Raw genomic sequence first — 115,343 nt, 5'->3', positions numbered from 1 at the left:
CGATGCGCGGATTACCAAAGGGGAAAAGGATGTCAGCAAAATTCGCGCGGATGTTTTCTTCCGATTGAAACGCGGGGAATTTATAGCCTTTGCCGATGGCAAGGACAAGCGGGTCAAGTTTGAAAGGCCTGATATAAAACGAGAACTACCAAAGCCCGTCTATGCTCAAAACCATCCTGAGATTCGTGCCAATTTTCAACGTATACATCTTGAGGTTAGAAGGCTTTTCAAATAAAGTAAATCGGAGGTAATCAAGATGAAATATACTTCATTTTGACCTTGAAATTTCGTATCTTAAAAGGTCAACAAAAGCCCTAAAATTGTGTGGTTCAATCAGGCAAAATGTGATATTTATATGGGTACCGGAGCCGGTACCAAGTTGCTAAAGGAAATCGGAAACGCCCAACGTTCCGTGAAAATTTCCTCGCCCTATCTATCCCCTAAAATGGTCGATGAATTGGTTTGGTTACATAAAAAAGGCATAAAGGTCACCTTGATAACCTCCGATAAATTTGACAGTAGGAGCTATCGCCAGGAAAAGAGTATTCAACCATTGGTGGTTCAGAACCGGCATTTGGATGAGGCTGCCAATCGAATCAGAAAGCGCTGGTTTAAGGTTCAAAAAGGATTTGTTATACTCAGTATCGCCCTGCTTATCCTAATGATGCTACTGTTCTTTTTTACGAATAATTGGTTTTATGTTTATTTCATAGGAGTTGCCCCTTTATTTTTTTGGATCTCCAAATATGCCAAAAAAAAAGTAAATAACACGAGAATCTATTCGTACACCTACGCACCACTTTTCCCATTCAAAGTTTTCGTTGCTCCCGATTCCTACCGGATTAATGATATGTTCATCCATGGCAAAATCTATATCATCGATGGGTATACTGCCTATTTGGGTTCTTTGAACTTTACGGAGAGTGGCACCAAGTACAATTATGAAACTAGGATTCGGGTGACGGATATCGACGCAGTCAGAAAAATTGAAGATGAATTTGATGCCTTATATGACGATTCGGATTTGGCTTTTTTTGGAGTTGAAGATTGGGGTAAATTAATTTACGCTGAATCTATTAATCAAATCTAAAATTTTCATTTTTCCCATTCTAGATGGGATTGGATATTTAATTCTAAGAATATCCAAGGATTATTTTTAAAAAAAAGATTGACTTTTAATTAAAGTATATCAATTTAATCAGAACTTTTAGTTTTAAAATTAATGGTAAATTTAAAGTCATTAATTATCTGAATAACAATATGATGGCTTTTAAAAAAAAACTAGTTGTTATATTTTCTCTGTTAACTTATATTTTATTTTGTCAAGAAGTTAAAATAGGGTTACCTCTTGGATCTAACAACAATATAACTAATGCTGAATTCAGTTCAAATGGAAAGCTTGTGCTCACAATCTCTGATGAACACGACGATGCAAGGATTTGGGATGTAAATACCGGAAAGCTACTTCGTATACTTCAAGGACATACTGATAAAGTTACCTCATCACAATTTAGTCAAAATGGTGAACTTGTCGCGACAACTTCCATGGATGGAAAAACACGCCTATGGGAATTAGAAAAAGGTAAACTTTTATTCATTCTTGAAGGGCATGAAGACGCAGTGACGTCCGCACAATTTAGCCCAAATGGTAAGTTTTTAATAACCACCGCACTTTTATTTGACAATACTGCCCGTATTTGGGACGTAAATACAGGAAAACTTGTACGTACCTTGGAACATACCGATCCAGTCAATTTGGCCCAATTCAGCCCTAATAGCAAACTCGTTGTAACTTCGTCTGATCATATTACCCGCCTGTGGGATGTAAATACTGGAAAAATCCTTCATATACTTGAAGGAAATAATGATTGGGTCAAAGCAGCTCTATTCAGTCCAGACGGAGAACTTGTCATAGCAATATCTGAAGAAAATACTATTTTTCTTTGGGAAGTAAAAACGGGAAAACTAATTAGAGTATTTAAAGGACATACCAAATCGGTCAATTCGGCTCTATTTAGTCCAGATGGAAAACTTATCGTAACAGGGTCTAATGATAATACAGTACGTATTTGGGAAGTAAACACGGGGCAACTAGTTAAAATACTTGAAGGACATACCAAATCGGTCAATTCGGCTCTATTTAGTCCAGATGGAAAACTTATCCTAACAGCGTCCGATGATAATACAGCACGTATTTGGGAAGTAAACACGGGGAAACTAGTTAAAATACTTAATGGACATACCGAATCGGTCAATTCTGCTCGGTTCAGTCCAGACGGAAAACATATCGTAACAGCTTCTAATGATAATACAGCACGTCTTTGGGAAGTAAGCTTGGGGAAACTTATTCATAACCTAGATGGACACACTGTTTTTACATTACATGTTCAATCTAGTCCAGACGGAAAACTTATTGCATCAATTTTAAACAATAATACAATAAGCATATTTAATATAAATTTAGGAAAGGTTACACAAATACTTAAAGGTCATTCTGATTCAATAAATTCTTTGCAATTTAGTCCAGACGGAAAACTTATCCTAACTGCATCTAGTGACAATACAGCACGACTATGGGAGGCATACACAGGGAACCTAATTAAAGTACTTGAGAAACATAGCAATTCTGTAAATTCGGCTCAATTTAGCCCAGACGGAGAACTTATCTTGACTGCATCTAATGACAATAGTTTACGTCTACGGGATAAAAATTCAGGAGAACTTCTACATGTATTAGAATACGTTGATAATGGCTTTATATCTGAATTTAATTCTGTGTCAGCTGAGTTTAGCCCAGACGGAAAGCTTATAGTAGCGGCATATGGAGATGGAAAAGTGCGTTTATGGGACGTGAATACAAGAAAGCTTGTAAATATCTTAGAACATGCGGGAGAAGTTACCTTCGCTCAATTTAACCCAGACGGAAAACTTATAGTAACGGCAACTGATAATAACGCCCATATTCGGGACGTAAATACAGGAGAAATTCTACATACCTTTAAACATATCGATTATGGCACAAAATCTATCTTTTATGTCAAATCAGCTGAGTTCAGTCCAGACGGAAAGCTTATAGTAACGGCATATGGAGATGGAAAAGTGCGTTTATGGGACGTGAATACAAGAAAGCTTGTAAATATCTTAGACCATGGCGAAGCAGTTAAATACGCTCAATTTACTCAAGATGGAAGTCTCATTCTGACAATACCAAGCTCCGGAAATTATATATCTGTTTGGGAAGTAAACACGGGAAAACTTATTCATAAAATAAATGGGCTATCCTCGGGGCTAGATGAAGTCAAGGTTGATTCAAATAGAAAATTTATTATTTCAACTTCAGCCGACGGTTATTTATTACTATGGGATTTGGATAAGAGGGAGCAATTTACAAGAAACTTCACCTTTGATTCCGACCCTAATAAATGGGTGCATTTACACCCCTCCGGATTATTCGACGCTTCCCCAGAAGCTATGGAACTCATGTATTGGACAAAAGGATTGGAAGTTATTGAATTTTCACAATTAAAAGATAGGTACTGGCTACCTGGATTGTGGGAGAAAGTAATGAAAGGAGAAAAATTACCCGATGTTCGTAATATGAGCGAACTAAAACTACAGCCAGAAGTAGAAATTAAAAACATTACAGCAGATGATGTTACCGTGCATCTCACCAAGAGGGAAGGAGGTTATGGTAAAGTTTCATTGTATATCAATGGAAAAGAAGCTAAAAGTGACATCAGATCGGATAACATGGACTCCACCTTGACTGAACAAACCATTTCGGTCTCTATAAAAGATCATCCGTTTCTTCTGGATGGAGAAAATGAGATTACCGTTAAAGCATCCTCAGAAGACGGGTTTGTTCAAGGAAGGGGTGCTGTGGGTAAAGCAATAGCAAAAAAGAATGCCCTAAACCAACCCCAATTTTATGGAGTTGTGATTGGGGTTGGCGATTATGCCAACAAACAATTAAACTTAAAATATACGGTAAATGATGCCGAGGCTATTGCCAAAGCTATGCAGATAGGGGCAGAAAACTTGTTTACTGCAGATAGAACAAACATTTATACCATCACATCCAAATCAGATAAGTTACCCAACAAGCAAAATATAAAAGAGATATTTAAAGAGATAAGTAACAAAGCAAACGCGGAAGATATTATTACCGTCTACCTGAGTGGCCATGGTATAACATGGGGTGGAGATCAAGGTGATTTCTACTTTCTTACATCAGCTGCTACCGCTACCACTAATGAAGCCTACAACGATCCAGTCATCAGGCAAAATAACACCATATCTACGGCGGAATGGGTAGATTGGCTAAAGGAGATTCCTGCATTAAAGCAGGTCATGATAATTGATGCTTGTGGTTCTGGAAAAGCGGTAGACAACTTGATTGCGGAAAGAGATATTGAACCTTCTCAGATAAAGGCTATTGACAGGATGAAAGACCGTACAGGTATGTATATTATCTCTGGGTGTACTGCGGATGCAGTTAGCTATGAAGCAAGTATGTATGGTCAGGGATTACTTACCTATTCTATACTTCAAGCTATGAAAGGAGCAGCTCTAAAAGAGGATAAATATGTGGATATTTTTACCATCATGGATTACGCCAGAGAAACTGTGCCAAAGTTGGCGGAAGGCATTGGTGGCATTCAAGAACCACAATTATTAATTCCAAGAGGTGGATCTTTTGACATTGGTATGCTTAGCAATATTGATAAAGAGGCTATTCCTTTAGCTAATCCAAAAACAGTATATATTCGTTCAACGTTAGTTAACGCAGAAGAATTTGAAGATAACCTTGGACTCTCAGAATTATTAAATCAAGAGTTATCGTTAACATCATCTAAAGGTAAAGCTTCACCCCTAGTCTACTTTGATTCTGCAAAATTTCCAAATGCTTGTAAAATTAGTGGAGGTTATACTATCGAAAAAAATGAAATTTTCCTTTCCTTAAAAATTAGATGCGGTGAAGATTTAAAATCGTTTGACTTAAAAGCGAAAACAAAAGAAGCATTGGTTAAAAATATTATAGAATTAATAGACGAATAGCTACAATACGAATCTCTTAAAAATTAATAATCAGGTTTTATTAATTGAATTATTATAAATAAATTGACGCTATTAAATTTCAAGATGAGAAAAGCCACTATTTTATACATTATATTTTTATTAAGCGCCTGTGGAGTCCATAATCGCTCTAATATTCAGGCGGAAGAAGAATTTATAGTGGAAATGAAACGTGCCGATACTAGAGGTGGGTTGATTGAAACTGTTCTTCAAGGTGTATTCTTTGGCGCTAGCTATCTAGCTGATAAATCGTCTAAATCACTTGTGAACACCTATTCGCAATCACTTTCTATAAACAATTACTATAATACCGATCTGGGCAAAGTAGAAAAAACCTATAAAGAAATTCATCTTAAAAAGTTTTCAAAGCCCAAGGATGCTATTAAAAATGAAGAAATTAAAGCTATCGTCAGCAATGAATTTGAAACGTTACCTAAATCTCGCGGAAACACAGGGGCCCTTGATTTAAAAGATGTAATACGAACGGAGGAAGATGACATGCTCAACTTTTATGCAGTTATTGAATTAATTAGCGACCCTCAAAACCCTGGAGTTACTCGATTAAGCTTTAATGAATTGCGTGTGTTTTTCTCGAAAACCAAAATATTTACTGATGAAAACTTAAATGCCAAAATTTCTCTTTCTATAGAAGGACAATGGCGAGGCGAAGATGGTACGCCAAAAAGTGCTGTTTTAATTGAGCAAGAATATGATTTTAAAGATTTGAAATACGGTGCTGATAACCAAATTAAAACACCCATTTTATCCCCTTGGTATTATGATATACCAATAACAACTGAATTGAATGATAACGATAATTATGGCGTGGTGAAGGTTAATGTTCGATTAGAAGAGTACGAAGGAAATAAAAGCAAGTACATTAACAAATTGCCTAGTATGCTTAGTGATAATAAAGACGCCATAATTACTGATGGGGCGTCAGCTATTGAGAAACTTGCTAATTGAAAATTATTGGTATATCACCACATTTTCAAATTTGATGATTTATTGATTTCTCGCAGATCGGGCACTTGTTTTCCATTGGTCTTCATCATAACATTTTTAAGCATGCTTTCTATATTGTCATTTGTCAAATTAATAGTTTTATCTAAGTCTTCTTTATTATATAGGAACGAATTATTTCCTTTGAGCTCATTCTTTAAAATATCTATGTAGGCCGAGGTAAAGGCTCCGTTTCCCAAATCTTTATTCTCATAGGCTACGTCTCCTCCGGATGAAGCAGAAATGATAGTGACACCACTTTTTGACATAAAATCTTCAAATAAATCGGAAACTGCTTCTGATATTTTAAAGGCGACTTTTTTTGTACTTCTTGACTTTGAACCACGCGTATCAGACGCTAAACCTGAACCTAAACTAACATTATCCGAGGAATCAATATCTAGTACATTACCTGAATGACAAGAATCCATAAGTAAAAGTTTATTATTAGATTTAGATTGTTTTAAGTGTTCTAATATCAAATTCAGAGCTACTCCTTTTTCTTGAACGTTAGTAAAATTCATGTCATGTGGAGCAAAATAATAATTAAGGTCCGTATCTAATACTCCATGACCTGCTAAAAAAACAATGACTTGATCGTTTGGTTTTGCAGTTTTGAAAAAATCGACTAATTCGACTTTAATGTTATCTGAAGTCGCCTCTTTATTGGTAAGATAATTAACAAATGAATTCTTAAATGAATATGCCTTATTATTTTGTAATAACCTATCATCAGCTTTATTTAAAGGATTTTTCTCCAATAATCCCGATTTGCTCCCAATCCATTTGTAATGGTTATTAAAAAAGGTGAAACTATCTGATTGTAAATTGATAGTTGTCAATAACTCGCCATTTAAACTATAGGTTTCAGCAATGGAAGAATTACTGTCGTCTGACGGCTTAACAATTGTATACGCTAATCCGTCATCTGACAGAAAAATGTCTGAACCATAGTCAACAGAATCTTTGATTTTTATTGGCAAACTATTTTTATCTTCAAGATTTTTATAAAATAGAGCATCCTCCATTCCTAGGGCTGCACTGTATATAAAATGATTGCCATCGGTTGAAATTGCTCTTGGTCTAGCGTTCAAATCCATTTCAAAATCAGCAACATTTTCCTTAACAATCTCACCATCTTGATTAATACTAGTATAGGGTCGAAGATTAAATGAAATGTCTTTAAAAATATCCTTTGGCCCCTTACTAGAAACATTTATGGTTAATCTTTGCGACCAGAAATTTTTCTCTGAATCAAATTTTACCCATTTATTTCGTGTTATAGGTTGAACCCAATCATTAGAACCTATTTCAAATGGTAAATCTGATTTATTGAAGGATTTAGTGACGAAATTATAATTGTAGAATTCATTATTCACTGTTTTTATATAAAACCCAGAATTGTCAGGATTGATAAAGGTTACTTTGTCATCTGACCAAACGCTAGGCTTAAATTCTTTTGGAAGTATGATAGATGAAATAGTTTCTATTTTAAAATCCCATAGAAAATAATTTCCTGACCTATTTTCTAACCAAACTGTTCCATCACTGCTAACAGGTTCTAATTTTCCAGAATATTCGTATGAATCTTGATATCGTTTTAAACTTAATTTAGTTTCGCTATTAAAATCGTTTAGCTCGTATGTATTGCCATAGAATTTACGATTATAACTATCTATGGACGTACGATCCAACGTTCCATAAATCTTAGCAATATCAATAGCGTCCTTATCTGCAAAAGTAAGGTTATAATCAGATTCAATGTAGTCCGAAACTCCGATAGTCAATACATAAAGGTTGGGTAATTCGTTCTCATTTTTAGTACTCCTCTTATTTTTAATTGGTGAAGTTATATTAGTGGACAAATTGATTGAATCAACATTTTTGTATTTATACTCCCCTCTTATGTTCAAGGCTTTATTTAAAACAGAAAGATATTCCTCATTGGGTTGTCCGAAAATCTCAAGAATATTCTGGGGTTTAAAAAAGTCTTTCTCTAAATCAGATAATAGTAATTTCTTGTTCCCCTTTATTGCAGTGAGATATTCTTCTGAATTTATGTTACTGAAGTAATTACCTTTATAATCTATAAAAACATGACTCTTTTTGTTTGGATGTATCATACTTCCTAATTCTAGCAAAGAACTAGTATCATAAATTGAGATTTTTCCGTTAGATAGACTAATCATAGCTTTAGTCTCATCATTATTTAATGATATGCTCATAGGAAATTCAGATTGGGAAAAGTTCAACGATTTCTCACCAAAAATCACACCTAAACCTTGAACAATAGCCGCAAGTCCCTCACCCAATAGATCTAAATCTGAAAACAGCACACATTCTCTTTTCTGGCTAGAATACGTATGTTCTTCAAAAAAGCCTAGAAAAATTGTTTCTTTATTACATTTGTTAATATCAATTTCCATAAAAGAATTTGTGATAACAAAGGCATTTTCCGCAATTGAAAATAGCTCATAATTCCCATCTACTAGCTTCTCCTTGAATAATATGGTATTGTTTTCAATAAGGCGAACCTCCAAAAGGTTTGTAGCATCTACCGTTAATAAATATTTACCGTCATTAGAAAATTTCCCAAACTTATATTTACCCTTTAATACCTTTGAAATCTTATTATCTAATACTTGAAATTCCTGCGGTTCCACGAATCCATTATTGGTATACCTTTGAATACTTAATAATAAATTATTTGTTTCATTATTATAGTCTAGAATTGAATTGTAGTTTGTCTCTAAAAGACTTATAGCTTCTACTTTATCATTTATTAAGTCATATTTATAAAAACCATATTCATTCCTTGTACTACTTATTTTCTTATACCCAGAAAAGGGATGAATTCCTGTATTTTTATCAAATAGAAATTCAGATTTTGCATAATCTACGGCTTGATGGTTCACCTCCAAATAATCCTTGTAATCTAAAAGGCCAAAGCGATTCTTAAAGGTACCCGGTTCATAGTACTTAAGTTGATATTCAAAAGGGGTTTGGACATCTGATTTCACCTCTTTTCCAACAACCATCCAACTATCATTCTTCAAAAATGAACCCGAGTAATATTTTTGTGATGTTTTTGGAAAACTCTGAACAACTTCTTTTTTTAAAACATCATACACACAAGATTTCAATACACTATTAAAGTTTTGATTATATCGTTCAAAAAATAAAAATTGATTTTTATCCGTAAAGTAACTTGAAAATACTGCACCTGACTTTAGAGGAGGAACAAAAGACTCAAAAGAATCCCCTTTTTTTGTAATAACAGTGGGGCCTATTGACATTGAATTATGTACAGTAGTTAATGTTACTTGATAATTGTTGTTTGAAACTGAAGGAAATATTTTAACAAACCTATCCAAATCAAAATCTATAGCATAGCTTGGGTTCAAGAAAGAGCCGTATGAGGAAATATTAAAAATTTTAAGTTTATCATTTTCCTCATCTACGGCTAGAGCAAACAACTCATTTGATTGCTTATCAAAAAACAAGTGTAAAAGATATAAATTCGATGGTATTGCAGTATTAATGACATCTTCGTTAGCTTCAATGTTTTTTTGAACTAATTTCGTTTGATTCATTAAATCTCCTTCAACATATGCTAAGTAAGTTGCATTACTAGATACAGCTGCTATGTTAACACTAGAGTTAGGGTAAATTTTGGTTATCTGGCTCATGTTGTTATCAAAGACCTCTAGCATATCTAAATAGTTATTATTAGAGGATAGAATGAGATAATCAGTTTGTTTATCAATAAAACTTCCTGAGAATTTATTTTTTACAATTACCTCATTATCATAAAGTCGAATTCCTAACAAAGAATCAGTAGTTCCACCGCTAAAATGATATTTTTGCGTAAATAGTAAAATAGAATCATTTCGTATAAGTCTCATATATTTTATGGGAATACCTGAGGATTCTCTAACTGTTTTGATATAATCAAAATCGTCAGCATCATTCATTAATATCTTACCAGAATCATCGCTTGTGAAGTAATTTGATTGATTTTTCGAAATTGACAGATTGGTAATATTAGATGAATGATAATCTTTGAAACTAATCTCAATATTAGGTTTTTGGGCATGTAATAAATAGGCTGCCAGAAAGAGAAATACCCTTATGTAATTTTTAAGAATAGATTTCATTCATATTTTATTTATAGTTTTACCAACAAGTAAGCCCCTCTTAGTTAATTTTAAAATCTTCATTTTGAAACTATCAACTAACTATTCGTCCGACCGTAGAAATACAAACTCCCCTCCCTCATGATTTGCATTTTTTATAATTTCAAACTGAGGATTATTATCGGTATTTGCCAAAATTGCTTCTCTCATTTGAGAGAATAATTGACCCGCAGTTAGATAGGAATTCTTATTTTCCTCCAATTCTTTCAAAAGATATTTTATGAACTGACTTTTGTCAGGCACCGATTTATTCAACCCACTAGTCATTGCTTTCCTACTTTTCTTTTTAAGTAACTTTTCTGTAATAGTTTTTGACTTATCAGTTAATTCCCTCTTACCAAATTCAAAAATAGAACCACTAAAACATGCATCACTAATGAGTAAAGTGTGCTGAGATTTAAAGGAAACTAAATAATCACGTATATCACTATTAGATACCCAGTTGGTCTTACGCTTCGGGTCAGCGTTAACCGGTAACCAATATCCCTTTTTTATGTTTTCATCAAAAACACCGTGGCCCGCATAAAAAATCAGTAAGTTATCATTAGTACTAATTACATTCGCTAAAGAATCTAATGAATTAATAATATCATCTCTAGAAGCATCTTTCAGATGAAATATATTCTTCTCTTTAAATGAATATTTGTTTTTCAAGACAGCCTTAAGATTTGAAGCATCTTGATTTGGGAATTTTAACTTTTCGACGCCATTTAAATAATTTTGATTTGAAATCAACAAAGCTTTATATTCAAATGATTCTATTGTTTCCTCTAAATTTAATTGACCCGACGCAATTGACCCTCTTGATTTCTTGGGCAATTTCTTAATCGTAAAATCCTTAACCGACTTATTAAATAGAGCATCAGTCGCGCTTATTTTAATAAAATTTAAATCATCAAAAAGCTCTATTTTCGTAGAAAAGCTAACAGTATCTCTTCTTATATTATCTTCACCTAGATAACCTATATTCTTTGTCTCCCTAACTTTTTCAATTTTATACTCAGTAATAGTCAATGTTGATGTAATATGACCTTTGATATAAAACGTAGAATTAGTTGTTTCTAAAAACTCTAACTTTGTATTATCGGAATTTGAGATGGTTATTTTTGGGAAGTCAGTACCCGAAATAGCCAAATGATTATTGATATTATACAGCTTATTTTCCAATATTAAATATGGAATTTGAAAACTGTAATTTCCTGTCACAGTTAAGCAATTTTCACAATAATCCTTTTCAATTTTACTAAAATCAAAATTAGACCCCAGTCTTTGTACGATTAAACCCGTATTTTTTTGAATTTTTAGAACTTCTGAATATTCATAACTTGTAAAAAACATGTAATAATAATTATTATCACTTGTAATTTTCTGACAATTTCCAAGTTTTTTAGGTAAATGACTAAAATTAAATTCCTTTAAAATTTTATCAGTTTTATAGTCAACAATTTTAATATTATTTTCCTGGTCACCAAGAACAAGTTTTGAATTATCTAGTATGCCAAGAACAACCTCACTTTCTGAATATCTCAGTTTAGTAAATTTATCTTCAAAAGAGTATAATTCATAGATACGTTTATTACTTTTTGTTGTGTATGCTATTGAAACTTTTTTTGAATCCTCCAAATGGTTTAAATAGAAATTACTGTATTTACTATCAATCTCCAACAAATCTAAAACTTCTCCCGATTCAGCTATTTTTTTTAGCGCAGATTTCTCAGCAACTATATAAAAGTCTTCATAGACTTTAAAATTATTAATTTGATGAAGACTTTTATAAATAACTTCCATATGTGGTTTGGCTAAATCTAACTCCAATTTAAAAATGTAGGAGCGAGTTGCAAAGTAGAGGGAGTTTGAGAAACCACCATAAATTGGAATTAGATTTTCTAAATTTTCAGCCGATATTGAAATACTCAATTTGGTAAGAGCTTCTAGATAGTCAAATTCCATTTTTTTTTCTTGACCGTCAAAATCTCGAATATTAAAATTTAAATTAAAAGTATCAATGTTATTTGCTCCAACTGCATTCCAATTACAATTCAAAACATTACCTCCAGATAAAGTTAAAAACGATTCTCCACTCCTCATCCACAATGGAGTTTCATTGTATTCAAATACGTTTGCATATGTTGATACTTGAATTAATGCTAAGGCTAAGAAAGTATAAAAGTTAACACTTAATTTGATTTGCATGCGACACTGATTTAAAGCTTAATGCTATAGCACTTATCATTTTTTTTTAATAATCTCATAAACAAACTCAGTACTATACCCATCAACAGCGTCACTTACCGAGGAACCAGAACTGCCTCTTGATTGTTTATAGGTCTGTCCTAAAAAACTTTCCAGTGGGTTGGGCTTATCAGAACCTCTGGTTCCTATTCTAGCTCCTCTTGATTTCACCGTTGGAGCAAAATTGATAGGCGAGGGAGTGGCAAAACCTTTTAGAATAAGCGTTTCATATGGTGGTCCAAAATTATAGACACAACTTTTAATAATTTTAGTTTGTCCCGCAGGTATTAAACGTTCATTGTCGTTTAAATTGCAGCCATTTGGACCGTCAGGGCTTGGCATAAATGGAACAATTTCACCTTTAGAATTTATCTCGATGATACTGAAATATAAAGGTGTATCACTCCTGTTTGTAACCTCTAAAAATACATGGTCTGTATCTGTATCTACTTGAAATTTACCAACTTCGTTAGTAAAAGAATCTTCGTCAATTATTTCAATTTTATCTTCAGAATTATATTTTGCCGGCAACAATCTGAACTCAAACTCATAAGCTAAATTATCAAGCTTCAAACTTTTTAAATAACTGCCTTGCGCATAATTAAAAATGGCTAGTTCTAAATCTTCAAGTTCATAGATATCAATGTCATTAGTATAAATGATAGCTTCTCCGTTTGTTGTGCTTAAAAGAAAATTATTCGTTTTCTTTTCTTGAGTAACGATTAAATTTGCAATTAAAGAGTCATTAACCACTTGACCTAATTTTTTATCTTCTAAAAAATTGCTTAGATGATTCTTAATATCATCTGATTTTAGTTCATTATCAAAATATAAATTTAGGTTGATATCACCATAACTTGGTGTATCCACAAATACCCAATACGCTTTTTCGTTAGCTGATTTTAAGGGCGAGTCCAATTTTATTATTGCCTCAGTGAAAGTGACCTTGGAAATGACTCCTGTGGTTACAATATCCGTTTCGTCAACTTTTGAAGTTCCTGCTAGTAAAATATTAACCGTTGTACCTTCAAATAATCTTTGCAATTTTCCTGCATTGACTTTAATAACATCTTGTCTAGATATCTTATTGATTTCAAAATAAGGCTGCTGTTTTACGTATTCGCCCTTAAAAAGCTTATAGTCCGCATCACCCTCAATGGTCGGGGTTTGGTTAGGAGCAATAACATTCATATTTGCTGATATGGCAGAGAATAGTTTACGGTACGTAAAATCACTCCCTAATTCATTCATCGATTTGGAAAAAGCAAAACTTAAAGAGCCATAGCCTTCATACTCATAATTTAGTTGGTCTGCAGAAGCACCTGTGAACATTACAAATGGTGATGCATCCTCTTTTACTTTGACTATTTCCAACAATCCACTATTCGACATTTTGGTATTTGAAGACGGTTTCCAATCTTTAGGCGCAAAATAGCCTTTGCCACCTCTTGCCTTTCCCCCACGAGATGCGGATCCAGAATGACAACTATCTAGCATAAAAAGTAGCTGACCATTCTTACCTAGCTTATTTCTGAAATCCGCAATTATATTTCCTAATTCGTCATCCCTTATATGATTTTGCCCTTCGTACCTATTTGGAAGGTATTCAACCAACGCATCATAAGGAACAATAGACTCATCTAAATCATCAATTTCTTCTCCATTGTCATCAAACATTTGTTGTCCGTGACCAGAGTAGTGAATGACTACTACATCACCTGGTTGTATGCGGGCTTGTAAATCTTTAATGGCGGCCAAGATGCCTGCTCTTGTAGCAACAGCATCTTCCAAAATAACAATATTTTCTGCTTTAAAATCTTGTTTCATTAATGCACCTTTAATCAAAGGAACATCATTGGCCGATGAAATTTTTGACCAGCCGGTTCTTTCCTGATAGTCTCCAACTGCGATAATCAATCCATATTTTTCAGCAAAGGAACTATTGGAAGTCAAGAAAAAAAATGTTAGTAGAACTAAACGTTTCATAAAATTTCAATTTAAATCAAATAAGCTGAAAGAAATACCAAAGTAATATCCAAAATCGTACACATTTCTAGTAAAAGCGGTAACATCATTAAAGCTGGTTGTATCTCCTATTTCCAGACCATTGGTTAATCTTTGAACAGGCCCATAAGCAACACCTCCTGATAACGATAACCTACTTTTGCTTCCGAAAAACAATGAAGGTCCAAATAAGAAATTAACCCCGTTTATATTATCACCCCCAGAGATTGGAATTGACAAACCAAAACTCCCTCCAATATTGAAGGTTTCTCCAAGAAAAGGGTAGAAATTAATCATTGTACTTAAATTGGGCACAAAAAAATCATTGTCATCTGCTCCGATTACGGAATTTTCATCAATAAAAAAATCTTGTGATTTAGACCCAAAATTATTCAATGTCATAGCAACACTCGAATTAATCTTAAATCCGCCTTTAGACTTTAATTTAATATTTCTAGTTTTTAAAACTGTAGGCTCACCGTCGGTCTCTAATTCATTAGAAAAATCACTTTGAACAAATTTTAGTTCAATATCTACTTTATCCGCCGAAATTTCATAATCATAGGTCTGCTCAAAATCAGAAGCCTCCAGTATTGTATACAGGGATTTCATTTCCTCTAACATTTGGATACTTTGAGCAGTGGAAGAATTCAAACTAGCCATTAAACGTTGAAAATCTGCTAGGTTTATATTGCGTGCAACTAACTCACCTCTGCTTAATGATACATCAGAAGCTACCGTTGCTTCAATTTCAGTACTCATTGCGTTAATATTTCCTTGAAGGTTTGATTTACTTTCCTTAAGTGACTTTTTTACTTTTTCCACATATACATAAAAATTATCTTTTGCGCTAGGCAGTCTTGCATCCAATTCGGCATCCGCCGTTGAATAAAGGTTATTAAGAATCTCGTCTTTCCCAAGGTTAGGATTCAATAAATTTGAAATGAAAGTTGATTTTAATGCGGCTACATTTGTGATTTGGTTATTCAAATCTTTAACGCTACTGGTAGCTTCCCCTCTTCCTCTACTACCAGTTTCAGATTTAAAAAGTGCTGTTTCTGGTAAGCTGGTAGTATTTAAATCTAAATTATCTCCTGTAAAAGAATTGATTCCACCAAGTAGTGAGCTAAAATTGAAACCTTGACCGGAGGCTATTAAATCCTCTTCCTTTACATCCGTTTGTACTTGAACTGCGAAAGGATTTACGTTCTCTAATTTTAGTTCAACTAGACTATTACGTTTAAATTTAGGGCTATCTAAAGTGTCAATAACCTTATTTGACTTATCTAATTGAAGGTAATTAATCTTTTCGGTTTGGTAGTTATAAATAATTTGATAGTGATCTTGTGCTTTGAGACTCACTGCTAATCCTAATGCGATTACGGTCAATAAAAATGGTTGGTTTATAGTTTTTAAAGTCAAAATTTCAAATTTGAATTAATATTTGTACGATTTTAGATTACTGTTTTACTTTCCAATAAATTTGGTTTTCCAATTCTACATTGGATAATCGAGTTCTCTTTAATGCACGTTTGCCCGATTCTATGATATCAAAAATGTCCGAAATAATAGAATTAGTATCGGCAAAATAGGAATGACGTAAAAAACTAGTATCAACTCCGGATGCATCAATTGTTTCAACACCATTTAAAATCACTATACCCTCACCAGCATCACCCGCTCTAGGGTTACCATGGAGCATTTCAGATGCCTTTAAAGCCAGGTCGTCCTCGGAAACATATAGTGTTATTGGGTTTGCAGACAATGAAACCATTTGCGGAGCAATCTCATTTTTAAATACTTTAGCATCAATGTCAGGTGCGGCCAAAATAATTTCTTTTATTTTGGATTTTAGCTCAGGTTTATCATTTAAAACATCAATCATCGCTCTTGTCAAACCCCTATTTCCCATACTGTGGGCTACCAAATAAATTTCTTCGGCACCCGAATCGGATAAATAATCGTTCAAAAAAGTTTTTATGTTTCTACGAGACCACGCTATGTTTTCTTCATCTTTACCGTACCTAAATGTTGAGGCTTGCGATGGCCAACTATAAAATACCGGTTTTCCATCAAACTTAAGATCATACGAAATCTGTGCCGTACGCTTGGCAGCTTCACTGAAAGATGTATTAAAGCCATGTATAAATAAAAACGTACGTTTCTTTTTTGAGGATTGTATATCCTTAGATAATTTTGAAAAGAACTTCTCCTTATTTAAAAGTTTAATATTATGAAGCATAATGTGCTTTGAAGGATCCTCCGTAAACTCAAACCTCCAAATAGAAGGAGTTTCCAATTCGCCTATTCGATGATCATGTGGAATACTCACTTCGACAATACCGTACTTCAGTTTAGATCTGTTTACACCAAAAGCATCATTAGGATCTGAGTTATTTGTATAATTTCGATCTGTCCCAAAGAATACTGGAAGTTTGACAAAGTCTGGACTTCCAATACCACCACGATCCTTATCTGAATCAGCGTAAATATATCTCAGACAAATAATATATAGTTGTTCTATTGTATCTGAATCTACATCATAAACTAGTCGAATTTTTAAATCGCCTTGGTTTTTAAAACTATCGGTTGAAAGCAACCAAAATTTAAATTCGAAAGTATTAAAATCTTCAAGCGTGGAGAACTCCTCGTTTTGATAATTGGCTTCAACTTGAATCTTTAGATTTTCAAGAGCGCTATCTTCGTTTATCTTTATCAGCTTAAAACTTTCAAAATCATATCTATTGGTTAGGCAAGAATCACTAAGAACCAAACTATCATCTTGGAGTTTTACATATCTGTTATTTTGACCATAAACACTCGAAAAGGCAGCTATAAAAAATGAAATACTTAATATCCAACTTTTGGAATTCCAAAAAACTAAAGACTTTTTATTATAAAATATCATTTCAACCAAAAATTTACGGTAGCTAAAACTGAAAAAATATCTGGGGGAGGTTGTTAAAATAGTTATATTTTTAAAACAAAAAAAGAAAACGCATTTTTTACTGAATTTTTCTTAGTGTAAAGACCTTGGAATATAAGTTTTTTGAAAATCTAGTTTTTCCAAAACAACTGCAGCAACCTATTTCCCCTATCCTCCTTAACTTCTAAAAGCAATTTTTCTTCATCTCCAAAAGTAAATTTGGGTACGGTCAGCACAAACTCACGGCTCTCACCATGTTTAATGATTTTTGGAAGAGAATACCTGTAAACAGGCTCAATTTCAATTTTTTGATAGGATGATTTTTTCCGCTTGTTTCCATTTACCTTGAAAATTTTCAGATAATCCATCTCAAAGTCTATCCCGGATCTGTTTTTTATCTCTACAAGTACATAGACCTCGGTTCGGTCATAGATCAGGTCCCTCAGATGTAGTACTATCCCCTTTTTTCTTTTGCGCTTTAATCTGTTTCGATTGTGCTTCAATTGAAATTCGCTGAATTTTTTAAAGTATTCAAAACGATTCGGGAAATCGGTTCGCGGGGTCTTCATCATCACAGAATCCTTTACTACTGATGCCGATTGTTGAACAGGAGCAGGAAACAAAGGGCTTTCAAAACCAATACGTTCACTTCTTTGGACAAAATAATTCAGCGTATCCAAGTCATTTAGATATTTCAATTTGTAGGCGTAAACTTCATCCGTGGCCGTTATTATCAATAGATTGCTTTCATGGCCCTTTACCCCCTGTAACAAACCTACATGCTGAGGGTTTTCTTTATTATAACTAAAGGTAAAGTTGGATGAACCAACGACCGCCTGACGAATTTCATTTGGAAAGAAAAGTGCAACCACCTCCTTTTCATTGTTAGGAATTGTCCGCAACTTCTGTGCACTTGTCTGGTCTAAAATGAGTATTGAAAATAGGAATAGGATTTTTTTCATAAAGCAGGTTTTAAAATGAGTTGGTATTGATTGTATATGGTCACCTTTACATTCCTGTTGTTTCGTCGAAAGACTTGTTTAATCCCTCCTACCTGGGGAACTCCGGGAATATTGATGTCCTGAACAACATCTTCCAAAACCTCCGTGGTGGCATCACTTGTAAAACTGTTGCGAATATAAATACCTTCGTTTCCATCCAATAGATCATAGGCTTTTAGATCGACCGGTTTGTGGTTGATATTCGTGATTTTAACAAACACACGGTTAGCTTTGAAACTCACGAATCCAAAGACCAAAGAGTTTCGGGGAACGGAATCTGCATTGATGATGGCATCCACGGCCAATCGCAGCTCCAAACGTTCATCCGTTTTAACGGTCTGCTCTCCGTTCACTTCCACCATAATAAAGTCATCAGTCCTTCCTTTTGTTGTTTCTAGATCAACCAATGAAACTTGTTTGGGTTCAAAAACAAAAAACTCTTGATGGGCCTTCGTAAAATCAATGACCATATCTTCAATTTGATTTTTGGGTGTGCTGGCCATTGGTCTTGATGAACTAATACCCGATGTTGTATCATAATCTCCCGATTCATAATTTATTCGTCCTGCTGCGTAAATACTGTCAACGATACGCTCACGTTCTTTTTCTTGAAATGATGGGTCAAACAGGCCAGTGGTGTCCAGGAGTGCCTCATCGTAAATACTTGGTGCATTGGATTCCCGCATCTCTTTTACATCGTTTACGGCATCCAATTTTGAAGAATACTGTGTTTGTTCATCAAGTATTTCTGGCACTTCCGGCTGACTCAATTGGGTTTCTTCGTTTTCGGATTCGTCCAGTACCACGACCGCGTATCCAATTATAAACAGAACCACTAGGGCAAAGGCTGTTATAAATAATAGTTTGTTTCGTTCTAGTTTCATTTTTTTAATGTTGATCGGTTATCTTTTTTAGGGAGTTCTCGAAGTAGTTGGTTATCAATAAACCATGGGTATTATGGGGAAAGTTCCGATCCACGGAAATGAGATTCCCTGAGGTGAATAACTGGTATCGGTCTATGACACTTCCCCGATTGATTTCAAACAGGGTTTCGGTTCGAAATGAGATAGCATCATTATTGATGGTCAATTCCGTATTCACGGAAGTCACCTTTTGCACCAGGCTATATTGCATCAATCGGTTGTACACCCCATCGGCCTTTTTCTGTCGGTATACATTATCCACGGAACTATCGCCTAACCATAGCGCCTTTTCGAGATTCTTTTGGTAATTACTTTCATCGATTCCGTAGAAATAGTTATGGAACAGATCGAGATGTGAAAGTGCTTCCACCTCGATGTTCTCTTTTTGCGAAACCAATTTTAGGGGGATTACGGAACCATCCGTATTTACGGCAAAAGCACTGTTCAACATTGTCTTATTGAAACGGTATACGGTAAACACTGCAATTACACAGGTTACCAAACTAGCGGCCACAACAGTCAAAACGATAAAACGATTGATTTTCAGTACGTCGTAAATATTCTTGTAGGGTGTGATTTTGTTTTTCATGGGTTCTGGATTAATGCACAAATAGCCTGAGAGTGAAACTGGTTGCTCGTTTGTATAATTTGAATTTTAATAAGATGATGAACCCGACCCCGGCCAGCTCAATGACCGGTGCAAACAGTTCGCTACCAAAATCGGTTCCGAATAAATTGGGCCAAAAATTATCCGTCACCTCTTGATACAGTTCATTAACAAAAACATTGACCAAAAAGAAGGCGGGCACAATCATATACACCGCTGCATATAGTTTAAAGAACCGATACCCCATTTCCCGAAACTTCTCGAAAACGGCCATGCTAATGACCAATGGAAAAAAGGCCTGCATGATGCCCAACAAAAAATAGCGTTCCGCCAAGAACAGTGGATAAATAAATAGGTCCAAGACCCACAAAATAAGTCCCAACCCAAAGGCTCCCATCCGGATACCTAAAAAAGGGGTGGCCAACCATTCGTATAAAAGCCCCATGGCTTTTGCCGTTGCATCTAAAAGACCTAGGTCTTCCTCAACCTCAATTTCTTGTAGCCCTAAGGGTAACAAGGTTGGTGCGGTTCCCCGGTACTGACCTTCAATGGCCACCAGAATTCCATCAAAGGCATCTAAGACCTGCGTAGAAAAAATGACCACTAGCACCACGGCAAAATTCTTTATCAACTCCGTAGGTGTCAGTCCCCAGGTTACCCCTTGGTTATTGGCTCCACCTTCATAATATTTTTTAATGATATTGATCAGAAAGAAGAGAACGGCCAGCGCCTTCATTCCACCAATGGTATAGCTTGCAAAATCGCTATCCTTGATGGTCTGAAAAACAGCATCCACATATTCCAAGCCAATGGATAAAAACATTTGAATCCCTTTTTAATAGTTGGTTTCCCGATTATTGATCTTGTCCTGCATTTCCCGAAAGGAAATGACCATTTTGTATCGTTTATTCTTTAAAGTGATATCTGCAACCATTTTTTTAGAATCATCACGTTGTGCTTCCAAAATGGCCAACCGTTCGGCATCGTTAAGTTTCAGAAAGTCATTGGAGAGTACTTGGTTCATGAATTCCAGATTTTGAAGGGAGCCTTCGACAATGGAATTAAAAGCGTTGGAAACCGCATCTATTTCATTGGGATGGATATAGGGGGAATTCAGGATATCCCTCAGGTCCCGTCTGACCATATTCACCAAAGCCGTGTTGTTTTGATTGATTTCCCTAACGGCTTCATATTGCTGTACAGCATTATTTACCTTTTCAATCGTTTCCTTGGCATCTTTGAGAAACTGTACCGTTTTAATCATTTCTGTGGTTTGCTTTGCCGATTCAAACAATTGCTTCACCAATGAAATAAAATTGGTGTTATCATATACAGGAACTCCTTGTGCTTTTAGTGTGCCTATCATAGTGGTTGTAAAAAGCACAGTAAGAGCCATCGTTTTAATTGTAATTTTCATATTTTTTGATTTAAAGGGTTTTACTAATTATTTGATCTTTTGTTTTACGAACTCTTGAATAGCCATTTCCATGCTTCCCATTTCTTGGAAAAGGTTCATGATTTCTTGATTTTCTGCACCATCGGTTAGGTAAGCGGCATAAACTTCCGGCGGCACTTCCAACCGAAAGATGTTGCTTTCCTTACCGATCTTGATAAAGATTTCGGTATACTTTCTCTGGCCTTTCAAGTCGTTTTTTATGGACTTTAACTGGTTCAGGTCATGGCTGGATAGATGCAAGCGTTTGACCAGTTCATCGTAGCCCTTTTCATTCCGAAGGCTATAGATAACTTGCGTGTTTTCGAGGATACTGGCTGAAGTAGAATTACTTGGCAATTGATTAATCGATTGTAAGATGATACCGATGGCCCCATTCTGTTTCCGGATGGCTTGGTAATAGAATTCGACGCTCTCCAAAACATTATTGAATTTCAATTGCTTAGCGAACTCATCGAACAAGATGATGCCCTTTTCCGCCCGATTACGCCAAATGGTACGTTGGATTGCAGATTTTATCAACTTCAGCATGACCGACAGTACTTCCTTATTGTCTTTTACTTCATCAAGTTCAAAAACAATAAGGCGTTTGTCCTCAATTTTATAGGATTGGTCTTCACTCACCTCAAAAAGAAAACTATACAATCCGTCCCCGACATATTCGGACATAATATGTAGAAAGTTGGTAGTGTTGAAATAACTGTTATCAATGCCCAAATTCTGCAAAAGGCTTTTCTTATGATCTTTTACGAAGTTGTAAAAGCCATTCAACGAATGGGTGCTATTAGGATAGCTCTTATAATAGTGTTGCAGGATTTTTTTCAAGGCGACCTCCTGTGCCTTGGCGACCTTAAGACCCGAAGCAAAGAGCTCCAAAAGGAAGACGGTAAGGTCTTCTAACCGCTCCGGGCTTAGGTCATGTAAACTATTGATGTAAAAAGGATTGATGCCTAGATTCTTTCCTTGCTCGTAACGCAAGGTGATGTATTGATCGGGATATAGTTTGGCGAACTTGGTGTAGCTACCCCCTAAATCAATGATGACCAAGCGTACGCCACTTTCAAAATACTGACGGAGAATATTATTGGCCAGAAAGGATTTACCTTCCCCCGTGGGGGCGAAGATGGCAAAGTTCCTGGCTTTGATACGTTTTTTCTTTTCGTCCCAAACATCTTTTAAAACTGGAATATTATGTTGCCTATCATTAAAGATGATTCCCGTGGCATCTGATTTGTAATTGGTGTTATTGATGAGCAAACAGAGGGCATGTTTCAGGTCGGTGACATAAAGATCTTCATCTGAAAAATTAGAGGAGAAACAACAGAAACTGTTCAAAAGGTAGTTCTTGCGCTCCTCCCCTTTTGGGTAATAGGGAACAATATCCAATTCCTTGAATTCCGTTTTTATTCTGGAGGCTATGCTACCTAATGCCTCTCTTTGCTTGTTCCAAAAAATAATATTTAAATGACCTCGGACAATCCGTGCATGGTCATCACGATTTATTTCATCCAAAATAGAAGTAATCTTCTCATGGACCACTTTGTTTTGAGTGCCAAAATTGGAACTCTTACTCAGTTCCTCCAACCGTTTTTCCAGCAGTCGTCGCCATTTGTGCTTATCGTCCAAATAGATGATTTGGTTAACGATGTGGTTTTCGTTGAAATTCAGTCCCAGGCCGTCGATAAAGCCTTGACGGAAAATAAAATCATCTGAGGTAAAAGCATCGTTGGTTTTACTACTTCCAACGGTATCACCAAAGCAAAGTTCATTGTTAACGGCCAACACATCAAAGAAGTGCTCCCCTATTTGCGCATGGTCTTTGTTCAAAACAATGTCCGTATCGAAACCTTGATTGAAACCGTTGAAAAAATTATCCGTCAAGGCGAGAATTTCCCTTCGAACAAGTGGCGTGAAATCCAATTTATAACTATTGTTCAAGAAGCCCACCGCATCTCGAACGGATGCAATAAAGCTTTCTACGGCATCCGTCATTTTTTCGGGAAGTGCCTTGGGAACACCTTTGAACGGATTCACATATTTGGATTGGTTCAACCCTTTGTTCTTGGGCCAGCTAAAAAAGAGATAGCTCTCATGGGATATATGCTCCCTACCTTTAAAATGGGCATGGGTCGCCTTCTCTAAAAAGGTGGAATTGGGCAATTGTTCAGCTGAATAGGCTATTTTTTGAAAGCTGTCTTGTTTGTGGATTACCGTCCCTGCTGGGAGTGATTTTAACGCCTGAAACCAACTTCCATGCAAATCTTCAAAGTCCTTTTCTGATAAGGAGTACACCTCGGGAAGGTCTGCCTTATAGCAAAGTACAATATTACCATTATTGGCATAGACCATATTGTCCTGAATATCCACAATTGGATAGTGTTGTGTCAAATTAATCCTCATAGTTCAGCGCGGTTGTTTTCTTATTGGAGATGGCTTTAGGGAATACCTTGGCGAAGTTTAATAATTGAGGTTGGTTCGTTACTTTAAGTAGCAGCACATAAAGAGCTCCATTAAATACAGCTGCACCCAGAACCAACCCGAAACTAAAGGAGAAAATAACGACCAAGAGCGAACCGATGACCCCCAACATCTGTAAGGCGAATAAGGACACCGGAAGCCCGAATATCAATGCCCGCTTACGAATGTTTCGATATACGCGATAATGCTTCATTACACCACTAAGGTTATCAGGTAAGTAAAAATTCCCACTACGGCACCGGCAATCAATACAAAGACCAGCACACGGGTGATTCCTTTTTTAAGGTCGGAATTCTCACCAAAAAAGTGTCCTGCATTAAACAGGAAGCCCACCAGGAAAATAACCCCAAGTATAATGGGGAAAATGGTCCTAATAGTATCGGAGATATCGGCAACGGAATCTTCGATACCTCCGATTTGCGCATAAGTAGGGGCCGTTGCTAAAAGCAACAACCAAAATGTCCTTTTTAAACTTTTCATTTCTATTCGTCTTTTAAGGCCCAATAGGGGCGGTTGATTACTATTTGTTGACGAATTTGAAATGAAAGGAAGGGAACGCAGAGAATCGGTTAAAAATTAACAGGCGACAACGTTAAAATTTCACGGATTTTAAATAATCTATCCAAATCGATGAAAATTGTGCAACACGCACTTAAAATTTCAGCGAATGAAACGCTATTGCTTTTACGTATTGATTTGGATGATGTCGGCCGGTTTACAGCCCATGTTTGGACAGGAGAGAAATCGAAAACCTATTGTTATCATAGATCCCGGACATGGAGGTTCTGATACTGGAGCAATCGGCATCAATGGACTAAAGGAAAAAGAGGTGGTCTTGAGTATCGCCAAAGAGATAATTCGACTTAACAACCTGCTGTTCAAAGATTCTTTGGGAATATATCTCACTAGATACTCAGACACCCTAATTTCCTTGGGAGATCGAACCAAACTTACAAAGGCCTTAAAAGCCGATGTGTTTGTCTCCATTCATTGTAATCAGTCTGTTCGGAAAGCAGCTCAGGGGATTGAAGTTTATGTTAAACAAGGGGAATCACGGTCCGAATATTTAGCAAAACAATTCACATTGGGACTCCATAAAAAATTAGCCTTTAAAAACAGAGGGGTTAAATATGGCAATTTTCAGGTATTGCGTGAAATCACCCATTGCCCGAGTGTGCTTTTGGAATTGGGGTTTTTGTCGAATTGGGAGGAGGCTGAACATAATGGAAAGGACAGCAGTATTTTGGCCTATGCTCTACTAATAATAGAAACACTGCGAAAATTTTTTGAATTATGATTGAAGTTGCAAAAATCTTAGCCATGGTATTGAAAAAGCTATTTCATGAAGTCTTCCTGACTTTTAAGGAGTGCTGCAGAAGATGGAAAAGTTAGAATTAATAAAAAACTGTGACACTAAAGCTTCTTCTTCTAAGCCTTAAAGGATGAAACAATACCGCTTACATCTGAATCCATTCCTAAACCAATTTATATAAATAATAATTGCGTTTCCCTTTTTGCCATCTTGACGCTTTAAAAAATTACTAATAAAATTGATTTTAAAGTAAACAATATTGGTTTCAACTTAAATATTCATGTCAAGGTCCAATTAAATGAATTTAAAATTAAACATGTGTTGACTACCTATTGAAAAACAAAAACAGTTCATCGTTTGATTCCTTGAAAATCTGACTTGAATAGCCTAACTACATATTCAGTATATTGCTTGTTAAAAACCAACATAATTTTAACTTAATAATGAAATACCAATTAAGAAAAAGTAATGAGAATGATTTTCAAACTATTGTAAAATGGTTTGAAAATGATGAATTTTCGTTTTTCCTTTGGACAGGGTTCGACTTCGAGTTTTCAGAAACTTATTTAGAATTAAAAAAAAAATCATTGAATAAGGATATTAGTTGCGTTTCTGTTTATAACTTGTCAGAAATGATAGGTTATTATGAAATTCATAGATATCAAAAAAAATCAAATTGGTTCCGATTAGTTAGGTTTGTTATTAATCCTGAATTTAGAAACAAAGGTTATGGCAGTAAAATAATCAAGTCTATTGTTGATGATTACCAATCAAAACCGTACACAAGATTAGATTTAATTGTGTTTGAGGAAAATATAAACGCTATTAAATTATATTTAAATCAAGGCTTTATATTGGAAGGAGTTATGAGGAAGGCTGGAATTTCGAATGAAAAATATATGGACATATCAATTTTATCAATATTAGGCAAATATGATTGAAAAAAAAATAACCCATTTACAAAACCAAATAATAGATTCATACAATCAAATTTTTCATTGGTCTGAATTAAGAGAAGAAATTAGAGATAGCTTTTTTAAAATCAAAAGACATTTATTTGTGGACAAATACTACGATAATGATGCAGTAGTTAATTTTTCTTCAACTACAGAAATCGAAAAGCTTGAAAAAATATATTCTGATTATTATTTACCAATATTGATTGCAAAAGATGGCGAAATTCTGTCATCACTATCTCAACCGTCATTAGTACTATACATGTTAAATATTTCCAACATAAATAAGGGAAGTAAGGTTCTTGAAATTGGCACTGCTAGTGGATGGAATGCTTCAATAATATCAGATATGGTAGGAAATAATGGTCAAGTTGATACTATAGAAATTGACAGAAACCTTACGGAAAAAGCCAAGTCAAGATTTAAAAGACTTGGTTATAATAATATTCATGTCTTTTGTGATGATAATCTCGGCGTTAATCTTGAAGGTCCATACGATACTGTTATTTTTACTGTAGGAACATATGATATTCCGAAAGAATATTATTCTCTTATAAAAGAAAATGGAACATTAATACTCGTTCTAAAAAATCCTGGTAATGGCGATACGTTATACGCCCTCAGGAAAGAAGGTAACTCTTTCATAGCAAATGACGGTATATCTTGTGGTTTTGTTCAGCTCAAAGGGAAATATAGCTTTAATGAACTCAATTATAATATGATAAATCTAAATCCTGTAATAAGCGAAATACTTTTAAGTAAAGAATCACATATTAGGAAATATTGGTTTGGAGGTAATAAATTGGGCAATTTTGAAAGTCGCAGTTCTTCATTTAAATCATTCCTAAGTATATACGATTCCTATTTTATATCCGGTGATTTAACTATAGATAAAACCAAAAAAATTGTTTTTGGAATTTATAACAAAGACGAGCAATCTGTAGCTCTATTCTATGACGACAAGATTCATTATTCCAAAGCAACATGGGCTTATGAGAGACTCTTAAATTGCATGTTTGAATGGGTGAAATTGGGTATGCCTATCATACCATCATTTAAACTTGAAATTAGATTTAAAGAAGAAAAAAGAAGTAAGGTTAAAGGGGAGATTGTAAAGGTAAGAGATGAAAATTATTATTATTTTTCTATTTAACTCAATATATGCTAGAAAGTACTAATTCAATAATTTCCGAGTATTATTCAGAAGTAAATTTAATTATTACTACAATAGCAGCTGTCTCAACTTTTTTAGCCGCTTTATTTGCCTATCGATCTATAAGGCAAGTTGCAACACTTAACAAACAACAAGCACTAACACAGATTAAAAAATCGACACTTGAATTTGTAAGTGATAAAAATCTTAATCTTGGTGAATTATCAAGAACTGCCTATAATTCAATGATTGAAGAAAAAAACTACCTCTCTAATAGTGTTAAGGATATTGAAGATAATTTAAATTTAAGTGAATATAACATCTCGCTAAGCACTAAAAGAACTATCGTTAGTAAAGTTCAATCAGGTATACCATTAAGTTATGTTCATGGAATTCCTTACGAATTGGTTGAAAACGTAAATCAAAAATTAATTTTTAATGGGTTTTCGGAAAAATGCCATAGGTCAATGGCTAATCTTTTCAATAGACTAGAGGAGGTTTCTAATGCAATAAATGCGTCTTTGTTAGACTTAGATTTATTTGACAAAATGTATGGCGGTTTTTTGTCTCAAATTTATAAAGACCATAGTGATTGGTTAGTATACATTAAACGGAAATTGGGCTTTCGGTTTTTTGATCAACTAGACGTTTTAGTAAATCTTATCTTTTATAAATCAACAGAGTTTTACAATCTTAAAAAGAAGGCATTCCTATTCAAATTACCATTTTTAGGTAATGAAGGAAGATCATTTTTTGTTTTCATCATAAAGAATTGGAATAAGTTACCTGCTTCAATTGATAGAAAAAAATTGATAGAGTATTCATTAAATCATGGTTTAATTTCCAAAATCGATAGGATAGGACACCTTACTAAAATCAATTCAATCTTTATAAAAGAATGCTCAAAAAATGGTCTCAAGAAAAAACAATGCAAAAAAGTAGCTAAATTATTTAAAGATTCCGTCGAAAGTTCCAAAGGGGTCTGGCCTGTTGGTGTAACAAATGATGCTGAAGATTTAAATAAATGGGTCGGTGAGATGCAAAAAAGTTGGGACGTATCTTTTTTGGCATATGAAAAAATCAATTTGAGAAAAGTTTTAATTGGCTTTATCGGGATTAGCAACCCAGCAACTGTCTGTTTAAAATTGTCAAGATGGAAGGGAGAAACGACTTCTGCACTCAAATTTGGATTAGAAAAGGGAACTGACATAGAGGAACAATTAAATAAAATTTTTATCCCCACCGTAAAGGAGGAAGGTGAAGTGATAATAGATTTTACAAAAATAGCAATGATTAAATCCCTATACGTACATCAAAAATTTAGGGTTAGTGAAAATAAAAACTCAATAGGAAGAAAACTATTACGCAAAGCTATCAATCACTGTAGGATTGAATTAAACTCTATACCCTTATTAACGGTTATTGCAGATAGAGAATTCACAGAAAAAGCAATAAAACTTTATACTGAGGAAGGAGGTTCTTTTTTAGGAACATGTAGAGATGGAAATCAAAAACAAGGACATTTGATGCATATTTTTGTATTTTAAACTATTATCCAATCCATCAACAATAATCTCGTACATACTTAATAATTGTATAATAAGTAGAAAAGTTTTAAACATAACGTTAAGCCCAAATTCCCTTTATTTTTTCCAGTTCGTTGTTATCTAATTCATTGGCATAAATTGATTCCAAGGTTGATTCATAATTTTCCAACATATAAAAAACTAAGAATATTTCAGGTTGAGTCAAACTTGGAAAACGGTGAAAATCCCTTAAATATTCATTGTAAATACTTTCTAGTTTTTTCTCATTATTGTCAACAAAAGCGGATACTTGGTTTATCAAATCAACTTGTTCAGATTGGTCAAATGGTTTAAAGAATACCTTAAGTTTCCAAAGTGAGGTTTGTCTATCAAAATCAACTTTGGCAAAGCGATAAATTTTACCTTCTAATTTCCGTATATAACGATACGCCATCCCATTTTCTTCCTGTTGTAATGCAATGTTGACATTGGAAAATTCGTCATCAGCTATTTCATAAAGAGACAAGAGTCGATAAACTTTTCGTTTGAGGTTTGAAGGTATTTCCGATTCCTTTTTATAAGTTAAAGTATGGGCGGAGCTGGACCAAGCATGTTGATTAATTGAACGAACCTGAAGTTCAAAAACTAAGTTCTTAAACGATTCTTCTTTTTCGGTTAAAATTTTTAAAGAATTTATTTTCAAGTCGTAGTGATTACTAGTGTAATCAAGCTTATCGAAATCCAAATCATCTTTTTTATATTCAGCTTTTTCAACAATGAAATTTTCATGGATTATTTTGTCTATCATCTCTAATTGATTGCTGAATGAGCATATGACTCGTAACCCGAGTTTATCCTTTAAGTCATCATAGGAATAATTTTTCTTTATCGATTTACGTTCAATTTTTTTGATAATACTAAGAAGATCTTTTGTTCTATAGGTGATTTCTGGAAAAACTTCTCGTCTTAATATTTCATTTTTAAGGAAAACCTGAACTTCAGAGCCAAGAGCTTCGTAAATTGGTTTTTCCAATTTCCATTTACTTTCGACTTCCTCGTAAAATGACATTATTTAACATTTTTTATTTGCGAAACTATAGTAGCTTGATGGTCGCCATTACCTAGTTCCTCTAATTTCACATTATCATCGAAAGTTCCCTTGCTACCTAATATGGTGATTCCGTTCTTGAACGAAACCATGAATTTTTCAATTTTGGATTTAATTAGTGATAAATCCTTTGGAAAGGATTTAAATTCAAAGTTTTTGGTTTTCATAAATTCTTTGTATTCATCCTGCTCAAAAGGTGTTGTGAAATAATCGTCTGAAAACTCTTTTGGATTGAGAGTCTGCTTGTTCATTTGCAAATATGAATTCAAGTCTTGCAGATACTTTGCTTGCTTAATTTTATCAAGAATAGTTGATTTAATAAATGTAGTAGTCAGGTTGTAAAATGCTTGTGTAGTAACCTTCGGATCACTGTATGGTCTACAGCCCAAGAAGTCATTAATAAAAAAGGATGACAAATCTTTTCGCTCTTTCGAATTAATTTGATAATCCATTATATCGCCATCAAAATCAATCCCATAGTTATCTCTATCGACCAATAGGGCTATTTTAAAAACCTTTGTTTTTGATGTAAGCATTAAATCTCTAACCTCAGAAATATCAAATGATTTAGTAGCTTCATTCATAGTTAGTCTAGCTCCATCATCCCGCTCAAGCTTCATTATGATGCAAACTTTATGTCCTGATAGAATACATTGAAGAATGAATAGTATACCAGATGCATTATATCCTTTTTGAATATTAAACAGGTGCTGACCAATAACCTTTGATTCATGGACAAACTTTTCATTATCATTAATAATGGTTTTGATGCACTTATTTACAGGAGAGTCACTTTTTTCATTATAACAAATTTTAAACGAACGATCTCGTGCTAACGCCTTAATTATACTTTCTTTAAAAAATTTTCCTAGGCTTAGTGTTAATTCACTAGTTTGTTCACTAAATGTTGGTGAGATAGTAAAATCATCTTTTCTATGCTTTGGTATATCATGGACTATTGCCTGTTGTATATCCAAAGTGGTTAAATCGTACTTTATTATCATCTTTTACTGGCTTGGTAATCAAATATATGTCTTTTATTTACCAATTATTGATTTTAAACACACTGTAAACAAAATGAATTATTGTTATACACGAAGTCAATATTAAAACTCAATAGCCACAATCTTTCTACTAATTAATCTTTCATCCTACATGAACCCTTACCCATCCGGAATCCGGTAAATCATAATGATCCACTACCATAATGCCCCAAACACCTTTATTGGGGTATTTATATGCTAAAACTGTATTACTATCCCTAGCTTCTATATAAAATAGCGCCAAACGTTTTGGAAAACTCAAATGCTTGTTCTCACATTCCGTTCGCAACCTATGCTCCCCTATTTCCTTCAGCAAATGATTTAGTGCAAAACGGTCATAATTACGAAACACTACATCTTTCATTTAATTGGATATATTCCATTTATATGGATTATATCCAAATATAAGCAACAAAAAATATCAATAATTAATTTTAACGTTTTTTCCATTAATTTAGAATCAAGTAAATCAAAGATCATGTGTTACGGTACCAGAGTAGTCAAAAAGGCCAAGGAGTTGGAACTGTTCTACAATGTAGAGCGGTTGTACGGCCAAATGAAACCAGATGCGGAACTCACCTATAATTACGCCAATGGATTTTCCCATCCTAATATGTGGATCATACCTCAGGAAAAACCAAAAAATATGATTCCCGTCATGTGGGGCCTGATTCCGCAGTACAAAAAAGGCTCCGATGTAAAGACATACTATCAAGAAACCATAAGATATGGTTCAGGACTTAATGCAAGGTCTGAAAAGCTTTTTGATTCAAGTCAATACAAACCAAGTGCATTGACCAGGCGTTGTATCATTCCCGTTGATGGTTTTTATGAGCCACACACAGCAAAGAAAAATGGAAAAGACTTCAAAATCCCGTTCTATTTCAGCAGAAAGGACGACCTACCTTTTAACCTAGCCGGAATTTATGCTATTACCCCGGATAAAATGGTAACCTTCACCATTCTGACCAAAGAGGCTACTCCCCTATTTGCCAAGATTCATAACCGAAAAAATAGAAGGCCGGTGATATTGACCGATGATGATATCGATGTTTGGCTGGACAATTCCCTAACCCAAAATGATGTTTTCAATGTCATTGACGATGATTTAGCTGATACCTCTATCAATGCACATCCTATTAGCAAAGACTTATACAAAAGAAATGGCGAGGGTGACAGACCAGATATTATTGATGAAATATCATACCCTGAACTTGAAATAACCTATTAATCAAAACTCTACAATGTTTTTTAATTAATATGAGCCCAAATAAGGGGGTGCTCGCTAGCTGCATGATGCTTAACCGCTATAGAGGGATACAACCTCCAATTTGGTTTTCGTTCCGGCCAAGTTCCTTTTCGATTCATACCTGCGTTATGCAACTTATTAAAAAGTGTAGGCGAAAGCAAAAGGTAATCCTGTTGTTTAATATTTACTCCCATTCGGTAGGCACCGAGCCTAAAATAACTACCATCCTTCCCGTTATCCTGATCGGCTTGAAATAGACTGCTCTTAGACACTTCTGTTAAATCAGTTTCACGTAGCAAAGGCGAAAGACAATCACTGTAAGAGACATCATTTAAGGTTCCACAGATGACAATCATTTCTTTTCCAACATCTCGCATCTGCTTATAAATTTCACCAAGCTTCTGCGCTTGTTTTTTACGTTGTTCAGCTTGGGAGGAAAATTGATTATTTACTATCCAAATAGTATCTCCTTCTGGGGTTAAAATCGAATATTCCTGACAATCCACATCAAATAAGGTAAAACCTTCATCATCCAGATCATGGACATGGTTTTTAATTCCATGCAGGTGATAACCGTTTTTGAGCATTATGCCCATTCCCATTCCTCTGGAATCATTCGTTTCCAAAACCATAACTTCCGTAAACGGGGTGATTTGCAACAAGGGTAAAAACTCGGTATTAAACTCTATTACAGAGGCGCGGTCTTCTACCTCTTGTAAAATAAGAATATCAGGATTTGTTTCCGCAATCATATACGCTTTACTGTAAATGGCCCTTTCATGAATGGGCCTGTTACCCAGTTTCGTCCACCCCTGCCAATCGGTCAGAAAAGAGGCCTTGGTGGCATTTTCAAGCACCTTTCCCTTAAAAAATAACTCTCCGAATCGGCTTTTTAAAATAGCATAGGGATTATCGGAAACCTTATCAAATCCCAAAAGAAAGGATAATGTATTGATTCGCTCGCTATCCAAAATATTCTTAGATGGCTTACGTAACAGCGTATCCAATTCGGAAATCCAATCGCTTACGTTTTTGGAGGTACTGCTCTTTATCAATTCTCGATGTCTATGGAATAAATTTTGAATGTTGAAGGTCGCTATTTTCATGTGTTTTAAATTTAGTTTCTTTTATCCTTAGTATTCTTGTCAAATGCAATGAGGTTGAACATCTGGCGCATTCGGCTTCGAACCCTTTTTCCGTAACGCTCTTCCAATTCTTCCGCATTTAAATTCGTAGTGGCATGGGTGGGTATTTTAGATTTTAAAAACAAATCATATCTGGAAAGAATAATCTCACCCATTACGTTGCAATCTTTTCCAAAGTGCCTGCCTAAGGGCTCTACCCCCAAATCATCAAAGCAATAAAAATGACCGTTGCCATAATCTTCAATAATCTTAAAACCAATATGATTAAAACCAAAGGCGACATTTCGGGACGGAATTAGCTCATAAGGCCGTCTATGTGGAACGATATATCGAATCAATCGCATCAAACTGGTCTTTCCACATCCTACGGGGCCGGTCAATAAAATTCCTTTATGAGGGTCTATGCCATACTTTGCGCAGTTTTCATAATCTCTAACGATGTAATTACATAGTTTTAGAAGCACCCCCTTATCCTCCTCATAAATTTTAAAATGCTTGCCAAAAATCAGTTGCCCTTTGGCCTCTAGATACATGGCCACTTTGGCAAAATCATACTCCACCTTTTTACCGTCGAATTCCCCTAAGGAATAGACAACACTGCCTTCAATAATTTTAGAGGGGTTGGCCATAGTTCTTTTGTTCATTGGTGATTAAAAAATCTGTGTTTTTAGATACAATTTTCAGCTTAGGTTTTTCCAAAATCTCTTTGGCCTTGATCATCCAATTTGCCGCGGTGGCATGCCAATCTTCAATTTGTGTTTTTCCGCCAATTTTCCATCCAATGCTTGTGTAGTGATTATAAAATTTTAATGCTTCTTCTGGTGGCCATTTTTTCGATTTAAAAAAAACAATAACCTCCATTTCATTTTTTGGCTTTCTGGCAGAGTGTTTTAATTGTTTTAAATGTTTTGTATATAAGGTAAGTGGTACATTTTTAGGACAGTACCGTCTCATAAGTGTACCGGCTTGTCCTGTTTCTGTACCATTACTAGTACATAAATGGGACACTTGAACTACGGTATTAAGCCTTGGATTTTGGGTGGGTACATATTGGATATACTCCCAATTCGATAAATCTTTGATCAATCGATGATAGGTAGATTTTGAACCTATTTTGGCCATTTTCATGATTTCCCTTCTATTGGCAAAAAAGCCATCTTGAAAGTGGTGTAAATTCCAATAAAAGAATAAGGTTAGATAAAGGCTTATATGTCCCGTTTTAAGTCGGTCATCGCCATAAAACTCATGAAACGCAGCATTCAGATGTGTTATATAATTCATGGTCCAGAACGTTTTATGACAAACTATTCTCAGTCAATAATCTGTCTATTTCAGCAGCATCGTAAAATAGGATGCCTTCTAATTTATGGGCGGTGAGAATATTTTTGTGCCGAAGCTTTTGCAAGGTAGTATGGCTTATTTGTAATCTGTTCTTTACATCTGCGGCTCTTAGCCATGTTTTATGGGTTTCGGTCTTTACATGCTTTGATAGCAATAGCTCAAATTCTTCAAGCAGCTCCATTTTAAATTCCCTTAAATCGTCTGTGGTGATAATACTTGTTGGCATATATTCTTTTTTTAAAATCCCACCGCTAGGTTATCAGTTTTAGAAGCGGTGGGATTGCAGCAATTTGACTTTTCGAGAACAAATATGAACAGGTTTAACAGGTTTTATTCACCAGTACGACCGGAGTCGGGTGAAAAATTAACATTTGAGTCTTTGTGGCTAATAACTAGCGTATTTTGCCCTAATTGAGAAATTAGTTACGCAACCACAACGAAATATAGAGTATTAAAGCGCTTAATTTCACATCACCGGAGATAGACAGGAGTACGGTGATTGAAATCAATAATTATTGGGGATTTGAAAGTTTTATTCTTCAGTACTTTCCATATGGGACTGCAACCCAGAGGCCAAATCATCAAGGAATTTTGTTCTACTGATCTTTCGTGACTTAATCTCGTTGAACGTTTTATAAAAATCCCCAAGATCAAAATGCAAAATTTGCTGAAAAGCCAATGCAATATCCTTGATACCCGCATTGCCATTATTGACAACGCGATTATAATGTAGGGCATACACCAATTCTATTAAAGCTGACTTGGAAGCCGTCCACTGTAGATTTATTTTCGAAGTTAGCTCCCCAGGTTTATCTACATACACTTTTGATCTATCGATCATTCTATTCTGGAGATACCCTACAAAAGAATCGAAGGCTTTATACTCCGATAGCAAAATATCTTTTGGCGTACTGAAATCAGGATCATGAAAATAAAAGTGCGGTGAACCTAGTGGGAAAACATTTAGGTATTTTCTTGTAAAATATTGCTCATCAAAATGCGTACGACCGGATTCGATATATTCAATAAAATCGTGATGGTTCCGATAGAATCGATTTATACGATTCAAACGTTTTTTAATGAACTTGCGCTGGGTTTCAATATTGGCTTTTGGGAATTCCGATTCAAAAGAACGAATCTGCGAATTGTAGATAAGAAGTGTTGCCGGTATTGTTTTAACGTTTTTGAAGAATTCAATTTCCTTTTCTATGGATTCAAATTCATTTGCAAGTACGGCTTTTTTAAAAATTGAAAGCACGTAATGGCATTGTCGAATTGAATAGTTAACACGTTTAACGATATTAGGAATATCTGTCCGCGCCTTTTTCAAATCGCTTTGAAGGCCTTCTAAAAAGGGTTTAAAATCCATAGCAACCCGTTTACAATTTTACAATTGTATAGAGGTCAACAATAGGTTAGGTTGTATAGGTACAAGGGGATTGACTTTCTATACATAGCAATTATCACATAACGGGTAATTTTTTAAGAATTGACCCGTCAAATATTTGATCTTTTCAAGATAAACAGAGCAGTATGATCTTGCAATAATTCCTAACGTATTTACGTACGGGGTAATCCGTATTTTATATACGGATATACAAATACGCCTTAGGACTGGGATAATCTGAATCGATTTAAAAACTCGGCCCGACCTTTAACATCCATTTTCTTGTAAATGTTCGAGGCATGTTTAGAAACTGTACTTTCAGCAATATAAAATTCAGCTGCGATTTCCTTATAATTGTTATTATCCAATATCAACATGGCAATCTCAATTTCCCTGCGAGTAAGGCCTTTATTGAACAATTTAGGTTCCAATAAGTTATCCTTTATATTTTTATAGTACCCAAATACCTCAATGAGTTTATTCTTATGCTCTAAAAAAAACAGATACCTATCAATTTCGATTGCCGTAATTGCAAAAAATGAAATATTTATGACGGTAAAGGTTAGCCATTGATAGTCACCTATAACAGTTAAAATAGGTAGCAGCACTATACATCCTACACTGATAAGAGCCATTCGATTCCTTCGTACTACAAATTCATTTTGATTTTTAGACCTTGAGATTTTCTTCCTGAAGGCCCATAAAAAATAAAAGGAAATCAACGAAACTGGAAATGCAAATGCCACCCTTGCAATATCAATAGAGCCCGTTAAAAAATAGGGTAATAAATAAAGTCCCAAAAAACATAGAATAGCATAGATGGAAATATTAGATATGGTCAGATGTACATTTAAAAAAGTAATGTCATACTCTTTGTAAATGTAATAGAAAAGATAAATACCCATGGTCAAGGCCACTAAATAGGTAATGATATATTGCAAAATAAATGGTCCGGGGAAACTGTCGAATGGAAGAAATCCGCCGGTAAAATTATAAAGAACGAAAAGAATAGCCAATCCGAGGTATCGCCTTAAATTATTATGTCTTAATCTCGTGTTTTGAAGGATGGCAAAAATCAATATAAAGGTGTCTATCAAAAGATAGAAGAAAGTAGTCCAATGTATCGATGTGCCAAACATAATTCCGCATATTAGAATTCCTCTTCAAATTGGTTTCTATCTAAATTCTTCCTTACATTTTCCCACAAAAATATACGGCCATGCATGGCTACGTAAACTCCTTCTCTTAAGTGTTTCATAGAACCTAACGCATACCCTAAATTGAAAGGAGCATCGGTATTTTGTTCGGTACCTAGGATGAAGGCACCCACTAAAACAATTGTCTTCTCGATACCAAGTTTTCCAAGGAATTTAGCGGTCTCGGCCATGGTAAAAGTTCCATGAGTAATCAAAATATGGTCAAAATTAGAACTAGATATTTTTTCTGCTAGATGCAACCGATCTTCATCAGTTATGAACCGACTATCTTTCTGAAAAGCATTTTCAATGGTATAGTCGTATGTAATATTTGCGGACTGCAAAAAAACCTCAATAGAAACCGTTGGTCCAACGGAACTATTTTCCATAGAGTTGTAGTCCTGACCTTCAATAGTACCTCCCGTTGTTATAATTAATATCCTTCCCATACCAACAACTTCATTAATAGAAATAAAATCCAATCCTCCGTGTTCCTACCAGGACTATTCCATACCTTCTTTTTCTGAAAATTGGCAGTATGCTTTATAGACAAGAATTCGACATACGATACCAGCAAACAGAAATCGGTTAGTGCTAAATAGCTTTCTGTTCTGGTAAATAAGAAACCGATAACAAATTAAAAATAAGATATTTCTGTCAAATATTCTGTTTTGTTTAACCGATTGATAATTTTCTAAGTGTTCCTAAACAGTGATAACTTAAGCAGTTTGTGTTGTTGATATATTGCACTTGTCCTTCACAGATTTCAATTTTGATCTTAGTTCCCCAATATCCTCACTTATTTTCTTTTCCATTACCCTAGCGTAAATTTGCGTTGTGGAAAGTCTTCGGTGACCCAATAATTTTGATACTGTTTCTAAGGGTACCCCATTGGCCAAAGTTACTGTTGTGGCGAAAGTATGTCTAGCTGCATGGAAGGATATTTTTTTATCTATTTCGCATTTCGTTATAATTTTCTTCAAATAGGCGTTGCACTTCTGATTTGAGTAAACGGGTAATAGTAAATCCTTTTCACCCCCATACTTTGTTTCGGAATAGTTTGACAAAATCTCCTTTGCTGTAGTCAACAACGGAATTTTTACCGCCGTTTTGCTTTTCGCCCGTTTTGTGAATATCCATTCCCCACCGTCAATTCCAATTACAATCTGTTCAGGTCTTAAGGTTTTGACATCTACATAGGAGAGTCCCGTGTAACAAGCAAAAACGAAACAATCCCTTACACGGTGTAAACCTATGTCATTAAGTTCAAGTTCCTCCACTTTTTTCAGTTCTTCAATAGTGAGGTATTGCCTATCGAAAGAGGTAAATTTTGCACTAAAAAATGCGAAGGGATTTTGTTTGATACAATCAAGTTTACACGCAATGGTCGTCATTTTCTTAAAACGTTCCATATGCTTCATGATTCCGTTGTTACCTAGCGGTTGCGATTTCATTAAAGGTTTGCAGGTGCGTAGATAATTTTCAAAACTCAAGACAAAAGCATAATTTATTTGGCCTAAGTTGATGTCCAACGTTTTATACTTCATTTTAATAAAACGGAGAAGATATTTTTCAGTTGCTGAATAGTTCTTGGCCGTTCCTTTTTCAAGTTTTTTTAATTCACGCTCTTTGTGGTAATTTATAAGTTCAACAAGCGTCGATAGAGACTTATCATTTCCAAGGTATCTAGCTTTAATTGATTGAGCAGTGATAAATACTCCTTCTTGTCTCAGACCCTTCTTACATTCTATAAGTTCAGAATGAACTTTTGAAAGATTGTCATTAATTCTTTGGGCACCGGAAATCCTGGGGTTAACACGTCCTGCATCAGGGCACCAATAATCTGGACGAACATATTCCTGGATACTGAGCTCGGCACGTTGACCATTTACGGTAATACGGACATAAATCGGACATGTTCCATCTTTTCTCTCAGCCTTTCTCTTAAGCCAAAAATGGATACTAAAAGTGTGTGTTGTTTTCATCACTTTCGTTTTTAAAGATTATTAAATCAGTTAAACGAAAGTCAAATCGCCTTGAAAAGTAGATTGCGAATTTGCAAGATAGTTAATCGGAAACTAAAGTAATAGGTAACCGAATAGGTCTCGCTCAATATGGTATTAAAACTATTCAAATGAAACCAAGGAAAATATAAATCCTTGGTTTTCATTAGATTAGTACAATTTTGGTGTCGTTTGACACCCTTTTTGTCGGGGTGGCAGGATTCGAACCTGCGACCTCCGCGTCCCAAACGCGGCGCGATAACCGGGCTACGCTACACCCCGAATGGTTATCTTAGAACAATCTGCCTCTCACAGATAATTGCGGAGAGACAGGGATTCGAACCCTGGGTACCCTTTTGGGGTACGACGATTTAGCAAACCGTTCCTTTCGGCCACTCAGGCACCTCTCCTTTTTTATTATGAACATCGCCCTAAAGCGGTTGCAAATGTACATTTTTACAGTATAATAAAGCAACTATTTTGAAGATTTTTTAATTAAAATCTTCATAGATCAAAATAACCTTTCTAACTACTAACAAATAGAATTGATAATCAACACGGTACAGAGATCTTCTAAAATGTGCGATAACAAATTCAAATAAACTTTCAGAATTACGGTGGGAAAATCAATATATCCAAAACCAAACAATCTATTCCGGATATTCCACCCTTAAATGGTAAATATTGGTAAGTTTACCTTTAAAGATTTTTTTAATGGTTTCGATTTCTCTAAAGGTGATGTCCGCATTTATGTATTGGTCGGATTTCATTTGACCTGCAATAATTTTTTCTACAAACTCGTCTATCATTAAAAAAGTAGGGTTCTTTAAACTCTTTGAAGCGGCTTCAACGGCATCGGCCATCATTAGAATTGCGGTTTCCTTGGAAAATGGCAAAGGGCCGGAGTACCTAAAATCCTCTTCGTTTGTCTCATCATCTAGTTCTAATTGTTGTTTATAAAAATAATAAACCAATGACGTTCCATGGTGGGATCGTATGAAATCTACGACCCTATCTGGAATATTATTTTTTCTAGCTATCTCAATACCCTTGATTACATGATCTAAAATTATCCTAGCACTTTCTTTTGGAGCTATTTCATCGTGAGGGTTTACGTTGGTAATCTGATTTTCTGTAAAATAGGTTGGGTTGTCCATTTTTCCTATGTCATGATAAAGCGCTCCTACTCTAACCAACATGGCATTAGCACCAATTCCGTTAGCAGCGGCCTCTGCCAAATTAGCCACTTGTAAGGAGTGATTAAATGTCCCAGGGGCCTTATTGGACAGCTCCTTAAGTAACTTAGAGTTTGTATCCGACAATTCGAGCAGGGACACATCGGAAACTAAACCGAATATCTTTTCATAAATGTAGATCAATGGCTGTACGAACAATGTAATCATACCATTTAACAAGAACAAACCAAGAGTAAACCACTCAATGTTACTTAAATTTCCTTCATGAATCGTATGAAAGGCCAGATATGCTACGATATAGATTAAGGTAATCTGACCAACGGATACAAATAGATTGGCTCTTTTATACAACTCGGAAACGGTTAAAATCGTTACGATACCCGTTATAATCTGTAGAAAAATGTATTCAAAACTATTGGGTACGACAAAGCCCAAGATCAGTACCGTTAATACATGAACAAATAGTCCTAACCGGGCATCAAAAAACGTTTTCAGTATCAATGGAAGAATGCAAAGGGGCACTACAAAAACCAAGGCCTCATTATAGTTGATGACCAAAGTGGTCACAACTACCAATAAAAGGATATTGAAAAAGATAAATGTTACTTTGGTATTGTTATCATATACCTCTTTTCGGTACTTTTTTAGGAACAGGAATAGCATTAACAGCACTAATGCAACTAAAACCGTATACCCAACAAGGATGTAATACGAATTGGAATCGGTCCACAGATCGGATTCATATTCCGATTTTAAGGATTCCAACACCTTTAGATCATCGGTTTCTACCACCTCGCCCTTTGCAATAATTAGCTTTCCTTCATCTACGGTGCCTCTCGTATAGGAAATTTTAGATAGGGCATCCTCCAAGGTTTTTCTGGTCAGCTCTTTGTCCAGGGTAACATTAGGGGTTACCAAGTCAAAAAACAAGGCCTTAAATTCATCGGCAAACCCGGACAGCCCTTGCTGCGAAAGGACGGTTTCTATTGAATTTTCGACTTCACTAATTCTATAAAAATCAGAACCCGATACTTTTCTGGCTTCGTTATTTACAACTAAAAAAATAGAATTTCCCTGTGGTGTATCTTCCAATGGGTCTAGAATACCATTTGTATAAATTAACTGTAGAATAGCCCTTGCCGTACTTTTTAGTTTGTTTTTTTGACTATCATTTAATCCACTATTTTGCCATTGTGCATCGAGCTTTATATCCAATGAGCTATACACTTCTGTTACAATTTGCTCGTCATACCTATAATAACGAGTCCGGTTGTCGATAATATCTTTTTTTTCCTTGGCGAGCTCGTCGTCGGTTTTTTGGATAGAAAAATCAAAGGGCGCATATAAATTTTCGAACTGCCATGGTTTTCCCTTTTGAAATTCATATTTAAACTTACCTCCTTTCGGAAAGAAAAAAACAATTAAGCCTACTAAAACTATATAGAGAAAAAGCTTATAGATGTGAGACTGTTTTTTATAAAGATTGTCCAAGAGGCAGGTATTTCATTTTTAGTTAGTCAAAAATAGAAAATTACAACCTTATAATCAGGAATCAAAGGTATTACCATAGGGTTGCCTTAGAATTTACTAATTTTGCAAATCATAAACCGGTTCAAAAATGAAAGAAGTTGTAATAGTTTCTGCGGTACGCACACCAATTGGCAGTTTTATGGGGTCTTTGTCCACCGTACCGGCCACGCGACTAGGTGCTGCAGCGATCAGTGGTGCGTTAAAAAAAATTGACTTAGACCCTAAATTGGTAGAAGAAGTACTTATGGGCAATGTGGTACAGGCGGGAACGGGACAGGCGCCGGCTAGGCAAGCAGCTATATTTGCCGGTATTCCGGACACGGTTCCCTGCACAACCATAAACAAGGTTTGCGCTTCCGGAATGAAAACTGTAATGCAAGCAGCACAGACTATTGCACTTGGGGACGCTTCTATAGTAGTTGCAGGTGGTATGGAAAATATGAGCTTGATCCCGCACTATGTTCAAATGCGAACAGGCACTAAGTTCGGACCTGCCGCCCTAGTAGATGGAATGCAAAAAGACGGGCTGGTAGATGTGTACAATGAACAAGCCATGGGTGTTTGTGCCGATGCCTGTGCAGAAAAGTACGAATTCTCCAGGGAAGATCAGGACAACTTTGCAATACAGTCTTACCAAAGGGCCGCGGCGGCATGGAAAAATGACAGTTTCAAAAATGAAATAGTTCCTGTTTCAGTGCCACAAAGACGTGGAGAACCCATTTTGGTTTCGGAAGACGAAGAATACAAGAACGTAGTACTTGAAAAAATACCGAAATTAAGACCGGCCTTTACCAAAGAGGGTACGGTTACAGCGGCAAACGCATCAACAATAAACGATGGTGCAGCAGCACTTATACTTATGAGTGCGGAAAAAGCCAAGGAATTGAATATAAAACCTTTGGCCAAAATAATGGGGTATGCAGATGCCGCCCAAGAACCGGAGTGGTTTACTACAGCACCTGCAAAAGCGCTGCCAAAAGCATTGACGAAAGCCGGAAAAACTTTAGAGGAAGTGGATTTTCTAGAATTTAACGAAGCCTTTTCGGTGGTGGGCCTTGCCAATATCAAACTTCTTGGATTAAACGATAAAAATGTAAATGTACATGGTGGTGCCGTTTCTTTAGGACATCCTTTAGGTTGCTCCGGAGCTAGAATTATAGTTACGCTGTTAAATGTACTAGCGCAAAAAAATGCAAAACTGGGCGCAGCGGCAATATGCAACGGTGGCGGCGGCGCTTCTGCCATAGTGATAGAACGAATATAATTACCGGAAAAAATTGATGCAGTACGGTATTTGTCCCATAAGCATAGTCCCAGTTAGAGCCCTACCGGAGGAGGCCAGCGAGATGGTGACCCAATTACTATTTGGGGAGCATTTTAAGGTTTTAGAATCCAGAAAACGTTGGTCCAAAATCAGAGTGGCTTTTGACAAACGGGAGGGATGGGTCCTTAATACGCAACTGGATTTTATTACGAGGGACGAGTATGACCAAATACAACATGCTCCCAAAAATTATGCTTCGGAGCTCATCTCTTACGTAGAGAGGCAAAGCTCCATGCTTGTGCCAGTGCTAATAGGTTCTTGCATCAATGAGAAATTATCACAAGTAAAATTTGAAGGCAATCTGATATCAAGCCGGCAAGTAAAAGATAATTTGATTAAAATAGCACTACTGTATTTAAACGCTCCAGAACTTTGGGGCGGAAAAACCCCTTTTGGAATTGATGCATCCGGATTTACCCAAATGGTCTATAAGATAAACGGATATCATCTGTTGCGAAGTGCACAAGAACAGGCCAACCAAGGAATTCCCTTAAGCTTTGTTGAAGAGAGTGAAGCTGGCGACTTGGCCTTTTTTGATAATTCCAATGGCATTATAGATCATGTAGGCATCATCATGGACAACAACTATATAATCCACGTAAACGGTGTTGTTCGCATAGATAGATTAGATCATACCGGTATTTTCAATAATGACCAAAGAAACTATACCCACAAACTTAGGGTAATTAAAAAAGTGATATAAAAAAAGGCTCCCAATGGAAGCCTTTTATTAAAAAATTTAAGTGTTACGGAACTTACTCTCCAAGCAATTTCTTAACGCGCATAAAGTTTTCATTATCTCCCATTGCACCGTAGATATTTTTTAACTGGGTTAAAATACCTTGGTTATCAGGATTGGTTTTTAAGGCATCTTCCAAAGTCTGGGCCCCCATTTGAAACAAACCGTCTTTCTTTGTTTTTAATTCTTCATACTTAGCGATATCCGCTCGAGAATTCCCTAAGGAATTCATCTCGTCTATAAAGCTGTTCCCTTCGTTAACATAGGTCGTAGAAAGATTCAAGTAGGCATTTGTATACCCTGGGTTGATTTCGATCGCTTTTTTATAGTTCGTTCTTGCTTCCTCGATCTCACCCTGCTCGCTACTTATCACACCAACATTATAATAAAGATCTGCATTATCAGGGGCAATGGCTATAGCTTCTGCCATAAGGGACTTAAACTTCTCCTTATCGCCCTGCTTAAAGTAAAGGTTAGCTTCGTTCAAGATAAGGTTAACATCTTCAGGGTCACTTGCCCTAGCGGCTTGATATGCACCTAATGCCTTATCATCCTGTCCTAATTGAGAATAAATCAAAGCAATATTCTTAACGATTTCTCCCCTTTTGGAAGGTACTTTATCATCTACTGGATCGGTGTAGGTACCTGACTTGACCATAAGGTCTCGTTGCGTTTTCTGCATTTCCTCCATCTCCCCGGTTGCAGTATTCTTGGCCTTATAAACTACTGAACTACCGTCGTAACCAACATCTTGTAATTCTAAATAGTACTTTAGTGCATCATCGTACAAACCTCCATTAACGGCACTACTTGCCGCATAATAAAGATAAACAGTGTCTTGGGGACTTAATTTATAGCTCATGTAAAGCTTATCCGCCCCTTCCTTAAACTTCTTCTCATTATTATCTGCAACAGCACCGTTTACCAAATCGGCAGTAATGCCAGCGATTTGCTGATTCGTCTCACCGGTGTACTTCCGTTTACCGGATGCAGCTTCGATCTCCAATACTTTCTTAAAAGAATCTACCGCCTGCTGAAAAGCACTGTCATCGCCCTTTTTAGCCAAGTCATTGTAAATTTTACCTTTTGTAAAGTAATATTGCGCCTGTAACTTTACATCTGCTCCGGAAATTGTTCCTTCCGCAGCCTCCAAAGCAGTTTTAGCAGTGGCTATATCTCCTCCCTTTAAAGCCTTTTCCGCTGCTTTTATCTCGTTTTTCTGAGCCACTCCCGCAACTGCAAAAGAGAAGGCCGCTACTATTAAAATCTTACGTTTCATTTTTATTGTATTAATTATTAGTGTTTAAAATTTATGATTCTGTACCATCTGTATCTGTATTATCAATTGCCGTGCCATCCTCATCTGGCTTAACCTCCATATCATTAATTGAGGCCTCGTCAAAATCTTCATCATCCTTCATAACCTTTGCAACCGCGGCAATGGAATCATTACCTTTTATATTAATAAGCTTAACGCCCTGGGTTGCTCTTCCCATTACCCTAAGATCTTCAACACTCATCCGAATGGCAATACCTGATTTGTTTATGATCATAAGGTCATCGGAATCCGTCACGTTTTTAATCGCTACCAAATTTCCGGTTTTTTCGGTTACGCTAATCGTTTTTACGCCCTTTCCGCCTCTATTGGTAATACGATAATCTTCAATACTGGAGCGTTTGCCATAGCCATTTTCGGATACCACCAAAATTTCATCTTCAAAATTATGTACGGATACCATTCCAATTACTTCATCTTTGTCGTGGGCCAAGGTTATACCTCTAACACCTGAAGCATTCCTTCCCATTGGCCTGGTCTTACTTTCCTCGAAACGGATGGCTTTACCCGATTTTAGACCAAGGAAAATCTGACTTGTACCGGTCGTTAACTTTGCTTCCAGCAATTCATCATCATCCTTTATAGTAATCGCGTTGATGCCATTTTGTCTGGGCCTGGAATATTGCTCCAAAGAGGTCTTTTTAACCGTCCCCTTTTTCGTTGCCATAATCACATAATGACTATTTACATATTCCTCATCCTTTAGATCCTGCGTACAGATAAAGGCTTTCACCATATCGTCCTGCTCAATGTTGATGAGGTTCTGAATGGCCCTACCTTTGGAGGTTTTACTTCCTTCCGGTATTTCAAATACCCGCATCCAAAAACATTTTCCTTTTTGGGTGAAGAACAACATATATTGGTGGTTAGTGCCCACAAACAAGTGTTCTAAGAAATCCTCATTTCGCGTAGAAGATGCCTTTTGGCCGACTCCTCCCCTATTTTGGGTCTTGTATTCGGTTAAGGGAGTACGTTTTATATATCCGGCTCTGGAAATCGTGATCACCACTTGCTCGTTAGGAATCATATCTTCCATGCTCAGGTCCCCCCCGGCAAAATTAATTTCGGATCGCCGTTCATCACCATACTTTTCCTTCACCTCCAAAAGCTCATCCTTAATGATTTGCATTCTTCGGTCCTTATTCTCAAGAATATCTTTTAAATCTGCTATGGTAGCAATAATTTCATCATACTCCGTTCTTAGTTTATCCTGCTCCAGACCGGTAAGTTGGCGCAAGCGCATTTCTACGATGGCCTTGGCCTGGATCTCGGTAAGCTTAAACCGCTCCATTAAGTTTTCCCGCGCTTCATCTGCATTTGAAGAAGCCCTAATTATTGCGATAACCTCATCAATATTATCGGAGGCGATTATCAAGCCCTCCAAAATGTGTGCACGGTCTTCCGCTTTTTTAAGCTCAAATTTTGTGCGCCTTACAACCACTTCGTGACGGTGCTCCACAAAGTAATGAATCATTTCCTTGACGTTCAGTAATTGTGGTCTACCGTTTACCAAGGCAATATTGTTAACACTAAAGGAAGTTTGCAGCGCAGTATACTTGTACAAAGTATTTAAAACGATATTAGGTATGGCATCCCTTTTAAGGATGTAAACGATACGCATACCGTTTCTATCGGATTCGTCCCTAATGCTTGAAATGCCCTCTATTTTTTTCTCATTTACAAGATCGGCCGTTTTTTTGATCATGTCGGCCTTGTTCACTTGATAAGGAATTTCATTTACCACGATACATTCTCTTCCCTGCACTTCCTCAAAGACAGCTTTGGCACGCATCATTACCCTACCCCGGCCTGTATGAAATGCTTCTTTTACGCCATCGTATCCATATATGATACCTCCTGTTGGAAAATCAGGTGCTTTTATATGTGTGATCAGCTCATCTATTTCAATATCGTTGTTATCGATATAGGCCACCGTGCCATCAACCACTTCCGAAAGATTGTGAGGAGGCATATTTGTAGCCATCCCTACCGCAATACCAGAGGCACCGTTCACCAAAAGGTTAGGTATCCTTGCAGGTAAAACCGTTGGTTCCTTCAAAGAATCGTCAAAGTTTAATTGATGGTCAACAGTATCCTTATCTATATCCGACAGCATGTCATCGGCAATCTTTCGCATACGTGCCTCCGTGTAACGCATGGCCGCAGGACTATCGCCATCAATAGACCCAAAGTTACCTTGGCCATCTATCAACATATATCGCAAACTCCAATCCTGTGCCATACGCACCATAGCGTCGTATACCGAGGTATCCCCGTGTGGATGGTATTTACCCAAAACCTCACCTACGATACGAGCAGATTTCTTATGCGCACTATTGCTTCTAACACCCAAATCGTGCATTCCGAAAAGCACGCGCCTGTGCACAGGTTTTAACCCGTCCCTGACATCTGGAAGGGCTCGTGACACTATGACCGACATTGAATAATCAATGTAGGCAGATTTCATTTCATCTTCAATATTAATAGGAATCAATTTTTCACCGTCCGCCATTTGAAATTCTTGTTGTATTTAATTAGTAAAAAAACACCGCAATATACGTAAAATCAAGCCTTTCAAAGAAGGTGCAAAACTATTTATTCAATAATTTATTAACACCTTAAAAGGATAACATTGTATCCAAAACCAGAAGCAACAAACTTAAAAACGCCTACTTTTTCGGCATTTAGAACAACTTTAACGATAATAGGAACAGTATTTGCTCATGATTGCCCGAGATTTATTAATTTTATAGCATATAATATATTTTATGGATGATAATTTTTCACCTAGGGTAAAGGATGTAATTGCCTATAGCAAAGAGGAGGCCTTGCGACTTGGCCACGATTTTATTGGAACGGAGCATCTTATGCTTGGCTTGCTTCGTGATGGTAACGGAAAGGCCATTAGCATTTTGGACGCCTTAGATGTGGATCTGGACCATTTACGCAGAAAGGTAGAGATACTTAGTCCATCCAACCCCAATGCAAGTGGAGTTCAAAAGGATAAAAAAAACCTACACCTTACCAGACAGGCAGAACGAGCGCTCAAGACTACTTTTTTAGAAGCTAAGCTTTTTCAAAGTTCCTCGATAAATACGGCCCATCTGCTACTTTGTATTTTAAGGAACGAGAACGACCCTACCACTAAGTTACTGCACAAGTTGCAAGTAGATTATGATGGCGTTAAAGAACAGTTTAAATTTATGCTTACAAGTGACGACGATATTGTAGACGCCCCTAGCGCGGAATCTTTTTCTAGCGACTCGGGAGAACCCCAAGAAGGTAAAGAAAATACCTTTGGAAACAGTCCGGGCCAAAAAGGCAACAAAAAATCCAAAACTCCGGTTTTGGACAATTTTGGCCGTGACCTTACCCAAATGGCAGAAGAGAACAAACTAGACCCCGTCGTGGGCAGGGAAAAAGAAATCGAAAGGGTATCCCAAATTTTAAGTAGAAGAAAAAAGAACAATCCACTGCTCATAGGAGAGCCCGGAGTGGGCAAAAGTGCCATAGCCGAAGGACTTGCACTACGCATTATCAATAAAAAAGTGTCGCGTATTCTTTATAACAAAAGAGTGGTAACCTTAGACCTTGCTTCGTTAGTAGCAGGGACAAAATACAGGGGACAGTTCGAAGAGCGGATGAAAGCCGTAATGAACGAACTGGAGAAAAATGACGATGTAATTCTATTTATTGATGAAATACATACCATTGTAGGTGCCGGTGGCGCAACAGGAAGCCTAGATGCATCCAACATGTTCAAACCCGCATTGGCACGTGGGGAGATACAATGCATCGGTGCCACCACGTTGGACGAATACAGACAGTACATAGAGAAAGATGGAGCGCTCGAAAGGCGTTTCCAAAAGGTCATCGTAGAACCAACAACGGTTGAAGAGACTATAGAGATCCTCCACAACATAAAAGGAAAATACGAAGAGCACCATAACGTTAGCTATACCGATGCGGCCATAGAGGCCTGCGTAAAACTAACGAGCCGTTATATGACGGACAGATTTCTGCCGGACAAGGCTATAGACGCCTTGGATGAGGCCGGTTCTAGGGTGCATATCGTTAATATGGATGTGCCAAAACAAATATTGGAGCTCGAAAAGAAATTAGAAGACGTTAGAACCCTTAAAAATTCCGTGGTCAAAAAACAGAAATATGAAGAGGCCGCCAAGTTACGGGACGATGAAAAAAGTCTGGAAAAAGAGCTGGCCATTGCACAGGAACGCTGGGAGGACGACAGTAAACTGAACAAGGAAACGGTTTCGGAGGACAATGTGGCAGACGTTGTTTCTATGATGAGCGGTATACCGGTGAACAGAATAGCCCAAACCGAGAGCAATAAACTGGCCGAACTTCCAAACCTTATCAAATCCAATGTGATCGGGCAGGACGAAGCAGTTGCGAAAGTATCCAAAGCTATACAAAGAAACAGGGCCGGACTCAAAGACCCTAACAAACCTATTGGTTCCTTTATTTTCTTAGGACAGACCGGGGTTGGAAAAACGCAATTGGCAAAAGTAATGGCAAAAGAGCTTTTTGACTCGGAAGATGCCCTTATACGTATTGATATGAGCGAATACATGGAAAAATTCGCTATTTCCAGACTGGTAGGAGCCCCTCCGGGATACGTTGGCTATGAAGAAGGTGGCCAACTTACAGAAAAAGTGCGCAGAAAGCCATATTCCGTAATCTTGCTGGACGAGGTCGAAAAAGCGCATCCGGATGTGTTTAATATGTTGTTACAAGTATTGGACGACGGATATCTTACCGATAGTCTAGGAAGAAAAATCGATTTTAGGAATACCATAATTATAATGACCTCCAATATTGGGGCGAGACAATTAAAGGATTTTGGACAGGGAGTAGGATTTGGCACCTCGGCAAAAAAGGAACAAGAAAGCTCTCATCAGAAAAGTGTGATCGAAAATGCGCTCAAAAAAGCGTTTGCACCTGAATTTTTAAACAGAATAGACGATGTGATCGTTTTTAACGCACTGGAAAGGGAACACATACATCAAATCATAGATATTGAACTGGCCAAGCTCTTTACCAGAATCAAAGACATAGGTTATAATTTAAATCTAACCGAGGCAGCAAAAGACTATATTGCCGAAAAAGGATTTGACAAGCAATACGGTGCAAGGCCGCTTAAAAGAGCGATCCAAAAATACATAGAGGATGCCCTTGCGGAAGAAATCGTAAACTCTAAATTAGAGGAAGGCGATAGTATTTTTATGGATTTAGACAAAGAGACCGAAGAATTGACCATTAAAATCAAGAAAGCGGAGGAATCGTCCAAAACATAACACTTGCCATTTAAAAATTTTTAAACAAAAAGAGCCCTAATAAGGCTCTTTTTTATTACGATAATTTGTAGGGCAAGTACCAATTAAAATACCAAGTTTTCTAGCTATACGCAGTACGAACGATATTTAGGTCTTTAATCTAATTTTTTATTTTTGCCAACGGCATACAGCTACTTTCGTCCCCAGACACTATAATACATAAAAGATGAGCGTTGGATCACCGAAGAAAAAGATAATTGTAAGGGAGTACCAATTAGAGATTGGAAAAGTGCAGGTTTACGAGAATTATATGGTTTCCATCTTCGACGAAGGTGCAACGTTAACGCTTGAACGTGCTTATCAGATTATTGGAATTTCAGAAATACACTTTAGGGACAAAAAATTTGGATTTATTAGTTTGCGCAAAAATTCGTATGCCGTAGACCCTACAATATACAACTACCTAAAAGAGCTGGATAATTTAAAGGCTTTTGCGATTGTTTCCGTTAAGGAAATAGATATGCATAATTTCAAGATCGAAAAATTGTTCTACAAAAAGCCAATGAAATTCTTTATCGAGTATGACAATGCTTTAAGATGGGTAAAAACTAGGCTTAAGGCAGCGTAACACGCAAATTACCTATACTTTATACCGTTTTACAAAATAGAATAAAGGCCTTACTCTTGACTTTCCGCTTCTTGTTGTGGTGGTTTTTCGGGCAATTTAAAAAGATCTAGGTATGCAGTTCCTAATCCTTCAACCACATCTGAAGCTAATAGCGCCTGATAACCTTTAGACTCAATTTGTAAGTCGGCAGATTTACCATGCAGAAATACCCCAAAAATAGCAGCCTTTAATGATTCATATCCCTGCGCGATCAATCCCGTAATAATTCCCGAAAGTACATCACCGCAACCTGCAGTCGCCATTCCCGGATTACCTGTGGTATTTACAAATCCCTTATCGTGATATACGGTTATGGTGTGGGCTCCTTTTATAACAACGATGCAATCAAATTTTTTGGACAAGGCCTTTACCTTTGCGAGTTTATCAAAATCATCTTCCCATTTACCAACCAATCTTTCCAATTCGCCCTCATGCGGAGTTAACACGGTTTGTTTGGACAAAAAGGAACATAATTCCATATTGGAAGCGAGCATATTTAAACCATCGGCATCGATGACCAAGGGCAAGCTATTTGATTTCAAAAAGGTGGCGAAGGCTTGGATAGTTTGAGTTTCTGTTCCCATCCCCATTCCTATGCCTATTGCAGAAGGTTTTATAGTATAGTCTATAGAAGTGATGGCCGTTTCCCCGTCTGTCAACACCATAGCCTCGGGCAGTGCCGTTTGCAAAATAGTGTACCCACAAGCAGGCACGTAAGAAGTTACCAGCCCACTCCCTATTTTTAACGCGGCGACACTCGCTAATGTAACGGCACCAATTTTGCCATAACTACCGCCTACCAACAACACGTGGCCATGGGTTCCTTTATGAGAAAACTTAGTTCTTGGCACATACATTGGAAGCACCTCACTTTTACCTATTAGCTCATAATCGGTTTCTTCCGCAGTTAGAAACTCCATATCCAACCCTATATCCAAGACTTCCCATTGATCTATATAAATTCCGGTTTCTGGAAGAAAAAATACCAATTTTGGTGTTTGAAAACTCAATACAAAGTTAGCCCTTACAACGGCATCTTTTTGTTCTGGAACTTGATTCATGTACAGGCCAGAAGGAATATCTACCGATAGTATAAAAGCTTTTGAGGCGTGAAAGTGGTCTATAAGTTTTCCTACCCACTTGGCCGGCGGCCTGTTCAATCCAATACCAAAAATTGCATCAACAATAATATCGTCCGCACCGATCTCCGGGAACTCCCCATCGGAATCCATAAAGTTTGGCCAAATTTTTCTGTCCTTTAGCCGGTCTAAATTGATTAAAAAATCTTTGGAACGCTTGGTACTATAGTTCACTACATATACTGCAATATTATATCCATGTTCTTGAAGGTGCCTTGCCAAGGCAATACCATCGCCACCATTATTACCAATGCCACAGAATAGATGAATTTTTACCGGAGCACCTTGCATTCGTAGGTGCATCCAATTAAAGATTTGAACTGCGGATCTCTCCATCAACTCATCACTGGTTATATTTTGCTTCGCTATTGTGAATTTATCAGCAGCATATATTTGTTCCGCACTAAAAAGTTTCATTCCGTAGATTTGATTAGGTAAAAATAACGATTCGGTAAAAATTTGTGGAATCATTTGATTAGCTTTCCAAATGTACTACTTTTGACCTTTACCTAATACGATGGTTTGCACTGATTGCTTCTTAATTACCTATCGACATACCTTAACCAAGGTATGCGCCTCTACTTGTATAACCCTCACCCCTAGGGGGTAAAGACTAGTGTTCTCCATCTCAAAACCCTCTACATTATTAGTTAATTAAAGTTAATAATTACCCAATATGCTCGTACTAAAATTTGGCGGCACATCTGTTGCAACTCCAGAAAATATAGATAAAATAAAAAATATAATTACTGGGTATACGGATAGAATTATCGTTGTTGTTTCTGCATTCGGCGGCGTAACGGATCAACTGATCAACGCCGGTTACCGTGCACAAAAACAGGATGATTCTTATAAGACCATTTTAAAACAAATTGAGACCCGCCATCTAGAGGCAATCAAAGCCTTACTGCCCGTTACCGACCAAAGCAAAGTATTAAGCAACGTAAAAAGGGAATTAAATGTGCTGGAAACGCTTTTGGACGGTGCTTTCTTTATAGGTGAGATTACCAAAAAACTATCTGACAAGATTGTATCCTATGGTGAACTGCTCTCCTCCTATATTATAGCTGAATATTTTAAGAGCCAAGGAATCGATTGCGCACATAAAGACAGTAGAGAACTCATCGTTACGGGGTTGGCAAATGGTAGAACGACCATTAGTTTAGAGCAAACGAATTCCAATTGTATCAACTTTTTCAACACCTCTAAAAACAAGGTCGTTATTTGTCCCGGGTTCATTGCCAAATCCGAGGCAGGAGACCCCACAACATTAGGTAGGGGTGGTTCCGACTATACGGCTGCACTCTACGCAGCTGCTTTAAACGCAAAAGTACTTGAAATTTGGACAGATGTGAGCGGCATGTATACAGCTAATCCAAAAATGGTAAAACAGGCCAAGCCCATAGCTCACATCTCCTATGAAGAAGCTATGGAACTTTCCCATTTTGGAGCCAAAGTGCTGTACCCTCCAACTATACAGCCGGTTTTGGCCAAGGGCATATCCATACGTATAAAAAACACGTTTAGTCCGGAAGACGATGGCACCCTGATCACCAAATCCAAAAACGAAAAAGGGAAAACCGTTCGTGGCATAAGCCATATTGGAAATATAGCGCTCTTATCCTTGGAAGGACCCGGTATGGTTGGAATACCAGGAGTTTCAAAACAGTTCTTTGAAGTGCTTTCACAGGCTAATATAAGTGTGGTACTTATTACACAAGCTTCCTCGGAACATTCCATTTGCATAGGCATTTCCGTGGACGATGTAGCGCTTGCCGTAGCAGCGGTAAATGAGGCTTTTGCTTATCAAATAGAACGCGGACGCATCAATAAAGTGGTGCCCGAAACTTCATTGGCGATAGTGGCGCTGGTAGGCGACAATATGAAGAATCATCAAGGATTAAGCGGTAAAATGTTCAGTACCCTTGGCAAAAACAACGTAAACATAAGGGTTATCGCTCAAGGGGCGTCGGAACGGAATATCTCCTGTGTTATTCAAGAAAAAGATGTAAAGAAAGCACTTAATGCATTGCACGAAGAATTTTTTGAGGAAAACATTAAGCAATTGAACCTTTTTGTTATGGGTGTTGGCAACGTAGGTTCCAAATTTTTAGATCAAATACAACAGCAAAAAAAATACCTGAAGGAAAATCTAAAACTTAATGTTAGGGTGATAGGTATTTCCAATTCCAGAACCATGGTTTTTGATGATGACGGTATTTCCTTAAAAAACTGGAAAGCAAGTCTAGCCGAAGGGCTTAAAGCGGATAAAGAAGAATTTTTCAAAACAGTAAACAAGTTAAACCTACGTAATAGCATTTTTGTAGATAACACTGCCAATAAAGCGGTTTCCGATACGTACAAGGATTATTTGAGAAACAGTATCTCGGTAGTAACCTGCAATAAAATTGCATGTTCCTCTAAATACACCAACTACCATGAGCTAAAGGAACTGGCCCGTGTTTACAATGCTCCGTTTCTGTTCGAAACAAATGTAGGGGCAGGTTTGCCCATAATAGATACCCTGAAACACCTAATTGCCTCTGGCGACAAAATTCAAAAAATCCAAGCTGTGCTGTCTGGCAGTCTTAATTTTGTGTTCAATAACTTTAGCGACAAAACTACCTTTCATGATGTCGTGAAACAAGCGCAGGAAGAGGGCTACACGGAACCAGATCCTAAAATTGACCTCAGTGGTGTGGATGTCATGCGTAAAATATTGATTCTTGCCCGTGAAAGTGGAACCCAATTGGAGATAGCCGATATTGGAAACAACTCGTTTCTTCCGGAGGAAAGTCTAGCTACCACATCCAACGAAGCCTTTTTCACCTCTTTAAAAAATCACGAAGCACAGTTTCAAAACATATACAGGCAAGCAGCGGAAAAAGACACCAAATTAAAATATGTGGCCCAATTTGAAAACGGACATGCAAGCGTGGGGTTACAGGAAATTCCAAAAGGACATGATTTTTATAATTTGGAAGGCAGTGATAACATAGTTCTGTTCTTTACCGATAGGTACCCGAAACAACCGTTAATCGTTAAAGGAGCCGGTGCAGGGTCGGATGTTACCGCATCCGGTCTTTTTGCAGATGTTATACGAATTGGCAATTATTAATGGTTTCAGGCTTCTATTATTTTTGATGCTCTCACAACTAAAAACATGAGGACAGCCTATAATTAAGGCCTTTAAAACAAAATTATTCAGTACACCTGAAGCCACCGAAAATTGGAAACTAAAACTTAAAACCATAGCAACATTTTGATGAACGAAATAAAAATATTCTGCCCTGCTACCATAGCGAATATTTCCTGTGGGTTCGATGTGCTTGGCGTTGCCCTGGATACCATTGGAGACGAGATGGTAGTTCGAAAGACCCAAGAAAAAGGTATCCGCATCACCAAGCTTAACGGCCAACAACTGCCTATGGAAACGCACTTGAACGTAGCCGGGGTAGCTGGTTTAGCCCTGTTGGCCGTTAGCGATTACGATGGTGGTTTTGACATAGAAATCTATAAAAAAATTAAAGCCGGCAGCGGAATAGGGAGTAGTGCCGCAAGCTCAACAGGAGCGGTTTGGGCCATGAACGAATTATTGGGCAAACCCTTTTCTACCTTAGAACTGGTAAAATTCGCTATGGAAGGCGAGCGATTGGCCAGTGGTGTAGCCCATGCGGATAATGTAGCGCCGGCCCTGTTCGGTGGCTTCACTTTGGTACGCAGCTACACGCCCTTAGATGTAATCCCCATTCCAAGTCCTGCAGCACTTTATGCAACGGTAATTCATCCACAGATAGAAGTAAAGACCTCCGACTCCAGGAAAATATTAAAAACGACGATAAGCTTAGAAGATGGTATAAAACAATGGGGCAATTTAGGGGGATTGGTCGCAGGCCTATTTACATCTGATTATGCATTGATCGGACGTTCTTTAGAAGATCATATAGTAGAACCGATAAGGTCTATCCTAATCCCCGGATTTGATGCTATAAAGACAACGGCAATGAGCAAAGGTGCCTTAGGTTGTGGAATATCGGGCTCCGGCCCCTCTATTTTTGCATTTAGCAAAGGGGAACAAACCGCACAGAAGGTGGGAACAGGAATGAAAGACGTATATAAAAAAATAGGAATCGATTTTGATGTACATATTTCCAAGATAAATACCAGTGGCATAAAACGATTATAGCAAGTTAGTAGCACAACCAAATGACGTTGAGACATGAATTTTTATAGCCTAAACCAAAAAGCTCCGGTAGTATCCTTTAAGGATGCAGTAATTAAGGGCATTGCACCTGATCGCGGCCTATACTTTCCAGAACACATTACTCCCCTACCGGCATCTTTCTTCGATAGGATAACCGAACTTTCCGATCAAGAAATCGCTTTTAATGCCATACACCAATTTGTATTGGCAGACATTCCTAATGAGAAGTTGAGGGAGATTCTTGCCAATATGCTCGACTTTAAATTTCCAGTGGTCGAAATCGATAGCAATGTAGCCACCTTGGAATTGTTTCACGGACCCACAATGGCTTTTAAGGACGTAGGTGCACGTTTTATGGCCAATTGCCTTGGGTATTTCTCAAAAGACGAAAACAATGAGGTTACCGTGCTTGTGGCAACCTCTGGAGATACAGGAGGTGCCGTTGCCAACGGATTTTTAGGCGTAGAGGGTGTGAAGGTAGTTATCCTATACCCAAGGGGTAAAGTGAGTGATATACAAGAGCGACAATTAACTACTTTAGGGCAAAATGTAACGGCACTGTCCGTAGACGGTACGTTTGACGATTGCCAGACCATGGTCAAAACAGCATTTCTAGATAATGATCTACTAAGTAAAATGCAACTGACCTCTGCCAACTCGATCAACGTGGCACGCTGGCTACCACAACTGTTTTATTTTTTATTCGCTTACAAACAAATTCGTAAAAAAGCGGTAAAGGAACAAACAAGTCCAATGGATATCGTTTTTTCCGTTCCTAGTGGAAATTTCGGAAACATCTGTGCAGGTATGGTGGCACAACGATTAGGCATGCCGGTAAAACAATTTATAGCTGCTACGAATGTAAACGACACTGTACCCGAGTTTATGAAAACGGGCAACTACGAACCCAAGTCTTCAACAGCCACGATTTCAAATGCTATGGATGTGGGCGACCCAAGTAATTTCATTAGAATTCGCCATCTTTTTGAGGACGATTTTTCAGAACTGAAAAAGCAGCTTACCTCCTACTCCTTCTCCGACGAGGAAACACGAAAGGCACTTTTGGATATATACCAAAACAATACCTATGTTGCGGACCCACATGGCGCGGTAGGCTATCTGGGGCTTAAAAAATATCAGCAACAGCACCCGAACACTTATGGAATTTTTCTTGAGACCGCCCATCCGGTAAAGTTTTTGGATGTGGTAGAAGAAACAATAGGTACAAAATTGGATATTCCGCCCCAGATACAAAAAGTGATGAACAAGGAAAAAAAGTTCTTGACCATAAAAACCTATCAAGAACTAAAGTCTTATTTAATGGATCGATAGTTTTATTCCTCTCGCATAAAACATCTGCAAATTCTATACCTATATGGGCACTGACGGCCTATTTTTAGGTTCCTATCCAACATCTATAGAAAGCGGAGCAAATGGTTACAGAGATTACGGTGCATCCCTATTGCGTGATGCCAGACCATATAATCTAGCAAAAATTGTGTAAAACATAAGAGTTGGTTTGTGAACTATCCCTAATTAATTCAATAAATTTGTGGTACATAAATATTAAAACATGAAAAATACAACGCTTACCCCAGTCCATGAATCCCTTGGTGCAAAAATGGTCCCCTTTGCTGGTTATAATATGCCCGTTTCTTACGAAGGTGTAACCGCAGAGCATGAAACCGTTAGGAGAAGTGTTGGTGTTTTTGATGTGTCCCACATGGGAGAATTTTTAATTAGTGGCCCAAAAGCTTTGGAATTGATACAAAAAGTGAGTTCCAACGATGCAGCCAAACTTACTATTGGCAAGGCCCAGTATAGCTGTTTACCAAACGAAACCGGAGGCATCGTAGACGACCTTATTATTTACAAACTAAAAGAAGAGCAGTATTTACTTGTAGTAAACGCATCGAATATAGAAAAGGATTGGGGGCATATTAGCAACTACAATAAAGCCATTGGAGCGGATATGCGAGATATTTCCGAAGATTATTCCTTACTGGCCATACAAGGACCCATGGCGGTAGAAGCAATGCAGTCCTTGACTTCTGTAGACCTTGCCTCTATTAAATTCTATAATTTTAAAGTAGCCGATTTTGCCGGCATAGAACACGTTATTATTTCCGCTACCGGATATACGGGGTCTGGTGGATTTGAAATCTATTGCAAAAATTCAGAGGTAAAACAGATTTGGGACAAGGTATTTGAGGCCGGAGCCAGTTTTGGCATTAAGCCCATTGGTTTGGCCGCTAGGGATACCCTACGTTTAGAGATGGGGTATTGCCTTTACGGAAACGACATTAACGATACTACCTCACCATTTGAAGCTGGCCTTGGTTGGATCACCAAATTCACAAAGGACTTTGTAAATAGTGACGCATTGGCAAAGGAAAAATTACACGGACCAGAACGCAAACTGGTTGCTTTTGAACTGGATGAGCGCGGTATTCCTAGACATGATTACGATATTGTTGACGGACAAGGAAAAAAAATAGGAATAGTAACATCGGGTACCATGTCACCGTCTATGGGCAAAGGTATTGGCATGGGGTACGTGCCCACTATATTGTCCGAAATTGGTAGCAAGATTTATATTCAGGTTCGAAAGAAAGCTATTCCGGCTACTATTGTAAAGCCTCCGTTCTATAAAAAATAATGCAGAATTTTCAATCCTACCTAGATGAAGTTTATAAGGTTGTTCTAGAACTACCAAATACTGGAAAAGTAGCTACCTACATCCCGGAATTAGCTGCGGTACCCCACTCAAAATTTGGAATTCAACTGCTGGATATACACCAAAATAAATTTGCCGTAGGAGACAATGAAGAAAAGTTTTCGATTCAAAGTATTTCTAAAGTGCTTAGTCTTTCCATGGCACTGCAATGCATTGGCGAAGATGTTTGGAAGCGGGTAGATGTAGAACCGTCCGGGGACCCATTTAACCATTTATCCTTATTGGAACTGGAAAATGGCATTCCAAGAAATCCATTAATAAATGCCGGTGCTATCGTTATAGCGGATATTTTGGTATCCGAGTTAGCAAATCCCAAAAAAGATTTTCTGGAATTTGTTAGAAAACTGGCCAATGACAACTCCATAGTTTACGACGAGAACGTTGCCAAATCCGAAAAAGAAACCGGTTTTAAGAATTATGCTGCCGCCAATTTACTTAAATCCTATGGGAATCTTACCAATGATGTAGAGACAGTACTGGATTTTTACTTTCACCAATGTTCGCTGCACATGAGTTGCGCCCAGCTCTGTGATGTATTTTACCTTTTTATAAATAGAGGGAAATGTAAAAGGGATATTAGCCATCTAAATATAAATCAAATTAAACGGGTTAACGCCTTAATGCTTACCTGTGGCTTTTATGATGAAGCAGGTGAATTTGCATTCGAGGTGGGTTTACCGGGAAAAAGTGGAGTTGGCGGCGGTATCATTGCTCTTTTGCCCAATAGTTTTTGTGTTGTTACGTGGTCCCCTCCACTTAACAAAAAAGGAAATTCTGCGCGGGGAATGGCAGCCTTGGAGCGTTTAACCACCCTATCCGGGTTATCCATATTCTGATTTGGAAAGCAAAAAAATACTCATATTAGGAGGTAGTGGTTTCCTTGGCAATGCGATTTATAAAGAGCTGTGCAGCTACTTTGATACCTACGGCACGTATTGTCATGCAGCCAACACTTTTGCATCCAACAAGCAATTTTATAGATACGATATTGAAAACGATGATATCTTTGAGCTGCTAGAAAAAGTAAGGCCTCAAATTATTATTTCTGCCTTAAGGGGAAATTTTACGGCGCAGATTATCGCTCATCGGCATTTAGCTGAATATATAATGGACAATGACTGCAAACTATACTTCCTATCTTCTGCAAATGTATTTGATACCTACAGTAAATATCCTTCCTACGAGACGGACAAAACATTATCGGAAAGTATTTTTGGACGCTTAAAGATAAAAATCGAAAACATGCTGCTGCGCTTACCAGTCAACCAATGGGCTATCTTACGCATTCCCATGGTCTTTGGAAATTCGTCGCCAAGAATCAAGGAAATGAAAAAACATATTCTAAATAATGAGGCGGTAGAAGTTTTCCCTAATTTAATTCTAAATGTTACGAACGATGATAAACTTACTCAACAAGTCCATTATCTCATCAATAGAAATAAAACAGGTATTTATCATTTAGGCAGTAGCGATTTAGTTCATCACGAAGATTTTATCAAAGAAATTTTGGAACGGGTAGGAACCTTTAACCCAATTCTAAAACGAGTGTATACCACCAATGAAGACCGCTATTTGGCCGTATTGCCAAAAACCAATAAATTGCCAAAAAATCTACAGTTCACCTACCAGGATATTATAGAAGATCACGTTTTAAACTGATATGAATTTTTAAAATTAATACAGATGGAAAAATTTACGGATAAACAAATTCAGGATTACCTTGGTCAATTAGACGGATGGGAATATGTGGATGGCGCCATTGAAACTACCTTTGAATTCAAGGACTTTAAAGAAGCATTCTCTGTTATGACACGCATAGCGTTCGAATGTGAAGCACAGGGGCACCACCCAGATTGGAGCAATGTATACAAAACAGTTAATATTCGATTAAATACGCACGATGCCAACGGGGTTACCGAAAAGGATTTTGTATTGGCAAGGGCTATTGAGGATATTGTAGAAAGTGACTAAAACGTTCGTTTTAAATTTTAGTACTTTTAAAAATCAAAATAAAAAATACGATTATGGGAAGAGCTTTTGAGTTTAGAAAAGCGCGCAAAATGAAAAGATGGTCGGCCATGTCCAAAGCCTTTACCAGGATAGGTAAGGATATTGTAATTGCCGTAAAGGAAGGTGGCCCCGATCCAGATTCCAACTCCAGGTTACGAGCCGTTATACAGAACGCCAAGTCGGTAAACATGCCTAAGGACAATGTAGAACGGGCGATAAAGCGTGCAAGCGATAAAAGCCTTGGAGACTACAAAGAAGTACTTTTTGAAGGATATGCACCGCATGGTATTGCAATTTTAGTAGAAACTGCCACGGATAACAACACAAGAACGGTTGCCAACATAAGAAGCTATTTCAACAAATGTAACGGGAGCCTAGGAACTTCCGGATCCGTTGAGTTTATGTTTGACCATACTTGTAATTTTAGAATTCCTGCAGAAGGCCTGGATCCCGAAGAACTGGAACTGGAAATGATAGACTTTGGTGCCGAAGAGGTTTTTGTAGACGATGATGGTATATTGATCTATGCCCCTTTTGAAAGTTATGGTGCTATACAAAAAGAGTTGGAAAACAAGGGATTGGAAATCCTTTCATCCGGTTTTGAACGCATACCACAAGTAACAAAAGCACTTAACGAAGAGGAGGCTGCAGATGTTGAAAAACTATTGGAAAAAATAGAAGAAGACGATGATGTACAGAACGTATATCATAGCATGAAGGAGTAACTCTTATCTAAGGAAAACTTTAAAAAACACCCGGGCAAAAGTGCTCGGGTGTTTTTGACATGAACATTTTTTTCCGGTTCCGATTTTTAATAATACTGGAGACAACATCTTTTATTTTAGCGGTTTACCGATTTTAAAGGTCAACCTTAATTACATTTAAGAACAAAATAGTAGCTTGTACTTTTATCTAACAGCAAGCGTTACTTTATCTTGAATTCAAAAGTACATCCCCTAGTTTACAACCAATGAGAATATCATTAATTAAGTTACTACTTTTTACATTTTTAGGCGGAACTATCTTCTTCCAGGTACACAATAACGTACCTAAAACCATGTCTGCTTTTAAGGCTAAATACTATATCAATAAAAATATAGTTAGACAATCAGACCATACGGTTAAGCTTCAAAACGACTGTATACTAACTGATGCCGTTAAAACAAAAGAACCGAATCTGCTTTTCAGTTCCGGCTTTGAGGGCATACAGCTTGGCGAGCAAATAGAGGATTACCAATATCTTACAGGAACGGACAACGAAACAGGGTTTTCTTGGCCACTCTATATTCTTGGTTCCGATTTTAGCGGAATCCATAGAATAAACGACGATAACGGTGAAGCCATCTCCAATGAGATTGTGACCGTTACCGGACCAAAGGGCAAGCAAACCTCAGCATTGTTTCAAAGCGTTCGTTATGATGTTCAGGTTACGCAGACCCCTTTTCAAATAAACCATATCAAAGAAAATCCAGATGAACTTTACATGAGCTATTGGATGAAAACAGATAGCACAGCGGTAAAAGGAATTGATACCTGGAGAGCCATTTGGGAATACAAGACTAAAAATTATGCCTCGTATAAAGACGGCTTTAGAATGATCGCCTTTATGGCCACCGACTATGAAGGAAAACCATTTTGGTCGTTTCAGGGAGATACGAGCCCACAGCATCCAATTTGGCAAACTGAAAATTATACCGTACCGCTTATTTTAAACGAATGGTTCAAAGTAGAATACTATATTAAATGGAGCAACGGTACGGATGGTTATGCATCTATGAAAGTAAATGGCAAACTCATTGGCGAACATAAGGGTGCAACAACGGTGAACGCGGATCCTATGGACTTTATAATGCTTACCCAAGTTTATGGAAATTCGCATCCCATGCATCAATGGGTGGATGATATTGAGATTTGGGATGGTCTGCCCAGCAACGGAATGTAGCTGTTACTTGCAACTGAAAATTTAAATATCTTCATTCAAAGTAAGAATCTAACTCCAAAAAAAATCTATTTAAATGAGCCTACTCCGTATCTATGAAATAGGTATTCTAAACGACTAGAAATCGCTTATCTTTACAATAAAAATTGATTGTTCATATTTTGGTTCTGCATCAAAATATATCATTAGGAAGAAAATGAAAAGACTTATACTATGCTTTTTGTGCATCGTAGTGTTCCTGGCGGCTTGCCAAAAAGATGACCCGCTAGAAATACGGCCAAGCACTCCACAATTATTATTTAAATCCGGCTTTGAAGAAGGTACTTTTATCAGTGACATACAAGACAATTATCAAGTAATACGAGGAACCGATTCGGAAACCGACTTCACCTGGCCTATACGTATTTTAGGCTCTAATTTTGCTGGAATACATCGTATACAAGATGACAATGGCCCAGCAATAGATAACTATCTGGAAAATATTACGGGTAGGTCTGGTACCGAAACAACGGCACTCTTCCAACGGGTAAACTACGACATTGGGGTAACACAAACACCTTATCAGATAAATAATCTAAAAAAGAACCCCATAGAGCTGTACATGAGTTACTGGATGAAAACGGACGATACCTCCTTAAACGGACCCGACAAATGGAGAGCGCTATGGGAGTTTAAAACTAAAAACTACAATAGCAATAGTGGCAATGGTTTTAGAATGATTTCTTTTATGGCTACCGACAGCGAAGGAGAACTCTATTGGTTGTTTCAAGGAGATAGAACTCCAACAGAACCAATATGGCAAGTAGTTAACAAGACCGTACCGGTAATCAGAAACGAATGGTTTAAAGTTTCTTACTATATTAAATGGAGTACAACTTCTGACGGATATGCCTCCATGAGTATCAATGACGAAGTAATTGCCGAACATAACGGTCCCACAACTTCAAATTCCGATGATATGGATTTCATCATTCTTACCCAGGTCTATGGGAATACCCACCCCATGCATCAATGGGTAGACGATATTGAGATTTGGGACAGAATTCCTACGGGGAACGACTAAAAAATGAAGCTAAAAACCTATTTTCTTCGGTACGCGGCATCAAAAACATAGGTATCGCCCAATTGATGAACGTGGTGCATCGCCATAAGTTTTTTATCAAAATCCGGCCGTACTACCCGCTCCGTTATTTCTACGTATTCGTTTAAGGTTAGTTTTTCTATTCTATTTAAATTCAGTGCACGTCCGTAAATGGCGTCCGTATTTCTTTGGGAAGGCCTATAGCGTTGACCAGCAAAGGAAAGTATGGCACCTCCGTTACGGGCTACACGAGCATCTATAATAACAGGATTTTGAGCGTGCGGTTCCATGGATTCCAGTTTAATAGAATCTACCTTATAAATATACAATTCGCTGTTCATTGGCGAGGTTGAAGCAATCTGTTTGTTCAGAAATAGCCAGCGTTCCTTATTATTATCTGTGTGGAAAAAAGCGTCGGCGACTTTTTCACCCTCAAATGCGGTGGAATAAAGCTCCCAAGTCGTTGGGAAGTTCACGGCTCTATATATTTCCAAACGGTCATTTTCCGAAGTTTCCGGCATAAGGTAAATCTCGCCATCTTCTTTAAAAATATAAGGAAAGGACAAATGGTAATCCAAATCCAAAACATCAACCACATCAATTAATGCCTTGCCCTCCATACGACCACACGAAATTTTACCTCTTTTGGTACGATATGAATAATTTTCAAAAAAAACATACTTCACCTTTTCGTGTTCGAATAAAAAGGGATCTGCCCAAAACTCATCACCGGGCATATCCAATGGTTCCGAAGAAGAAAGGTCCGCGTCCATAAACGCACCATCTCCTAAAAACAGGGACCAACGTTCCGGGCGCCAACCCAACAAACGATTTGTAGCTTTCTCCCAAGCCTTTTGCGCTACCATGGTATAGAATACAAAACAATATTGCAAAAGATGCTTTAAGGCATACGTTCGATTAGAAGATGGGACAACAAACGTATCTTCCCTGCTCTTAAAAGTGCCATTAAGCAAACTATGAACGGTTTTTGAGAACACGGACACAGCTGCTTCTTGAACGGTATTTCTGGTCTCGGTTATGGACCATCCCCGATTAAAGAATGCAGTATCGATAATTAGCATTTCTTTAGTAACGCTGGTTGCTCTGAGCAAAGAAAACCCAATTCCCTCGTGTTTATCCAAAACCTCCCAAAATCCAATAGGCCCCTTCTTATCCAAGGTCATATCGGCAAATTTAAAAAGCCAAACACCATATTTTGGCAATTCACTAATCTCGCTCAGATCATCTAAAGAACTAAAGTTCAAGATGATCCCCAGATTTTCCTTTTCTATCCGCTTAATATCATTTCGGGTAAAAGTATGTCCTAATTCCTGTGCCGAAAATTTGATGTTGATATGTGTACTATTGGTCAACTGACTTCTGATATCCTGTAGTAAAACGGTCTCGGGTTTTGGAAAGAAGGTTCTTTGTTCCAGCGCAAGTTGCCTATGAAGCAAACCGGTTACGAAGTTGAACGACAAGGAAAATTTCCGTTTAAAGCCAGAGCTGGTCTCTTTCCCTTGTGTTGTCCCATCGATACCATCATTCCCAATTATAACAACCTCCAGTTCAGGATGATCAAGAATATCCTGGATTATACGTAATTGCCAATTAGATAAGCCCCGGAATTCATTTATAAGTACACCTATCCTTAGTATTTTCAATGGTCTATGCTTATCATCGTTGCTTCTGAACCAAACAATGCTATTGGGAAACGCTGAGGCAACATTATGTTATTTCTATTGTTCAAATGTGGTTACGAAAACCTGCTTTCTTATTAAGAACACAACTACGGTCAACTACTATATTCATGATTATCGTACCCATACGCATATCCATAATTATAATTGCCATTCTTAGTTTTACCTACGCCATTGAGAACATAGGCCATATTCTTCAGTTTTTTATTCTTAAAAAGCTCCTTGGAGAACTGCAGTAATTTTTTATCCGTAAGGCCAGAACGTACTACGAACAAAGTAGCATCCGCATACTTGGAAATTAGTAAGGTATCTGTCACCAACATGGTAGGGGCCGTGTCCAATATTACATAATCATACTCCTGTTTTGCTTTATCTATAAATTCAGCAAACCGTTTATGGGACAATAATGCAGGTGCACTGTTGGGAATCTTTCCACTGAGGTAGATGTTATGGCTTGGATAGTTTTCAAAACCACTTTGGATTCCATCATAAAAACTAAACCACTGGTCTTTTAAATAATTAGACAGGCCGGGTACATTTTTATCCAAAGCGGTATAACTATGTACCTGAGGATTTCGTAAATCTGCCCCTACAAGTAAAACACGTTTACCCATACTGGCATAAGCTAAAGATAGATTGGTTGCGAGTAAGGTCTTGCCCTCTCTTTTAATAGCGGACGTTACGCATATTACTTTGCCTATATCTGTCTCTTGCATTCCTAACAGATGGTCGGTATTTACGCTTAAAATCCTAAAAGCCTCTGACAAAGAGGAGCCCACCGGAACTTTGGCAAAACTCTTCTCCGCTTTAAACAAGGGTATCTCAATTAGTGTTGGTATCTCCGGATTTAAACGTTCTATCTCCGCACGATCGTGAAGTTTAGTATCAAAAGAGGAACGTAATAGAACAAACATAAAAGGCAACATAAGCCCTAACGCCAAAAACAGCGGGTACACCAGTGCCTTTTTGGGCCAAAATGGTTTTATACTGCTTATGGCATAATCGATTACCTTAACGGAAGATGATGTTGAAGCATAATCGATAGCAGCTTCTTCGCGCTTTTTTAAAAGTAGTAAATATAGGTTTTCCTTTATCGCCTGTTGTCGCTCAATGGAACGCAAAACCCTTTCCTTTTCAGGGAGCTCGGCATACGAGAGGTCTGCCTTGTTCTTTTGTTTATCAAGCTGTCTTCTTGATATTGCAAGCTGAGATTTATAAACCTTTACCGTACTTAGAATATTTTGTTTGGAGAATTCCAAACGTTCGGATAAATTCACCAACTTTGGATGGCCAGGCTGTAATGAAGACCCTAGTTTTTGCCGCTCTCTAGCCAACTCGTTGTACTTTTCTACCATTGCGTTCAATGCACTATTGGCCAAGCCAATATCCGCGGGCAAGAGGTTGTATTCTGCTTCATTGGAAACCGTTCTATCCAAAAGTCCCAACAAGGATATCTGAGTTTCCAATTTGAGTAATTCCGTCTCTGTTTCGGACTTCCTTTGAAGACTTGCTCCGGCATCTGTTTGAATATAGGATAGATCTTCGGCAATTTTATATCCCTCTTTTCCAGCTTCTATAGAATCCAGTTCCTGAGAAAGACTATTGAACCGTGCATCTACAATTTCTAAAGTGCGTCTTGTAATAAGTTGTTTATCCTTTATACCATCGTCATCAAAATTTTTAACTATGGTATTTAAGATGGACTCCGACAAATTTGTGGATTGCCCTTTTATGGATAATGTAAGTACGTCACTTTGCTTTTCAGAGGTAGCGATTTTCAAATCTTCCGCGAGATAGGCCGCTGCATGTCTTTTTGGATGCAAAACCACCTTGTATTTTTTATCCTTGAACATGAGAACATTCATAGTTTCGGAAATTGAAATCGTAAAAGGAAGTATGTCCTTTAGGCTTGCGGCACTAACCTCGTAAGGAACTACGAATTTTTTACCTGTTTCATCCGTAATATGATAACCTGCCGTACTCAAACGTATTTCAAAAGCCAAGGGTTTCTCCAGTTGATCCTCTTTAATACTTTTTGTAACTACAAAAGGTGAGTGGGCTATGCTCTGAAAACTAAAATTCCTAAACTCATAGTAGCTAACATCTAAATCCAGCTCATTGACCACCTTGTTAAGTAGTTGGTTGGATTTTAAGACTTCGATATGATTTTCTAAATTTAATTTTAGGTTTTGGTTGCCAATGGGCACATCTTTAGGAATAACTTTGGCCTCTTGACTATTATCCAGTATCTTAATTTTGGCTTCTGTGGTATAAATTTTCGGAGCGTATTTTTCGTAAGCATATCCTAACGCTAAAAAAAGAACGCAACTAACTAAAAACCAAGGCCAATGCTTTAGATACTTAACTACCAGTTCCCTGAAAGCAATGGGTTCATCGTCTTCCTTGAAATCTAAAATATAGGGTGTTTCTTTCATTTTATTGCTGTAATCCTTGTTCTTAGCACTTCTTTAATCCTAAACTATCCAAACTTAAGCAGGTACAAGCCAAAAGACTATACTGTTCCGAGTTATGTAACAGACCCAGTTTTCAAAACTAGGTGTTATAAGTGAGGCTTATTTTATAAATCGTTGAATCCTAATAATTTATCGACAATACGTGTTGCCGTGTTCCCATCCCATAAATAAGGTATACTGCCTTTCTTCCAATTACCCGAGAATAATTTCTCCATAGCCGGTGCAATGGCTTTGGGGTCAGTGCCTAAAAGTTCATTGGTTCCTTCGGTAATGGTTTCCGGTCTTTCGGTATTGTCCCGTAGCGTCATACATGGAACGCCCATAACCGTAGTTTCCTCCGTAATACCTCCAGAGTCGGTTAATACGGCTTTTGAATTTTCTACCAAATAATTAAACTCCAAATAGCCCAAGGGGTCTACCATGTGCAATCTTTCGTGGCCAATATTCAATTTTTTAAGCATCTTCGCCGTCCTTGGATGCACAGGAAAAATCAAGGGAAGCTTTGAAGAGTTCGCTATAACCTCATCTAGTAGCGATTTCAATTGGCTCTCCTCGTCTACATTGGCGGGGCGGTGCAAGGTCATTACCATATACTCCTGCTCCCTTAGCCCCAAGGTATCCCAGATTTTGGGCTTTCGAAAATTAGGACGTTGCTTTAAAAGCGTATCTATCATAGTATTTCCTACGAAGAATATAGCCTCATCCGGCACACCGCCTTTTCTAAGATTAGTGTTGGCCATCTCGGAGGTAGTAAAAAAGTAATTGGTAATGGCATCTGTAACCAGCCTGTTGATTTCTTCTGGCATCGTCCAATCATTAGAACGAATTCCGCCTTCTACATGAGCCACTTTTATATGCAATTTCTGGGCTGTAATGGCACAGGCCATGGTAGAGGTAACATCGCCCACCACCAAAACTAAGTCTGCTGGGTTTTTCATGAGTTCCCGTTCAAAGCGCACCATAATGTTCGCGGTCTGTTCCGCTTGGGTTCCCCCACCGGCTTCCAAATTTACGTCTGGCTCGGGAATTTCCAGTTGCTCAAAAAAGTTGCCCGACATTTTATTGTCGTAATGCTGTCCCGTGTGCACCAATCTATACGAAATATCCTTACCGGACGCCTGAGCTGACTTAATTGCGTGGATAATCGGGGCTATTTTCATAAAGTTGGGCCGTGCGCCGGCTATAAGTGTTACTTTCTTCATTTTGTAGTGTTTCGTTTAAATTTACAGTTTCTACCCTCGACCAGTCTACCGTATCTATGGCACTGTTTAGGTCTATAAAATTGAAATCCTTAAGCCATTTCTCCAGTTTTGGTTTGCATGATTTTAGACCTACATAGGATTTGAATTGCCTTGCCGGGGACAGACCTTTTATAACGGGTTGCCCATAATCAAAATCCCTTGGGTGAAAATAAGTCATCACGTAATTGGATTTATGTGTGCAATTTTTAATAATGCCGTAAGGAAGCAATCTAAAATAACCCCCACCGGAAAAGATTAACGGTTTTCCTAGAATGGAACGTGTATTAATAGGAAATTCCATTAGTTTGGCACCGTTGTATTCCAAAAAAGAAGGTGCCGCGACCTTATAGGCCGGAAGTCCACCATGTGCCCTACTAGCCGGGAATACCGAAGAATCTATCGTAATACCTAATTCATATAGCACTTCAAAGGCCCATTTGTTTAGTTCGGTAATTGAAAATCCGGGAGCTCTAAAGGAGGTTACTTTTTTTCCAGTACAATCTTCTATGGTCTTAATAGATTTTTCTACATCCTTGAAAAAGGTAGTCCGGTCTTGTTCATATACAAGTTGGTGAAGATGCGTATGACTTCCTATTTCATAACCCCTATCCGAAATACCGCGTATAACGTCGGGAAATTTTTCCGCCATCCAGCCCACTACAAAAAATGTTGCTCCAACATTCGTCTTTTCAAGAATATCATAGATAATATCCATATTTTGATGGATGCGAGGTTCAAAACTAGACCATTGTGCTTCCGTTTTAGTGGAATTATTATCTAAAATATGAAACCACTCCTCTATGTCAAACGTTAATATATTCATGGTCTGAATTTTTAAGATATTAATACAAGTACTTTGAAATTATGTGCCCTAAATAGACCGAAGTGGCCAAGGGTTGATGCTTCCAAATCTTTGTTAGATAGGTACGTTCTTTCAAGGATTTTCCTACGGGTTCGGAATAATTATAGAAAATAGGGAGTTCAATGGGGTTCCATTGTTTTTTAAACCTATGGTTGTTACTGTTGATTGTAGACCTACCAAATGAGAAGTACCTATGCTTTTTATCGATAGAGGTCTTTAAGATTTCCCAACAAATTAAGGCATGTATATTGTAACCATCATAATTATTATCGGTGGTTGACCAGCATACTTCGTTAAAATTTAAATAGGATAAAGAAAACCCAGCTGCTATTACCTTATCTTCATCATAAACAACCGTTATTTGCGCGTCTCCAAAATCATAGTCCGTAAGTAGCGTTTTAAAAAATACTTTACCTATGGCCGGCGAGCCGAACTGTAACATTTTTCGAGAATAGATTTCGTAATAATCATCCAAAAGTTCCAAGCCTCCATGTGACACGTTGTAGTTTATACGTTCGGCCTTTCTAATTTTTTGACGCATTTTTGACTTAAATGTCATTAATTGAGCGTCATACGACTCCTTCACTTCTAAAATACAGCTCAACTTTTTGTCATACACGTTGTCCGTTAATTTATCAAAACCCCGAATTTCAAATTTTTTACCTTTTATAATATCCTCTATTTTAATGTCCGATTTGTTAGCACTGGCATAGATCGGTCCGCCGTATGTAAAATGTGGCATTGAGAGAATTCTGTTCTTAAATAGGACCGTAGGTAGTACCCCGATAACTTTAGAATCATGAACTAAGGTTAAATTTTGATGTTTGTAACCAAAGGTTTTCTCTAGAATTGGCCCCAGTGAAGGATTGTGCGCCATTGTTATGAGCTGGTTGTCCTGCTCACTTTCTAGAAATTGATTCCAGATATGGTTATTGGTGTGTGTTACTATTTCGATCATCTTGTTATTTTAATACACTTCTGTTTCCGATATACTGCTAGTTCGTGTATTGATTTATTGTTAAAAAGCTTATTAAAAAAGTTTATGGTTTTTAGGAGGCCATACGAGCTTACCTAGCTCAAAAATCAGAGTGTTCAATACAAGTATTTTGAAACAATTTTTCCAAAAAATACGCTTGTTCGCAATGGTTGGAGTTTCCAGATTTTGGTTAAAAAAGTCAACTCTTTTATTGATGTACCTACGGGTTCGGAGTAGTTATAAAAAATTGGTATTTCCATGGGTTTCCACTGTCTTTTGTATTTATGATTGGAACTTTCCTTAGTAGATCTACCCATAGAAAAATACCTGTAGTTTTTGGAAATACTGTCTTTGATAATGTTCCAATACAAGAATGAATTTACATTGTACTTGTCATAATCAGAATTGGTACTTACCCAACATAATTCGTTAAATTTCAAATAAGACAAGGTAAACCCAGCGGCAATAATAGAGTCGCCATCGTAGGCTGCTGTAATTAATGCTTCTCCATATTTATAATCGGTAAGTAGGTTTTTGAAAAAAGATTTGCCTAGTGGAGGCGAACCTTTGCATAACATCTTCTTTGTGTACACGTAATAAAAATCGTCCAGTAAATCTGTATTTCCACGTACTATGGTGAACCCATGTCTTTCGGATTTTCTAATTTTTCTACGGAAACCGGACTTAAATTCCATTAATTGCTCTTCTTCGGTTTCTTTCAGATCAATAATACAAGTTATCTTATCCTCGTAGAGATTATCCGTTAGCTTGTCAAAACTCCTAGCTTCGAACCTGTTGTTATCCAAAGCAGTGGTCAAACACAATTCAATATCGGCATCTGTATTAATTACTGGTCCACCATAGGAGAAGTGTGGCATGGATACTAATTTATCGCCAATTCTAACCACCGGCAATACCCCAATCATTTCATCATTATAGCTAATGACCATGTTTTGACTGGTATAGCCAAAGGTTTTTTCTAAGATTGGACCCAAAGAAGGATTGTGGGCAATTGTAATTAACTGCGTTCCTCTTTCCTTGTTCAAGAATTCGTTCCAAGTACTAACATCTTGACATTTTGATAGTTCTATCATAATCTATTAAGTATTAACCGAAAGAAATAGGGCATTACCCGGATATCTCCCATTACACGCTTTTTGGGCTCGTTAAGGGTTCTGTAAATTCCTTCCAGATTATTTTTGATCCACCATTCAGGGGCGCGTTTTACGTTTCCGGTATATACATCAAAACTACCGCCAAGACCTTGGTATACTGCCGGGTGTACACGGTACATTTCTTCCATTAATAGCTCTTGCTTTGGCGAACCCATAGCCACGAAAACGATATCCGGTTTTTTCACCGAAATGTCATCGATCAACTCTTGACGTTCAGTTTGATTCTTTAGGTACCCGTTCCTATGACCCACAATCTTAATCTCCGGAAACTCCGATTTTAAGCGAGAGACTGTTTTATTGATAATCTCTTCCTTACCGCCAACCAAATAAAAAGACTTGGTAGTATGATAGTTTTCTATAAGGTTGAGCCAAAGTTCGCAACCCGGTATTTTAGCCACGTTCTTGTGCCCTTTTCGCTTTAAGGCCCAAACCGCACCAACACCATCGGCATAGCCTACATTTCTATTAATAATTGAGCGGGTCTGCTCCGTAGCATGGTATATTTTCTCCGCGTTTACCGCAACTAAAATACTTTTATGCTCCAGCACATATTCCATAAGTTCCTTTCGGGACTTGGGAACATAGGTCTTTACACCATTAAGTAATTGTGAAATCATTGCTATTTACTTTTTGTTGTTCGATTGAAACCAGTAATAGATGCTGAGCAAGAGAAAGATCTGTTTTTCCCTATTGTAGCCGCTATTGTGCTGCTCCAAGATTTCCGCGATATAGTCCTGGTTAAAGACAGACGAAAAATCCGAGTCGTTTTTTAAAAGAATATCCTTTACGGTATGCATTTCTTCACGGAACCACTTATTGGTGGGCGATTGAAATCCTTTTTTCTTTCTATGGATGATATTATCTGGCAGAACGGTTTTGGCAAATTCCTTGTGGATGATCTTTCCCTGCCTACTGTTCAGCTTCAGATGCAAGGGAAGGCCTTCCATAAACTGCACCAAGGCAATGTCCAACATGGGAACACGACATTCCAGTGAAAAATTCATGGTTATCTTGTCAGTATAGGTCAATAGATCGTCCGCAAGGTTCATGCGGGTATCAATAGCCATCATTTTATCGGCGGAATGCTTTCTGGACCTACAATCCAACACTTCATAAAAATTGGCTATGGCCGTTTTACTAGTAACATCCTTAATGGTAATCAGTTTTTGTATTTCCTCTTGCGAAAAAATCTCGTAGACCGATAAGAACCGCTCTATTTCATCGGAAATCCCAATAGCTTTTGCACCGCGCAGTACTTGCTCGTTTTTACTGCCCATTAGTTGCGCCACTGGTCTAAAGGCACCCCGCAGGGGTGACGGGATTTTGTCCCTTATCAGTTCCGATCGGTACCTGGTATAGCCGCCCAACGGCTCGTCCGCACCCTGCCCGGTCAATACTACCTTTACCCTCTCCGCGGCCAGTTCCGCTAAATAGTACATGGGTATCATGGAGGTAGTTGCCAAGGGTTCTTCCACTATTCTGGAACATTCCTTAATGAGCCCTAAAAAATCCGAAAAAGAGATTTTCTTTATATAGTGGTCCAATCCCAGTAGTTCGGCAGTTTCCTGGGCATCCGAAATCTCATCTTCGTCAAAATCACCTTCAAAGCCTATCGTAAACGCTTTGAGCTTACCTTTATAATGTTTTTTTGCTAGTGCGGCGATCAAGGCAGAATCTATTCCACCGCTGAGCAAAATCCCAACCTCCACATCGGCGAGTAGTTGGCGTTTTACCGCGGCTTCTAAGGCCACGCCGTAATCGGCTATCAATTTTTCCGGTTGGGCCTGCACCACTTTTGGCAATACCGGCGTAAAAGGGGTACAGGTAGACCTCAATGCAGCACTACCCATTTCAACACGGTATATATGCCCAGGCAAAATCTTCTTAATTTGCTCGTACAAGGTATCCGGTGCTGCGTTGTAACGCAACCGTAACAAACTTGCAAGCGCATCTTGGTTAAGTGCCTTGGTGTTCAGAAGGCTTTTTATAGGTCGTATTTCCGAGGAGAATATCAGTTTTTTACCATCATCAAAATAGTACAGAGGTTTTACACCAAAGGGGTCGCGCGCCATAAGGAGCGTGGCATTATCCAAATCTAAAAATGTGAAGGCGAAAATTCCGTTGAATTCCTTTACCGCAGCTTCTCCAAAATGAATCAAGCAATGCAGAATCGTCTCTGTATCCGAGTGTCCGTTGTATGTAATATCCTCCGGCAATTTTTTACGCAATTCCCGATGGTTATAAATTTCCCCGTTAAAGATCAAGGCATACTTTTTACATGGGGAAATCATGGGTTGATGCCCTGCCGGGGACAAGTCTATAATGGAAAGGCGACGTTGCCCAAATTGCACATTATGCTCGTTTACCATAAACGAATCAATGCCAAAATCGTCCGGGCCGCGATGCTCAATTTGGTTGAGCATAGCCACGTCAAAAGCTTGATTAACAGACCCTAGAATACCGCACATAACTTTTCTTCTTACAAATACAAGTCTTAAGACTTTAGTGAGAATCAAAATTAGTAGATTGGGTCTGCAAGCGGCAATAATACCGATGAAACGCGTTATCCTTCGACTTATACACGAGAAAAATGAAGCGCTTTAAATACGGTAATTATCGAGCTTAAAAAATGTAAAAAAGCGCCTACATTAAGAAAAGCCGTTTCGTATTTTTTTGTAGCTATTGAAGCTGGGTATCTCCTATTCCAGGAGTTGTTTATAATTGGCGGACAAAGCATACAAATAAGGCATTACCGCCCAACGCAGGGTGTCCTTATTTCGCCTTAGGTTTAACATATCGATAACGGAATAAATGCCGCCAGTTCGCACAAATGTTTTGGCGATAGTACCGGATAGGGCTTGGATCAAGTCGGTGTCCTTCATTAATATGGCTAGATGTAGCATTTCTGCATTATCGTAAAGGTCATACTTAACAATAGAGGGCTTATTACTAAGACTAAAGCGTTTAAACAGTCCGCTCTTTGGATTGTAGAAATTAGATATAAGATAGTTATAACCTATTTTTAGAATAGCTTGGCTATCCGTTAATGGGACTATAAGGTTGGTCTTATGTATATTCTTGAGCACAAAACAGGAGTGAAAACAATCTATAAAGGAATCCTCGCTGTCCGGTTCATATAACCAAGATCCGTTTTTACGTTGCTTCCCCTTTACAAAATTGTAGAGTTTATCAATTTTTGCAGTGATCGAACCCCGCTTTTCGGGTAGATGTTTTAAGAATATCCCATAAGCGAACATTGCATAAGAAACAGCGTTGGTTACCAAGCGATCTTTGGCGGGGCCGTAAGAGGTGGCCATGGAAGTCCCATCCTCGAACATCACCTGGATATCCGTTTCAAAAAAATTAAAAACGCTTTTAATATGGGCGGTATAACTTACATCTCCCGTAAGTTCCACATACCTGTCCAAGGCCTCCAAAGCGTATGGTGTATGAGTGCTAAAGGGCGTATTTTCGTTGTAATCAAGGCCGTCTCCCGCCGCCCATTTGAAACCTAGACCCCAACACAGACCTGCGTATCCGGTACAGGTATTGGCTATGAGCCAATCTATGTGGTTTTTAGCTCCTACCCGTAATTCTTCCTCTTTGTTAACTTCATAAACCTTTAGTAATGCCAAGGCCGCCAGGGCCCTTGCAGCAGGATACTCTTGCTTTTTGTAAAGAAAGCGTGTTTTGTTGTTTACAAAATTATCCCATACCGTAAGCGTAGCGGCAGGCAAAATACCCAAGACCTTATTGGAATTGTACAGTTGTTTTATTTTGATACCCAAACCTGTCATCCAAACGTCATAAGGATCGTAGCATGCCAGGTTTTGATGCAGACAATACTTTTTGATCATTATCAGGTCTTCTCTCATTTTGTTGCGCATGCTGTAGTTGGTTGTAAATTGGGGCTATCCCAATAGAAATATCTGCTATGAACTTTACCGTATTGCTTTTTAAAACTATTTTTTTGTTAGCGGAACCAGCTTTCCTTCTTCTATGTGCCTTACTACATCCGAAGTGGTAACAAATTCAATATTTTTATAATTTTTGGTTAGGTACTCCAAAAACCTGTCTATATCACCAAAAACGTTTTTAAAATCCTTAGTATGCGTCTCCAGCACAATTAGTTTATAATCAAAATCGTTGGCCAAGACCAACTCATAAGCTCTTTTAAACGTTTTCCTTAAATACCAGAATGGTTGTTTGTTCATTTTCAAGTTTGTCTTATAGGGCATTTTAAACGAATGGATGCTGTCCCTATTGGCGACCGGATTCATACGAATAATAGCATCGGGCACCCCATAAACATCCATATCCTTATCAAACCGTTCCATAAAACCTCTAAACTTAACATGCAGGATATATCGTGCCAGATCAAACCAGTTTAGATATGTAGGTGTCATGGGGATAATCGCTATTTCTTTTTTGTTACCTATACGGTTTATGTCCTCCTTACTGCAATAATACGGCGTAATCTCACTTTCCATATCGGAGTAGTCCAAATCCAGGGCCGGTAGTTTAAGTCCTTTTGTTGGCCCTAGAACCAATTTAACCCCATTGTCCTTAAAATCATCGTACAAAACACTAAACGGTTGAATACCCCATGAACCGGCTTTAAAGGAATTAAACAAATTCTGATTTTTAGACGTAGCTATGATTTCCTGTAGACGTTTAGATCCCTCCAAGAACATTTTTTTTTGATCTTCGGGCGCCAGTTGCCCAATATTCCATTTTTGGGTTACCTTAACAACGTCATTTTCTAAATAGGCGTTTGCCCATTGGGAATGAAGATGTAACTGGACCTCCATTTCATTATCCAGAAGATGTACAATCGTTTTTTCTATTAGCTCCGCTTGAAGGGCAAAATCCCCAAACTTTGGATTATCCCTAAGAAACAGCCAATGTGCCATATCTACGTAAAATGTAGATTTAACATTATAGGTGCGTAATAATTCTACATAGCGCACTACGGGGAGATACATACGATACATAATGTGACCGGTACCGTTACCGAATATCTCGGTATCGTCCTCCATTAACACATATACTTTTTTATCCTTCATTTATAATTGTATTGTAGTTAAAAACTACCTTAAGTATTTTTAAAAGGCTTTTACCTGGCTATCCGCTTAACATAATCGACCAAATAAGGATGCATTTCATAAAATAGTTTGCCCTTGGTATTATCCAGGGGCAGTATGCTATCCGATGCCAATAAAGCCATAGCCCTAACAATCCTGGTTGTAAGCCCAATATAAATATCGCGTTTTAGTCTTTTTGGATGTAACGGCGTAAAACAAAGAATATCTCCAGAATCTATTTCGGCCTTAATAAGATGATTCGTAACCACCAATTTAGCACCGAACAGTTTTGAATACTCTAACGTGGATCGTCCTTTAAACAAGGGCAAGGCTCCCCAATGATCATTAATGAGTCCTTTGTTAAACTGATCTATCAAATTCTGCGGAATAATAAAGCCTAGTTTATGAAAACCGACGTCATAATTTTTTGGTAGTGTAATGGCTTTAAGTTCCTTTTTGTTTTTTATATCGATTTCAAAATAATTTTTTCTACCAAACACCAGTCTGTAAAACAGGTTCATTATAGGATTGTTAAATAGAAGGTCTTGCAACCCACCACTATTATATTTGACATTGATAACATCTACCCTTAGCCCTAAATTCCTTAACTTTTTATAGGCGAAAACAAAGTGGAAAGGACTTCCTATTAAACATAAGGTATGGGTCCCAAAATCGTTCTTGACCACTTTTTTTGTTTCGGCATCGATGTTGAGACAAGTTCTTAAATCTGTATCATAACAGTACGTATAATACCCTTTTTCATTTAACTGGCTTTTAAAATCCCGTATGGCTTGCCTACTATTCTCTTCATTCTCGGATACCCATAAAAACTCATTAAAAAACCGCACATCCTTAGTCTTTAAAAATGTTCGATGCAAATAGGATGCGCAACATGTAGGCAAGGTCTGCTTTGCTCTTTTAAAATGTATTTTTCTCAGGATTTCTTCATCTGTAACCGAAAGCTTTAATCCTAATTTTTGGATTACCTGTTCTTTAACACTTGTATGGTCTACCTTTTCCACGCTAGATTATAAGCTAAGCTGCAATTATATGTCTTTTACCAAAGGTTTTACTTTCTTTTCGTTCACTAGTTTTAAAAGTTCGTTGGCAGTAACAAACTGTAAATTATCATACTTAGTGGTGATATGATCAAAAAACTTCTCTATACTCCCAAAAGAATTCTTAAAATCCTTAGAGTGGGTTTCGACTACCATAAGTTTAAAATCATGTTTACTGTGCAGCACCATTTCGTAAGACCGCCTAAAGGTCTTTTTCAACAACCAAAATGGTTGTGCGTTCATTTTAAGATGTGTTTTAAAGGGCCGTAGAGAGAAATTGAATACGTCCTTGCCTGCTGTAGGGTCTTTGTAAACCGTACTCAAAACTGTTTTGTTCAAGTCTAAATCATGGTCATACTTTTTTAGAAAGCCTTTCCATTTTACCTGAACGCTATACCTAATTAAATCCGTAAGGCTTAGATATGTGGGTGTCATCGGTAGGACTATTGAGCCTTTATCATCTCCTATTGCATTGATATCGGACGACTTGCAATAATACGGACAATGACCGCTTTGCATGTGGGTATAATCGATTCCCAATCTTGGGATCTTTAAACCCTTTATCGGTCCCATAACGGTTTTTATGCCCAACTTTTCAAAAATAGTGTACAAAGTTTGGTATGGCTGCATTCCCCAAGAACCGGTCCTAAACGAGGTAATCGGGTTTATGCTATCCGATTTATTAATAATCATTGTTAGGCTTTCCATTGCCTTGGTGACCAACTTAACTTGTTCCTCTTGCTGTAATTTGCCAATATTCCACATATTGGTTACTTGAATTTCGTTATCGACCAGGTGAGCATCGACCCATTGTGAATGCAAATGCAACTGAATTTCCATACCGTTTTTAAGAATATTCAGTATTGTTTGTTCCATATAGCCTGCTTGTAAGCCAAAATCCTTACAATGGGAATTTTCCTTTAAAAATAGATAGTGTGCCATATCCACATAAAAGGTGGAGACAAGTCCATACTTTTTAAGGAGGGTAAGATAGCGGGATACGGGAAGGTATTCCCTGTAAAAAACATGCCCTTGTCCGTTCCCTAGCACTTCTACGTCATCTTCCAATAAAACAAAAATCTTTTCCTTATCCATTGCCTTTATCATTCTTGAAATTATGTTTTTATCCTAAAAAAGGATATTGCACCTGAAAACCAAATTGTACTATAGATTTGATATTTAAGAGATTAAATCATGGATATGCCCATATATTCTATTGGCTACCTTCCCCGCCAACACATTTTGTATGGCGAACTGGTGGTTATTTTCACCAATTTTATTGGCCTGCTCTGGCTTTGTTATAAGAAGTCTAAATTTCTGTTCTAGATCCAGTGCGTTTTTGGTAGCGACAAAATATCCCATCTCACCATCTTTAAAGAAGCTCTTTAGGCCTCCCACCTTTGTTGTAATTACCGGAACACCAAACGCCATGGCCTCCAAGACAGAGGTTGGCAATCCTTCGCTATAACTTGGCAAACAATACATATCACTTTCGGCAAATAACGCTATCTTTTCTTGGCCAGAAACGTTACCCGTTATTAGTATGTTCTTGTCGTTTTTAAGGTACTTTTTTAGAGCATTGAATTCCTCTCCGTCTCCCGCTATGGTAAGTTGAACATTGGGATAGTCCTTGCAAATGTTCCTAAAGGCCTCAATGGTTTCGTAAACCCCCTTTTCCTTAAGTAACCGTGACAAAAAAAGAATACGTAAACCATCTCCCTTCCTAAATCTCTGGCTATAGCTATAGTCTTTTAACAAATCATTGTCAACAGCAGTGGTTTCGACCACTATTTCACCTTTATAACCCCATGATCGCAGGGTTTTTTCAAACGCTGGGGACAAGACGATAATTTTGTTTGCATTACCGTACGTACTTTTAAAAAAATTAACATATCTGTTGGTTACCATTTTCTCAAAATCCAAATCCCAGCCATGAAAAAATACGATAAAAGGTATGGTATTAGTTGAGAGGATTTTTGAAAAAATTGCGTCCCTAAAAAAACTTTTAAACCCTAAAGATGGACTTAACACCGCTACTTTGGTTTTGGCTTTGATTTCCTTCCTAAATTTCCATACATCACTAATCGGCCCCAATACATTTTTACCATACCCGCCTATCTCAATTGTTTTACAGGAAATTTCATCAAAATTTTTCAATTGCGGCAATATGGCATCCCAATAATAATTGACTCCTCCAAGTGCCTTTCTATTTGGTATGGTAATTAAAACTTTAGCTTCCATCTATTATAAATCAGTTAGCGGATTGGATATTTTTTTAAGGTGGCGGCAACACCAAACCTATACAAGTTATGGTATCACAACTTCTTTTCTGTATTATGATGCTTTTATTGTTCCCTGCAAAACCTTTCTTTGTTCAACCGCCTTTTTAAAGATAGCAGATTCAAACTCCAACTTTACAAAAACCAGGACCATGAAGACATCCAGTTCAAACCACATGCCACCTTGAGTTAACATTAACGATACGTATAAAAAATAAACGGCTAGTGACAACCTGTAGGATGGCATTTTGCGTCTCTTCCAAATAAATTTGAACAATGAAATAAGATAACCAATAAAAAAGGTGACCCCAAGAAGGCCATTTTGTCCCAGTTGTGTAAAAAACTCGTTGTGGGCGTATACACGAATACCGGTCACCTCTCCTATTTTATCCAATAATCCTTCATACCCGAATCCAAAAAAGATTTCAAACATATTCCCGCTGAACCATAAATCAAAAGAGGCTTTCCAAAATAAGAGTCTACCCGATCCGGCAGCGGTCTGTTTACCGTTTCGAATATCAAAAATTCGATTGTAAAAAGTTTCGTTTGTCTCTAACAAATAGAAAAAACCGAAAACTAAAACCGCAATAGCTACTAAGGCGCTTACAATCTGTTTTATAGATAGCTTCTTGGGCATAAAAATAAATACAAGTCCAATAAAGAACATGGCATAACCTGTTCTAATAAACGTTAGATAGATGAGATAAATTCCAAACACCAACAAAGCATAATTTAATTTTTTATACTTGATAATGCTAGATTTAAGTTTTAGGAAAGCCAATAGTATAAGTACGGCAGTAGTCGTAGTAATAGCAGCTCCATGTGTATTTTGAAACATTCCGCCGTAACTGTCAAAGTCTTTATACAGCAAGGCATCCTTTGCTTTTGTCTGCAATAAGCCTAACACAAATGGAATACCAGAAATAATAATGAACTGGGCAAAGCCAAGTAAGATTTTATCCAAGTTTTTAGGCCCCTTTAATTTAAGAGCTGCATATTCATACATCAAAGGAAACATCATGTACCGCACAAAATCTATGATACCGGCTACATAACTTACGGAAAAACCGCCCGTAACCAAGTTTTTTGCAGCCCGTGCATAGGACCATTTAATAAATCCTGGTTTTTCCCTGTTCCTGATAACAACGATCTGCCAAATCAAAAACCCGAACAGCGGAAGTTTCCAAACCTGCGAAAACGTAGTAGGCCCCACCGACGTTGGACCCCAGTAGATGAGGAAGAAAATAAAGAGATATGGTAAAATGGTTTTAGTAATTTTCATGAATGCTTCATTAAACTAAACCTTACTTCTTGTTCAAATAACCGTTCAGCAATTCCTTTAATTGTAAACGTTTATCCAGCTCCTTGAACGAATACAAGGCGGACAAGAGTATAAGAGGAATTCCAACTACATAAATCCATGGTGCGCTCACTAAGGAGAGTATAGCAAAACAAATCAAAGCGAGACCAAACTGTATAGCGAACAATTGTATACAACCCCTATGAAAACTAAACCCATACTTTGTCTTTGCTATCACATATACCTGAATTAGATAAAGGATATAGGAAATGAGAAAAGAGATTCCTAATCCCGTTAATCCCCAATAGTAATAGCCAACTAAATTCAACGCCAACAAATAGAGGTTAGAGACCAATTCGCTCCAAAAAAAGAGTTTACTCTCTCCTTTGGCAATAAAAAGAAAACCAACTACCCATGCCGGAACCTTAAAAAACATTCCTAAAAATGCCCAGTAGATCATGACATCTACGGCAACGAACTCGCTAGAGTAGAGGATAATGATCACCCAATCTATAAAAATCAATAAACCGATCAATACCGGTGCCAAAATAAGCAAGGCTATTTCGCTCTGCTGGTTTACCAGTTCGTTGGATTTGGTATTGTCACTAGCTACTGCCGAAAGCCTGGGGTAATAATCGGTTTCCATAGCAGTAAACAGAAGGCCAACATAGGTAGATATCAACGCGATACCGGCATTGTACAATCCCACCTGCTCTACACCTCCAATATTATTTATAAAGATGCGGATAACATAGGATTCTCCCAGTACCATGATACCGCTCAGGCTTAACATAAAGCCCATTAGCATCATACTTTTGCCTTCTACCCTAAGCTCTGCCGTGGTGACCTTTGCCTTCTCTATTTTTGTCTTAGCTCCAAAATACAATGCCACGATATAGGTAAATACAGCCGTAAGGATAAGTGCAGGAACGATACCTTCTAAACGCCAATAATAGTATAATGGAATGGAAGCTGCCAAGCCCAACGCAGCACCTACCACGTTGGCCTTGGCCAATTCCTTTAGTTTTCGCAAACCCTGTAATATAACAAACTCGCCACTGGCCAACTGTTTTAGTAATAATGTAATGGAAAGCCAAACAAAAGCAATGGTATAGCCATCATTACCAAAGGCAACTTCACTAAGCCATGGCGCAAGCACCAAGGTGGCCAACGCGCCAAAAATTCCCGTAAACCAAACCAAACGCCTAACGACCACTACGACTTTTGCGATTCTTTTTTCATTTTTGGTCTCGCCAGCGGCAGCAATATCCTTTACCGCAGATATACCCAATCCAAAATTGGTCAAGGAACTAATTAATAAGATGGTAGAATTAAACAAGCCCAAAACTCCAATACCTGCAGGACCAAGTAATACAGCTACAACTTTTGACCGTGCGATAGAAATAAGGATATTGAACACTTGGACACCACCAAATATAGAAGTGGCCTTCATTATTTGTCGATAACTGCTACTATTTTTGTTTTGAAGTTCCTTGGACACTCTAGATGGATTATGCGTATAAGAGTAACGCTTGTTATCTGCAAAGCGTATACCTAAAAAGATAAGGGCAAGAAATGCCATAGCACCAAAAAAAAGTAGAATGCACCTAACAGCGCTAATCCACTATTTTCTCAGCATCCTTCACTTTTTTATCGGAAAATTTCTTTTTTAGTTTTTGAATTTTTTTTAGCCTGTCTCCGGTAATATCGTTAAAACTGTTTTCCAATTCATTTACAAGCGCTGTTTCAGGTAATTTATTTTGTTCAGGACCTTGGTTCTGCTCAGCATCTTTCAACATGTCATTCCTCTTTGAAAAGACTATGGAATTTGCGTTAATTCCAGGCAAGCTAATGGTTTCATGTCCTATACCTGAGGGGAGTTGCTTCGGCTTTGTTTGTGCAGAAACCATATTGGCCTTTTCTTCAAACACGTTCAAAAACGGTAATAAATAGACCACTACTCCAATCAAAACGGTCATGAATAAATGAAAATGAATTTCAAGATTACTCGTCAAAAACGAAGAACCTATAACAAGAATACTCAATACACTTAGAACAATAGTTGCTTCTTTGTGGTCTAAGCCAATACGTAGTAACCGGTGATGTATGTGATTGGAATCGGCCGTAAACGGACTTTTACCCTGTTTTATTCTAATTGCAAATACTCTTAAAAGGTCAAATAATGGATAGGATAGGATCGCCAGTAATAATACCGGCGCATTGGTAACTATTGCGGATATACTTTCGGTAGAATTTAAGGACAGGAGGCTAATTCCTTGATATGCCAACAGAAAACCAGAAAGCATAGAGCCACAATCCCCCATGAAAATTTTTTGTTTGCCAGACAAATTATATCTTAAGAATCCTAGAACAGAACCAATAAATACAAATGAAATCAAGGCCATTAAATAATGGTCGTTAACGAAGAACAATATACCGAACACCAAGCTTGCAATTATGGAAATAGATCCTGCTAGACCATCTATCCCGTCAACTAAGTTTAACGCATTTATAATAAGTATAAATACAAAAACGGTAAATAATACGGATACGATATATGGCAATTCACCTATTCCAAGCATACCCTCAAAGCTAATGACCCTAACATCTGTAAGCACCACCACATTAAGAACGGCCAATAATTGACCAAGAAGCTTCTTATTTGGAGACATGGATACCAAATCATCTTTCACTCCTAAAAACAAAAGAATAATTGCAGAACCCAATAATGCCAAGAGTTTAATTAAATCGGAATGAACCAACTCTACGAGTAATCCGTAAAAAATAATGGATAGTGAAAATGCAATGAATACACCTAAGCCCCCCAGGTTGGGCGTAAGGTCCTTATGCATTTTTCTATTGTCCGGCATATCCATGAGACCCTTTTGCTTGGATACCTTGATAATAATAGGATAGAGATAAAAACTGGTAGACAACACAAAAGCAGAGATACCCGCCAGAAGCGGCACGTAGTGTGCATTTAGAAACAATTCCTTAATAGTGTTCATTGGTTAGGTTTAATTATATAAAATATCATATAAATACCTAAGCATTCGTTTCATTTAAAAACCACTGTGGTTAGTGAGTAAGACTCATACCAATACAGTTATCGCTAAAATTTTAAGGTTATGTTCATAGATTATTCTTGTGGGGAAAAATAACTTTTGCTACGTTGCTGGGCTAAATCTATGCGGAAGAATTTAAGCTTAGAAGATATATCGGTATGTTGCACCCTTAATCGACAACCTACGCAAACCCCCTATATTTGGGATGTTATCGACAAACAACGGTCTTACTTCTTGTTCTGACGTGCACCATACTATTGCACTTTCGTTCTTTGTAGTCCTAATCTGTAAGACAATAACAGACACTATGGTACCGTTTTTATTTTCATTTAAAAGTGGAATACAATTGAATTTGAGTTTTCAAATCCTTACTCTTAACCTAAGTTAAATCTGTATTTTAATCTTGTAAATTAAAAGGAGCACTATTAAATAATCACGATGCCAATAAACCGTTTGGTTTTAACCGTAAAAAAACACCCTCTAACAATTATGCTAAAGGGTGTATATTTATTTAATACCAATTTAAATTCTAGATGTAGCATAAAATCAGTTTCTTTTTTACTCATTTGTCGTCATAAAATAGAACCATAGCTAATGCTATGCTTAGATTTCATTCCTAAACTGAGAAAAAAATAATTCAAATTTTCAATATGACATTCAAAACTTAAATTGGTATACGTCGTATTTATCTCCTTACTATAAACTTTAGGGTATAACTTTCCCCGTTGAAGCCGACAGCGTTTACCATATATATTCCGCTTTGTAAGGTATTCACAAAAAATGTCTGGGTCTTGGTATCGTTTGCCGGAATACTGTTTATAAGCTTTCCTGAACTATCCATAAAATTAAAGGTTTTAATAATATCTTTGTTGGAAAGATCCAAGCTTAACATCTCACTAACCGGATTTGGCCAAGCTTTCATCGTAAATGCAGATGTGCTTATAATTACAAAAGGGTTAATATCCCCAAGGGTAGGTATACCCGGATTGGTAGAAAACTGTCCGAACCCTAATTCATTTCCAGCACTATCATGTACAAATGCCCCGTCTAGATCGTTTACCGCATACCAATCATTGGTATCACGCTCCCTAAAAACCAACTCTGGTTCGCGCCCAGTATATTTAAAATCCATACCACCAAGCTGTGCACCAAAAAGATATGTTTCATCGCTTGAACTATCCGGTATACCAAGTGCATCAAAAATAGCGCCCAGTTTAGCACTATCGGCAGGATCTATTTGACCATTATCGTCTTTGTCAAAATCAGTGACGGTTACATCAAAACTATCCGTTAGCACAAGAGTAAAACTAGGGTTTTCAAAATCGTTAATTGAAACCACCATCAAACCATCCTCATCAAAGGTTCCGAAGATTTCATGCGATTCGTTTACATCTCCCGAGGTTTCCGAATCACTATCGAGCAAAACCACCCATCCGTTAAACGTCTCCCCAGGTGTTCCCTTAAGTTCCAATTCCTGGTTAGCGGAATCGTTACCGGGAGGATTGGGACTAAACTCGTTAATCAAAACAACCTGTGGTGTAATTGGGTCAGTTACTTCGATTTCTACGGATGCGTTGGCCATACAACCCAGATCATTGGAAAAGGTATACGTAATTGTATACGCACCCACGGTGGCTAATTGGGGATCAAAACTAAAGGTGCCATCATCGTTATTCAGTACTCCAATACCAGAATAGCTTCCACCTTGCGGCATACCACTTTCAAGTAGAATTATACCACTATCCAGTGTTAGAGTACCAGGTAGGTTAAGGCTTACCGCAGGTAACTCGTTGACTTCTACCTCCGCAATACGCGAAATAACGGTACAATCGTCGGAGGAATTCCCAAACGAGCTATCGTCATCGGCTACACTTACCCGAACGAGCTGGCCATTTAAAGGAGTTTCCAAGACAAGTTCCGTAGCATTTGTAGCTACCGTAGACCAAGAACCTCCATCATCTATACTTGTTTCCCATAAGAATGAGAGGACTCCGTTTCCGCTAGCGGAAACAGAAAATGCAGCTTCCTCGTTTCCTTCGCATAGTACTATATCCTCGGGGCCTTCGATGATAACAATATCACAACTATTGGTTATGTTCACCGTACTGGATACGCTGTTGAAACAACTATTTCCGTCTTCATAGGTGTACGTAATTGTGTGTACCCCCAATCCAACTTCAGCAGGATCAAAGCTATATGTTTGTCCATTACCATCATCCGTAACTCCTGTACCGCTATATGTACCTCCAAGAGGAAGACCTCCCGTAAGACCGATCTGCATTCCTGCTCCGACTTTGAACATATCAGGTGATTGGAAAGAAACCTCCGGAAGCATATCCACACTTACAACAAAGCTATATTCGCCTTTTGCACAACTATTGCTGTCCCATCCGGTTACGGTATAAATTCCTGGTGTATTTAAGGTAATTTCACCGGTCGTACCTAAATAACCTTGTGGCCCCTTCCATTCATAGGTATCGCCACCAATAGCAGTAATTACGGTACTGTCGCCCTCGCAGAACTTATTAGCTCCTGAAACAGAAATATTCAAAGGCTCCTTGTATGTTAGGGTAGCAACTGTGCTCGTCACCGTGCAGTCATCCCCTTTATTTTGGGGCGTTCCATTATCGGAAGTTACCACTACTCTATAGGACATTGGAGCGGACACCCCTTGTGTACTTTCCATGACAAGTTGGTGGGACCCATAATCACTTTGATTTTCTGTACTATTTACCCAAGCACTTCCTTCCAAATATTGCCATTGGTAGGTTATGCCGCCATTCCCAGTTGCGGAAACATTGAACATATATGACTCATTTTCAGTGCCACACAAAGTAACATCCGCAGGGTTCTCAGTTATTTCTATGCTACAATCGTTTGTCACGGTAAGCGTATCTATAGCCTCACCACCGCAGCTAGTGTTATCGCCAGGATAGGTGTACGTTATGGCATGGACCCCGGAACCTGCAACTATGGGGTTAAAATTGTAGGTACCGTTCCCATTGTCCGTTACACCGTTACCCGAGTAATGACCTCCCGATGGAAGCCCCCCTGAAAGTCCCGTTTGCGTTCCTGCAGCCATTGCAAGGTCCGTCGCAGGGGCATTAAAAATTACATTGGTAGGCTCCTTAAAGCGAATGACGGCTTCTTGGCTAATTCTTGTACAACTTCCAGAGTTTACTACCACCCGCAATCTCTTACCATTAAAATGAGGTATCATTGTAGGAAGAGATAGTACAGGATTACTGGCGATACCTCCGTAATTGTACCAACTGTGTCCGTCATCAATACTATATTCCCATTGATAGGTAAACGGTCCTTGACCATTCACCGAAACCGAAACTTGCTCTCCAGTAGCCCCTAAACAGGTAGATATATCGGTTGGCTGTTTACTAAAAGAGATATCACAAGCTTCCAAAACGTTAACTTTATCTGTTTTACTTACGGTACATCCGGTATCATTTGTATAGCTGTAGGTTATTAAATGTGTTCCAATACCTGCCTTTTCTGGATCAAAATCATACGTACCGTTACCGTTATCCGTAACCCCTGGTCCGGAGAAGGTACCACCTGACAGGTTTCCTCCAGACAGACCCTTTTGAACTCCTGCATCCACGCCAACATCCCCTAGCGTGTTAAAAGTCAGTGAAGGTGTATCGAATACTTGAACCATGGCTTCTTGACTTAAAACAGTACAGTCATCCGTACTATCGTCAGCAGTACCATTATCTGATGTAATCCTTACTCTGTACTTTTTGCCGTTATAATGTGGTACTAACAGCGGAAAATGCAGTGTTTCCGTACCATCGGAAAAATCAACCTTGCTCCAAGGACTACCGTTCTTGGTATACTCCCAATTATAACTTAGGATACCTACACCGGTTGCTTTGACGGTAATAGCTTGGTCTCTGGTACCAGAACAAACTTGAAACCCCTTTGGCCCCTCCGCAATAATAAGAGTACAAGTTTCCAAAACTTCAACGTCATCACTCGCCACTCCTATACAACCCGTCTCGTTTGTATAGGTATAAGAAATCGTATGTATTCCCAAACCTGCAATCGCAGGGTCAAAATCGTAGGTGCCATCTCCATTATCGGAAACACCCTCACCACTATACACTCCGGAACCACTTGTTTGATCGTCCAGTGATGGTATACCCCCGCCAAGATTCAATTGAACTCCGGCATCAATAGACACATTTGGGAGTGCTGTGAAACCTACATTTGGTGTAGGGCTAACTCCTAAAGTTGCCGTGTTACTTATAATTTCACAATCATCGCTCTCATCATCGGGGCTACCATTATCATCCCTAATAATTACCCTGTATTGCGTTCCATTACGGTCGTTCTGTATGGTCTCTAGTAGCGTCAATTGCTCGGTACCTTCTACTTCCTCGGCATTGGTCCAAACAGTAGCACCTACCTCCAACATTTGCCAAGTATAGGCTAAATTCCCTTGCCCGGTAGCACTCACAGAAAAAGTAGCTCCTTCAGTCCCTGCGCATAACTCAAAATTCGTAGGCTCGGTTTGTATTGCTATGGGACAAACAGCAGGTAAAACGGTAACCGTTGATGTGCACGACGTGGAATTTCCGGCAGCATCCACAACAGTAAGTTCTACTACATTGGTCCCAATATCTGCATCTGTAAAGTCAATGCTCTGCGGTAACAACCCAGGTGCTCCTCCATTACCTACAATTACGGTAATCTTGGTTTCACCCACGAGGGCACCGCTGCCATCAAATGCTTTTAGATATACCTCATAGGTACCATTGACCGTTGGGTCGAAGTTCTTACCCGCCAATTCATCGAAGAAATCAAGGTTCCATGAGTTCTGCGCCACGTTGTTCGCGGCCAGCAGCGCGGCATAGCCCGCCGCATCCGTGGCCACCGTGCCACCGCCGTTCGCCGTGGCATTGTCGCCGATCGCGTGGTCCGCCAGGGGCTGTGCGTTTATGGGGTCGAACACAAAGTAGGCAGTGCCCATGCTCGGGTCGAAGTCCATCCCCAACTCATAGGTGAGACCGTCCAGCTTCGTGCCGGTAGTCCCCGCGGGGTCCGTGTTCACGCTCCACTCAAAATTCCAGAGGGCGCGAGAAGCAGGATTACCTGCTCCCGCCAAGTGCGAATACGTACCGTCGCCGTTGCCGTTGAACGTGTTCTGGGGCACGGGGTAGCGCACCTTCGCACGAAGGCCGAGCTCCACATCCCCAGTCTGGTTCACCGCGAAGCCGCCGTTGGCGTTCCCGGACCCGAAAATGGCATCGGGAACCACGTTCTGGTCGTAATCACGCGCAACGTTCCTTCTAATACCGATCGCCGCGATGGCATTATTGTCGGAAGAGCCGTTGTCGATGTCCGACACGCTTACCGTCGCCGTGCCGCTGCCGTCAAGCTCCACGGTGAAGTCCTGGCAGACCGCCATCGGGGGCTCTGTATCGGCAGTACTCTCCACCGTAACGGTCGCCGTACAGGTAGATACGTTGCCCGCCTCGTCCACCACGGTGAGCTCCACGGTATTGGCCCCGAGGTCCGCTTCTGTAAAGTCGAGGGTCGTGGGAAGTGCGCCCGCTCCACCGCCGTTGCCCACGACTACCGTAATGTGCGTCTCGCCCACAACGGCCCCCGTGCCGTCCATCGCCTTGAGGTAGATGTCATAGGTGCCGTCCACCACAGGGTCGAAGGCCGTGGGGACGAACTCGTTGAAGAAATCAAGGTTCCATGAGTTCTGCGCCACGTTGTTCGCGGCCAGCAGCGCGGCATATCCCGCCGCATCCGTGGCCACCGTGCCACCGCCGTTCGCCGTGGCATTGTCGCCGATCGCGTGGTCCGCCAGGGGCTGTGCGTTTATGGGGTCGAACACAAAGTAGGCAGTGCCCATGCTCGGGTCGAAGTCCATCCCCATCTCATAGGTGAGACCGTCCAGCTTCGTGCCGGTAGTCCCCGCGGGGTCCGTGTTCACGCTCCACTCAAAATTCCAGAGGGCGCGAGAAGCAGGACTACCTGCTCCCGCCAAGTGCGAATACGTACCGTCGCCGTTGCCGTTGAACGTGTTCTGGGGCACGGGGTAGCGCACCTTCGCACGAAGGCCGAGCTCCACTTCCCCAGTCTGGTTCACCGTGAAGCCGCCGTTGGCGTTCCCGGACCCGAAAATGGCATCGGGAACCACGTTCTGGTCGTAATCACGCGCAACGTTCCTTCTAATACCGATCGCCGCGATGCCCTCGTTGTCCGAGGAGCCGTTGTCGATGTCCGATACGCTTACCGTCGCCGTGCCGTTGCCGTCAAGCTCCACCGTGAAGTCCTGGCAGACCGCCATCGGGGGCTCTGTGTCTGTAACGGTAGAGCCCAGCAACACCAAATCATTTCCATCTCCTCCAACATAGGTAATCGTACCTGTAAAATCACCAAATACCACTATTGCCCCTTCTATAAAATTATCAAAAAAGCCCACGATGGCGTCAAGGCCATCGTTGACAATAAGGACAATTTCATCATTTTGACCACTCTCATAACCGTTCAACAGATTTAAGGTGGTACCGGGAGCAATGATAATGGTTCCCGCCACTACTACTTGATCATGATCGGTTCCCGCTTCAGGGCCGTTTACCTCAAAGTTATTATTGTTGTTGTCCAAGGTAAGATCTCCCGTATTCAAAATACCGGGGCTAGTACCTGGATCAAGATTGGAATTGGCGTTCATGTTCACTATTCCGTTAATGCTACCTGTACCGCTTAGTGTAGCGTTTTCATAAAAATTAGCTTCTGTTTCCACGTTGGTCTCAAGGCCATTGGTATCATAATTTCCATCGGTAACGTTTAGAGCGTGCAATTCCAATATGCCCGTACCGGTCAATAGTACGTCCAAGCTGTTCACGGTAATACCGTTATCAGGGCCCAACAAAACCAGCTCGGTGGACAACTGTAGGGTATCATCCCCCAAGCCGGCATCTAGGCTGAAACCATTGGTAATGCTAGAAAGGGGTATTTGAACCGTGTTAGCATCCAACTGAACCACACCCATACCGGCAATGGCAATAGGGCTGTTATTGGTTAAAATCAGATTGCCATTTTCCAAAGTCATGACAAATTCATCATCAGAGGTACCACCGTTGGTATCTGTAAGGCTTAAGGAGCCATCAGCTGCCAACACCACTTCCGATTCTGCCGGTAAAACGGTCACCAACTGGTCACAACTTTCAGAAGCATTCCCTGCTTCATCCGTTGCCGTCCAGGTAACTGTGGTTTCCCCAATCGGGTAAGGGTCTGCCAGTGGCAAGGCATCTGAACGGCTACCGCTAAACGTGAAGTTTGTTGACACATTGTCGGTTGCCGTTGGGTTTTCCAAAGAGATGGTCGCCGTAGTTTCCGTTTCCGCTATTACCGCTGCGACGTTGTCAGGACAATTGATTACCGGTGCTTCCGCATCTAGAACGCCCGGTTGAATAGATTTTACATGAATTCCTTCCCGGGCCATTGCAGCGAACAGAGTAGGATTATTACTGTCTGTATTGTCCATACAGATATGCATTGTTTCGAAAAAGTCATACTCGCCTAAGGGTACTATAGAATTGCCCCCTCCAATAGAAACCCAAGAACCGCTTTCAAGCCTTTTGACAAAATACCCCGCATTAAATACTTTAAAGCCTATGTATGGCGTGCCGTTGACATCAAATCCCAGCGAAATACTTTCTGCACCTCCAGAATAGGGACTATCGCCCACATCTTCCCAAGACGTGCCGTTAAAACGTTTTACCAATACTACATTAGTTCCACCAGAATCGAAATAGGCCACATAAGGCACATTATTGGGTGAAATTGAAATTGTACTGTATCCTGAAGTACCTTGGGAAAAACGTTCCGACCCCACAAACTCCCATACACCGTTGATAAAACGTTGCACCGTTAACCGCTGTGGAGATTCATCGACCTCTTGATACGCTACATAAATAACCCCGTTCGAATCAAAAGTATAGCTATAGTCAAGCGTATTATTTGAGAAATTTTCTGGGCCGACCGGTTCCCATGCAGTGCCCGTCCATTTTTCCGTAGTCAAGCCGCCCCCAGATGCCCCATAAACTATATGTAGCTCGTTTAAAGTATTGAAAGCAATATCCGGGTCTAAAAATTCTTGGGCAAAACCCTGAATAACTCCTCCAAAATCTTCCCAAACGCCATTCAAATAACGTTTAACGATATGACGGCGTAAAACCCAATCATAATAAGCAACGTATGGGACTCCCGTGGTATCAACAGCTAGATTTATAGGAAAATTCTGGGTATATTCATAGATAACATCCCCTACGGCCTGCCATGTGGTACCATCATACATTTTAACTTTAAGTTGCTTTGCAGTTTCCCCACTTATATATGCCAGATAAAGATTTCCTAAAGGACTTTTTGCAAAATCCATACCTGTTGCTTTTCCATCAGACAGTAGGGGTTCACCAACATTTTCCCAACAATTCGCTGTTCCGGATATGGTTACGGTCTGTTCACAAGATTCAGAAATATTACCCGCCTGATCCGTTGCCGTCCAAGTAACCGTGGTATTTCCAATAAAAAATGAATCTGTCAAAGCAAAGCCATCACTTCGTATACCTTCAAAAGTGAAGACTGTAGATAAATTGTCGGTGGCCGTTGGTTCATTTAAGCTAACCGTTGCGGAGCAGTTACTACCTGCTGTTGATGTAACGGTTGCCGGACAGGTAATTACAGGTGCTTCGGTGTCATCAATAGCAGCGCCAGTCGTAAAAATGTACCCGAGGTTCTCAAGGCCCGGACTTTCAAATTCAGTCTCAAGATCTGCATACCAACGATTACCAGAAATATCCTCCAGAACGGTATCATCAAATGCTAGTTGTATTAAGTATTTGGTATTAGGTTCAAAATCGGTAACAAAATCAAGTTCAACGTTATTACCGTTAATGGTAATACCAGGCCCATTCGCAGGTAAGTCTTCCAATGTTTCTATATCACTTGGCTCTGGCGTGCCTGTACCAAGGATTTTAAACAAACGAAAGACCCCTGGGTCTTGTTGCACCTGTATAGCTTCGTCAAAAGCCAAGGTGATAACGGTGTTCAAAGCCACATCAATCGCATTATCTTCTGGCGAAATACTGCTTAACGTAGGTTGCGTAGCATCTGCAGTAGTTATGGTACTAAAATTATAAGGACTATTATACCCATCATATTCTGGAACGGCATTTCCACTTAAATCCTGAAAGAAATTCTCTTGAAAACCAATACTATATTCTTTATTGGGCGATAGATTACGCATTGGATTTACCGTAACAACGTTTCCATTTACCGTAATATCCAAATAAAATTTATTAGCCTCTACCCTTCCGTCAGTTACATTGAGAATGTTAAAGTCTAAAAATTGTTCGCCGCTTAATTGTACCGGTTCATCAAAGGTGAGAATCAAATTGGCATCAAGAGGTATATTTATTGCATTATCTACCGGTGTAAATTCAACCAAAGTGGGAGGAGTATCATCTAAACTAGATAATGTTATGTCATTTCCATCACCGCCAACATAGCTAATCGTACCTACAAAATCGTCATTTATAATAGCACCCTCGGCTAGTCCTTGGAAAGTTCCTACTACCGGATCTGAACCATCATTTTGAATTATAATGAGTTCATTGGCAGCATTGCTCGGAAAATCTCCGTTTAAATCGAGCAACACATCGTTTTCGATGGTAACGGTGCCCGTTACATTGATTTGATCTTGTTTTATTCCCAGCGCCATTTCATCATACTCAACTTCATAAGCTGATTCCGCACCCAGTATCAAATTTCCAGTATTTAAGATACCCGGGCTTGCCCCTGGTGCCACCGTGGAGAACATCTGCATATTCAAGATGCCTAAAATGGTACCCGTACCCACAATTCCGGAGTCCTCAAAAAAGTTAGCGGTGGTGGTTACGGTTGTAGTGAGGTTGCCTGTATCAAAGTCAGCAGCATAAACATTAAGCGCGTTTAATCGTAAATTTCCAGTTCCCGTGATGAAAATATCGGCGTCGCGTACGGTCAAATCATTACCTGCTCCGGTTAGATTCAACGCTGAATCAATGTGTAAGGTATCTATACCATCTGCGCCATTTATCTCGATTCCATTGGTAATGTTCGCCAAGGGTACCTCAACGGTATTCGCGTCAATCTGTTGGGTACCATTTCCAGTAATTGCAAGGGAACTATTATTTTGAATACGAAGATTTTGACCGCTGATAGCTAGTACGAATTCATCATCGGATGTTCCTCCATTGGTATCGGTAATAATCAACTGACCATTACCATCTAATATGATTTCGGTTTCCGCCATGGAATTATTATCCGTAGCTAACACCCAACCCATATCTGCCATTAGCCCTTTAGTTATATCACCGACATTATGCTGTGCACTCCCATTAAAGGTGGCCGGTGTCATTAAACTATTATCGGTGCCAAGATACGTCGTGAGGTTCCAATGAGATAGGCTGCTACCAAGTGTAAAATTATTAGCTGAAATTTGAGGTCGAGCGCCACCTAAGGCAGCTTTAGCATTCTCGCCGTCCATAAATACTTGACCGCTGGTTAAGGCATTACCCAATTGAAGGGTGTTTTCCGGTAAGTCAATGAGCCGATTGCCATTGGCATCTACCAAAAAAGTGTCATATATGTAAGGTAAAACACCGGCAAATTCTCCTTCACCTGCGGCATTTACCCTTGCTTCAGAGAAGAAACCCAACGCATGGCAGGCCTCGTGCAGTACAACGCTGACCAAATCGAACTGATTTGAGGGAGGATTACCATCGGTACCATAATAAAAATTAGTCGTACTATTAAGGTTCATTATTATCTCAGGGGCAGTCCCGTTCAAATCAGTTTGCGCAAACTCGTTTGCCAATGCCATTGGGTACTTAACATTGGGGTCGGGAGCTCCTTGAAAGCCAAATTGAAAATTTTCGGTTTGGGCATTACCAGCGGTAAAAAAGCCGAGATTAACATAATTTACCTGAACCACGATAGGCACTGATGACACGATTTCATTCGACCAAATATCGAAGGCATGTTCAACAGCAGTAACTAACGCTGGATTTCCCTGCGCGGCCGCGTCATATTCAAATACGAATTGCGGGATTTGCGCATTTGACAATTGAAAACAGAATAAAAAAGGCAATAGAAAGAGTAAAGGTTTTTTCATTGGTTAGTGCTTTAAAGTGTTTTAAATTAACACCATAGCACAAACACACTTTTAAATATTAAAAAGGGCTTATAATTGCATCGGAAAAAGCAAACGCTCATTCGAGGTAAACAAAGTTACGGTTAGATGTGGAGATTATCTTAAGCTAAACATAGACAATTATCTAAGGACTTACAATACCCGCTAATGGGTATATTTTCTTTTTAAAATGCAGTTCAACGAATATAACGGTTGTTTATCTAATCCGTAAAACATCTGTACTATTACGAACGAAGTTTCCTATTCAAAAGTAGGGTAGCGTATTGAGCGCAGGTAGGATAAATAGTATTATACCCTGCTCTAAGAACCTGCACAATCTATAAGGCTATTGAGAAGTTAATTCCCAAAAAAACTAAATGCACTTCCGCCATACTTTCGCTCTTCGATAAAGTTGGGCAATTGGGCTAAATTGGTACGCTTGGAATGCTCTATTATCAACACCCCATCTTCCAGAAGTAAATCCTTGTCAAATATTAGTTCAGGAATTTTAGCAAATTCCGCTTCCTCCATATCGTAAAATGGGTCGGAAAAAATAACATCGTATTTTATGGTACTTTTGGCTAAAAAGGAAAAGACATCGTTTTTTATCGCATGTATTCCCAAATCCAGTTCCTTAGAAATGCTTTCTATATAGTTTACACATCCAAGCTCTTTATCCACGGCGGTTACCGTGGCTACTCCCCTAGAGGCGAACTCAAAGCTTATATTGCCCGTACCGGAAAAAAGGTCTAACACCTTTATATCAGGAAAATAATAACGATTGTTCAAAATATTGAACAAAGCCTCTTTGGCCATATCCTTCGTAGGGCGCACGGGCAAGTGCCTTGGTGCGATCAGTCGCCTTCCTTTGTGTTTCCCAGATATTATGCGCATTTATAAGGTATTTAAAACGGTAAAGTCTATGCGTGGTCCTTCCGGCTCGCCCAACTGCAAATACTGGGGGGAAGAAGGTGTAAAAATTATAATCTTCTTTATATACTTACGGCAGAGCTTAAATACAGCATGGTCTTCCTCAATTGCCCCGAACAACTTTACAGGCACTTGGTCATTGTCCAACTCCAACTGCTCTAGCACAAACAAAAGATAGTAGGCAAAATCTTCCTTGGTCTCGTATAAAAAACTATTGTACAGCAAGAGGTTTTTATGGGCTACAACACAAATGTCCAATTGGTTTTTGCTAACATGAGCATAACAGATTGTATCTTTCTGGTTCCCATAACCGTTCAATAACGACTGTATTAAAATTGTTCCGTTGTGAAAAAAAGTAAATTCCCCAAAAATATCATATATATAGTTATTGATGTTTGCGTAAGGAACATAAACATTTATGATATCTTGATGTTCCAACTCATCATAGGCCAAGGAATCCGTAGGGAAGATGCGCGTATTGAATTTTAGGTAATCCGAAAGTGAATTAGCATCAAAAAGTGCTTTCGGTACAAGACCGAACAAGGTATTTCTATGCACTACCGTAACGTGATCAAATTGTTTTTGGTGTAATTGGTGTTTCTTTACGAGCTTGTCTAGTTGGTCCTGTACGGCTACAATATTAAGTTCTTCGGGAAAAACCAAATAGTCCGAATAAACGATTTTGTGCGATACCGTATCGGCCACACAAAAAGAAAGTCCATTCAAGCTAACTTGAATGGACAATTTCTGAAAACTTTTATCCGGAATATCGGAGCTATTGTTTTTTCTCTTTTTTGTCATATATAGGTGGCCAATTTCCACTGGTACTTACTTCATCCATAGAACCTACTTGAATATACGCTCCGTTCACTTCTTCCACACTCATTTGTACATTTTCTCTTGAAACCAAATCCTTAGGCTGGTCACTCAGCAAAATACTCTTTGCTACTTTAGCTTCGAAAACAGGTGCCCTATATCCGCTCTTTTCTACAAAGCCAGCGTTCATGGTTATCTTTTCCCCGTTTGGAGCCCCAGGTATGTCCATAAGGCTTTTGTATCTGGTATCTTTTCTAAAAAGCGAATCTTTTACGGAAACAAAACCTAAAGTGTCTATAATCTTCACTTCCTTCAACATATCAATTTGATATGCTTTATCAAACTCCATAAAAGAAGAATCACGCTGCTGCGTAATCACATAGCTGCCCGTGTCTATGAATTTGATAAGGCTATTGAAATCCTTGGCATAATTACCGTTAACGGTTTTATAGGCCTCTTGGGAGTTCCTAATGTCCTTTAACTTGGCAACGACTTTGCCAAATCGTTCAACTTTAACTTTTTTAAATTCAATAGGTCCGGTAACCGAATTGTAGATAAGGTACCCTAACCCGATACAAGCAATCCAAAGTACAATTTGAATAATGGTCTTCATTTCGTTAAGTGTTAATTTAATTTAGTGGTTCCAACAAATCTACAATTTTTTTTTAATGAGAAAAGTTTTTGCGGAAAAAATCATCTTTATCTTTGACCTTGCATGAAACAACTTACACCAGCCGCGTATTATAAGGAGTTAATTTCAAAGTTTCCACATGAGCCAACGTTAAAACAACAAATAGCTTTAGAAAAGGTGGCATCCTTTGTATTATCAAAGGAAAAGAATGAAGTTTTTCTACTAAAGGGCTTTGCGGGAACCGGAAAAACTACGCTGATCGGAACCGTTGTGAATAGTTTGTGGAAGTCGCGGATGAAAGCTGTTTTAATGGCTCCCACCGGGCGTGCTGCCAAGGTAATGTCCAACTACTCCAAAACCCAGGCCTTTACCATTCACAGAAAAATTTACTTTCCAAAAAAACAAGGAGGTGGAGGTGTGCAATTCGTGTTAGCACCCAACAAACATCGCGATACCTTGTTTATTGTAGATGAAGCCTCCATGATACCGGACAGGGCAGCGGATTCCAAACTTTTTGACAATGGCTCCTTACTGGACGATTTAATGATGTTCGTTTATTCCGGCCATAATTGTAAACTAGTATTGATAGGTGATACAGCGCAATTACCTCCAGTACACTTGAGCCTAAGTCCCGCGTTAAATGCCGACACATTATCTTTAAATTACAACAAAGAAGTAATTAGGCTAGAATTGGACGAAGTAGTTCGGCAAGCAGAGGACTCCGGCATACTAGTGAACGCCACACTTTTGCGAGAACAATTACAAGGTGAGTTTTTTGAAACTTTTAAGTTTGATGTTCTTCCGTACACGGATATTGTTAGACTAATTGACGGACACGAAATCCAAGAAGCTATTGATGAATCCTATTCTCGAAACGGAAAAGAAGAAACCGCCTTTATTGTACGTTCCAACAAAAGGGCAAATCTTTATAACCTTAGTATTCGCGAACGTATCCTATTTTTAGAGAACGATTTAGCAACGGGCGATTTTATGATGGTCGTGAAAAATAATTATTTCTGGCTAAAACCCAACTCGGAGGCGGGCTTTATTGCCAATGGCGATATCATTGAAATTTTAGAGATTTTCAACTTCAAAGATATATACGGATTTAAATTTGCCGAAGTGAAGGTACAAATGGTAGATTACCTCAATATGGCCCCTTTCGAAACCGTTCTGCTATTAGATACCATTAAAGCAGAATCCCCATCCCTATCTTACGAAGAGGGGAATAAGCTATACCAAGAAGTGATGAAAGATTACGCTCATGAAAGTTCCAAATACAAAAAATTCCTTGGTGTTAAGAATAACAAATATTTTAATGCTCTTCAAGTAAAATTTTCTTACGCAATAACATGCCATAAAAGTCAAGGTGGCCAATGGAACACTGTATTCGTAGAGCAACCCTATTTACCGAACGGTATAGATAAGGAGTACTTAAGATGGCTGTACACCGCAGTTACACGCGCAAAAGAAAAATTATATCTTATCGGTTTTAAGAACGATTTTTTTGTTGAATAGGAAAAGGTTATTTTAGTGCTAGGCCTCAACATAAAAATGGTATGTTTTTTGATCTAGTAAGGCTACAAGTACACGCTTTTAAAAAGGTTAACATTAAATTAGAGAATGACAACGGAGACCATGTTGAGTTTATTTTTGGGGGTCGGCTTGGCGGCGTCGGTTGGATTTAGGGTGTTCCTGCCTCTTTTTGCCTTGAGCCTGGCGGCCTATTTTGGCACTTGGGAACTGAACGAAAATTGGCAATGGGTAGGAAGTCTGGCAGCATTGCTAACTTTGGGAGTGGCGACCGTTATTGAAGTTTTTGCCTATTTTATTCCTTGGGTAGATAATCTATTGGACAGTATCGCAATTCCCTTGGCAGCTATAGCGGGTACTGCCGTAATGGTATCCACGGTTGCCGGTTTGGACCCAGTAGTTACATGGTCATTGGCGATCATTGCAGGTGGTGGAACAGCTACTGCCATAAAGGGTGCGGGAGCAACAGGACGACTTGCTTCCTCTACAACCACCGGCGGCTTGGCAAATCCGGTATTGGCCACCGTAGAAACGGGAACAGCGGTTGTTGTGACCGCCGCCTCAATTTTTGCGCCTATATTGGCCGCAGTTTTAGTAATTATTATTTTAGTACTTATTTTTAGGATTTATAGAAGCTTTAGGCCTAACAACAACAAACGGGCATGAGCATCTCGATAAACCAAACCATTATGATTTGTAAATCCTTATATCTTTAATGTGTTGAAATTCCAGTCCAGTTAATACAGTATACAGGTTATTCTTTGGGTACGACAAGACAATACCTTAGTAAGCAGAAACAAAATCGATAATACTAATAATTAAAGTAACTGTAAATCGCTTGGTGGGTTTCAACCTTTAAGCAAAAAATGAGTCATCGACAATGGTCATAATCCAGGAGATACGCAGTGCCAAAAAAAGATGACAATATCAAAGAGTAGTTTATCAACAACTAAATCAACAAAACAAGTGAAAATTATCGCCATGATTCCCGCACGGTACGCAGCCTCTAGATTTCCTGCAAAATTGATGCAAGATCTATCGGGAAAACCAGTCATTGTACGCACGTACGAAGCTGCGGTCCATACCGGATTGTTCCATGCAGTTTATGTGGTTACCGACAGTCCGGTAATTTACGATACCATCACAAGCATAGGTGGTTTGGCCCTAATGAGCAAAAAGGAACACGAATGCGGCAGCGATCGTATTGCAGAGGCGGTTACCGACATGGATGTAGATATCATTGTAAACGTTCAAGGCGACGAACCCTTTACCGATCGTGAAAGCCTGGCCAGTGTCCTGGCCGTTTTTAAGAACGATGTGACCAAGGAAATAGACCTTGCCTCCTTAATGGTGAAGATTACCGATGAAGACGAAATCAACAATCCCAATACGGTAAAAGTAATTGTGGATAACAGAAATTTTGCCCTTTACTTTTCGCGTGCACCCATTCCCTTCCCAAGGGCTAAAGAGGCAGGCACCGTTTATTACAAACACAAAGGAATTTATGCCTTTCGCAAAAGTGCCTTAATGGATTTCCAAAGACTCCCCATGCTGCCTTTGGAGGCTACCGAAAAAATTGAGGCCATCAGGTATCTAGAATACGGGAAAAAGATTAAAATGGTGGAAACCTCTGTTTCCGGAATTGAAATAGACACACCGGAAGATCTGGAAAAAGCACAAGCGGCATGGAAATAGATTTTAAGGCGATAAAAGTCATAGGTTTTGATGCCGATGATACCCTTTGGGTCAACGAAACATACTTTAGGGAGGCAGAGGAACGTTTTGCCGAACTTTTAGAGCCCTACGAAACCAAAAACAAGATAGATCAGGAGCTGTTCAAAATGGTCATGAAAAACTTGGATCTCTATGGCTATGGGATAAAGGGCTTTATGTTATCTATGATAGAGTCCGCTTTGGAACTATCGAACAATGAAATTCCCCAAACTACACTTGCCAAGCTATTGAAAATAGGCAAAGAAATGATCGCAAAGCCGGTAGTCGTTTTGGAAGGTGTGGAAGATGTATTAAAAAAATTGAACGGAAACTATAGATTGATCGTTCTTACCAAAGGTGATTTATTGGATCAAGAACGTAAACTAGTACGTTCCAACCTGTCCGATTATTTTCATCATGTAGAAGTATTGAGTGACAAAAAAGAAAAAAATTACCAAGACTTGCTAGCGCATTTAGAAATTTCCACGAAGGAATTTTTGATGATCGGCAACTCCTTAAAGTCAGACGTATTACCTTTGGTACATATTGGAGCAAGTGCGGTCCATGTCCCTTTTCATACCACTTGGAAACATGAGCAGGTAACTGCCCCAAAAAAAACATCGGGATATATCACAGTTCAAAAGCTAACCGATATCCTAGCTTACCTATAAGCCATTCTAATGGAGATAAAAAAAGAAAGAAGATTGAAGAACATACCTACTAAAGCATCAGAAAAGTATCGTAATTTCCCTATGGTCCCCAGGGTGGTTTTTGGAAATGGAAGCTTTGACCAATTGGGCGATATTCTAATGCCAAAAAGAAAACATTCCGAAGCCCCTATCGTTTATTTGGTCGATGATGTTTTTGAAGGAACCGAACTTGCCCAACGAATTCCAAGTATATTCTGTGATCAACTTATTTTTGTTTCCGCAGATGAAGAACCCAGTACATCGCAGGTGAATGCCTTGGTTTCGATGATCAAGGCAAACTTCCAGGAACTACCTTCCGGTATAGTAGGCATTGGTGGTGGCACCCTTTTGGACCTTTCCAAAGCCGTATCCATCTTATTGACCAATACAGGGAGCGCGGCAGACTATCAAGGATGGGACCTAGTACGCAAAAAGGCCGTTTACCATGTTGGCATACCAACAGTAAGCGGAACAGGGGCGGAAGTATCTAGAACTACGGTTCTTTTAGGTCCGGATAAAAAACTAGGCATTAACTCGGATTTTACAACGTTTGATCAGGTAATATTGGACCCCGAGCTTACCAAAGGGGTATCTAAAGAACAATGGTTTTACACAGGAATGGATTGTTTCATTCATTGTATAGAATCGCTGGAGGGTACTTTTCTAAACGCTTTTAGCCAAAGCTATGGGGAAAAAGCACTGGATCTTTGCAAAGAAGTATTCCTTGGCAATCTCCCTGAAAAAGAATCACGCGATAAATTAATGATGGCTTCATGGCACGGCGGTATGAGCATCGCTTACTCCCAAGTTGGCGTCGCACATGCCCTAAGCTATGGTCTGGGCTTTCTTTTAGGCGTAAAACATGGTATTGGCAATTGCTTGGTTTTCCAACATTTAGAAGAGTTTTATCCGGATGGGGTGGCACTGTTCAACAAAATGATGCATAAAAATCAAATAACACTTCCAAAAAGTGTTTGCAGTCATCTGAGCGACGCTGAACTCGACAAGATGGTGGCCGTAGCGATGGGTATGGAACCCCTTTGGGAAAATGCCCTAGGGGAGCACTGGAAAAAAGTTATTACCCCGGAAAAGCTTACATCGATCTATAAAAAAATATAATTACGTAGTTGTAAAACCGTAAGTAGCCCCATGCTTACGACTAAAACGAAACGCATGCACCGCATAGCTAAATTTATATATTTCAACCTATTAAAGTGGTCCTTGGTAGGCGATTTTCCGTCCGATGTAAAAAAATGTGTGATCATTGTGGTACCACACACCAGTTGGTGGGATTTTATATTAGGCTTGCTTGTGCGAAAAATATGGCAGGAACAAATAAACTACATTGGCAAAAAAAGTCTTTTTGATTCCCCGTTCGGTTGGTTTTTTAAATGGACCGGTGGCGCTCCTATAGACCGGAGCAAATCTAGCGATACCGTAACGGCCATAGCGAAAATTTTTAAAGAAAGGGATACGTTTAGACTCACCATTGCTCCCGAAGGTACAAGAAAAAAAGTGACCCAATGGAAAACCGGATTCTACTTTATTGCAAAAGCGGCGAATGTTCCGATTGTTATGGTGGCTTTTGATTTTGGCAACAAACAAATAAAAGTTTCTCCACCACATTTTCCTACCGAAGACCAAGAATCGGATTTTAAAACCTACGAAACATTTTTTAAAGGTGTAAAAGGAAAGGTACCGGAATACAGCTACTAATGTTTCGTAGTCGACGGTCAATTTTGTTTTTTGGAACGGATTTTTTTCCCATTAATAACAGCATATCTACGAAAGAAAAAACCTCGGCATATAACGACCTTGACCAGGTGAAAAATAGTTTATTTGCCCCTGTTATACCAATTTAAATTCTAGATGTCGTATAACACAAGTTTCTTTTTTACTCAATTGTCGTCATAAAATAGAACCATAGCTAATGCTATGCGTGGATTTCAGTCCTAAACTGAGAAAAAAATAATTCAAATTTTCAATACCACATTCAAAACTTAAAATGGTATTAGATCATATTTTGCTTTGCAATTATTCATACAGCAGGTTAACCGATTATCGTTGTAAAGGCTAGCCTACTAGTTTTAAATAAACAAAAAAGCCACGTCTCCACGTGGCTTTTCTAATCAACGCTAACAAACTCACTCAAACTTAACTTTTACTTTTATTCGCTATTATTCACCTTGACCCAAAGAGAAAGCTCTTTTTCCGTCAAATTGGTATAAATTTTCCGTTTTGATCACGTCAAAACCTTTATTGTACAATTTGGACAACAAAGCCACTATCTGCTCATAATCAACTGGGGAATATACAGGCTGACCTTCATTTACAATGGTATCTTTCGCAACAAACCTACATCGCCAATGATCGGTGCAATAGGTCTCCTTCATACCTCCAGGAAAAACCTTTACGCCACGATTGGTAATCATTTTAAGTTTTAATTTGAACGGATCCAAATTAGATAAGGCCTGTCCTATTTCCTCTGGATCAGAACCTTTCCAATCAAGAAATATATCGGCACCCAACAATACTTTCTTTTCAATCCTACGCTTGTACTCCGGTATGTTGATGGTACCGGTACCCTTGGCCATGTTACTAACTGGTAATTTTTCGGGTATTTCGTCTAATTTGGAGATAACCGCATCCGCAAATTCTGAGGTAGATACTTTTTTCTTGCTGATTTTTTCATCGTAGATATCCGCAGTATGGTAGCCATCCTCTATCGCCGCCAACCAAGCATTTTTAATTTTATCAGCAATTGTTGTCTGACCTATATGGGCCAACATGGATATAGAAGCATTGATCAGACCAGAGGGGTTTGCTATGTTCTTTCCCGCAATATCGGGTGCGGAACCATGAATAGCTTCGAACATGGCCACGTTCGTACCAATATTGGCGGAACCGGCCATACCTACACTTCCCGCAATCTCGGCAACAATATCGGAGACTATATCTCCATATAAGTTTGAAGTTACCACCACATCATAATTCTCCGGGTTAGCGGCCAGACGGGCGGCACCGATATCAATAATCTGGGCATCACTGGATATTTGCGGATACTCGGCCGCAATCTCGTCAAATACTTGGTGGAAAAGACCATCTGTAAGCTTCATGATATTGTCCTTCACCATACAGGTGACTTTTTTACGACCGTATACGCGGGCATATTCAAAAGCATAGCGCACTATTTTTTCGCAACCAGGTCTTGTAATCAATTTTAGGCACTGCACTACATCCTGAGTCTGTTGATGTTCGATACCGGCGTATAAATCTTCTTCGTTCTCTCTGATCACTACCACATCCATGTTAGGAAAATGGGTGTGGACATACGGGTGCAACGCAGTTACAGGTCTAACGTTTGCAAACAACCCAAGAGATTTTCTAAGTGTAACGTTCAAACTCTTATAGCCCTTGCCCTGGGGCGTGGTGATAGGTGCTTTAAGTATTAACTTGTTTCTGTTGATGGTTTCCCAAGTCTCTTTGGCAATACCGGCAGAATTTCCGGAGAGATACACTTGCTCTCCCAGTTCTATATATTCGGGCTCTATATGTGCTCCAGCAGCATTTAAAATCTTCAGGGTGGCATCCATAATTTCAGGGCCTATGCCGTCACCTTTTGCAACAGCAACTTTAACCGCTACATTATTAGTTGAATTTTGCTGGTCTTGTTTTTTTACTGCGTGAATATCCATATAAAGTTTGTTTTGTTTACATGACAAAGTTCAGGTTTTTAGTTCATATATTATTATTTATGTTATTGATGAAAATCATTAATTATTTTAATAATCAGAAATGGAATAAATTTTGGAAACGGTAAGGATACCATAGCACAGATACCGTTATAAGCAAATTTGTGTTTTCCGCCAAATGAAAGAAGGTTCGTAGGAAAATTGTTTGATCACAGCTTTGGATAAACACAATAATGAAACGGATACTTGCAATCTCGAAATAGTCCCCAAAGAAAAAAACCATAAACATGAGCACGGGGCTAACCTTCCTATGGCAGGCACGTTCGATCACGCAAATCACAGATTTGCCATCCCATTAAAAAAAGCAGGCCATAAGCCGGATTCTGTATACCCTGAACAAGGTTCAAGGACGCCTTATCATTTATCTAGGCCATTGGTTGCCCAAAGGCTCTAACCGCCTACCCTTCGGCTCGGGCGTGCAGCCCTCAAGCACCGGTTTACATGACGTTTCACCGTATAGAGTTTACCTGATTTCACTACAGCCGAACTGTACTTGCTTTCTGTTGCACTTGTCCTTCCGCCGTAAGGCGGAGACGGGCGTTACCCGCTATACTGCACTATGGTGTCCGGACTTTCCTCTCCATGCCGACACAAATTCGGCATGCAGCGATAAGGTGACCTGCTATGGGCAAATGTACTGCAATTGTTGATAACTAAGGATGATCTTCACTTTAATTTAGCTAAAGAATACCCTCCTATTTTTATATTTGTAATAGGAGAAAACTAAACCCATTTGGAACCATTTATCGTATCGGCCAGAAAGTATAGACCGCAAACATTCAAAGATGTTGTGGGGCAACAGGCCATTACAAATACCCTGGAAAACGCGATCAATAACGATCATCTTGCGCAAGCTTTATTATTTTGTGGTCCAAGAGGGGTTGGCAAAACTACCTGTGCCAGAATATTGGCTAAACAAATCAACTCCGATGGCACCGAAAATCCCGATGAGGATTTTGCATTTAATATTTTTGAGCTCGATGCGGCATCCAACAATGGCGTAGACCAAATACGGGAACTTACCGATCAGGTTCGGATTCCGCCTCAAGTAGGCAAATACAAAGTCTATATTATTGACGAGGTGCACATGTTATCTACCAATGCCTTTAATGCCTTTTTAAAGACTTTGGAGGAACCACCTAGTCACGCCATATTTATTTTAGCGACTACGGAGAAGCATAAGATTATACCCACAATCCTTTCTCGCTGTCAAATATTTGATTTTAAAAGGATAACGGTAAAAGACGCTGCTGAATACTTAAAATACATCGCGGAAAGCCAAGGCATTGTTGCCGAGGAAGATGCCTTGCACATCATCGCCCAAAAAGCGGATGGCGCCATGCGCGATGCGCTATCCATTTTTGACCGTGTCGTGAGTTTCTCCGGTAAAGAACTTACGCGGAAAGCGGTTACCGAAAATCTGAACGTATTGGATTATGACACCTATTTTAAGGTGACGGATTTTATACTGCAACACAACATACCACAGACGCTTGTGCTGTTTAACGAGACCTTAGCGTTGGGATTTGACGGCCATCATTTTATAAACGGATTAGCCTCCCATTTTAGGGACCTTATGGTGTGTCAGCATCAAGAAACGATTGCCCTTTTGGAAGTTGGGGAAGCCGCCCAAAAAATGTATCGCGACCAAGCACAACGTACATCACCAAGTTTCCTGCTCAAAGCCCTTGATTTGGCTAACGAATGCGACCTTAACTATAAAACGAGTAAAAACCAGCGATTACTGGTAGAACTCACCCTAATGAAACTTGCCTCTATCGACTTTGATGGAGAAAAAAAAAATCCTGAATCGGTAGCTTTACATAATAACACCATCGATTTCATTGCTCCGGCAGCGTTTTATCAAAACATCCCGTCCGTTCCAAAAACAGGGACCAAGCCAGTTAACCCTACATCAACGGTAGAGGTAAAAGAAACGGTACCTGAAAAAACAACTACTGCCCTTCCCTCTGCTGAAACCACAACACCCGAAAAACCTGTATCGGAGACACAAAAGGAACTTTCGTCAAAAGAGGAATCCCAGCAAACAGAAGGTTCTGTAACGTTGCCTGAGCCTGAAACTAACGTTGCAGCAGTAACGCAGGAAAACACAACAGGAAAAGCTCAAAAACCAGCTACCCCGAATATCAATATAACAAAGCCCACCAAAAGGGTTTCCGGTTTATCGATTTCCAGTCTAAAAGCAAAAAAACAGCACGAACTTAATAAAATAGAGGTCGTAATAGATGAGGATGCACTGCCAAAAGACCCTTTTACAGAAGAAATCCTACGACAACATTGGTCCGATTTTGTAAACCAAATTGATGCAAAAGGCCAAAAAATTTTGGCTTCCAATTTAAGCGTAGATCTTCCAAGACTAAAGGACGATGTCATTATTTGTATCGAAATGCCCAACGGCACCATGAAAAAGGAGATAGAACGAGAGAATTTTGAACTCATGGAGTACCTGCGGGTCAAACTCAACAATCATTTTATACAGCTCCAAATTACCGTAAACGAAAAAAGTGCTAAAAAATTCGCGTTTACACCCGAGGAGAAATATCAAAAACTGCGGGAGAAAAATCCGGCAATAGACCTATTGCGAAAGGAGTTTGACCTAGACCTTTGATTTTGTCCTTAATCTATACGTATACAGAAAACAGACCAAGCCAATAATCAGCAATCCAAAAGCCTCTCTTCCCAGCTCTATCGTTTTAATATCTCCATCATCCAAATCAAATCCTTGAAAATCTGACGGATAGAGTATTACAAAACCTACTACGCAAAGCACTCCCCCGACCAAGGGGATAAGACCATTCAATTTACCCAAGGCGAACAACAATGAAACCAGTGCGGCCCCCAGATAGATGATAATCCATGCCAAGGAATCCGGATCGTTATACTGTACTGCAGCCCCTAGACCGAACAGGAGCGTAAACAAAAAACCAAGAGCCTTAAAAACAAGCTTCATACCAACTTAGTTTAGAACTTGATCTTCAATTATTTTATACACCTCTATTGCACTGATTACAGCTTCTTCCCTTTCCAGTAGCGTATTACCGATAAGAATTGGGTAATCGTCCGTATCCTCTGGAATACGACCGTGGGAACCTTTTATCAACGTTGCGTCTATCGGAATAATATCCATGACGGTTCTAAAACCTAACTTCTTTTTAATCAGCTTACCAATAACTTTCGCCATAACCAGTTTATCCTTAGGATCGGTCATCATTTCTACCGGGTCATAGCCTGGTTTTTTATGAATATCGACCATACGGGCATAGTCGGGTGCTTTGGTATCGTCCAACCAAAAATAATAGGTAAACCAAGAATCGGCATCCGCCACCACGACCAAGTCCCCACAACGCTCGTGCTGCAGATGTTCAGCGCTAATTTCATCACCGGACAACACCTGTTCTACACCTTTTTGCTTGGCGATAAGTTCTTTGACATTGGCCAAATCCGACTTATTTTTTACGTACACATGCGCTATTTGATGGTCTGCCACGGCAAAGGCATCACTGATACCGGCATCCAACAATTCCAGACCACGTTCTACACGCACCTTTAGGTATCCGCTAGTACGCAACACCCTGTTCAAATGTATGGGCCGGCTTACATTGGTTATTCCATACTCCGACAATAGTATGATATTGGCACCGGATTTCTCGTAATGCTGTACCAGTTGTTTTACCACCTTATCGATCTCCAATAAGTCTTTGGAAATAATATTAAAATCCAAACCATATCGCTGCAAATTATAATCCAAATGCGGAAGATAGATAAGCGTTAGGGTCGGGTCATGAAGTTCGTCGGTTCTGATGGCGGCATTGGCTATCCATTTAGAAGAGTTAATGGTGGTTTTAGGCCCCCAAAATTCAAAAAGCGGAAAGGTTCCAAAGCTGTCCTGCATGGTATCCCGCAGTTCGGCAGGTTGGGAATAAATATCGGGGATCTTACGACCGTCGGCCAGATAATTTGGTCTGGGCGTAATGCTATAATCTACCGTAGAGTACATATTGTACCACCAAAAGTGATTGGCACAGGTAAAACTGGCATCCTTGGCCTTTAGGGCATCCCAAACTTTTGGTTGTTGCACCAAGTGGTTGGATTGCCGCCAAAACTTAACTTCGCACTCCTCCTTAAAATACCATCCATTGCCAACAATACCGTGCTCGGAAGGCCATTTACCAGTAAGATAGGTAGATTGTGCGGAACATGTAACCGCGGGCAGCACCGGTTTTATATAGTTTGACCGGCCTTTATCCAAAAACGACTGAATGAAAGGCGTATGTTCGCCTATCAAACGTTTTGTAAGTCCCACTACATTGATGACAACGGTCTTTTTCATCTGTTAATTTCTATATTTTTTTTAAAAAATTCAAGCCAGCATGTAGGCGTACTGTGCCCCTTAATATACTAGTTGCCGGCGAAAATTCCTATGGCCAGTTTTGTCTCACAACCGTTCTTTTAACCAGTTGATTTCCCGTATAATGGACGGGGTTAGGTCTTCCTTTAAATCAGTAGGCAATACATCCCATGTATAGGTTTCTATTTCCAAATGTTGGGTAATCGCCTCTTTCTTTAAAAATTCCAAGGTCTTTAATATATGATCTTGGGTGGAAGAAAGGGCACCAAATGCCTCCAAGAATATAGGCACATGAAAGTGGGCGCGCAGTTCCTTAAAACTTCCTTTCTTTTCCAGAACAACAGGCAAATCGTTGTACGTAATTACTGCGTCATCTCTCTTCTCCGTTACCTGATGCAAGTAGGTAGGCTCGTTAAATTGGGACAGTAGGCTCCAAACGGCATCCTCATTACTACCGTTGAACAGTATTTTTAAAGCCGCACTAACCTGAATTTTACCCGTCTTAATATTGGCTTTTTTGAACTTGGCAAAAGTAGCTTCCGGTTCCTCGTAGGCCAATGAAAAATGACAGATATCGTAACAAACGGTTAAGTAACGTTTGATCAGGGCTTCAATTTCGGAAGCATTCTTGCCCAAGGAGTCTTTGAGCATTTCCACACCGATAGGCACGAGATAATCCGCATAAAAATCAAGGACCTCATCACTGTTCTCCAGCAGTCCGTCCGGTTCCGGTTCTATGTCCAGATGCAGGTATTTTCCGGTATTATTTTCAATATCGTACAAATGCTTAGCTACGCGCACCATGTTTTCCGCTCCCGTGGTAAAAGCTCGTTGTTTCTCGGCTTCGGTCCTATGCCAGTATTTATAGGTAATAGGGGAAGTAGAAACTCCTCCGGTCTGTTCTTCCGGCAGCAACACTGCCAACTGATCAAACAGTCGGGTCGTGTAGGTTAGTCGGTCTTTGGTGGTCCAATCCGGTGCGTGCACTAAATCCTTCACCCGTTCGTCATGAAAATTTCCATAAGGAAAACCGTTCATGGTAAAAATATACACATCGTTCTCCTTCAGCCACTTTTGGAACTCGATCATGTGATCGCCCATGGCAAGTTCTTCGCTTGCTTTATTGGACAAACGCAGACCAAGTCCGAAAGAAGTAGAATCGGATACGGCCGCTTTTATGGTGGGAACATGGTCTTTTAAACTTTTAAAGGTGTTCTGCCAATCCTGACCGGGATGTATATTGGTACAATAGGATAGATGAAAAGTTTGATCTACAAGCATTGTATTAACTGTTTACTTTAGAGAACCGGTTCAATTTTTCCATGGCTTGGATCATCAAAGCCTTATTTATGGTATGTACATCGTGTTTGATACCTATTCCGGAGATTAAGGTAATGGTTAGCTCCCCGCCCAAATGTTCCCTGAATTCTTGAATGCCGCGCAAGAGTTCGTCTGTCTCCGCGGTGGACGATAAAGGAAGCGTAAGGTCAAACCCAATGGTCAGCATCACGTCCAAAATATGTTCCATATCCGCCTCGGTAATCAGTCCTAACAAATGGGCATAGGTTACATCCAAGGCAATACCTTTCGCAACGGCCTCACCATGGCGTAAACTATAGTTGGTCATGTATTCCATTTTATGTGCTGCCCAATGTCCAAAATCCAAAGGTCTGGACGAGCCGGATTCAAACGGATCTCCGCCTTGGGAGATATGGTGCATGTGCATTTCGGCACATTTATAGATAACATAGTGCATCACCTCCATATCCCGATTTTTGATGGCAAGGGCATTGTCCGAAATGTAGGTGAAAAAATCCTTGTCCTTGATCAGCGCCACCTTTATGGCCTCTGCTACTCCAGCAATCCAATCGCGTTGTTCCAAAGTAGTCAAAAAATCACTATCGTTGATGATAGCGAACGGCGGTGCAAAAGTGCCCAGAAAATTCTTTTTATTGAAAATATTTACGGAGTTCTTGACCCCTACGGCAGCATCGTTCTGGGAAAGTACCGTGGTGGGTATACGTATCAATTTTACACCCCTGTGCGCAATAGCGGACGCATAGCCCGCCATATCTATAAGCGCGCCGCCACCTATGGCAATAACGAAGGAATGTCTGCATATTGCATTGTCGTTGATCCCTTTCAATACGGCTTCTATGGCCTCCGTGCTGTTTTTGGATTGTTCGCCACCCTTTAGAACAATACTTTGGGTATGTTTTAATTGATTGGGGTAAGCGGCACAATAGGTCTTAATCTGCTTCAATATATGCGGATGTGCGTCTACAAGTCCCTTATCGATAACAAAAAAAAGCTTCACGGCTTCCTTGGGCCTGTACTTGGCAATGGTATCGGAAAACAATGGATTATCACTATGAAAAACACCCTGCGTAAAAAGCAACTGGTATTCATAATGAACGGAAAAGGATTGTTTGATAGCGGATAACTGCATAGTTCTTAGGTTACTGCAAAAAGTTTAGAAAGCATTAAAGATAAGGGCAAAAGTAAGAGCACTCCCAAACCGATATACCAATTGGAGAAGCCCACCGCCCAACAGGCATCCATGACAATTAAGGAAATGACTCCCGCCATAACCGCTTTTTTGATATGCTCGGGAGAATTATCGGTATATGCCTTAAATAAAGGGCGATAAATCATGAAAGCGAAAAGTACTAAAAACGGTGCCGCAATAGGTAAATTGGTACTATGGATGGCAATTCCGGTTGCAATCAACCCGATGACCACTGCATACACAACCGCTGCCAAAGCGATATGTTTTTTATTGTCCCCATGGACTTCGCCCCTACTGATCAGTGTTATGGCAAAAATATACAGCACGGGGATAATCGTTATCCAAACGATGGGAAGTTCGCCCAAAATAGAAATACCCAACAATAAATTCAACCCCCTACAAAGTCCCATAACAAGGGGGCCAAAGAAGGCATGGCTTTTGGCTATGACGTCATATATGTAAATGGTTGCCGCCAAAATAATGGCAATGGAGGCGGACATATCCGACACCCAATTCGCAAAAAGACAGCCCAAAAGCAGCAGTACAATTCCCAAAATAGCCGCTTCCTTAACGGAAACCACACCACTGGGAATAGGACGCTCCGGACGTTCTACGGCATCTAATTTCGCATCAAAAACATCGTTCAGCACCACGCCGCCCGCGTATAGGAACACGGACGCAAAAACTAACAACGCAATGGTTCCCGTATCCACCAAAAAAAAATCTACCGATGCGATTCCGCTAAAAAAACAGGAAATAGCGATGCCGGCAAAGATATCCGCTGCGGCCGTTGGTAAATTGGCCGGTCTGCACAAACGCGCCAAGCCCATAAGTTTATTGGACATCTTAGCGTATTTGGTTTTCGTCTATTCTAGGTACCTGACCGCGAAGTACACTGTTATCGTTGAACAATTGCGATTGATCTATCCCGTTAGGGTTCAACCAGTGTTCCTCCTTCATCCTTCCATTCTTACTAAAGGCATCCAAAGCGTTCTGGTAGCAAGTTTTAACGACATCGGCCTTGGCAATTCCTCGCTGTAACATTAAAGATGCCGTTTTGGGAACTGCCATAGGGTCGCTAACGCCCCAATCTGCAGAGCTGTCCACGATAATATTATCACTACCAAATTTACGGACCACTTCTACCATCCGTTCATTGCCCATCTTTGTTTTGGGGTAAATGGTAAACGCGGCAATAAAACCTCTGTCCAGTACTTCCTTTACCGTTTCTTCGTTGTTATGGTCTATAATCACATTTGAGGGATCCAGCCCATGTTCCAAACAAACTTCCATACTTTTTATGGTACCCGCTTTTTTGTCGCGATGCGGTGTATGGACTTGAACGGTCATATTAAGCTCCTTGGCCATATCCAACTGCATTCTAAAAAACTTATCCTCGGCCGGAGTTTGATCATCGTAGCCGATTTCCCCAATCGCCACGACATTCTCTTTATGCAAATACAGG

At 38.8% G+C, this 115,343-nt stretch carries 85 protein-coding genes, 2 tRNA genes and 1 other RNA gene (2 of these 88 cut by a window edge); 30 read left to right on the top strand and 58 right to left on the bottom strand.

Annotated features, from left to right (window positions below):
- The 4 genes from ACFQZJ_RS06955 to ACFQZJ_RS06940 all read left to right on the top strand — a co-directional run.
- A protein-coding gene (locus ACFQZJ_RS06955) for a type IV secretory system conjugative DNA transfer family protein (RefSeq protein WP_449288671.1) crosses the window boundary here: on the top strand, positions 1–235 show its 3' portion. It extends 1,160 nt beyond the left edge of the window; the window shows 235 of its 1,395 coding nt (coding positions 1,161–1,395); its start codon lies beyond the left edge, outside the window; its stop codon occupies positions 233–235.
- A gap of 120 nt (positions 236–355) precedes the next feature.
- On the top strand, positions 356–1,090 hold the full coding sequence (locus tag ACFQZJ_RS06950) for a phospholipase D family protein (RefSeq protein ID WP_379933341.1): 735 nt from the start codon (positions 356–358) through the stop codon (positions 1,088–1,090).
- A gap of 170 nt (positions 1,091–1,260) precedes the next feature.
- Complete coding sequence (locus tag ACFQZJ_RS06945) at positions 1,261–5,058, top strand: WD40 domain-containing protein (protein ID WP_379933340.1); 3,798 nt, start codon at positions 1,261–1,263, stop codon at positions 5,056–5,058.
- A gap of 84 nt (positions 5,059–5,142) precedes the next feature.
- Positions 5,143–6,042, top strand: coding sequence for a hypothetical protein (locus ACFQZJ_RS06940; RefSeq protein WP_379933338.1), 900 nt, complete (start codon positions 5,143–5,145; stop codon positions 6,040–6,042).
- A gap of 14 nt (positions 6,043–6,056) precedes the next feature.
- Here ACFQZJ_RS06940 and ACFQZJ_RS06935 read toward each other — a convergent pair whose 3' ends face one another.
- The 13 genes from ACFQZJ_RS06935 to ACFQZJ_RS06875 all read right to left on the bottom strand — a co-directional run bounded on the left by ACFQZJ_RS06935 (position 6,057) and on the right by ACFQZJ_RS06875 (position 24,378).
- Entirely contained in the window at positions 6,057–10,235 is a 4,179-nt protein-coding gene (locus ACFQZJ_RS06935; RefSeq protein WP_379933337.1) for a caspase family protein, read from the bottom strand.
- Between the two features lie 81 nt (positions 10,236–10,316).
- A complete protein-coding gene (locus tag ACFQZJ_RS06930; RefSeq protein ID WP_379933336.1) occupies positions 10,317–12,467 on the bottom strand; it encodes a caspase family protein in 2,151 nt (716 codons plus the stop codon).
- A gap of 36 nt (positions 12,468–12,503) precedes the next feature.
- A complete protein-coding gene (locus ACFQZJ_RS06925; RefSeq protein ID WP_379933335.1) occupies positions 12,504–14,492 on the bottom strand; it encodes a caspase family protein in 1,989 nt (662 codons plus the stop codon).
- Positions 14,493–14,498: 6 nt separating this feature from the next.
- A complete protein-coding gene (locus tag ACFQZJ_RS06920; RefSeq protein ID WP_379933334.1) occupies positions 14,499–15,932 on the bottom strand; it encodes a hypothetical protein in 1,434 nt (477 codons plus the stop codon).
- 37 nt (positions 15,933–15,969) lie between these two features.
- Positions 15,970–17,418 carry an alpha/beta hydrolase gene (locus ACFQZJ_RS06915; protein ID WP_379933333.1) on the bottom strand — a complete coding sequence of 483 codons (1,449 nt, stop codon included), beginning with the start codon at positions 17,416–17,418 and terminating at the stop codon, positions 15,970–15,972.
- A 149-nt stretch (positions 17,419–17,567) separates the two neighbouring features.
- The gene (locus ACFQZJ_RS06910) at positions 17,568–18,398 is read right to left on the bottom strand and encodes a DUF4138 domain-containing protein (protein WP_379933332.1); all 831 of its coding nucleotides are present in this window, start codon (positions 18,396–18,398) and stop codon (positions 17,568–17,570) included.
- A complete protein-coding gene (gene traM / locus ACFQZJ_RS06905; RefSeq protein WP_379933331.1) occupies positions 18,395–19,321 on the bottom strand; it encodes a conjugative transposon protein TraM in 927 nt (308 codons plus the stop codon). The genes ACFQZJ_RS06910 and traM overlap by 4 nt, the downstream gene beginning before the upstream one ends.
- A gap of 4 nt (positions 19,322–19,325) precedes the next feature.
- Entirely contained in the window at positions 19,326–19,949 is a 624-nt protein-coding gene (locus ACFQZJ_RS06900; RefSeq protein ID WP_379933330.1) for a conjugal transfer protein TraK, read from the bottom strand.
- 10 nt (positions 19,950–19,959) lie between these two features.
- Entirely contained in the window at positions 19,960–20,790 is an 831-nt protein-coding gene (locus ACFQZJ_RS06895; RefSeq protein WP_379933329.1) for a hypothetical protein, read from the bottom strand.
- 12 nt (positions 20,791–20,802) lie between these two features.
- On the bottom strand, positions 20,803–21,384 hold the full coding sequence (locus tag ACFQZJ_RS06890; protein ID WP_379933327.1) for a conjugal transfer protein: 582 nt from the start codon (positions 21,382–21,384) through the stop codon (positions 20,803–20,805).
- Between the two features lie 27 nt (positions 21,385–21,411).
- Complete coding sequence (locus tag ACFQZJ_RS06885) at positions 21,412–23,820, bottom strand: TraG family conjugative transposon ATPase (protein ID WP_379933326.1); 2,409 nt, start codon at positions 23,818–23,820, stop codon at positions 21,412–21,414.
- Complete coding sequence (locus ACFQZJ_RS06880) at positions 23,810–24,091, bottom strand: hypothetical protein (RefSeq protein ID WP_379933324.1); 282 nt, start codon at positions 24,089–24,091, stop codon at positions 23,810–23,812. The genes ACFQZJ_RS06885 and ACFQZJ_RS06880 overlap by 11 nt, the downstream gene beginning before the upstream one ends.
- On the bottom strand, positions 24,091–24,378 hold the full coding sequence (locus ACFQZJ_RS06875) for a hypothetical protein (RefSeq protein ID WP_379933322.1): 288 nt from the start codon (positions 24,376–24,378) through the stop codon (positions 24,091–24,093). The genes ACFQZJ_RS06880 and ACFQZJ_RS06875 overlap by 1 nt, the downstream gene beginning before the upstream one ends.
- A 187-nt stretch (positions 24,379–24,565) precedes the next feature.
- On the opposite strand from ACFQZJ_RS06875, the gene ACFQZJ_RS06870 reads away from it, so the two are divergent.
- From ACFQZJ_RS06870 to ACFQZJ_RS06855, 4 genes are all read left to right on the top strand, one after another.
- On the top strand, positions 24,566–25,195 hold the full coding sequence (locus ACFQZJ_RS06870) for an N-acetylmuramoyl-L-alanine amidase family protein (protein WP_379933321.1): 630 nt from the start codon (positions 24,566–24,568) through the stop codon (positions 25,193–25,195).
- Positions 25,196–25,653: 458 nt separating this feature from the next.
- On the top strand, positions 25,654–26,151 hold the full coding sequence (locus ACFQZJ_RS06865) for a GNAT family N-acetyltransferase (protein ID WP_379933319.1): 498 nt from the start codon (positions 25,654–25,656) through the stop codon (positions 26,149–26,151).
- Entirely contained in the window at positions 26,144–27,319 is a 1,176-nt protein-coding gene (locus ACFQZJ_RS06860; RefSeq protein ID WP_379933318.1) for a protein-L-isoaspartate O-methyltransferase family protein, read from the top strand. The genes ACFQZJ_RS06865 and ACFQZJ_RS06860 overlap by 8 nt, the downstream gene beginning before the upstream one ends.
- Positions 27,320–27,327: 8 nt before the next feature.
- Positions 27,328–28,866, top strand: a complete 1,539-nt coding sequence (locus ACFQZJ_RS06855; RefSeq protein ID WP_379933317.1) for a hypothetical protein — start codon at positions 27,328–27,330, stop codon at positions 28,864–28,866.
- Positions 28,867–28,945: 79 nt separating this feature from the next.
- On the opposite strand, the gene ACFQZJ_RS06850 is transcribed toward ACFQZJ_RS06855, so the two are convergent.
- From ACFQZJ_RS06850 to ACFQZJ_RS06840, 3 genes are all read right to left on the bottom strand, one after another.
- Positions 28,946–29,914 carry a GTP pyrophosphokinase gene (locus ACFQZJ_RS06850; RefSeq protein WP_379933316.1) on the bottom strand — a complete coding sequence of 323 codons (969 nt, stop codon included), beginning with the start codon at positions 29,912–29,914 and terminating at the stop codon, positions 28,946–28,948.
- Positions 29,914–30,957, bottom strand: a complete 1,044-nt coding sequence (locus ACFQZJ_RS06845; RefSeq protein ID WP_379933314.1) for a nucleoid-associated protein — start codon at positions 30,955–30,957, stop codon at positions 29,914–29,916. The genes ACFQZJ_RS06850 and ACFQZJ_RS06845 overlap by 1 nt, the downstream gene beginning before the upstream one ends.
- A gap of 142 nt (positions 30,958–31,099) precedes the next feature.
- Entirely contained in the window at positions 31,100–31,360 is a 261-nt protein-coding gene (locus tag ACFQZJ_RS06840) for a hypothetical protein (RefSeq protein ID WP_379933313.1), read from the bottom strand.
- A 114-nt stretch (positions 31,361–31,474) separates the two neighbouring features.
- On the opposite strand from ACFQZJ_RS06840, the gene ACFQZJ_RS06835 reads away from it, so the two are divergent.
- Positions 31,475–32,227 carry an SOS response-associated peptidase gene (locus ACFQZJ_RS06835; RefSeq protein WP_379933312.1) on the top strand — a complete coding sequence of 251 codons (753 nt, stop codon included), beginning with the start codon at positions 31,475–31,477 and terminating at the stop codon, positions 32,225–32,227.
- A 20-nt stretch (positions 32,228–32,247) separates the two neighbouring features.
- On the opposite strand, the gene ACFQZJ_RS06830 is transcribed toward ACFQZJ_RS06835, so the two are convergent.
- From ACFQZJ_RS06830 to ACFQZJ_RS06780, 11 genes are all read right to left on the bottom strand, one after another.
- Complete coding sequence (locus ACFQZJ_RS06830) at positions 32,248–33,351, bottom strand: hypothetical protein (protein ID WP_379933311.1); 1,104 nt, start codon at positions 33,349–33,351, stop codon at positions 32,248–32,250.
- An 11-nt stretch (positions 33,352–33,362) separates the two neighbouring features.
- On the bottom strand, positions 33,363–34,019 hold the full coding sequence (locus tag ACFQZJ_RS06825; RefSeq protein WP_379933554.1) for an ATPase: 657 nt from the start codon (positions 34,017–34,019) through the stop codon (positions 33,363–33,365).
- Positions 34,003–34,671 carry a hypothetical protein gene (locus ACFQZJ_RS06820; RefSeq protein ID WP_379933310.1) on the bottom strand — a complete coding sequence of 223 codons (669 nt, stop codon included), beginning with the start codon at positions 34,669–34,671 and terminating at the stop codon, positions 34,003–34,005. Before ACFQZJ_RS06820 ends, ACFQZJ_RS06825 begins: the two co-directional genes overlap by 17 nt.
- 13 nt (positions 34,672–34,684) lie before the next feature.
- Positions 34,685–34,957: a DNA-binding protein gene (locus tag ACFQZJ_RS06815; RefSeq protein ID WP_379933308.1), complete on the bottom strand. Its 273-nt coding sequence runs from the start codon at positions 34,955–34,957 to the stop codon at positions 34,685–34,687.
- A gap of 306 nt (positions 34,958–35,263) precedes the next feature.
- Complete coding sequence (locus tag ACFQZJ_RS06810) at positions 35,264–36,100, bottom strand: RteC domain-containing protein (RefSeq protein ID WP_379933307.1); 837 nt, start codon at positions 36,098–36,100, stop codon at positions 35,264–35,266.
- A 239-nt stretch (positions 36,101–36,339) separates the two neighbouring features.
- A complete protein-coding gene (locus ACFQZJ_RS06805) occupies positions 36,340–37,257 on the bottom strand; it encodes a response regulator transcription factor (RefSeq protein ID WP_379933306.1) in 918 nt (305 codons plus the stop codon).
- A gap of 11 nt (positions 37,258–37,268) precedes the next feature.
- Positions 37,269–37,763 (bottom strand): asparaginase domain-containing protein, encoded by a 495-nt coding sequence (locus ACFQZJ_RS06800; RefSeq protein WP_379933305.1) that lies wholly within the window; start codon positions 37,761–37,763, stop codon positions 37,269–37,271.
- A gap of 270 nt (positions 37,764–38,033) precedes the next feature.
- Positions 38,034–39,299 (bottom strand): site-specific integrase, encoded by a 1,266-nt coding sequence (locus tag ACFQZJ_RS06795; RefSeq protein WP_379933303.1) that lies wholly within the window; start codon positions 39,297–39,299, stop codon positions 38,034–38,036.
- 225 nt (positions 39,300–39,524) lie between these two features.
- Positions 39,525–39,599: transfer RNA gene (locus tag ACFQZJ_RS06790), tRNA-Pro, on the bottom strand.
- Between the two features lie 40 nt (positions 39,600–39,639).
- A tRNA-Ser gene (locus tag ACFQZJ_RS06785) sits at positions 39,640–39,727 on the bottom strand.
- A 240-nt stretch (positions 39,728–39,967) separates the two neighbouring features.
- Positions 39,968–42,004 carry an HD family phosphohydrolase gene (locus tag ACFQZJ_RS06780; protein ID WP_379933302.1) on the bottom strand — a complete coding sequence of 679 codons (2,037 nt, stop codon included), beginning with the start codon at positions 42,002–42,004 and terminating at the stop codon, positions 39,968–39,970.
- Between the two features lie 127 nt (positions 42,005–42,131).
- Between ACFQZJ_RS06780 and ACFQZJ_RS06775 the strand changes: the two genes are divergently transcribed.
- Positions 42,132–43,307: an acetyl-CoA C-acyltransferase gene (locus ACFQZJ_RS06775; protein ID WP_379933301.1), complete on the top strand. Its 1,176-nt coding sequence runs from the start codon at positions 42,132–42,134 to the stop codon at positions 43,305–43,307.
- 16 nt (positions 43,308–43,323) lie between these two features.
- Positions 43,324–44,070: a C40 family peptidase gene (locus ACFQZJ_RS06770; RefSeq protein ID WP_379933299.1), complete on the top strand. Its 747-nt coding sequence runs from the start codon at positions 43,324–43,326 to the stop codon at positions 44,068–44,070.
- Between the two features lie 52 nt (positions 44,071–44,122).
- On the opposite strand, the gene ACFQZJ_RS06765 is transcribed toward ACFQZJ_RS06770, so the two are convergent.
- Both ACFQZJ_RS06765 and gyrA read right to left on the bottom strand, forming a co-directional pair.
- Positions 44,123–45,385: a tetratricopeptide repeat protein gene (locus ACFQZJ_RS06765; RefSeq protein ID WP_379933297.1), complete on the bottom strand. Its 1,263-nt coding sequence runs from the start codon at positions 45,383–45,385 to the stop codon at positions 44,123–44,125.
- A 31-nt stretch (positions 45,386–45,416) separates the two neighbouring features.
- Positions 45,417–47,954 carry a DNA gyrase subunit A gene (gene gyrA / locus ACFQZJ_RS06760; protein ID WP_379933296.1) on the bottom strand — a complete coding sequence of 846 codons (2,538 nt, stop codon included), beginning with the start codon at positions 47,952–47,954 and terminating at the stop codon, positions 45,417–45,419.
- Positions 47,955–48,210: 256 nt separating this feature from the next.
- On the opposite strand from gyrA, the gene ACFQZJ_RS06755 reads away from it, so the two are divergent.
- Together ACFQZJ_RS06755 and ACFQZJ_RS06750 are read left to right on the top strand one after the other, a co-directional pair.
- Entirely contained in the window at positions 48,211–50,760 is a 2,550-nt protein-coding gene (locus ACFQZJ_RS06755) for an ATP-dependent Clp protease ATP-binding subunit (protein WP_379933294.1), read from the top strand.
- A gap of 205 nt (positions 50,761–50,965) precedes the next feature.
- A complete protein-coding gene (locus tag ACFQZJ_RS06750) occupies positions 50,966–51,367 on the top strand; it encodes an STAS/SEC14 domain-containing protein (protein WP_379933292.1) in 402 nt (133 codons plus the stop codon).
- Positions 51,368–51,417: 50 nt separating this feature from the next.
- Here ACFQZJ_RS06750 and ACFQZJ_RS06745 read toward each other — a convergent pair whose 3' ends face one another.
- Positions 51,418–52,962: an NAD(P)H-hydrate dehydratase gene (locus tag ACFQZJ_RS06745; RefSeq protein WP_379933290.1), complete on the bottom strand. Its 1,545-nt coding sequence runs from the start codon at positions 52,960–52,962 to the stop codon at positions 51,418–51,420.
- A 259-nt stretch (positions 52,963–53,221) separates the two neighbouring features.
- Here ACFQZJ_RS06745 and thrA point away from each other — a divergent pair, with 259 nt between their 5' ends.
- The 10 genes from thrA to ACFQZJ_RS06695 all read left to right on the top strand — a co-directional run bounded on the left by thrA (position 53,222) and on the right by ACFQZJ_RS06695 (position 64,498).
- On the top strand, positions 53,222–55,663 hold the full coding sequence (gene thrA / locus ACFQZJ_RS06740) for a bifunctional aspartate kinase/homoserine dehydrogenase I (RefSeq protein ID WP_379933288.1): 2,442 nt from the start codon (positions 53,222–53,224) through the stop codon (positions 55,661–55,663).
- 147 nt (positions 55,664–55,810) lie between these two features.
- Positions 55,811–56,731, top strand: coding sequence for a homoserine kinase (locus ACFQZJ_RS06735; protein WP_379933286.1), 921 nt, complete (start codon positions 55,811–55,813; stop codon positions 56,729–56,731).
- A gap of 33 nt (positions 56,732–56,764) precedes the next feature.
- Positions 56,765–58,081, top strand: a complete 1,317-nt coding sequence (gene thrC / locus ACFQZJ_RS06730; RefSeq protein ID WP_379933284.1) for a threonine synthase — start codon at positions 56,765–56,767, stop codon at positions 58,079–58,081.
- A 241-nt stretch (positions 58,082–58,322) separates the two neighbouring features.
- Positions 58,323–59,408 (top strand): glycine cleavage system aminomethyltransferase GcvT, encoded by a 1,086-nt coding sequence (gene gcvT, locus ACFQZJ_RS06725; RefSeq protein ID WP_379933282.1) that lies wholly within the window; start codon positions 58,323–58,325, stop codon positions 59,406–59,408.
- Entirely contained in the window at positions 59,408–60,322 is a 915-nt protein-coding gene (locus tag ACFQZJ_RS06720) for a glutaminase (protein WP_379933280.1), read from the top strand. The genes gcvT and ACFQZJ_RS06720 overlap by 1 nt, the downstream gene beginning before the upstream one ends.
- A 1-nt stretch (position 60,323) precedes the next feature.
- Entirely contained in the window at positions 60,324–61,145 is an 822-nt protein-coding gene (locus tag ACFQZJ_RS06715) for a sugar nucleotide-binding protein (RefSeq protein ID WP_379933279.1), read from the top strand.
- A gap of 24 nt (positions 61,146–61,169) precedes the next feature.
- Positions 61,170–61,457 (top strand): 4a-hydroxytetrahydrobiopterin dehydratase, encoded by a 288-nt coding sequence (locus ACFQZJ_RS06710; RefSeq protein ID WP_379933278.1) that lies wholly within the window; start codon positions 61,170–61,172, stop codon positions 61,455–61,457.
- 53 nt (positions 61,458–61,510) lie between these two features.
- Entirely contained in the window at positions 61,511–62,221 is a 711-nt protein-coding gene (locus tag ACFQZJ_RS06705) for a YebC/PmpR family DNA-binding transcriptional regulator (RefSeq protein WP_379933276.1), read from the top strand.
- 332 nt (positions 62,222–62,553) lie between these two features.
- Positions 62,554–63,438 (top strand): hypothetical protein, encoded by an 885-nt coding sequence (locus ACFQZJ_RS06700; protein ID WP_379933275.1) that lies wholly within the window; start codon positions 62,554–62,556, stop codon positions 63,436–63,438.
- A gap of 193 nt (positions 63,439–63,631) precedes the next feature.
- Complete coding sequence (locus tag ACFQZJ_RS06695; RefSeq protein WP_379933273.1) at positions 63,632–64,498, top strand: hypothetical protein; 867 nt, start codon at positions 63,632–63,634, stop codon at positions 64,496–64,498.
- A gap of 17 nt (positions 64,499–64,515) precedes the next feature.
- Here ACFQZJ_RS06695 and ACFQZJ_RS06690 read toward each other — a convergent pair whose 3' ends face one another.
- The 20 genes from ACFQZJ_RS06690 to ACFQZJ_RS06595 form a co-directional block, all read right to left on the bottom strand.
- Positions 64,516–66,180, bottom strand: coding sequence for a glucosamine inositolphosphorylceramide transferase family protein (locus ACFQZJ_RS06690; RefSeq protein WP_379933272.1), 1,665 nt, complete (start codon positions 66,178–66,180; stop codon positions 64,516–64,518).
- A 131-nt stretch (positions 66,181–66,311) separates the two neighbouring features.
- Positions 66,312–68,651, bottom strand: a complete 2,340-nt coding sequence (locus ACFQZJ_RS06685) for a GumC family protein (protein ID WP_379933270.1) — start codon at positions 68,649–68,651, stop codon at positions 66,312–66,314.
- A gap of 143 nt (positions 68,652–68,794) precedes the next feature.
- Positions 68,795–69,892, bottom strand: coding sequence for a non-hydrolyzing UDP-N-acetylglucosamine 2-epimerase (wecB, locus tag ACFQZJ_RS06680; protein ID WP_379933269.1), 1,098 nt, complete (start codon positions 69,890–69,892; stop codon positions 68,795–68,797).
- Positions 69,819–70,754 carry a polysaccharide deacetylase family protein gene (locus tag ACFQZJ_RS06675; protein WP_379933268.1) on the bottom strand — a complete coding sequence of 312 codons (936 nt, stop codon included), beginning with the start codon at positions 70,752–70,754 and terminating at the stop codon, positions 69,819–69,821. The genes wecB and ACFQZJ_RS06675 overlap by 74 nt, the downstream gene beginning before the upstream one ends.
- A gap of 19 nt (positions 70,755–70,773) precedes the next feature.
- Positions 70,774–71,751 carry a GNAT family N-acetyltransferase gene (locus tag ACFQZJ_RS06670; protein WP_379933267.1) on the bottom strand — a complete coding sequence of 326 codons (978 nt, stop codon included), beginning with the start codon at positions 71,749–71,751 and terminating at the stop codon, positions 70,774–70,776.
- Positions 71,752–71,885: 134 nt separating this feature from the next.
- On the bottom strand, positions 71,886–72,863 hold the full coding sequence (locus ACFQZJ_RS06665; RefSeq protein ID WP_379933266.1) for a GNAT family N-acetyltransferase: 978 nt from the start codon (positions 72,861–72,863) through the stop codon (positions 71,886–71,888).
- Complete coding sequence (locus ACFQZJ_RS06660; protein ID WP_379933264.1) at positions 72,860–73,561, bottom strand: WecB/TagA/CpsF family glycosyltransferase; 702 nt, start codon at positions 73,559–73,561, stop codon at positions 72,860–72,862. Before ACFQZJ_RS06660 ends, ACFQZJ_RS06665 begins: the two co-directional genes overlap by 4 nt.
- Before the next feature lie 6 nt (positions 73,562–73,567).
- The gene (asnB, locus tag ACFQZJ_RS06655) at positions 73,568–75,412 is read right to left on the bottom strand and encodes an asparagine synthase (glutamine-hydrolyzing) (protein WP_379933262.1); all 1,845 of its coding nucleotides are present in this window, start codon (positions 75,410–75,412) and stop codon (positions 73,568–73,570) included.
- A gap of 231 nt (positions 75,413–75,643) precedes the next feature.
- Entirely contained in the window at positions 75,644–76,831 is a 1,188-nt protein-coding gene (locus ACFQZJ_RS06650) for a hypothetical protein (RefSeq protein WP_379933261.1), read from the bottom strand.
- A 75-nt stretch (positions 76,832–76,906) separates the two neighbouring features.
- Positions 76,907–78,010: a hypothetical protein gene (locus ACFQZJ_RS06645; RefSeq protein ID WP_379933259.1), complete on the bottom strand. Its 1,104-nt coding sequence runs from the start codon at positions 78,008–78,010 to the stop codon at positions 76,907–76,909.
- 50 nt (positions 78,011–78,060) lie between these two features.
- Positions 78,061–79,050, bottom strand: a complete 990-nt coding sequence (locus tag ACFQZJ_RS06640) for a hypothetical protein (protein WP_379933257.1) — start codon at positions 79,048–79,050, stop codon at positions 78,061–78,063.
- A gap of 24 nt (positions 79,051–79,074) precedes the next feature.
- Positions 79,075–80,193 (bottom strand): hypothetical protein, encoded by a 1,119-nt coding sequence (locus tag ACFQZJ_RS06635; RefSeq protein ID WP_379933255.1) that lies wholly within the window; start codon positions 80,191–80,193, stop codon positions 79,075–79,077.
- A gap of 72 nt (positions 80,194–80,265) precedes the next feature.
- Positions 80,266–81,327: a glycosyltransferase family 4 protein gene (locus tag ACFQZJ_RS06630; protein ID WP_379933253.1), complete on the bottom strand. Its 1,062-nt coding sequence runs from the start codon at positions 81,325–81,327 to the stop codon at positions 80,266–80,268.
- Positions 81,328–81,420: 93 nt separating this feature from the next.
- Complete coding sequence (locus ACFQZJ_RS06625; protein ID WP_379933251.1) at positions 81,421–82,647, bottom strand: O-antigen ligase family protein; 1,227 nt, start codon at positions 82,645–82,647, stop codon at positions 81,421–81,423.
- Positions 82,648–82,669: 22 nt separating this feature from the next.
- Entirely contained in the window at positions 82,670–84,247 is a 1,578-nt protein-coding gene (locus ACFQZJ_RS06620) for an O-antigen translocase (protein ID WP_379933249.1), read from the bottom strand.
- 34 nt (positions 84,248–84,281) lie between these two features.
- The gene (locus tag ACFQZJ_RS06615) at positions 84,282–85,673 is read right to left on the bottom strand and encodes an MraY family glycosyltransferase (RefSeq protein WP_379933247.1); all 1,392 of its coding nucleotides are present in this window, start codon (positions 85,671–85,673) and stop codon (positions 84,282–84,284) included.
- 742 nt (positions 85,674–86,415) lie between these two features.
- Positions 86,416–96,918 (bottom strand): HYR domain-containing protein, encoded by a 10,503-nt coding sequence (locus tag ACFQZJ_RS06610; protein WP_379933245.1) that lies wholly within the window; start codon positions 96,916–96,918, stop codon positions 86,416–86,418.
- 375 nt (positions 96,919–97,293) lie between these two features.
- A complete protein-coding gene (locus ACFQZJ_RS06605) occupies positions 97,294–97,830 on the bottom strand; it encodes an RsmD family RNA methyltransferase (protein WP_379933244.1) in 537 nt (178 codons plus the stop codon).
- Positions 97,831–98,667 (bottom strand): DUF3822 family protein, encoded by an 837-nt coding sequence (locus tag ACFQZJ_RS06600; protein ID WP_379933242.1) that lies wholly within the window; start codon positions 98,665–98,667, stop codon positions 97,831–97,833. It abuts the gene before it with no gap.
- Complete coding sequence (locus tag ACFQZJ_RS06595) at positions 98,642–99,295, bottom strand: hypothetical protein (protein WP_379933241.1); 654 nt, start codon at positions 99,293–99,295, stop codon at positions 98,642–98,644. The genes ACFQZJ_RS06600 and ACFQZJ_RS06595 overlap by 26 nt, the downstream gene beginning before the upstream one ends.
- A 102-nt stretch (positions 99,296–99,397) precedes the next feature.
- Between ACFQZJ_RS06595 and ACFQZJ_RS06590 the strand changes: the two genes are divergently transcribed.
- From ACFQZJ_RS06590 to ACFQZJ_RS06565, 6 genes are all read left to right on the top strand, one after another.
- A complete protein-coding gene (locus ACFQZJ_RS06590; protein WP_379933239.1) occupies positions 99,398–100,831 on the top strand; it encodes an ATP-dependent DNA helicase in 1,434 nt (477 codons plus the stop codon).
- A gap of 105 nt (positions 100,832–100,936) precedes the next feature.
- Positions 100,937–101,512: a DUF4126 domain-containing protein gene (locus tag ACFQZJ_RS06585; protein WP_379933237.1), complete on the top strand. Its 576-nt coding sequence runs from the start codon at positions 100,937–100,939 to the stop codon at positions 101,510–101,512.
- A 315-nt stretch (positions 101,513–101,827) separates the two neighbouring features.
- Complete coding sequence (gene kdsB / locus ACFQZJ_RS06580; RefSeq protein ID WP_379933553.1) at positions 101,828–102,541, top strand: 3-deoxy-manno-octulosonate cytidylyltransferase; 714 nt, start codon at positions 101,828–101,830, stop codon at positions 102,539–102,541.
- Positions 102,532–103,230, top strand: coding sequence for an HAD family hydrolase (locus ACFQZJ_RS06575; protein WP_379933236.1), 699 nt, complete (start codon positions 102,532–102,534; stop codon positions 103,228–103,230). Before kdsB ends, ACFQZJ_RS06575 begins: the two co-directional genes overlap by 10 nt.
- Positions 103,231–103,239: 9 nt before the next feature.
- Positions 103,240–104,367, top strand: coding sequence for an iron-containing alcohol dehydrogenase family protein (locus ACFQZJ_RS06570; protein ID WP_379933234.1), 1,128 nt, complete (start codon positions 103,240–103,242; stop codon positions 104,365–104,367).
- A gap of 54 nt (positions 104,368–104,421) precedes the next feature.
- Positions 104,422–104,964 (top strand): 1-acyl-sn-glycerol-3-phosphate acyltransferase, encoded by a 543-nt coding sequence (locus ACFQZJ_RS06565; protein WP_379933232.1) that lies wholly within the window; start codon positions 104,422–104,424, stop codon positions 104,962–104,964.
- 461 nt (positions 104,965–105,425) lie between these two features.
- Here ACFQZJ_RS06565 and ACFQZJ_RS06560 read toward each other — a convergent pair whose 3' ends face one another.
- Complete coding sequence (locus ACFQZJ_RS06560) at positions 105,426–106,943, bottom strand: NADP-dependent isocitrate dehydrogenase (protein ID WP_379933230.1); 1,518 nt, start codon at positions 106,941–106,943, stop codon at positions 105,426–105,428.
- 354 nt (positions 106,944–107,297) lie between these two features.
- Positions 107,298–107,626, bottom strand: an RNA gene (gene rnpB / locus ACFQZJ_RS06555) — RNase P RNA component class A.
- 107 nt (positions 107,627–107,733) lie between these two features.
- Between rnpB and ACFQZJ_RS06550 the strand changes: the two genes are divergently transcribed.
- Positions 107,734–109,629 (top strand): DNA polymerase III subunit gamma/tau, encoded by a 1,896-nt coding sequence (locus tag ACFQZJ_RS06550; protein WP_379933229.1) that lies wholly within the window; start codon positions 107,734–107,736, stop codon positions 109,627–109,629.
- Here ACFQZJ_RS06550 and ACFQZJ_RS06545 read toward each other — a convergent pair.
- The 6 genes from ACFQZJ_RS06545 to ACFQZJ_RS06520 form a co-directional block, all read right to left on the bottom strand.
- Positions 109,618–109,971 carry a transmembrane 220 family protein gene (locus ACFQZJ_RS06545; RefSeq protein ID WP_379933228.1) on the bottom strand — a complete coding sequence of 118 codons (354 nt, stop codon included), beginning with the start codon at positions 109,969–109,971 and terminating at the stop codon, positions 109,618–109,620. The two genes, ACFQZJ_RS06550 and ACFQZJ_RS06545, sit on opposite strands and share 12 nt — an antisense overlap.
- Positions 109,972–109,977: 6 nt before the next feature.
- Positions 109,978–111,351, bottom strand: a complete 1,374-nt coding sequence (locus tag ACFQZJ_RS06540; protein ID WP_379933226.1) for an alkaline phosphatase family protein — start codon at positions 111,349–111,351, stop codon at positions 109,978–109,980.
- A gap of 105 nt (positions 111,352–111,456) precedes the next feature.
- A complete protein-coding gene (eboE, locus tag ACFQZJ_RS06535) occupies positions 111,457–112,650 on the bottom strand; it encodes a metabolite traffic protein EboE (RefSeq protein WP_379933225.1) in 1,194 nt (397 codons plus the stop codon).
- A gap of 4 nt (positions 112,651–112,654) precedes the next feature.
- Complete coding sequence (locus tag ACFQZJ_RS06530) at positions 112,655–113,818, bottom strand: 3-dehydroquinate synthase (protein WP_379933223.1); 1,164 nt, start codon at positions 113,816–113,818, stop codon at positions 112,655–112,657.
- 5 nt (positions 113,819–113,823) lie between these two features.
- Positions 113,824–114,723: a UbiA-like protein EboC gene (gene eboC / locus ACFQZJ_RS06525; protein ID WP_379933222.1), complete on the bottom strand. Its 900-nt coding sequence runs from the start codon at positions 114,721–114,723 to the stop codon at positions 113,824–113,826.
- A gap of 1 nt (position 114,724) precedes the next feature.
- A protein-coding gene (locus ACFQZJ_RS06520) for a TatD family hydrolase (protein WP_379933220.1) crosses the window boundary here: on the bottom strand, positions 114,725–115,343 show its 3' portion. The gene runs 290 nt beyond the window's last position; the window shows 619 of its 909 coding nt (coding positions 291–909); its start codon lies off the right edge, out of view; its stop codon occupies positions 114,725–114,727.

The organism is Maribacter chungangensis (genome assembly GCF_042676845.1).
Lineage (GTDB): Bacteria > Bacteroidota > Bacteroidia > Flavobacteriales > Flavobacteriaceae > Maribacter > Maribacter chungangensis.
This window is presented reverse-complemented; position numbering and strand designations above follow the sequence as displayed.

Excerpts from the sequence above, each read along its gene's own strand:
- ACFQZJ_RS06950 (WP_379933341.1), top strand. The coding sequence starts at position 356 with ATGGGTACCGGAGCCGGTACCAAGTTGCTAAAGGAAATCGGAAACGCC.
- ACFQZJ_RS06945 (WP_379933340.1), top strand. The coding sequence starts at position 1,261 with ATGATGGCTTTTAAAAAAAAACTAGTTGTTATATTTTCTCTGTTAACT.
- ACFQZJ_RS06940 (WP_379933338.1), top strand. The coding sequence starts at position 5,143 with ATGAGAAAAGCCACTATTTTATACATTATATTTTTATTAAGCGCCTGT.
- ACFQZJ_RS06935 (WP_379933337.1), bottom strand. The coding sequence starts at position 10,235 with ATGAAATCTATTCTTAAAAATTACATAAGGGTATTTCTCTTTCTGGCA.
- ACFQZJ_RS06930 (WP_379933336.1), bottom strand. The coding sequence starts at position 12,467 with ATGCAAATCAAATTAAGTGTTAACTTTTATACTTTCTTAGCCTTAGCA.
- ACFQZJ_RS06925 (WP_379933335.1), bottom strand. The coding sequence starts at position 14,492 with ATGAAACGTTTAGTTCTACTAACATTTTTTTTCTTGACTTCCAATAGT.
- ACFQZJ_RS06915 (WP_379933333.1), bottom strand. The coding sequence starts at position 17,418 with ATGATATTTTATAATAAAAAGTCTTTAGTTTTTTGGAATTCCAAAAGT.
- ACFQZJ_RS06910 (WP_379933332.1), bottom strand. The coding sequence starts at position 18,398 with ATGAAAAAAATCCTATTCCTATTTTCAATACTCATTTTAGACCAGACA.
- traM (WP_379933331.1), bottom strand. The coding sequence starts at position 19,321 with ATGAAACTAGAACGAAACAAACTATTATTTATAACAGCCTTTGCCCTA.
- ACFQZJ_RS06900 (WP_379933330.1), bottom strand. The coding sequence starts at position 19,949 with ATGAAAAACAAAATCACACCCTACAAGAATATTTACGACGTACTGAAA.
- ACFQZJ_RS06895 (WP_379933329.1), bottom strand. The coding sequence starts at position 20,790 with ATGTTTTTATCCATTGGCTTGGAATATGTGGATGCTGTTTTTCAGACC.
- ACFQZJ_RS06890 (WP_379933327.1), bottom strand. The coding sequence starts at position 21,384 with ATGAAAATTACAATTAAAACGATGGCTCTTACTGTGCTTTTTACAACC.
- ACFQZJ_RS06885 (WP_379933326.1), bottom strand. The coding sequence starts at position 23,820 with ATGAGGATTAATTTGACACAACACTATCCAATTGTGGATATTCAGGAC.
- ACFQZJ_RS06880 (WP_379933324.1), bottom strand. The coding sequence starts at position 24,091 with ATGAAGCATTATCGCGTATATCGAAACATTCGTAAGCGGGCATTGATA.
- ACFQZJ_RS06875 (WP_379933322.1), bottom strand. The coding sequence starts at position 24,378 with ATGAAAAGTTTAAAAAGGACATTTTGGTTGTTGCTTTTAGCAACGGCC.
- ACFQZJ_RS06870 (WP_379933321.1), top strand. The coding sequence starts at position 24,566 with ATGAAACGCTATTGCTTTTACGTATTGATTTGGATGATGTCGGCCGGT.
- ACFQZJ_RS06865 (WP_379933319.1), top strand. The coding sequence starts at position 25,654 with ATGAAATACCAATTAAGAAAAAGTAATGAGAATGATTTTCAAACTATT.
- ACFQZJ_RS06860 (WP_379933318.1), top strand. The coding sequence starts at position 26,144 with ATGATTGAAAAAAAAATAACCCATTTACAAAACCAAATAATAGATTCA.
- ACFQZJ_RS06855 (WP_379933317.1), top strand. The coding sequence starts at position 27,328 with ATGCTAGAAAGTACTAATTCAATAATTTCCGAGTATTATTCAGAAGTA.
- ACFQZJ_RS06850 (WP_379933316.1), bottom strand. The coding sequence starts at position 29,914 with ATGTCATTTTACGAGGAAGTCGAAAGTAAATGGAAATTGGAAAAACCA.
- ACFQZJ_RS06845 (WP_379933314.1), bottom strand. The coding sequence starts at position 30,957 with ATGATAATAAAGTACGATTTAACCACTTTGGATATACAACAGGCAATA.
- ACFQZJ_RS06840 (WP_379933313.1), bottom strand. The coding sequence starts at position 31,360 with ATGAAAGATGTAGTGTTTCGTAATTATGACCGTTTTGCACTAAATCAT.
- ACFQZJ_RS06835 (WP_379933312.1), top strand. The coding sequence starts at position 31,475 with ATGTGTTACGGTACCAGAGTAGTCAAAAAGGCCAAGGAGTTGGAACTG.
- ACFQZJ_RS06830 (WP_379933311.1), bottom strand. The coding sequence starts at position 33,351 with ATGAAAATAGCGACCTTCAACATTCAAAATTTATTCCATAGACATCGA.
- ACFQZJ_RS06825 (WP_379933554.1), bottom strand. The coding sequence starts at position 34,019 with ATGGCCAACCCCTCTAAAATTATTGAAGGCAGTGTTGTCTATTCCTTA.
- ACFQZJ_RS06820 (WP_379933310.1), bottom strand. The coding sequence starts at position 34,671 with ATGAATTATATAACACATCTGAATGCTGCGTTTCATGAGTTTTATGGC.
- ACFQZJ_RS06815 (WP_379933308.1), bottom strand. The coding sequence starts at position 34,957 with ATGCCAACAAGTATTATCACCACAGACGATTTAAGGGAATTTAAAATG.
- ACFQZJ_RS06810 (WP_379933307.1), bottom strand. The coding sequence starts at position 36,100 with ATGGATTTTAAACCCTTTTTAGAAGGCCTTCAAAGCGATTTGAAAAAG.
- ACFQZJ_RS06805 (WP_379933306.1), bottom strand. The coding sequence starts at position 37,257 with ATGTTTGGCACATCGATACATTGGACTACTTTCTTCTATCTTTTGATA.
- ACFQZJ_RS06800 (WP_379933305.1), bottom strand. The coding sequence starts at position 37,763 with ATGGGAAGGATATTAATTATAACAACGGGAGGTACTATTGAAGGTCAG.
- ACFQZJ_RS06795 (WP_379933303.1), bottom strand. The coding sequence starts at position 39,299 with ATGAAAACAACACACACTTTTAGTATCCATTTTTGGCTTAAGAGAAAG.
- ACFQZJ_RS06775 (WP_379933301.1), top strand. The coding sequence starts at position 42,132 with ATGAAAGAAGTTGTAATAGTTTCTGCGGTACGCACACCAATTGGCAGT.
- ACFQZJ_RS06770 (WP_379933299.1), top strand. The coding sequence starts at position 43,324 with ATGCAGTACGGTATTTGTCCCATAAGCATAGTCCCAGTTAGAGCCCTA.
- ACFQZJ_RS06765 (WP_379933297.1), bottom strand. The coding sequence starts at position 45,385 with ATGAAACGTAAGATTTTAATAGTAGCGGCCTTCTCTTTTGCAGTTGCG.
- gyrA (WP_379933296.1), bottom strand. The coding sequence starts at position 47,954 with ATGGCGGACGGTGAAAAATTGATTCCTATTAATATTGAAGATGAAATG.
- ACFQZJ_RS06755 (WP_379933294.1), top strand. The coding sequence starts at position 48,211 with ATGGATGATAATTTTTCACCTAGGGTAAAGGATGTAATTGCCTATAGC.
- ACFQZJ_RS06750 (WP_379933292.1), top strand. The coding sequence starts at position 50,966 with ATGAGCGTTGGATCACCGAAGAAAAAGATAATTGTAAGGGAGTACCAA.
- ACFQZJ_RS06745 (WP_379933290.1), bottom strand. The coding sequence starts at position 52,962 with ATGAAACTTTTTAGTGCGGAACAAATATATGCTGCTGATAAATTCACA.
- thrA (WP_379933288.1), top strand. The coding sequence starts at position 53,222 with ATGCTCGTACTAAAATTTGGCGGCACATCTGTTGCAACTCCAGAAAAT.
- ACFQZJ_RS06735 (WP_379933286.1), top strand. The coding sequence starts at position 55,811 with ATGAACGAAATAAAAATATTCTGCCCTGCTACCATAGCGAATATTTCC.
- thrC (WP_379933284.1), top strand. The coding sequence starts at position 56,765 with ATGAATTTTTATAGCCTAAACCAAAAAGCTCCGGTAGTATCCTTTAAG.
- gcvT (WP_379933282.1), top strand. The coding sequence starts at position 58,323 with ATGAAAAATACAACGCTTACCCCAGTCCATGAATCCCTTGGTGCAAAA.
- ACFQZJ_RS06720 (WP_379933280.1), top strand. The coding sequence starts at position 59,408 with ATGCAGAATTTTCAATCCTACCTAGATGAAGTTTATAAGGTTGTTCTA.
- ACFQZJ_RS06710 (WP_379933278.1), top strand. The coding sequence starts at position 61,170 with ATGGAAAAATTTACGGATAAACAAATTCAGGATTACCTTGGTCAATTA.
- ACFQZJ_RS06705 (WP_379933276.1), top strand. The coding sequence starts at position 61,511 with ATGGGAAGAGCTTTTGAGTTTAGAAAAGCGCGCAAAATGAAAAGATGG.
- ACFQZJ_RS06700 (WP_379933275.1), top strand. The coding sequence starts at position 62,554 with ATGTCTGCTTTTAAGGCTAAATACTATATCAATAAAAATATAGTTAGA.
- ACFQZJ_RS06695 (WP_379933273.1), top strand. The coding sequence starts at position 63,632 with ATGAAAAGACTTATACTATGCTTTTTGTGCATCGTAGTGTTCCTGGCG.
- ACFQZJ_RS06685 (WP_379933270.1), bottom strand. The coding sequence starts at position 68,651 with ATGAAAGAAACACCCTATATTTTAGATTTCAAGGAAGACGATGAACCC.
- wecB (WP_379933269.1), bottom strand. The coding sequence starts at position 69,892 with ATGAAGAAAGTAACACTTATAGCCGGCGCACGGCCCAACTTTATGAAA.
- ACFQZJ_RS06675 (WP_379933268.1), bottom strand. The coding sequence starts at position 70,754 with ATGAATATATTAACGTTTGACATAGAGGAGTGGTTTCATATTTTAGAT.
- ACFQZJ_RS06670 (WP_379933267.1), bottom strand. The coding sequence starts at position 71,751 with ATGATCGAAATAGTAACACACACCAATAACCATATCTGGAATCAATTT.
- ACFQZJ_RS06665 (WP_379933266.1), bottom strand. The coding sequence starts at position 72,863 with ATGATAGAACTATCAAAATGTCAAGATGTTAGTACTTGGAACGAATTC.
- ACFQZJ_RS06660 (WP_379933264.1), bottom strand. The coding sequence starts at position 73,561 with ATGATTTCACAATTACTTAATGGTGTAAAGACCTATGTTCCCAAGTCC.
- asnB (WP_379933262.1), bottom strand. The coding sequence starts at position 75,412 with ATGTGCGGTATTCTAGGGTCTGTTAATCAAGCTTTTGACGTGGCTATG.
- ACFQZJ_RS06650 (WP_379933261.1), bottom strand. The coding sequence starts at position 76,831 with ATGCGCAACAAAATGAGAGAAGACCTGATAATGATCAAAAAGTATTGT.
- ACFQZJ_RS06645 (WP_379933259.1), bottom strand. The coding sequence starts at position 78,010 with ATGAAGGATAAAAAAGTATATGTGTTAATGGAGGACGATACCGAGATA.
- ACFQZJ_RS06635 (WP_379933255.1), bottom strand. The coding sequence starts at position 80,193 with ATGATAAAGGCAATGGATAAGGAAAAGATTTTTGTTTTATTGGAAGAT.
- ACFQZJ_RS06630 (WP_379933253.1), bottom strand. The coding sequence starts at position 81,327 with ATGGAAGCTAAAGTTTTAATTACCATACCAAATAGAAAGGCACTTGGA.
- ACFQZJ_RS06625 (WP_379933251.1), bottom strand. The coding sequence starts at position 82,647 with ATGAAAATTACTAAAACCATTTTACCATATCTCTTTATTTTCTTCCTC.
- ACFQZJ_RS06620 (WP_379933249.1), bottom strand. The coding sequence starts at position 84,247 with ATGGCATTTCTTGCCCTTATCTTTTTAGGTATACGCTTTGCAGATAAC.
- ACFQZJ_RS06615 (WP_379933247.1), bottom strand. The coding sequence starts at position 85,673 with ATGAACACTATTAAGGAATTGTTTCTAAATGCACACTACGTGCCGCTT.
- ACFQZJ_RS06610 (WP_379933245.1), bottom strand. The coding sequence starts at position 96,918 with ATGAAAAAACCTTTACTCTTTCTATTGCCTTTTTTATTCTGTTTTCAA.
- ACFQZJ_RS06605 (WP_379933244.1), bottom strand. The coding sequence starts at position 97,830 with ATGCGCATAATATCTGGGAAACACAAAGGAAGGCGACTGATCGCACCA.
- ACFQZJ_RS06600 (WP_379933242.1), bottom strand. The coding sequence starts at position 98,667 with ATGACAAAAAAGAGAAAAAACAATAGCTCCGATATTCCGGATAAAAGT.
- ACFQZJ_RS06595 (WP_379933241.1), bottom strand. The coding sequence starts at position 99,295 with ATGAAGACCATTATTCAAATTGTACTTTGGATTGCTTGTATCGGGTTA.
- ACFQZJ_RS06590 (WP_379933239.1), top strand. The coding sequence starts at position 99,398 with ATGAAACAACTTACACCAGCCGCGTATTATAAGGAGTTAATTTCAAAG.
- ACFQZJ_RS06585 (WP_379933237.1), top strand. The coding sequence starts at position 100,937 with ATGACAACGGAGACCATGTTGAGTTTATTTTTGGGGGTCGGCTTGGCG.
- kdsB (WP_379933553.1), top strand. The coding sequence starts at position 101,828 with ATGATTCCCGCACGGTACGCAGCCTCTAGATTTCCTGCAAAATTGATG.
- ACFQZJ_RS06575 (WP_379933236.1), top strand. The coding sequence starts at position 102,532 with ATGGAAATAGATTTTAAGGCGATAAAAGTCATAGGTTTTGATGCCGAT.
- ACFQZJ_RS06570 (WP_379933234.1), top strand. The coding sequence starts at position 103,240 with ATGGAGATAAAAAAAGAAAGAAGATTGAAGAACATACCTACTAAAGCA.
- ACFQZJ_RS06565 (WP_379933232.1), top strand. The coding sequence starts at position 104,422 with ATGCACCGCATAGCTAAATTTATATATTTCAACCTATTAAAGTGGTCC.
- ACFQZJ_RS06560 (WP_379933230.1), bottom strand. The coding sequence starts at position 106,943 with ATGGATATTCACGCAGTAAAAAAACAAGACCAGCAAAATTCAACTAAT.
- ACFQZJ_RS06545 (WP_379933228.1), bottom strand. The coding sequence starts at position 109,971 with ATGAAGCTTGTTTTTAAGGCTCTTGGTTTTTTGTTTACGCTCCTGTTC.
- ACFQZJ_RS06540 (WP_379933226.1), bottom strand. The coding sequence starts at position 111,351 with ATGAAAAAGACCGTTGTCATCAATGTAGTGGGACTTACAAAACGTTTG.
- eboE (WP_379933225.1), bottom strand. The coding sequence starts at position 112,650 with ATGCTTGTAGATCAAACTTTTCATCTATCCTATTGTACCAATATACAT.
- ACFQZJ_RS06530 (WP_379933223.1), bottom strand. The coding sequence starts at position 113,818 with ATGCAGTTATCCGCTATCAAACAATCCTTTTCCGTTCATTATGAATAC.
- eboC (WP_379933222.1), bottom strand. The coding sequence starts at position 114,723 with ATGTCCAATAAACTTATGGGCTTGGCGCGTTTGTGCAGACCGGCCAAT.